Here is a 115,343-nt window from a genome sequence, read left to right as displayed (position 1 = left end):
CCTTGGTGGCCAGCGGTCGGTGGGACCGGGCCCGGATCTCCTCGACGAGCCGGGTGCCGACCCGCCGGCCCCGGGAGTCGGGGGCGACGACGACGTCGATGAAGCGGCGGCTGCGGTGCACCACCGCCAGCCAGGATGTGACGTAGCCGACGATCCGCCCCTGCCAGGTGGCCACCCGGATGATGGTGCCGGGATCGCCCACCCGGTTGAGCAGTTCCCCGGGCTCACCGAAGGTGATCGCCTTGGCGTCCGACGGCTGGAAGTCCCGGAACTTGATGTGCTCGGCCATGTCTCCTCCTCAGTCGGATCCTCGGTCCGTCAGGACGGTTGCGCGGGCGCGGTCCGGCGACCGTCCCGTCTCGTCACCCCTGTACGTGCACCGCTTCCTGCCGGCTCTCCTCGGCGTGGCGCTCATCCTCGGGCCGCTCCGGGGAGTTGTCCCCATCCTCTCGCGGATCTGCGTCCGGGGAGCCGTCGGTGCCATTTTCGGCCTCATCGGAGGGAGACTCATCGGAGGCCGCGGCCTTCTCGACGCCCCCGGTGGTCCCGTCCGGCTCGGGCACCTCCTCGTCCTCGGCCTCGTCGGCGGGGACCAGGGTGGTGTGCAGTGCGTCCCAGGCCGTCTGGCTGGAGTCGCGCAGGAACTGCTCGCAACGCTGCGCCTCGTCCTGCTCCCCGATCCGGCCCGCGGCCACCGACAGGGCCCACAGGCTGCGCAGGAATCCCTGGTTGGCCAGGTGCTCCCATGGAATCGGCCCCTGCCCCTTCCAACCCTCCCGGCGCAGCGCGTCGAGGCCGCGGTGGTAGCCGGTGCGCGCGTAGGCGTAGGCCGCGACGTCGGCGGCCTCGGTACCCGCCATCAGAGACCCCTCGGCCAGCAGCGCCCAGCAAAGGCTCGAAGCGGGGTACTCGCGCACCACCGCAAGGAAGTCCTGACGGCCGCGGTCGGCCAGCTCGGCTATCGCCGGGTCATGGGGCAGCCGCGTCGCCGGCTCGGTCTCGGCCAGCAGATTCGGATGCGTCTGGTCTTCTGCCATGCCCCAACCCTAGGGCCCCGCCCCGCCCGACGACGTGATGGCCCGCGGCGATCCGTACTCCCGGCCGAATCGCATGGAACACCCCCAGGGGTATCATCGGCCGGGTTCCGGGCGCCGTCGTCCGACGGCCGACCCGTCCGACAATCCCATCGGGCCCAGCCACCGCGAGGAGAGAACCGTGAAACTCGATCCCGAGGATCTCAAGCCCGTCATCACCCGGCTGCGCCGAGCCCAGGGGCAGATCGGCGGGGTCATCGCGATGATCGAGGACGGCCGTGAGTGCCGCGACATCGTCACCCAGCTCGCCGCGATCGGCAAGGCGGTCGACCGGGCCGGTTTCACCCTGGTGTCCACCGGGGTACGCAGTTGCATCACCAGCGGCGGCGAGGACTGCGAGGAAGACCTTGCCGGGCTGGAGAAGCTCTTCCTGTCCCTGGCGTGAGCGCCTCCGGGGGGCCGTGCGGAAACGGATCTCCCGTTCAACGGGGGTTCTCGGCGCTGTGGCGACCCGAACCCCCGTTGACCGGGATTCTCGTCTGGAGAGTTCGGGTGCCACTCCGTCCGCCGCGGCCGACGGCTACTGCGCCGTCGCTCTCCCGTCTGCCCAGGTGGCGAATCCGCCGTCGAGGCTCCGTACCCGCCGGCCGTGCTGAGTCAGAATGCGCGCGGCGACGCAGCTGCGCAGCCCGGCGGCGCAGTGGACGATCAGATCGCCGTCGGGCAGATCGTCGAGGCGCTCGCGCAGTTCGTCCAGAGGGATCAACACCGAGCCGGGGATCGCCGCGACCTCGTGCTCGGCGGGGGTTCTCACGTCGACCAGGCGGGCTCCGGCGGCCAGCGCGGCGTCGAGTTCATGCCGCTGGAGGGTCTCAACCAGGCCGTCGGCGATGTTGCGATCGGCCCGGCCGAGAAAGTTCACCGGATCCTTGGCCGAGCCGAACTGCGGCGCGTAGCACAGTTCCAGATCGGCCAGCCACGCCTGCTGCCCGACTGATTCACCCGGGCCTGCACCCCGCCCCGGCAGGAGGCGAGGGTGGCCCGGCGGCCATGGTGGCTGCGACACGACCGGCGACGCCGGCCGGTGGGAGTTGTCGGCCTGGCTGGGATCGATGATTCCCGGCGACAGGCAGTGGTTCTGGTGGGAGTCGGCTCAGGGTGCCTGACCTGGCCACCGGCGACACCGTCTGGGCCGGGTCGATCCGGACGCACTGGCCGAGATCCGACGGTGGATCATCGATTTCATCGACGAGTAGCTGCCCGTCGCATGCTGTTGCCACCCCGGAGCGAGGACGCACGCGCGCGACCCAGCCCGCACAACGTCTACAATTGCCCGGGATGCCCGTCGGCGTCCGCCCCATCTCCCGACTGACCGGAGTCCTGCATGCCCGTTCGCAAAGACCTGCGCAATATCGCCATCGTGGCCCACGTCGACCACGGCAAGACCACCCTCGTGGACGCGATGCTGTGGCAGTCGGGAGCCTTCCGGGAGGGCGCCGACGTCGAGAAGCGCGTGATGGACTCGATGGACCTGGAGCGGGAGAAGGGCATCACCATCCTCGCCAAGAACACCGCCGTCAAGCACACCATGAGCGACGGCGAGGAGATCACCCTCAACATCATCGACACTCCCGGCCACGCCGACTTCGGCGGCGAGGTGGAGCGCGGCCTGGAGATGGTCGACGGCGTCCTGCTGCTCGTCGACGCCTCCGAGGGCCCCCTGCCCCAGACCCGGTTCGTGCTGCGCAAGGCCCTGGCCAAGAAGCTGCCCCTGGTGCTGGTGATCAACAAGGTCGACCGGCCCGACGCCCGCATCGACGAGGTGGTCGAGGAGACCTACGACCTCTTCATGGACCTCTCCGATGACGACGACGCCTCCCTGCTCGACGTCCCCGTCGTCTACGCCTCCGCCAAGGCCGGGCGCGCCTCCCTGAACAAGCCCGCCGACGGCCAGCTGCCCGACTCCCCCGATCTCCAGCCCCTCTTCGACTCCATCCTCAAGAACATCCCGGCACCGACCTACACCGAGGGCGCCACCCTCCAGGCCCACGTCACCAACCTCGACGCCTCCCCCTACCTCGGCCGTCTGGCTCTGTGCCGCATCGTAGAGGGCGAGCTCCACAAGGGCGAGCCGGTGGCCCTGTGCCGCCGCGACGGCTCCGTCGAGAACGTCAAGCTCTCCGAGGTGCTCATCACCGAGGCCCTCGACCGGGTGCCCACCGAGACCGCCGGCCCCGGGGACATCGTCGCTGTCGCCGGCATCCCCGACATCACCATCGGCGAGACCATCACCGACCCCGAGGATCCCAAGCCGCTGCCGCTGATCCACGTCGACGAGCCGTCGATGTCGATGACCATCGGCATCAACACCTCCCCGCTGTCCGGGCGCTCCGGCGACAAGCTCACCGCCAGGCTGCTCAAGGCCCGCCTGGACCAGGAGCTCATCGGCAACGTCTCCATCAAGGTCTCCGACACCGACCGCCCCGATATGTGGGAGGTGCAGGGACGCGGCGAGCTGCAGCTGGCGGTGCTGGTCGAGATGATGCGCCGCGAGGGCTTCGAGCTCACCGTCGGCAAGCCCCAGGTGGTCACCCGGGAGGTCAACGGCAAGCTCCACGAGCCCTTCGAGCGGGTCACCGTGGACTGCCCCGAGGAGTTCATGGGCGCCGTCACCCAGATGATGGGGCTGCGCAAGGGCCAGATGATGCACATGGTCAACCACGGATCCGGCTGGGTCCGCATGGAATTCGTGGTGCCGGCCCGCGGCCTCATCGGCTTCCGCACCGAGTTCCTCACCCAGACCCGCGGCCAGGGGATCATGAACCAGATCTTCGAGAACTACCAACCCTGGGTCGGGGAGCTGCGCACCCGCCAGACCGGCTCGATGGTCGCCGACCGGCAGGGCAGCGTCACCTCCTTCGCCCTGTTCAATCTCCAGGAGCGCGGCACCATGTTCGTGACCCCCGGAGACGAGGTCTACGAGGGAATGGTCTGCGGGGAGAATTCCCGACCCGACGACATGGACGTCAACCCCACCAAGGAGAAGCACCTCACCAACGTCCGCTCGTCGACCGGCGACGAGCTGGAGCGGCTCATCCCGGCCACCAAGATGTCGATGGAGCAGCAGCTCGAGTTCTGCCGCTCCGACGAGTGCCTCGAGGTGACCCCCGAGGTCGTGAGGATCCGCAAGACCGAGCTCAACGCCCACGACCGGGCCAAGGCGCGCACCCGCGCGAAGCACGCCTGATCCACTGCCGCCATCAAGGGGCCCCACCGTTCGGCGGGGCCCCTTTCCCGTGTTTTCTCAGGTGAATTTAAGGATTCGGTCAATAATTCTCAGGACCAGTATTCCGCCTTGTCATGAGCGACTTCTGGGAATGTGGACAATGGATTGTCAACAGCCTCAGTCCCATTGACGTTCCCGGTACGAAATGCGCCGCACCCGGATGTTAGGGTGCCTCTGCCAGAGCCGCAGACGCCACCATCGTGGTGACGCGCGGGGCAGGTCAGCTCCCCCGCGGCCGGCTTCGGTGCTGCAGAACATCTCCGCAGCCAGCCAGGAGTCCGTGAGAAGGGACATGCGGATGCGCACGAATCGAGCCGCGAAGGTGGCCTCCATACTCCTCGCAGGCGCTCTCGCCATGACGCTGGCCTCCTGCGCATCGGCGGGCACCGCGGGCAGCGGCACCACGGCCACCCCCGCACCGGTCAGCAGCGCACCGAGCCTGGCGTCCACCCCTTCGGCCTCCACACCGGGCACCCCGAGCCCCAGCGCCTCGACCTCGACGCCCACCCCCAGTGCCGCCGCCTTCAAGGCCCATGCCGCCTACGTCACGGCCAACAGCCTCAACCTGCGGGCCACGGCGTCCGATGACTCCGAAGTACTCGGCCAGCTCACGGCAGGCACCAAGGTCATCGTCTCCGCAGCGCCGACCGGAGGATACTCACCAGTCCAGTACCAGGGGATCTCCGCCTACGTCACCGCCAAGTGGCTGTCGGCCAGCAAGCCCGCCACCGACGTGTCGGTCACCACGATGTACGCGACCACCGCCGTCAACCTGCGCGAGGAGGCCGGCACCGGATCCACCGTCCTGAAGACCCTGGCGGCCGGGGACAAGGTGAGCGCCACCGGCACCACCGTCCAGGGCTGGACCGCCGTCGAGTACAACGGTCAGGAGGCCTGGGTCAAGACCCAGTACATCTCCACGAAGAAGCCGGCCACCCCGACCCCCGGCACCAGCGGCGCCGACGCCGTATCCCTGGACAGCCGCTGCAAGACCGGTCTTGTGGTGTGCATCTCCAAGACCGACCGGCAGCTCCGGCTGGTCCAGGACGGCAAGGTCCTCATCTCCCTGGACGCCAGGTTCGGCAGCGAGGAGGGCCCCACCCGTGAGGGCACCTTCAGCATCGAGTGGCGCAACAAGGACTGGGTCTCCACCATCTACGGCTCCAAGATGCCTTACGCCATGTTCTTCAGTGGCGGCGAGGCCATCCACTACTCCTCGGACTTCGCCGCCCGCGGCTACGACGGCAACTCCCACGGATGCGTCAACATCCGCTCCTGGAGCGGGATCCAGTACGTCTGGAACCACGCCCCGGTCGGGACGAAAGTCGTGGTGTACAGCTGAGCCGAGCCGCCAACCGGACGAGTTCCCTTCTATCGGGGAGCATCGGCTCCCAACTCGCCGTCCTGGCGCCCGCCAGAGCTGTGGGACGGCGTGTTGGGAGTGATTGCTCCTGGAGGGAGGCACTCGCCCCAGAGATTCCCTTGATTCTTCAGGACCTCCGGATGTCTCTACCCCTGAGACCGTCGGCGGAGTGATCTTGAGGTGACCGTATCTCCGCTAGCTCGGGTCGTGAACGGTGATGCCGGGTCGGTTGATTTCGATGAAGTTGTACTCGGCCACCGCCACCTCCAGTGCCGCGTAGTGCTCGTCAACGAGGGCGAGCAGATCCCTGGTAGAGATGTTCCCGCATGTGACGTGGAGCAGCCTGGCCGGGCGACGGCTCAGAATATGCGAAGCTCGGAAATCGTCGTCCTTGGTGACCACGATGCGCTCTTCTGCATCGGCGATGCGGGCGATTTCATTATCGGGAAGGGTCGAACCTCCCGGATAATCCTTGACGTGCTTCGCATCGTGACCCAAGGTCCTGAGATGATGCGCCAGCGCGCCAGGCAACTGTTGGTCGACGAGAAAACGAGCCATGGCTCAGCTCACGAGGCCACGCGAAGCGCGCGCGCCGACGAGTCCAGCGCCGCGTACTCGATCGCGGCCAGGATATCGTCGCGCTCCAGCTCGTCGTAGTCGTTGAGAATCTCTTCGTAGCTCATACCCGAGGCAAGCAGTTCAAGCACGTCCTGCACTCGCAACCGCATTCCGCGAATGGTGGGCGCACCATGGCACACGGACGGGCTCACGGTGATCCTGTCGAGGCGGCTGACTAGGGCGCTCATAGCCCGATTCTATCTCGACTGTCTGGAACAGGTTGACATCCCTTGATCGGGGAGCATCGGTTCTCAACACGCCGTCCTGGCGCCCGCCAGAGCTGTGGCACGGCGTGTTGGGAGTGATTGCTCCTTGGGGGGTGGGGGCCTCGCAGGCCAATCACCGATCCCCGACGGGCCCTCAGCTGAGCTGCTGCACCCCTGAGGGCAGACTCACCGAGGTGTCGCGCTCCTCCTCCTCGTCGACTCCCCGGGAAGAGACCTTGTCGAAGAGGATCTTGATGGTCTGGATCATGATCTTCACGTCGAGGACCAGCGAGTACTGCTTGATGTAGATGAGGTCGAAGTTGAGTTTGCTGGCGAAGTCCGAGGCGTACTTCCCGTAGACCTGCGCGTATCCCGTCAGACCGGCGCGCACATTGTGCCGCAGCTTGTAGTGGGCGTTCTGGGACTGGAACTGCTCGACGAAGAAGGGCCGCTCAGGGCGTGGGCCCACCATCGACATGTCCCCCACCAGCACATTGATGAGCTGTGGCAGCTCATCGATCCGCAGGCTGCGGATGTACTTGCCGACCGTCGTCACCCGCGGATCGTTGGTGGTGGCCAGCATCGGCCCCGACTCCTTCTCCGCGGTGGCGCTCATCGAGCGGAACTTGAGGATCTTGAACTCCTTGCCGCCCTTGGTGATCCGGGTCTGCCGATAGAACACCGGCCCGGGGGACGTCACCTTCACCAGGACCGCGGTCACCAGCATCACCGGCGAGGCGATGATGAGACCGATGAGCGCCACCAGCGCGTCGAAGAACCTCTTGATGACGTCGAACTCCGCAGGGATCTTGAACGGACTCGCCGCGATGATCGACTCGTCCTCAATACTCATGATCGTCGGATTCACCAGCAGAAGATGTTCAAAACTGGTCGTAAGAAATATCTCCTTGTCCTCGCTGAGAAGGAGATCGTAGATGGCATTCCGATCCGCAGCTGGAATCGCATCGGAAACATGTGCGGTGTCGAACTCGTCGAGATGGCCGCGGATCTGCTCGAGGTAGTGCCCCTCCACCACATGGGTCAGACGGTGACGCCGGCTCTTGTTGGACATGTAGTTCAGCACCGGCCCGCTGAGCTGCCCGGGAAGACCGAGCACCATGACCCGTTTGGCCCCGCGGAAGCGGCTGTAGGCCCAGAACACGACGCTTCTCCAGGCCAGCAGTGCGATGATGCTGACGACCAGATTGATGATCAGCACCGACCGCGGGAAGGCGAACCAGCGGCCGGCGAAGGTGAGCGCCATGATGAGGACGGTGATGAGCACCTGATCCACCACGGTGACGATCCAGACATCCAGCAGCGTCTTGTTGTACAGCACATAGATGCCGGACAACACATTGATCACCAGAAACCCGATGGCCGACGTCAGCATGGCGGCCTTGGCGTCATTCAGATTCCTGGCCGGAATGAATCCGAGCGAGGTGAAAAATCGCAGATAGAAAGATAGGAAGAGGCAGCCGACGAACACCGCCACGTCAATCAGGGCGGTGATCAGCTTCTGCGTCTTGTTGAAGTCGACCCTCTTCGGCACTCGTGTTCTCCTCGTCATCTCCTCCCTGCCGGGGAGGTGCAGTCAGAGTATCGGGCGGACGTGCAGGCCCACCTGCGGGTCCACCAGAATCTCCTGGCCGGCTGTCACCCCGGCCACGTCCAGGGTGGCCTCGGGATCCGTCGAGCGGCGCAGCAGGCACAGCGCGATCGGACCGTCCTCATGATGCACGGCCACCGAGCCCAGAACGCCGACCCGGCGTCCCTCGAGGGTGATCTCGGCACCCGGCTCGGGCAGCTCCGTCCCGGAGCCGTCCAGCGTCAGGCGGGTGAGCCGGCGCGGCGGGCGGCCCATGGTGTGGACCCTCGCGACCGTCTCCTGACCGCGGTAGCAGCCCTTGTCCAGGTGGGTTCCGTAGAGGCCGATCTCGTTGGGGATGGTCCGCTCATCGGTGTCCAGGCCGATCCGCGGCACCCCGGCCTCGATCCTCGACGCCTCCCAGGCACGCACCCCGGCCTGCGGGGCCCGGGGATCCCCGGCGTCGTCGGGGAGCAGCAGCTCGTGTCCTCCGGCCACCTCCGAGTCCATCGACACGACGCCGTCGGGCGGGGGCACGTCGCGGCCGGTCCACACGAGCCTCAGCTCCGGATGGGCGAGCACCTCGACCCGCATCATGAAGCGCATCGAATCGAGCCAGCCCACCAGCGCCGGGCCGCGTCCGGCATCGGTCCAGGCCCAGAACGTCTTCCCGTCGTCGACCCCGCGAAGCAGGTGCTCGACGTGGCCGGTCGGGGACAGCACCAGGGCGGTGATGGCGCGCCCGGGTTCCAGGCCCTCCAGGAACTGGGTGGTCAGCGAATGGAGCCAAACGAGCCGGTCGGGGCCGCTGACGGACAGGATGTCGCGGTTGCCCAGGCCCACCCAGGAGGAGTCGATGCGGCGCTGCTCCAGGTTGGGGTTGTCCAGGTGCGAGACCAGACCGGCGTCGGGCCCCTCGGTGAGAAGAACTGGGGCGCCCATCGTCAGGCCCTCGCCAGCCGGGCCCACATGTGGGGGGCGAGCGGGGCCTCGGTGGTCGCCCGGTCGTAGGCCCACATGAGGTCGCCCTCGACCTGCCCGTAGAGCCGCCGGCCTCCGGTGTAGGAGACGGTGGCGTCCTTGCTGCGGGCCACGGCGTCGGTCACCAGTTCGATCTTCGCGCCGTCGATCGTTCCGGTCCACAGCTCCGCCCAGCCCTCGGGGGCCGCCATCACGACGTCGATCGTCCCGTCGAGCCGGGGACGCCAGAATCCGGTCTCCATCCACAGCGCGGCCTCAGGGGTGCCGTCGCTCTTCTTGGTGAAGGTCTGGCAGATGTAGTGCAGGTAGTCCCCACCGTTGTCGGTGAAGTCGATTTGGCATCCGAAGCTCAGCTCGCCCCCGCCGGGAGCGACGCCGTGGCCGTCTCCCTCCCAGTGGCCGATCATCCAGGCCACGGGCATGAGGGTGTTGTCAAGGTTGTCAGGGATCTGGAAGGGCATATGTCCTCTTGAACTCGGATCGGCGGCCGGGCAGGGACCCGGCCGGTCACTCGTCCCCGGGCCCCCGGGTCAGCAGCAGGACCGTCCAGCCGAGCAGGGCCAGTGCGGTCAGCACGCAGACAGCCACGAGGGCGACGAGATCGAAGGTGGCCATCCGCAGATTCTACGTCAGCGGGCGGAACGTCCGCCGAACGCGGGGAACGGACCACGCCAGAGCCTTCGTCATGTCATGCGCCCGGATCGTGTCGTAGCATCGTTTGCGGCCGTCTGGACGGCGGCCCCGACATCGCACCCTGTCCTGCGCCGCTGCACAGGACCGCTCGAGAGGATCTGCCCATGTGCCACCGCGTCACCTGCCCGACCTGCGGACGACCGACCTGGGAGGGATGCGGCGAGCACATCGACCAGGCCCTTTCCGGGGTCCCCGTCGATGAGCGCTGCCACTGCCGCGCGGCCAGCCAGGAGGAGCAGGACGGCGCGTCCCGATGAGAGTCGTCGTCCAGCGGGCCGTTGAGGGATCGGTCCGGGTCGACGGGCGGCTGGTCGGCGAGCTTCCCTCCCCGGGCCTGGTGATCCTGGCGGGAATCACCCACGACGACACCCCCGCGGTGGTGGAGAAGGTGGCATCCAAGGTGTGGGGGCTGCGCATCCTTGCCGACGAGAAGTCGGCCTCGGACGTCGGGGCGCCCCTGCTGGTGATCAGCCAGTTCACCCTCTACGCGGGAACCCGCAAGGGACGCCGCCCCACCTGGAGCGCCGCCGCTCCCGGGCCGGTCTCCGAACCCCTCATCGATCACTTCGCCGAGCATCTGCGCACCCTGGGCGCCCACGTCGAGACCGGCATCTTCGGCGCCGACATGAAGGTCTGCCTGACCAACGACGGCCCGGTGACGATCATCATCGACTCTGACACCTGGCGCTGAGGCCGGACGCGGGAAGCCCAAACCGGGCACGCAGACCCGACCCGCTCGAGGAGGCAGGAGCGGAGCGACGCGGAGTCGTCTCCTCCGTCGACAGAACTGTCGGACCCGGCGTGCATAGTGTGACCGGTCAGTGAGATCCGGCTTTCGCCGCAGCTACCGAGGAGGGCCCCGTGAAGAACTTCCATCACGTCCTGGTCAACACCCTGCTCGCGAACGTGACCACGAGCTTCCTCTGGTTCGCGCTCACCTTCTGGATCTACATCGAGACCCGATCGGTGCTGGCCACCGGAATCGTCGGCGGTGGCTATATGGCCCTGGTGGCCGTGTGCTCCTTGGCGTTCGGGGTCATCGTCGACCACAACCGCAAGAAGAAGGTCATGGTGATCGCGCAGATCATCACCTTCAGCATGTACCTCCTGGCCGCGGGCATGTGGATCGCCCTGCCCGACAGCGCCTTCCTCAGCGTCGCCTCCCCCGCCTTCTGGGCGTTCATCGTCGTGATCCTCGCGGGCAGCGTGGTGGAGAACATGCGCAATATCGCGCTGTCCACCACGGTCACCCTGCTGGTCCCCGACGGCCGGCGGGACAAGGCCAACGGTCTGGTGGGCATGGTGCAGGGCATCGCATTCATGGTGACGTCGGTGTTCTCAGGCCTGGCCATCGGGTACCTGGGCATGGGCCCCACGCTGCTGATCGCCCTGTCGGCGACAGGCGTCGCATTCGCCCATCTGGTGACCATCTCGATCCCCGAGGACCGTATCGCGACAGCGCCTCGAGCAGCCTCTGAGGCCGATGCCGCTTCTGACTGGGAGGGCGCGGCCGCCCCGGTGCCGGACGGTCTCCCGACCCTGCGGGACCGGGTGGATCTCGCCGGCTCGATCGCTGCCATCCGCTCAGTGCCCGGACTCTTCGCGCTGATCATCTTCACCTGCTTCAACAACCTGGTGGGCGGGGTCTACATGGCCCTCATGGACCCGTACGGCCTGGAGCTGATGAGCGCTCAGGCCTGGGGAGTCGTCATGGGGGTCACCAGTATCGGGTTCATCGTGGGCGGGGCGATCATCGCCAGGACGGGCCTTGGCTCGAATCCGGTCCGGACCCTGCTCGCGGTGAATATCGGCGTGGCGGCGGTGGGCGGCGTCTTCGCGATCCGGGAGTCCTGGCTGCTGTTCGCCGTGGGCATCTTCGTCTACATGTGCATGATCCCGGCCGCCGAGGCGTCCGAGCAGACGATCCTGCAGCGCGTGGTGCCCTTCGAGCGGCAGGGCCGGGTCTTCGGCTTCGCGCAGAGTCTGGAGAGCGCCGCCACCCCCGTCTCCGCCTTTCTGGTGGCGCCGGTCGCGGAGTTCGCAATCATCCCCTGGATGCGGGAAGGTTCGGGGCGGCACATGCTGGGGTGGTTGCTCGGCAGCGGCGACACCCGCGGGATCGCCCTCATGTTCCTCATCGCGGGGCTGGTCATGCTGGCCGCCGTGGCGCTGGCCTTCGTCTCGCCGCAGTACCGCAGGCTGTCGAGTCACTATGCGGGGATGCGACAGCCGGTCCCGGCGGCCAGGGGCGGGAGATGACGCGGGTCGTGCGGGGCTGAAGGCGCCTCGGGAATAATTGACACGTCAACGACCTTGATGACGGTATGAAGAGTTTCGGATTCCTCTCATTCGGCCACTACGGCCGGGGTACCGGGCCCTACGACCCGGACGCCCGCCGGGCCCTGCACGAGGCCATCGAGATCGCTCGGGGCGCCGACGAGATCGGCGTCAACGGCGCCTACTTCCGGGTGCATCACTTCGCCCGCCAGGCGGCATCCCCGATGCCGCTGCTGTCGGCGATCGCCGCCACCACCGAGCGCATCGAGGTGGGCACCGGCGTCATCGACATGCGTTACGAGAACCCGCTGTATCTGGCGGAGGAGGCCGGAGCCCTCGATCTCATCGCCGACGGACGCGTGGCACTGGGGGTCTCCCGCGGCGCCCCCGAGGCGGCCGACCGCGGGTGGGAGTCCTTCGGCTACACCGGCTCGACCGACCCGCGCGGCGCAGACATTGCGCAGGAGAAGTTCGAGACCTTCCTGCAGGCCATCCAGGGCACGCCGATGACCCGTGCGGCGGCGCAGCCCTACATGTCCGACGCCGCTCCCCATGCCCCTCTGCGCATCGAGCCGCAGTCCGAGGATCTCTTCTCCCACATCTGGTGGGGCGCAGGATCCAGGGACACGGCCGAGCGAACGGGGCGCATGGGCCTGAACCTCATGAGCTCGACCCTGCTCACCGAGGCGACCGGCGCTGCGTTCGGCGACCTCCAGGCCGAACAGATCGAGCGCTTCCGCACCGCCTACAAGGAGGCGGGCCACACCGGCAGTCCCCGCGTGTCGGTCTCGCGCAGCGTGTTCCCCATCGTCACCGAGCAGGACCGTCACCTGTTCGGCATGCGCCCCGGCGAGGACTCCGACCAGATCGGGATCATCGACAATGGGCGGGCGACATTTGGCCGCACCTACACGGATGAGCCCGACAAGCTGATCGAACAGCTGAAGGCCGACGCCGCCGTGCAGGCCGCGGACACCCTCATGCTGACCATCCCGTCCCAGGCCGGCGTGGATCTGAACCTCCACATCCTGGAGAGCTTCGCCAGGCATGTGGCACCGGAACTCGGCTGGAAGCCCAACACGGAAGGTCCCGTGCAGGGGGACCGGATCGGCTGAGCGCGACAGCACCACGCACTACGGTCCGAGCGCCAGCGCTGCCGGCACCGAGCGCTGATGGTCCTCGCGCTGATCGTGCCGGTGAGTCAGGTGATCGGCGTCGGCCCTCTCTTCGGCTGGGCATGGTCGGTCGTCTGGGACGGTTCGTTGTTCTGGCTCTGGCGTGTGCTCATGGCACTTGCGACGACGGGTGCTCCGGCTGGGTTCGGATGGTACGTCGTCCGGTGTCGCCGGACCGTTCTCCGCGTAGCTGGACGCGGGCGTTCGAGACTGGGGGAAGGGGGTCACAGCGTAGAATCGTGGACAGGAATACGACCACCATGTCGGGTTCCAGCACGAAGGGACGTCTGGCATCAAGTAGCACCGAGGTCGCGCGTCGGACGGCGCTGGCGGACCCGACGCGAAAGGACTGACGTTACGTGACCCTGACCTTCCGACGAGCAGGTGCGAGCGACACCGCCGACACACAGCAGGCGTACCGGCGGATCATCGACCACCTGGCCGAGACGGTCGATTTCCCGCATTGGCACACCGAGAACCACCCCACCCCGGAGGAGGTCGCCGGCTGGATCGAGGCCGGCGAGCTCTGCCTCGCGCTCGACGGGGACGGGAGCATCGCCGGTGTCACGGTGCTCAACCACGACGCCGTGGAGGCCTATCAGAACGCTGCATGGGCGATCGAGGCCGCGCCGCACGAGATCCTCGTCGTCCATGCCCTCGGCGTTGTCCCCGAACACCTCGGCAAGGGCGTGTCGCACTTCCTGGTGGACGCGACGCTCGACGTCGCCCGCGAGCAGGGCTGCAAGGCCGTACGGCTGGACACGTACGTGGAGAACACCCCAGCGCGCAAGCTCTACGAGCGCTACGGCTTCACCGATCTGGGCTGCCACACGGTGGCCTACGAGGGCACGGACCTGAGCCAGTTCCACCTGTTCGAGTACGTTCTCTGACCCCCTGAACCCCGCCCCGCTTCCCGAGGGCAAGCGCGCGCCGCGCGTGCGGCAGCCAGGAATGAACCCCCGTGATCGTTGGCCACGGGGTTCTCGGAATGGTTGCGCCAGAACCGTTCATGAATCTCGCGCCAGGTCGAAGGGCTGCGATCCCCCTCACCCTCGGCACGGGCATGCGCGCCTGACACCTCGCCGAACGCGACGACGTCGACCGACGTCGTTTCGATCAGGGCGCGGGGAGCGGTCCGGCCGTCGAGAATGATGCTGTACCCGCCGACGGCCGGCAGCGCATCGCCGCTGTGCTCGTAGTCCCACAGGGCTGAGGCGGTTCCGGTCTTGGTGCCGTCGAGCACCAGTTCGAGCAGCTCATCGGCCTGGTCGCGGGTTGCGCCGAACGCCCATGCATCGGGCAGTTCCTCCGGGAGCCCGGGGAGGGCCTCCCGGCAGCGGCTCCAGAACTCCTGGACCCCCGGGTTCCCAGCCATTCGGCTCAGCCTATCCGCCGTTCCCCTATCCGCGGTTCCTGATGTGAGAATCTGCTGTGCGTCCACCTTTCGCCCGCAACTCCGCGTTGGCCCTCCTGCAGAGGGGCCAACGTGGGATGACGGGACGCAAAGCACACTCACAGGAGCCCAGTGGCCGGCGACACCGACCCGCCCCTGGCGCAGGCTGCCGCCCGAGGGGGTCGGCGAGCGCCTGCGCGAGCGAAGGGGGAGTCGCTCCCCTTCTCAAGAACTCGTATACAGCTGAATCTCCGAGACGAGGATGGCGTCCCGGGTGCCTTCACCCGGCATACCCGGGGAGCTGGACGCCAGGATGGTCATGACGACCGGCCCTCGGACCACATGCGGGCTGATCTTCAGCCCCTGGACGCCCTCGTTGCCGTCGGTGAGATCCTGGGTGAACCAACTCCCGCCGGGCAGGGTCCAGCGCACCTTCAGCACCCGGCGGTACTCGTGGTACAGGTCAGTTCCGCCGGAGTTCTTCGCGTAGCCGTTGATGATGCCGACACCCACCAGTCGGGTACCCGAGGGCACCTCGAGGGTCACTCTCTGGCCGATCGCCTCGCCGTCGCACCGCCAGGCGGTGGACCGGTTCCCGTCGACAGCGTTGGCCGCCGGATAGCGAACCTGGCGACCCATCTCATCGAGTGCCGGCGCCGTGACACAGGAGGCCTCGGCACTCACTCCTGAGACGATCCTCGTCGATCCGCGCCACGGCTGGGCCTCGGTGGTCTGCGGCGCCATGATGCTGTTGCCCACCGGACTGATGTGCGATTCGGAGCTGCGAGCCTTACGCGCCAGCGATCCCAGGATGAGGCCTAGCACCAGGGCCAGGGTGAGGCCCAGGATCAGCAGCGGCCAGCGCGGGCCGCGGCGGCCGTGCCCCCGGCTGTGGGATCCCCGCCTGGGAGCGTGGCCGACGACCACGCTGGGGCCCTCGTCGTCGAGACCGCCCAGGCTGAGCCTCCCGGTGCTCTCCGGATCCAGCGTGCGGGCACCGGGATCCGTCGCCTCCTGCGAGCCGTCAGCGGTGCTGGACGATGAGGGCGAGAAGGGCCTGTGATCCGGCCCTTCCTCGGAGTCTGAACGGGCCTGATCCGCGAGTCGGTCCAGCTCCCCGGCCCCGTCCCCCTCGGGTCGCGAGGGCCGGAACCACTCGTCTGGAAGATCAGTGGGCACCCGGAGAGTCTACCGAGGTCGATGTCGCAGATCACCCCCGCCGACAATTGCTAGGCCCCGCCCACACGCCGCGATGCGGCCCCCGGACGCGTTGCGGACGATTGTCGCCATAATTGGGGGCAGATGCGACGGGCCCGGCCACTTGCACGCAGACGGCCGGCGGGTCATCCCGGCCCCGTCCGGACGAGGAGGCACACCGTGTCGAGACTGGCTCTTGTCGGGCCCGCGGGCCAACCGCTGCCCGAGGCCCTCGAACTGCTGCCGCACACCACCGACCGCTACTCCGAGGTCGCGGACTGCATCGATCACCTTGATGTGATCGACGTCGTGCTGGTGGACTGCAGGACCGAGCCGGCCAGAGCGAAGGAGGTCTGCCTCCAGGTCTCCTCCCAGACCTCCAACGCCCCGGTGGTGCTGCTGGCCTCGGCGTCGACCCTGTCCGTGGTGACCAGGGACTGGGGGGCCGACGACTTCCTCTCCGACACCGCGACCCCGCTGGAGGCCGATGCCAGGCTGCGATTCGTGGCCTCTGGCCAGGAGTCCCGGGAACTGGTCGCGGGTCCTTTCACCGTCGATGAGGAGGCCTACACGGCGACGGTGGCCGGCCAGCCGCTGGATCTCACCTACACCGAGTTCGAACTGCTGAAGTTCCTGGTGGCCCACCCCGGGCGGGTCCTCACCCGCGATGTCCTCCTGTCGGAGGTGTGGGGCTACGACTACTACGGCGGCACCCGCACGGTCGACGTCCACATCCGGCGGCTGCGCGCCAAAATAGGCCCCGAGTACGACGGTCACATCCAGACGGTCCGCTCTGTCGGATACCGATTCCAGGCCCAGCGCTGACCCTCGCTCCCGCAGCGACCGGTTCCGGTAGATTGTGCTCCGTAGCCGAGAGTGGCCGGTGCCGCATCCGGTGGATTGTCGGCCCGCCTCTCCCGATCGCCATGTTGAGGAGCAGCCAGATGGAGAAGAAGTCGACGTCAGTCCCAGGTCTCTCGCCCGTCGGGGAGAGTGAGGTGGCCGACCTTCCGGCGGACCGCTTCTCCGACCGCGAGTTGTCCTGGCTGGCGTTCAACGACCGGGTCCTGGACCTGGCCCGGGACTCCGAGCGGATCCCGCTGCTGGAGCGGGCCAACTTCCTGGCCATATTCTCGAGCAATCTCGACGAGTTCTTCATGGTGCGGGTGGCCGGTCTCAAGCGCCGGATCGCGGCCGGGGTGGCCGTGCCCACCGTCACCGGCCAGATGCCCCGGGACCTCCATGAGGCGATCCTCGACCGCACCCACCAGCTGGTGGCCGATCAGTCGAAGGTCTTCGCCGACGTCGTCCGCCCCCAGCTCGCAGAGGAGGGCATCCACATCCTCGCCTGGTCCGAGCTCGACGACGAGGAGAAGGACCGGATGCGCACCCTCTTCTCCGAGCGGGTCTTCCCGGTGCTCACCCCGCTGGCCGTCGACCCCTCGCACCCCTTCCCCTACATCCGCGGCCTCTCGATCAACCTGGCGGTGATGCTGCGCAACCCGGTGACCGGCGCCGACCAGTTCGCCCGCGTCAAGGTGCCCTCGGTGCTGCCCCGCTTCTTCCACCTGGGTCACGGCCGCTTCGTGCCCCTCGAGGAGATCATCAGCCGTCATCTCGATCAGCTGTTCACCGGCATGCATGTGCTGCAGCACACCACCTTCCGCGTCACCCGCAACGAGGACGTCGAGGTGGAGGAGGACGACGCCGAGAACCTGCTGTTCTCCCTGGAGAAGGAACTGCTGCGCCGAGAGGTGGGCCGTCCACCGGTCCGCCTGGAGGTGCAGAGCGACATCCAGGACGACATGCTCGAGCTGCTCACCCGAGAACTGGGGGTCAGCGAGTCCGAGGTCTTCCGGCTGCCCGCGCCGCTGGATCTCACCGGCCTGTTCTCCCTGGCCAAGGTGGATCGCGACGACCTGAAGTACCCGAACTTCCTGCCGATCACCCACCCCCACCTGGCAGAGGTCGAGACGGCCCGGCCGGCCAACATCTTCAAGGCGATCCGTCGCCGCGACGTGCTGGTGCATCACCCCTACGACTCCTTCGCCACCAGCGTCCAGCGGTTCATCGAGCAGGCGGCCGCCGACCCGAAGGTGCTGGCGATCAAGCAGACCCTCTACCGCACCTCCGGTGACTCCCCCATCGTCGACGCCCTGGTCGACGCCGCCCAGGCCGGCAAGCAGGTGCTCGCCGTCGTCGAGATCAAGGCCCGTTTCGACGAGCAGGCCAATATCGCCTGGGCGCGGGTGCTGGAGCAGGCCGGCGTCCACGTCGTCTACGGGATGGTGGGCCTGAAGACCCACTGCAAACTGTCCCTGGCGATCCGCGACGAGGGCGAGGGGTTGCGCCGCTACGCCCACATCGGCACCGGAAACTACAACCCGAAGACGGCCCGCCAGTACGAGGATCTGGGTCTGCTGACCTGCAACCCGATCATCACCGACGACGTCGCCCGGCTGTTCAACCACCTGTCGGGGATGACCGCCGAGAAGCGGTACCGGCGGCTGCTGGTGGCCCCCGAGGGGATCCGCACCGGGATCATCGACGCCATCGAGAATGAGATCGCGCACCAGGAGGCCGGTCGCCCTGCCGGGGTCAAGATCAAGGTGAACTCGATCGTCGACGAGCGAGTCATCGACGCCCTCTACCGAGCCTCGCGAGCCGGGGTGCCGGTGGACCTGTGGGTGCGCGGCATCTGCTCGATCCGCCCCGGGGTGCCCGGGCTGAGCGAGAACATCCGGGTGCGCTCGATCCTGGGCCGCTTCCTGGAGCACTCGCGGGTCTTCTGGTTCGCCAACGGCGGCAGTCCCACGGTGGCGATCGGCTCGGCCGACCTCATGCACCGCAACCTGGACCGCCGCGTCGAGGTGCTGGTGAGCCTCACCAACAAGGATCACATCGCCGAGATCGAGGGGCTCTTCGCGCTGGCCTTCGACCCGGGCACCATCTCGTGGCAGTTGCACGACCGCGCGTGGGAGCAGGTCTCCCGCGACGCCGACGGCGACGTCCTGGCCGACCTGCAGGAGGTCCTCATCGGCCGCACCAGGGAACGACGCAAGTGAGGCGCCCGAGATGAGCGACACTCGCAGCACGGGCACGCCGGTCGTGCGCCCCCGCACCCCTGGCCCCGGACCGGTGCACTGATGAGCAGGCGCAGGGGGCCGATCATGGCGGCCGGAGCGGTCGTGCTGAGGGACGGACCGAACGGCCCGCAGGTACTGACCGTCCACCGCCCCCGCTACGACGACATCAGCCTCCCGAAGGGCCACCTGGAATCCGGCGAGGACGCGCCGGTCGCGGCCGTGCGGGAGGTTCTGGAGGAGACCGGGGTCAAGGTGAGGCTGACTGCCGGACTCCAGCCGATCGAGTACGACGTACCGCACAAGGGCGGCAAGATGGTCCAGTGGTGGCGGGCGAGGGTGTGCGCCGCCGAGGCGGGCGAGATCGACCGCTCGGAGGTCGACGAGGTGCTGTGGCTCGACGTCGGGCAGGCCCGGGAACGGCTGAGCTACCACACCGACGTCCAGGTGCTCGAGGAGGCTCTGGAGATCCCGCCGACGATGACGATCCTCATGGTGCGCCACGCCAAGGCGGTCAGCCGCAAGGAGTGGGGATCCAAGAAGGGCAACGCCGACGACACGAAGCGGCCCCTCGACCGGCGGGGGCATCGGCAGGCCAAGGCGCTGCGCACGCTGCTGGACGCCTACGGCGTCACGCGCCTGGTGAGTTCCCCGTCGAAGAGGTGCATGCAGACCCTGCAGCCCTTCGCGAAAGACTCCGACATCGAGATCACCGAGTGCCCGGAATTCACCGAGGAGACCTTCGAGGCCCATCACAAGGCGCCGAAGCGGGCCATGAAGAAGCTGGTGGCCGAGGCCCTCGACGATCCCGACTCCCCGCTGGCGATCTGCGGCCACCGCCCGGTGCTGCCCAGCATGGGCGACGTGGTGCACTCGGGCAACCATCCGATGTCGACCGCCGAGTGCCTCATCGTCCACCTCGACCACAAGGGGCGCGCGGTGCGCCAGGAGTGGCATCGGCCCTCGGTCTGAGAGACCCGGACACTCGCCGCTGACAGTTCACCCGCCGTTCATCCGGAGTGGGGCGGGGCGACATGTGATCCTCCTAGCGTGAGCCGCGTACGAGGTTCCGGGGGGGCCGCGGCGCCGGACGGCGTCGCGGGGACTGCCCGGGCCTCCTCGCCACAGTCCCTACCTCGAGGATTCCCTGTGAAGACCACGCGTCTCGCCACGCTCACCACCGTCGCCCTGCTGGGCGCCCTCGGCCTGTCGGCCTGCGGCTCATCGGAGACCGGCTCGTCCGCATCGACCGCCGCCTCCACCGCGAAGGCCACCAGCACCGTGGCCGCGGCCGCACCGAGCCCCACCGACTACACGCCCACCTGCCCGGGCGGCACCATCAACGGCGGCGGGTCCTCGGCCCAGGCCAATGCGATCACCCAGGTGATCAACGACTACAAGAAGGCCTGCGGATCCAGCAAGGTCAACTACTCGATCACCGGTTCGGGAGCCGGGGTCTCGGCCTTCCTCGGCAAGCAGATCGACTGGGCCGGATCCGACTCGGCGCTGTCCGCCGACAAGGGCGAGATCTCCAAGGCGGCCCAGCGCTGCTCGGCCAGCGAGGCCTGGCACCTGCCGATGGCCGCCGGTCCGATCGCCGTCGTGGTGAACCTGGACGGCGTCAAGGAGCTCAACCTCAGCTCCCAGACTCTGGCCGGCATCTTCTCCGGCGAGATCCTGAAGTGGAACGACGCCGCCATCAAGAAGGAGAACCCGTCGGCGAAGCTGCCCTCCACCGATATCTCGGTCTTCTACCGCTCCGACGAGTCGGGGACCACCGACAACTTCACCAACTACCTCAACAAGGCCGCCGGCGACGTGTGGACCGAGAAGCACTCCAAGCAGTGGAAGGGCACCGGAAAGGGCGCCGACAAGTCCGCCGGCGTCGCCCAGGCGGTCAAGTCCACCAAGAACTCCATCTCCTACGTCGAGTGGAGCTACGCCGAGAAGAACGACCTCACGACCGTCGCCATCGACAACGGCAACGGACCGGTCAAGCTGTCGGGAGAGTCCGCGGGCAAGGCCGTCTCGGCCGCAAAGAGCGCCGGCGCCGGGAACAATCTGCAACTCGAGATGCAGTACAAGGACACCCCCGCAGGCGTGTACCCCGCGGTTCTGGTGACCTACGAGATCGTCTGCTCCAAGGGTCTGGACGCGCAGAAGACGGCCCTGCTGAAGGATTTCATGAGCTTCTACGCCTCCGACGCGGAGCAGAAGGCCATCACCGCCGCCGGCTACGCCCCGCTGCCCGGTGAGGTCGCCGGCAAGGTGATCGCCGCCGCCCAGGCCATCGCCTGATATCCATGGCCGACATCCGTTCGACCACCCGACCGGCGCAGCCTGAGGGCTCGCCGGCACCGGCGTCCCGTCTCAAGCCGCCGTCGCGGGTCGGCGACCGGATCTTCTCCGGTCTGTCGGCCGGCATCGCGATCGCCCTGGCCGTCCTGGTGCTGGTGATCCTGATCTTCCTGATCAAGGCCGCCCTGCCCGCGCTGAGCGACGACGACGCGAACTTCTTCACCACCCGCACCTGGTCCACCGACTCCTCGCCCCTGGAGTTCGGTATCGCCGCGATGGCCTGGACCACGGTGATCTCCTCGATCATCGCACTCGTCATCGCCGTCCCCCTGGCCATCGGCATCGCCCTGTTCATCACCCAGATGGCACCGAGGCGACTGGCGGGGCCGGTGGCCTTCGTCATCGACCTGCTGGCCGCCGTCCCCTCGATCATCTTCGGTCTGTGGGGCGGCATCGTCCTCGGCTCGTCCGGGGTGATCGTGTGGATCCGCGAGGTCCTCATCGATCTGCTGGGGTGGATCCCGATCTTCAAGGCGACCCCGTCGTGGACCGATCCCACCGGCACGGTCTTCCTGGCATCGGTGGTGCTGGCGATCATGATCCTGCCGATCATCACCGCGACCAGTCGCGATGTGATGGCCCAGACCCCGCGCGACCAGATCGAGGCGGCGCAGGCCCTGGGAGCGACGCGCTGGGAGGTGATCCGCACCGCCGTGCTGCCGCACTCGCGCTCCGGCATCATCTCCGGGTCGATGCTCGGCCTGGGGCGCGCTCTCGGCGAGACCCTGGCGGTCACCCTGATCCTGCAGCAGGTGAGCCAGATGCAGCTGCGCAAGGCCTTCAACCCGTCGATCTTCACCGGCGGCGACACCTTCGCCTCGAAGATCGCCCGGGACTTCTCCGAGGCGATCAATGATCCCGGGGCCCTCGGCGCCCTGGTGGCCTCGGCGCTGAGCCTGTTCATCATCACCTTCATCGTCAATGCGGCGGCCCGGGCCATCGCCGGGAGAGGGGTCCGCAGATGACCGCCACGGATCTGATCTCCGGACAAACCACCGACGAGCCGGCGTCCGACCTAGACCTCACCCGGCCCTCCGGTTCGAGGACCGCCCGCAACGGACTCGCCTCCGTCTTCATGGTGACCGCCACCCTGCTGGCCGTCATCCCGCTGGTGTGGGTGCTGTGGTCGGCCATCAGCAGGGGCATCGGGTCGCTGCTGCGCACCGCGTGGTGGACCGACGCCATGGATGCCGCCGACCAGGCGAAGTGGGGGGCCCTGCACGCCATCATCGGCACCGTGGAGATCGGCCTCATCACAGCTGTCATCTCGGTGCCGATCGCACTGCTCACCGCCATCTACCTGGTGGAGTACGCCCGGGGGCGGAAGATCGCCAGGGTGATCAGCTTCGCCGTGGACGTGCTCTCCGGGGTGCCCTCCATCGTCGCGGCGCTGTTCGTCTTCGCCCTGGTCATCACCACCCTGGGAGGGCGCCAGTCGGCCTGGGCGGCGTCCGCGTCCCTGGTGATCCTCATGGTGCCGACCGTGCTGCGCTCCACCGAGGAGATGCTCAAGCTGGTGCCGGACTCGCTGCGGGAGGCGTCCTTCGCACTGGGCGTCCCGAAGTGGCGGACGATCATCTCGGTGGTGCTGCCGACGTCGGTCTCGGGCATCATCACCGGCATCGTGCTGGGCCTGGCCCGGGTGATGGGAGAGACGGCTCCGCTGATCGTGCTGCTGCAGTTCAACCAGTACATCACCCTGAATCCGGGTTCCCCGACCTTCGCGACGCTGCCCACGATCATCTCGAACGCCTACACCCAGGGATCGGCCGACACCCCCACCGTGTGGGGAGCGGCCCTGACCCTGATCATCCTGGTGATGGGGCTGAACCTGATCGCCAAGGCCGTGTCCCGCCGATTCATCCGCCGGATGGGCCGATGATCACGGCGTCCGGCCTCGGCGTTCCCGCAATGACAAGAATGACGGAAGTGAACTGAGCAATGGCCAAGCGCATCGAGGTCGAGGACCTCAACATCTACTACGGCGACTTCCACGCCGTGGAGTCGGTGAGCCTCACCGTCCAGCCCCGCACCGTCACCGCCTTCATCGGCCCCTCGGGCTGCGGCAAGTCGACTGTGCTGCGCACCCTCAACCGGATGCACGAGGTGATCCCCGGCGCCCACTGCAACGGATCGGTGCAGCTGGACGGGGTGGACCTCTACGGCAAGGGGGTGGATCCGGTGGCGGTGCGCCGCAACGTCGGCATGGTCTTCCAGCGCGCCAACCCCTTCCCGGCGATGTCCATCCGCGACAACGTGGTGGCCGGGCTGAGGCTCAACGGCGTCAAGAACAGGAAGACCCTGGACCAGGTGTGCGAGCGCTCGCTGCGGGCCGCCAACCTGTGGGAGGAGGTCAAGGACCGGCTGGAGCGCTCCGGAGCCTCCCTGTCGGGCGGCCAGCAGCAGCGACTGTGCATCGCCCGGGCCATCGCGGTGCAGCCGGAGGTGCTGCTGATGGACGAGCCCTGCTCGGCCCTGGACCCGATCTCCACGCTGGCCATCGAGGATCTCATCAACGACCTCAAGGAGCAGTTCACCGTCGTCATCGTCACCCACAACATGCAGCAGGCGGCCCGGGTCTCCGACCAGACGGCCTTCTTCAACCTCAAGGCCCAGGGGGAGCCGGGCCATCTGGTGGAGATCGACTCCACCGAGCAGATCTTCTCGAATCCTTCCGAGAAGGCCACCGAGGACTACATCTCCGGCCGCTTCGGGTGATCTCCCGCTTCAGGGATCCTCCTCGACGGCAGGAAGAACTGTCGACGCGCGGGCTCGAGCCAGCATCTGGAATAAGCCCTAGCCAGAAATTGATTTCTGAAGTTAGGACAGGCTAACCTCTCTTGGGTGCCGTGTGAGCCGTCGAACCCTCGCCGTGCCCAGAGCACCCGACGAGAGGAGTCACGTCCGTGACCGATACACCCCGTTTCCTCACCCGTGCAGTGAGCCGACGCGGCATCTTCTCCGCAGCGGCGGGCACAGCCGCGGTCCTCGGCCTGTCGGCATGCGGTGCCGGCTCATCGTCCTCGGGCGCCTCGTCCTCCGGTTCGTCGGTCGCAGGATCGTCGGCGCCCAAGGCCACCGACTCCTTCCCGGTCAGCATCAAGCACGCCTGGGGCACCACGACGATCGACTCGGCACCGAGCCGGGTCGCGACCTCGGGGTGGAGCGGGGAGGACGCCGTGCTGGCCCTGGGCGTCATGCCGGTCGGGATGCCCAAGGCCAACTACGGCGTCGTCGACAAGAACGGGATGCTCGCCTGGACCGCCAAGGCGGCCGCCGCACTCGGCGGCACCCTGCCCAAGACCTACGACGAGACCGACTCGCTGGACACGGAGGCCATCGCCGACACCGAGCCCGACCTCATCCTCGGCATCTCCTCGGGCATCACCAAGCAGCAGTACACGACTCTCTCGGAGATCGCCCCGACGGTTCCCTACACCTCGAAGATCGCCTGGGGCGCCACCTGGCGCGACGTGATGCGCGATACCGCCAAGGCGATGGGTCGCAGCGCCGACGGCACGAAGGTCATCGCCGACTGCGAGAAGAAGATGGCCGCCGCCGTCGCGGCCCACAAGGGCCTGAAGGGCCGCACAGCCGCCGTGATGTACTTCGACCCCAAGAAGCTGTCGACCATCGGCATCTACACCGCCGGCGACGCCCGGCCCCAGTACCTGGCCGATCTCGGCCTGCCGATCGCCGACTCGGTGACCCGGCAGTCGAAGGGCACCACCTCCTTCTACAGGGACATCTCCGCCGAGAACGCCGACGTCTTCTCCGACGTCGACATCATCGTCTGCTACGGGGACCCGAAGACCCTGCTGCCGACCCTCCAGAAGGATCCGCTGCTGTCGAAGATCACCGCCGTCAAGCGGGGCTCGGTGGCCGTCATCCAGGACAACTCGGAGCTCGCCTCGGCGGTCTCCCCCTCGGTGCTGTCCATCCCGGATCAGGTCGGCGCCTACACCAAGGCTCTGGCCGAGGCCGCGGCGAAGATCGGCTGACGCCGTGACCCCGACGGCGCAGCCAGGCTCGGTCGCCCTGTCGGGCCGGCCGGACCTGACAGGCTCGTCGGTCGGCTCCACCGGCACGCCCGGCCGGGTGCGCCGGTGGGGGCTGGTGCTCGCCGTCCTCGCCCTGCTCGCCGCGTGCGCGGCGTCAGTGGGGATCGGCTCGCGCACCGTGGCCCCGGCTCAGATCTGGCAGGCCCTCACGGACCCGTCGGTGAGCACCATCGCGGCCGAGGCGGTCCGCTCCCGCATCCCCCGGACCGTCCTGGGGCTGCTGGTGGGCTCCTCCCTGGCCGTCTCGGGAGCACTGATGCAGGGCATCACCCGCAACCCGCTGGCCGATCCCGGGATACTCGGCGTCAACGCCGGCGCCGCGGCGTTCATCGTGATCGGGATGGCCTACATCGGACTGGACTCCGCCTCCCAGTACATCTGGCTGGCGGTCGCCGGAGCAGCACTGGCCGCGGCGGCCGTGTGGGCCGTCGGATCGGGAGGACGCGGACGGCCCACCCCGCTGCGCCTGGCCCTGGCCGGGGCGGTGCTGGCCGCCGTCCTCACCAGCATCACCCAGGCGGTGCTGCTGCCCCGCGCCCAGCTGCTGCAGTCCTTCCGCACCTGGCAGGCCGGCGGCATCGAGGGGGCCCGCTTCGACCAGATGACCGGGGTGCTGCCCTTCTTCCTGGTCGGCGCGGTGCTGGTGATCCTGTCGGGCCGGGCCCTGAACTCCCTGGCCCTGGGCGACGAGCTGGCCCGGGGGCTGGGCGTCAACGTCGGACGCACCCGGCTGCTGGTGGCCTCGGCGGCCGTGCTCCTGGCGGCCGCCTCCACGGCCCTGGCGGGACCGATCGGGTTCGTGGGACTCATCGTGCCGCACGCGGTGCGCGCACTCGTCGGTGCCGACAACAGATGGGTGCTGGCCTGGTCGGTGATCGTCGGCCCCCTCCTGCTGCTGCTGGCCGACGTCGTGGGCCGGATCGTCACCCGCCCCACAGACATCCAGGTCGGCATCGTGATGGCGGTCGTCGGTGCGCCGGTGTTCATCGCCCTGGTGCGCAACCGCAGATTCGCGGAGCTGTGAGATGGGAGGACCGATGACCATTGATTCCGCCCGGGTCGCCTCACCCGCCGGCCCGGGAACGGCCGATCTGGTGCGCCGGCGCCGGCTGGCCGGCCGGCGCCGCAAGCTGATCGTCGTCGCCGTCCTGGCGATCCTCGTCGCGGCGCTGTTCCTCACCGCCCTGTGCTTCGGCGAACGGATCTACTCCCCCGCCCAGGTGCTTCACGTGATCCAGGGGGAGCACGTGCCGGGCGCCTGGTTCACGGTGGGCCGGCTGCGCCTGCCCCGGGCCACCACCGCGATTCTCGCCGGAGCCGCGTTCGGCCTGGCCGGGGCCAGCTTCCAGATCCTGCTGCGCAACACCCTGGCCTCCCCCGACATCATCGGCATCACCGCCGGCGCCAACACGGCCGCGGTGGCCGGCATCATCGTGCTGGGCCTGTCGGGGGCGGCGCTGGCCGCGACGGCGGTGACCGGCGGGCTGCTGACCGCCCTGGCGATCGCCCTGCTGGCCTGGCAGGGCCGCGGGGCCACAGGCCGTCTCATCCTCATCGGCATCGCGGTGAGCTCGATGCTCGACGCCGTGACCATGTGGATCATGGTGCGCGCCGACCAGTGGGACATCCAGGCCGCCAGCCGCTGGCTCACCGGAAGCCTCAACGGATCCACCTGGATCGGCCTGGTCCCGCTGCTCATCGGCCTGGCCGTCGGGGTCCCCGCGATCGCCGTGCTGTCGCGCCACCTGGACACCCTGCGGCTGGGGGACGACACCGCCACCGGCCTGGGCGTCCACGTCCAGGCGACCCGGGTGGCGATCATGCTGGTCGCCGTCGTGGCGCTGGCCACCGCCACCGCGACCACCGGGCCGATCGCCTTCGTCAGCCTGCTGTGCGGGCCGATCGCCGCCAATCTCATCGGCGCGGGCCGCTCGCCGCTGCTGCCCGCCGCCCTGGTCGGATCGGTGATGGTGCTCGCCTCCGACCTCATCGCCCAGCACCTGCTGGCGCACAGCTACCCCGTCGGCGTCGTCACCGGCATCGTCGGCGGGATCTACCTCATCATCCTCATCGTGCGAATGACCCGGAAGGAGCCGGCATGACCGATCACACATTCTCTGCACAGGGGGTGGCCGTCGGATACGGCGATCGCAGCGTCATCGAGGCCCTCGACCTCACCGTCCCCGATCACGGTATCGGGGCCATCATCGGCCCGAACGGCTGCGGCAAGTCGACCCTGCTGCGCACCTTGTCGAGACTGCTGAGGCCCAGCGCGGGATCGGTGCTGCTCGACGGGCAGGCCATCAGCTCCCTGCCCACCCGCAAGGTGGCCCGACTCCTCGGGCTGCTGCCGCAATCGCCCACCTGCCCCGAGGGCATCGCGGTGGCCGATCTCGTCTCCCGGGGACGCGCCCCCCACCGCGGCGCCTTCGCACGCTGGAGCGCCGCCGACGACCGGGCCGTCGCCGACGCGCTGGATCAGACCGGCACCGCCGAGCTGGCTCACCGCCCGGTCGACGAGCTGTCGGGCGGGCAGCGGCAGCGGGTGTGGATCGCCATGGCGCTGGCCCAGCAGACCGACCTGCTGCTCCTCGACGAGCCGACCACCTACCTGGACCTCACCTTCCAGATCGACGTCCTCGAACTGCTCGGCCGCCTCAACCGGGACCGCGGCACCACCGTGGTGATGGTGCTTCACGACATCAACATGGCGGCACGCTACTGCGACTGGCTGGTGGCCATGCGCGACGGATCGGTGCGCTCCCAGGGAGCGCCCTGCGAGGTGGTCACCGAGCCTGTGCTGCGAGAGGTCTTCGACCTGGAGACGCGGATCCTCACCGATCCGGTCAACGGCTCCCCCGTCGTCGTGCCCCTGGGACGCGCCGAGAACACCGTGCGCACTGCGGGCACTGCGGACGCCGACCACGACGTCCGCTCCGAGGACCCGTCCCGCGCCGAGGAGGCCGCATGACCACCGATCCGCGCCCGGTCGCCGCCAAGGGGGCCCGGCCCTTCCGGGTGCAGGTGGCGGACAAGCAGACCCTCAGCCCCCATTTCCGGCGCCTGGTCTTCACCGGGGAGGATCTCGACATCTTCGGCACCGACGGGCTGGACCAGCGGATCAAGCTGCTCTTCGCCAACCGGGACGGCGGCTGGATCGACCTGGGTCTCGACGACCCGGTCGAGCTGGCCTCCGGCGACTGGTATCCGCGCTGGCTGGAGGCCGATGACGACCGGCGCAACCCGATCCGCACCTACACCGTGCGCGCCATCGATCCGGTGGCCCGTGAACTCACTGTCGACTTCGCCGTGCATGACGGCGCCGGGCCCGGGGGCTCATTCCCGGACCGGGCCCTGATCGGCGAGGAACTGGTGATCGTCGGACCCGACTCCCGTTCCCCGCTGCACGGGCTGGGCATCGACTTCCACCCCGGCCGGGCACGGAACCTGCTGCTGGCCGGTGACGAGACGGCCGTCCCGGCGATCTGCTCGATCCTGGAGTCGCTGTCCTCGGACCCCGGGCCCGACGGCGGCTGGAACGTCCACGCGTTCATGGAGGTGCCCTCCGAGGCTGACCGGCTGTCCCTGGACTCCTGCGAGGGCATCCACACCCACTGGATGGCCCGCCAGGGGCAGGTGGGCGCCCGGCTCGTCGAGGAGATCGGCTCCTTCGCCTCCGGCAACCCCGAATTCATGCCCCTGGGGCACGAGACCGGCCCCCTGGCCGACGTCGACGTCGACCACGAGCTGTTGTGGGAGGCCCCGCAGGCCGATCCGGGAGCCGACTTCTACGCGTGGATCGCCGGGGAGGCCGCCGCTGTGAGAACGCTGCGGCGGCTGCTGGTGGCCGAACACGGCGTGGACCGGTCGCGGATCGCCTTCATGGGCTACTGGCGGTCCGGCCGGGCCGAGAACTGATCACCGGCATCCCGGGAGCCGCCCGGACCGGGGTTCAGACGCGGTCCATCTCCCGCGCCAGGCCCAGCAGGGCGTTCTCCACGACCTCGGGCAGCGCGGGATGGATCCAGTACTGGCCCCTGGCCACGTCATCGACCCGCTGCCCGAAGCTCATGGCCTGGATGGGCACCTGAATGAGGGTGGCGGCCTGGGGGCCGATGATGTGGGCGCCGAGCAGGGTGCGGGAGGCAGGATCCCCGAGCAGCTTGACGAAATGGCCGGAATCCTCCATCGCCCACCCGTAGGCGACGTCGGAGTACTGCTGGGTGAAGGCGACATAGGGGGTCTCGGACTGGCGCAGCCTCTGCTCGGTGGCTCCCACCGAGGCCACCTGAGGGTTGGAGAAGACAGCGTGGGGCACGAACCGATGGTCGGAGCTGATGAGTCCATCCGGATTGAGCAGGTTGTGACGCACCACCCGGGCCTCGGCATTGGCGACGTGCTTGAGAAGCCCCGGGAAGCAGATGTCGCCGAGCGCCCAGATATGAGGGACGCTGGTGCGCTGGTGCTCGTCGACGACCACGAAATCGTTGTCATCGGTCTCCACCCCGGCGGCCGGCAGGTTGAGCCGGTCGGAGTTGGGGATGCGGCCGGTGGCGTTGAGGACGACGTCGGCCGGGTACATGTAGTCGACGCCGTAGGGATCGACGGTGACCACGACGAGGTGGCCCCCGGCGTCCTCCTCGATCGCCACGAGATCCTCCGACATCCGCAGCGACGCCCGCCAGGCCAGCTCCTCGGTGAAGCTCTTGGAGATGTCGATGTCCTCGCGCCGCAGCATCCGCCCGGACCGGTTGACGACGGTGACCTTGGATCCCAGGGCGGAGAAGATGTGGGCGAACTCGGCGGCGATGAAGCCGCCTCCGAGGATGACGATCCGCTCGGGCAGCTCGTCGATCCGCATGATCGTGTCCGAGGTGTGGATGCGGTGCGACCAGCGCGGATCGTCGATACCGAGCAGCTCGGGCACCCTGGGCCGCGAGCCGGCGGCCAGCACGATCTGGTCGGCGGTGATCCGGCGCCGCCCCACCAGAAGGGTATGCGGATCGACGAAACTCGCCTCCTCGGTGAACACCGTGGTGTTGGCCAGGCCCTGACGGAATGCCAGCTCCTCTGCGCTGATCGGATCGATCCGGGAGAAGATCCGGTCGCGGATCGCCGTGAAGGAGGCTCCCTCGAAGTCCAGATCGACGCCGACCCTCCCGGCGTCGCCGACGGAGGCGGCCAGATCGGCCGGGAGGACGAACATCTTGGAGGGGATGCAGCCGCGGTTCAGACAGGTGCCCGCGAAGGTCCCGGAGTCGACGATGGCGACCTTGAGATCGGCGAACTCCTTGCCGAGGACGGTGTTGCCCGAGCCCGACCCGATGACGACGACGTCGAAGTGCTCGGCTGACGGGCTGCTGCGATCCTCACTGGCCATGGTGCGATTCTTCCATGCCGAGCCCACCGATGGGGCAGGCGAGCCCTGGCGAGCGCAGGGGGGTCGTCCCCCCTGTTGATAACACGTGAGCTATGTCACTAACGTCAGCGGAGCACGGCCCCGCCGGGGCCGCCTCCAAGGAGCGACGTGTTCACTCTCACCGGCAGTCCGGTCACCTTCTCCGGCCTTCTCATCCTGTTCGGCTGGTGCCTCATCTGGACCGTCCGCGACCTGCTGGCCAGCATGGGGCTGATCGGCGCCTCCCGGCCCGCCCAGCACGCCTGGGCGATCACCGTGTCGCAGTGCTGCCATGTGGTGATGTCGCTGGTGATGCTGGCGATGGTCCCCCGATCCTGGTGGATGCCCTTCTCCAGCGCCATCACCGAACCCGTCCTGATCGGCGTCTTCGCCGCTGGAACCCTGTGGATGGCGGCGATGGCGGTATGGCGGATGTCCTGGCTGGCGGTGGGACACACCCTCATGTTCGGCGCGATGGCCTGGCATCTGTCGGCCATGGCGGGAATGTCGGCCTCGATGGGATCGGAGCACTCCTCGATGGGAGGCATGGGGAGTACGGGCGGCCATGACATGTCCGGGCAGATGGGCGGCCAGATGTCCGGCCTCACCCTCGTCACCGGGATCGGCCTGCCGCTGATGGTCGCCCTGGTCATCCTGGGGATCTCCGGCCTGGTGCGCACCGCCACCGCGAAGGCGCCCCATCCGGGGGTCGCCTCCTGCTGCCACGTCGCCCCCACCTCCCGGGCGACTGCCCGGCTGTCGGGCCTGACCGATGCGGCGATGGGCTTCGGGATGGCCTGGATGAGTGCCGGGCTGATGTCGCCGCTGCTGCCCTTCATGGCGCACCTGCACCCGTGAGCGTCGTATCAGCGGGCGGACCCCAGACGTCCGGAATACGGACAGCCGGTCCCAGGGATTGGACCGGACTGGTAGCGTGCGTGGTCATGAACACCGGTCGAGTCCTTATTAGTCGGCGCGCGGTCTGAGCCTCGCCCGACACGTCGACCGCGCGCCCTCCATCCTCACGGACGGGGGGTGTTTCTCGTTCTACAGCCCTCAGGAGATCAGATGCCAACCCTGCGATCAGCCACCAGCACATCCGGCCGCGCGATGGCCGGCGCACGCGCCCTGTGGCGCGCCACCGGCATGGGCGCGGGCGACTTCGGCAAGCCGATCATCGCCGTCGCCAATTCCTTCACCCAGTTCGTGCCCGGCCATGTCGGCCTGCGCGACGTCGGGAAGATCGTCGCCGAGCAGATCGAGGCGGCCGGCGGAGTCGCCAAGGAGTTCAACACCATCGCCGTCGACGACGGCATCGCGATGGGCCACGACGGCATGCTCTACTCCCTGCCCAGCCGCGAGATCATCGCCGACTCGGTGGAGTACATGTGCAACGCCCACTGCGCCGACGCCCTGGTGTGCATCTCGAACTGCGACAAGATCACCCCGGGCATGCTGATGGCCAGCCTGCGGCTCAACATCCCCACCATCTTCGTCTCGGGCGGCCCGATGGAGGCCGGCAAGGCGGACCTGTCGGACGGCGTCCGCAAGCTCGACCTCATCGACGCCATGGTCGCCGCCGGGGACGAGAGCGCCTCCGACGCCGACGTCGAGCTCATGGAGGCCAACGCCTGCCCCACCTGCGGGTCGTGTTCGGGTATGTTCACCGCCAACTCGATGAACTGCCTCACCGAGGCGCTGGGCCTGGCCCTGCCCGGCAACGGCTCCCTGTTGGCCACCCACGCCGACCGGCGCGCCCTGTTCGAGCAGGCCGGCCGCCAGATCGTCGCGATCGCCAAGCGCTGGTACGACGCCGACGACGAGTCGGTGCTGCCCCGCTCGGTCGCCTCCAAGGCCGCCTTCGCCAACGCGATGAGCCTGGACATCGCGATGGGCGGATCCACCAACACGGTGCTGCATCTGCTGGCCGCCGCCCAGGAGGGCCGGGTCGACTTCACCATGTCAGACATCGACGCCCTGTCGCGCCGGGTGCCCCATCTGTGCAAGGTCGCCCCCTCCACCAACGTCTTCCACGTGGAGGACGTGCACCGGGCCGGCGGCGTGCTGGGCATCCTGGCCGAGCTGGATCGCGGCGGCCTGCTGGACACCTCGACCTTCACCGTCTGGTCCCCCGACGGGTCGGCCACCACGATGGGCGACGAGCTGGCCCACTTCGATCTCACCGGCGACCCCTCCCCTGAGGTCCGCCAGATGTATTCGGCGGCCCCCGGCGGGGTGCGCACCACCCAGATGTTCTCCCAGGCCAGCCGCTGGAAGAGCCTGGACACCGACCGCGAGAACGGCTGCATCCGCGACGTCGCGCACGCCTACTCCGCCGACGGCGGGCTGGCGGTGCTCTACGGCAACATCGCCGAGAACGGCTGCATCGTCAAGACGGCCGGCGTCGACGAGTCGATCCTCACCTTCTCGGGGCCCGCGGTGGTCTACGAGTCCCAGGACGATGCGGTGACCGGCATCCTCGGCAAGAAGATCAAGGCCGGCGACGTCGTGGTGATCCGCCACGAGGGGCCCAAGGGCGGCCCGGGCATGCAGGAGATGCTGTACCCCACCAGCTATCTGAAGTCGATGCACCTGGGCAAGGAGTGCGCCCTGCTCACCGACGGCCGGTTCTCCGGAGGCACGTCGGGCCTGTCGATCGGCCACGTCTCCCCCGAGGCCGCATCCGGCGGCCTGATCGGGCTGGTGCGCTCCGGCGACACGGTGTCCATCGACATCCCGAACCGGACCATCCGGCTGGACGTCGACGAGGTCGAGCTGGACCGGCGTCGCGACGAGGAGGAGGCCCGCGGGGCCGAGGCCTGGACCCCCCACGCCCCGCGCTCCCGTCACGTCTCCACCGCCCTGAAGGCCTACGGGCTGCTGGCCGCCTCCGCAGATCGCGGCGGGGTCCGCGACCTGTCCCAGGTGACCCCGGTCCCCCGCGCCGCCGATGCGAACCGTCCCGCGAAGGTCTGATCAGATGGCCCCTCACGATCACGGCACCACGGCGGCCACAGCGGCCGAACCGCTGGCCCCCAGACCCGCCCCGACGTCCCTGCCGACGACGGACCGGGAGCCCCGGATGACCGCCCAGGACTACCTGCGCGCCGTGCTGCGGGCGCCGGTCTACGAGGCGGCCGTCAAGACCCCCCTGGAGCCGATGGAGCGTCTGTCCCAGCGCCTGGGCAATGTGGTGCTGGCCAAGCGGGAGGACCGTCAACCGGTTCATTCCTTCAAGCTGCGCGGGGCCTACAACAGGATGCGCCAGCTGTCGGAGGCAGAGTCCGAGGCCGGGGTGGTGACGGCCTCGGCCGGCAACCACGCCCAGGGCGTCGCCCTGTCGGGAGCCCGCCTGGGCATCCGCGCCGTGATCGTGATGCCCGTCACCACCCCGTCGATCAAGGTGGAGGCTGTCAAGGGCTTCGGCGGTCACGTCGTACTCCGGGGCGGTACCTTCGACGAGGCCAAGACCCACGCCCAGTGGCTGGCCGCCGAACAGGACATGACCTACGTACCGCCCTTCGACGACCCGCTCGTGATCGCCGGTCAGGGCACCGTCGGACTGGAGCTCGTCCAGGACGACGCCCGGTTGGACCGCGTCTTCGTGCCGGTGGGGGGCGGCGGGCTGGCCGCCGGGATCTCGGTGCTCATCAAGCAGCTGATACCGGAGATCCAGGTGATCGGCGTCGAACCGGAGGAGTCGGCCTGCCTGGCCGCCGCTCAGGAGGCCGGCCGGCCCGTCGACCTCGATCATGTCTCGCTGTTCGCCGAGGGGGTCGCGGTGGCCCGCATCGGCGATGAGCCGTTCCGGGTGCTCCAGACCTGCCTCGACGACGTCGTGACAGTCAACTCGGACGAGATCAGCGCTGCCGTCAAGGACATCTTCGACGACACCCGCGCGGTCGCCGAACCCGCCGGAGGCCTGGGACTGGCCGGGCTCAAGAAGTATGTCCGCACCCACCACCTGCGCGGGGAGCGGCTGGCCCATATCCTGTCGGGGGCCAACCTCAACTTCGGCTCGCTGCGCTACATCGCCGAGCGGGCCGAGCTGGGCGAGCAGCGGGAGGGCCTGTTCGCCGTCGAGATCCCCGAGCGCCCCGGATCCTTCCTCGAGTTCTGCCGGGTGCTCGGCGGGCGGATGGTCACCGAGTTCAACTACCGCTACGCCGAACCGGACCGGGCCAGCGTCTTCGTCGGCGTGGAGCTGCACACCGCCTCCGAACGCGGCGAGATCGTCTCGGCCCTGGAGAGGGCCGGATACCGGGTGATGGACCTCTCGGAGGACGAGTCGGCCAAGACCCACCTGCGCTACATGATCGGCGGGCGGCCCCCGGCCGATCTCGACGAGCGGGTGGCCAGCTTCGAGTTCCCCGAGGCTCCCGGCGCGCTGGTGCATTTCCTCTCGACCCTGGGCAGCCGGTGGAACATCTCCCTGTTCCACTACCGCAGCTTCGGGATGGACACCGGCAGAGTGCTGGCCGGATTCGCCGGGGCGGGGGCGGACCCGGGATTCACCGATCATCTTGACGCCGTCGGGTATCCGTGGGCGGACGCTTCCGACTCACCGGCCTACCAGTTCTTCATGGGGGCGTGAAACCGCAGGTTCCGGTGCGGCCTGCCGTGGGAAAATGACCGGGTGACCGTCGTCCTCATCATCGTCATCGCGGCCCTGGTCGTCGTGGCGGCCGCCGAACTGCTGGCCGACCGCACCGGGACCGCCGCACCGATCCTGCTGCTCCTGCTGGGCGCCGGAGTGGCCCTGGTCCCAGGGATGCCGGAGGTCGAGGTCGAGCCCGAGCTGGTGCTCATGATCATCCTTCCGCCGCTGCTGTACTCCTCGGCGGTCAACATGCCGGTCTCCGACTTCCGGCGGAATCTCGCCCCGATCAGTGTGCTCGCAGTGGCCCTGGTGGCCGTCTCGGCGGCCGCCATCGGCTTCATCGTCAATCAGATGGTGCCGGGGATCGGGATCGCGGCCTGCGTGGCGCTGGGCGCCATCGTCAGCCCCACCGACGCGGTGGCCACCTCGATCGTGAAGAAGGCCGGGGTGTCGCGCCGCGTCGTGACGGTGCTGGACGGCGAGGGGCTCATCAACGACGCCTCCGCCCTGGTGATCCTCAGTTCGGCGGTCGGCGCGATGGCCAGCCAGATCAGCGCCGGGGAAGTGATCCTCGATTTCGTCCTGGCCGTGGTGGTGGCCGTGGTCGTGGGCTGGCTCGTCGGCCGCGCCATGATCTGGATCCGGTCGAGGATCCACGAGACCACCCCCGACACCGTGCTCTCCCTGGCCACCCCGTTCCTGGCCTTCCTGCCTGCCGAGCACCTGCACGGATCGGGGCTGGTAGCCGCGGTGGCCGCCGGCCTGGTCGCCAGTCATCAGGGTCCTCGGGCGCTCACACCCACCCAGCGGATGTCCAGCAGGACGACGTGGAACTCGCTGATGCTCGTCCTGGAGTCGGCGGTCTTCCTGCTGATGGGCCTGGAACTCACCGCGATCGTCGAGGACATGGAGGCCGACTCCTTCGGCTGGAAGCTGGCCGTCGGAGTCGCCGCCATCGCTCTGGTGATGACGATGGCGCTGCGCACAGCCGTCGTCACCCCGCTGCTGTTGTGGGTGTCCCGCCGGTCGAAGCGCCGGTCGAAACACCGCTCCTACCTGGAGAAGGCGTCGCAGAAGGTGACCGACGCGTTGGAGTCCGATGACGAGATCACGATCCGCGGCACCACCATCGATCCCGACCACGCGATGAGGTTCCGTCACCGGATCACCCGGGCGATCTCCGACCTCGACTACTACATCGAGCACCCGCTGGGTCCCCGCGAGGGCACCGTGATGATCTGGGCGGGAATGCGCGGGGCCATCACCCTGGCCGCCGCCCAGACCCTGCCCCTGGACACCCCGCACCGCTCCTTCCTGGTCTTCGTCGCCTTCCTGGTCGCCTCGGCCTCGTTGCTCATCCAGGGCAGCACCCTGGGACTCGTCGTGCGGCTCGCGAAGCCGGCGACATCGGAGGGGGTCGATCCCGACGAGCAGGCCGAGATCCGCAAACTCATGCACCATGCGGCCCGCACCGTGCCTGTACCCCCGGCGATGCGCAAGATGTTGTCCAGAACCGGACACCAGGAGGGCGAGGACGCCGAGGAGAACCGGGCCCAGGCGGCCGCCGTGGCGCTGGCCTGGCGCCAGTTCGCCGCCCTGCGGGACCGCTCGGTGGAGTCGGGGGCACCGGCGCAGGAAGGGCCCGAACATCTCGGTGAGACCGCTCCGATACCCCGGATCGTGGGCAGGCAGCTTCCCGGCGAGGAAGCCCGGGCGAAGGTCCTGGCATCCCCCGAACACAGGCGCCGGGCCGCTGAGATCTCCCGCCAGTACGCCCTCAAGCTCATCGTCGCCCAGCGCAAGGTGCTGCTGGACGCCAACGACGCCGGGAGGTTCAGCCCCGAGGCGGTCAGCTCCGCCCTGGAGACCCTGGACGCCGACCAGCTCTCCCTGGAGGCCAGGGGAGCCTCGCTGGACTAGCCGCGACGCCGGGAACCAGGAACATTGTGATGTTGTGGGGCGAACTCACCCCACAGGATCACAATGTCGCGGCCACCGGGGCACGGAGGGGACCCCTCAGGCCCGGATGTCGGGGGCTACGTCGATGAACGGCGTCACCTCCCCCACCTCTCCGCGGACCTTCTGGGCCTCGGCCTCCGAGGTGAGTCCCTCGGCCTGCTGCTCTGCCTCGCAGCGCTCCCGGTAGGCCTCGATCTCGGCCCTGCGGGTGTCGTCGTCCCAGCCCAGCAGCCCACCGGCGATCCCGGCGGCCTCCTCGGCCGCTCCCATCCCGCGATCCCGGTGCTCGTAGCTGAGCCGGGTGCGCCTGGCCAGCAGGTCCTCCAGATGCAGGGCCCCCTCATGGGTCACCCCGAAGGCCATCTCGGCCCGCAGGTACTCCGGCGCGCCTTCGAGCTCGCGGCCCAGATCCGGGTCGTCGGCGATCGAGTCCAGAATCAGCGAGATGTCGGAGCCGTAGCGGTCCAGAAGGTCCTCGACGTGATCGACGCTGAGCCCCGAACGCGCCGCGATCGCCTCGCGCCGGCTCCACAGGGCGTGATATCCGTCGGCCCCCTGCAACGGGGTGTTCGGCGTCACCGACGGATGGTCCTCGGCGCCCTCCTCGCCCAGGATGAAGTCTACGGCGTCCTCGGCCATCTTCCGGTAGGAGGTGAGCTTGCCTCCGGCGATCACCGTCAGTCCCGGAGCCGCCTCGGTGACGGTGTGCTCCCGCGACACCTTGGTGGACTTCGAGTCGTCGCCGTCCATGGTCCCCGGCTGCAGCAGCGGCCTCAGCCCGGCATAGGTGCCGATGATGTCGTCACGAGTCAGCGGCCTGGCCAGCACGGAGTTGGCGTGCTCCAGCACGTAGTCGATATCTGCGGCGTCGGCCACCGGCTCTCGCAGGTCCTCGTGGTACGCGGTGTCGGTGGTGCCGATCACCCAGTAGCGCTTCCACGGAATGATGAACAGCACCGACTTCTCGGTGCGCAGGAAGATGCCGACCTGCGAATCGATCCTGTCCTTCGGGACGACGATGTGGATGCCCTTGGATGCCAGCACCTTCAGCCCGCCGGAGGTCCCGGCCAGCGACTGGGACTTCTCGGTCCACACGCCGGTCGCATTGATGACGTTCCTGGCCGAGACGTGCAACTCGTCCCCGGTCTCCAGATCCTTCAGGTCGGCGCCGTCGACGCGTCCCGAGCCGTCCTTGGTCAACCTGATCACCTGGGTGCGGTTGGCCGCCAGCGCCCCGTAACGGGTCGCGGTGCGCACCAGGGTGGTCACCAGACGGGCATCGTCGACGCGGGCGTCGTAGTAGACGATCGAGCCGGTCAGCGCCTTCGGATCGATCGCCGGGGCGAGCCTGAGCGAGCCGCGACGGGTGTGGTGCCGCTGGGTGGGCACCGATCCGCGGTGCGCCCACTGGGCCAGCACGTCGTACATGCCGACCCCGACCGCCGAGTAGGCGCGCTCGATCACCGGGGTCTTCAGCGGCCACAGGAAGGGCTGGGCCTTCACCAGGTGGGGAGCGGTGGTGGTGAGCAGCAGTCCTCGCTCGCGCAGCGATTCCGCGACCAGCGGGAAGTCCAGCTGATACAGGTAGCGCAGCCCGCCGTGAACGAGCTTGGAGGAGCGCGACGACGTGCCCGACGCCCAGTCCTGAGCCTCGACGATCCCCACGCTCAACCCGCGGGTGGCGGCGTCCAGGGCGATGCCGGCCCCGGTGACTCCCCCGCCGATGACCAGGACGTCGAGAGGTTCATCATTCGCCCCCATTCCGGCCAGGTGCCGGGAGCGGGTCTGGGGCGAGAGTGTGGAATGCGGTGCGCTCATGGTGCTTCTCCCTCGAAGGCGATTCCCGCGGCCCTTCCAGGCCACGGCTTTTTCGTTACTCCACCCTTGCGTAAATAGTTGTCCGACACCAGGGCCCGAACACATGTGCGACCCGGGGCGCTCCTGTTGGCAGGACGTGAACCACCCCTGCTCCGGCAGGCGCGGACTCCGCAGGCTCCCGGCGTCGCCCGAGCGGACCGGCGATTCCCGCCCTGCCTGGTTGGTCGCCGCCATACCCTGGCCCCATGGCGACCACTGACCGGACCGCGACCCGCGACGAACGCCCCTGGGCCCTGGTGACCGGGGCGACCGGCGGACTCGGGCAGGCCTTCGCCGACCATCTGGCGGCCCGGGGCCACAACCTCGTGCTGGTGGGGCGCCGCGCCCCGATCCTCGAGGAGATCTCAGACCGCTTCGCCACCCGCCGTGGGGTGCAGGTCGTCACCATGCGGATCGATCTCGCCTCGGGCCGCGAGCGCCGCACCCTCCTCGAACGGCTCGGGGAGCAGGAGATCGTCGTCGACACCCTCATCAACAACGCCGGCTTCGGCACTCTCGGAGACGTCGCCGGGATCGGGCCGCGGCGTCTGGCCGACGAGGTGGGCGTCAACTGCCAGGCCCTCACCGAGCTCACCGCCGCACTGCTGCCCGCCATGTTCGCCGCACGGCGCGGCACCGTGATCAACGTCTCCTCGGCCGCCGCCTTCCAGCCCGTCCCCGGTCTGGCCACCTATGCCGCCTCCAAGCGCTACGTCCTGGATTTCACCCGGGCCCTCTGGCATGAGACCAGGGGAACCGGGGTGCGGGTGACCGCCATCTGCCCCGGCCCCACCGACACCGGCTTCTTCAGGGCGGCCGGGGACCACGACGGCACGATCCCGGGCCGGCGACGTCGCCCCGATCAGGTGGTTCGCACCGCCTTCAGGGCCTTGGAGCATCACCGCCCGGTGGCCGTCGACGGGCCGGTCAACAGGGCGCAGACCGCACTGGTCTCAGTGCTCCCCGACGCACTCACCTCGGCGGTCGCCGACAGGATCTTCCGCTCAGGCAACTGAGATTCCCGGGGGCACTGGGCGCCGGGAGAATCCTCACCCGGCCACGGTCACCGTCCGCGAGACCGACGTCGACCCCGCCGTGACGACGATCCGCCACTGACCGGCCCCCCGGGGGATCCGGATCAGTGCGTTCCACGGCTCCCGGCCGTCGACCCGCTGGCCCAGCGTCACTCTGCCGGTGGAGGCGGCGGCCTTCGCCTCCCCCTTGTGGAGGGACCAGGTCATCGACGTCAGGGAGTCGCTCGCCGTGCCGTAGACCGCCAGGGGACCGGGCGCAACCGTCTGCCCGAACTGCGGCGAGTCGATCCACAGCGGCCCCAGATCGGCCGACCCCGACCTCACGAAATCGGTGTCCGGCTTTCCGATCAGAGGCAGGTTGGGCGAGCCGTCCACCAGGATCTGGACCGTCCTCGCCTGGGAGCCGCCGACGGCCGCGGTGGCGGCGTGGACCAGCTGCTGGATCGCCTTCTCCTCCTGGGACCGGCTGGTGAACTGGGCGAATGCCGACTGCGACAGGTCCAGGGTGATGCGGTTCCCCTTGACCGTGGCGCTGTTGACCTGCCCGCCCGACCAGCTGGAGGTGTATTCCGGATCCTGCGGGGCCACATTGAGCACGGCGGCCACGGCGGTACCGAGCCGATCCCCCAGGGTGGGCAGATCGCGCATCTCCCGGTAGAGCAGCCCGTCGGCCCTGCCCAGATAGAAGACCTGGATCCCGGTCTGCACAGTGGGCACCGAGGACTGTCCCGACGCCGTTCCCCCCAACGGGGTGGACGCCGTGGTCGGCGCGTCCTGGGAATCGGTGGAGGGGGTGGAGGGCCACAGGAAGGACAGCAGGAATCCGACCATCAGTGCCCCGACCACAAGAAGCAACCCACCGAGGCGGGTGCGCCGCGGCCCGGGCTCGGGTACCCGGGTCAGCCCGAGGATCTCGCCGGACCGGTCGGAGGGGTGGACGGCGTCGGCCCGGGCCTCCAGCGCGGAGCGCAGCATCGCCTCCAGCCGCGGATCCCGGTGGCTCTCGATGGGCTGGCGGCCGCTCACTGCCGCTCCCCGGACTCGTCCAGCGCCGCCGCGAGACCGGCCAGGCCGCGCTCGGTGCGGGAGCGCACCGCGCCGTAGGTGATTCCCAGCGCCTCGGCGATGTCGGGGGTCGAGGCCTGCGCGTAGAAGCGCAGGATGAGCACCTCCTGCTGACGTCGCGGCAGCGTTCTCAGTGCGGTGAGCACCTGGATCCCCCTGGCGACTCCGCCCGCCTCCTGGCCGTCGGCCCCGGAACCGTCACCGTCGGCCCCGGCGGTCAGGGCGTCCTCATCGGCCTGTGCCATCAGGACGGGCTGGCCCGGTTCCGCGTCGTCGCGACGCCGCACCGCGGCACGCACCCCGTTGACCACCGAGGCGCGCAGGTAGCCCACCGCATGGGGCCAGGAGTGCAGAGTGGGATCGCGCCGGTACATGGTGACCATGGCGTCGCGCACGATCTCCTCGGCGGCGGTGGTGGCGCCGGGACCGCCGAGCAGCAGCACGGCGAGTCGCACCATGGGCTCCCACTGCTCCTGATAGAGCGAGGGCAACCAGATGGTGCGGTCGGTGTAGCTCTCGTCGGCCATGACGCTCAGATTCCGGCGTACGAGTGCAGACCGTTGATGAACAGGTTGACGCCCACGAAGTTGAACCAGAAGCATGCGATGCCGATGATGGCGATCACCGCGGCGCGGGTCCCCCGCCAGCCGGCGGTGGCGCGGGCGTGCAGGTATCCGGCGTAGACGACCCAGGTGACCAGGGACCAGGTCTCCTTGGGGTCCCAGCCCCAGAACCGACCCCAGGCGTACTCGGCCCAGATGGAGCCGGCGGCGATGGTGAAGGTCCAGATCGGGAACCCGAAGGCGTGGGCCCGGTAGGCCACGGTGTCGATGGCGCGGGAGGAGGGCACCCTCGCCATGAACCCGCTGACGGGCTCCCCGGTGCGCTGCGACTTCTTCTCGGCGCGCGATCTGAACAGGAAGAGCACGGAGGCGATCGCACCGACGTTGAGGGCCGCCGCGGCCAGACAGGCCGCGACGATGTGGATGACGAACCACACCGAGTGCAGGGCGGGAACCAGTGGGGCGATGCCGACGTAGAGCACGGTGGCGGCCAGGCCGTTGCCCACCGCCAGCAGGAGGGTGACGCCGATCCCCAGCCAGCGGAGATTCCAGCGGGCGACCAGCACGAGATAGACGACCACGACGAAGAGCAGCGCCGCGGTGACGAACTCGTACATATTGCCCCAGGGGGCGCGGTGGGCCGCGATCCCCCGGCACACCACCCCGACGGCATGGCTGGCGGCACCGATGATCGTGAGATTCAGACCGAGCCGGCCCCAGACCTCCGAACGGGTCTCGGCGGCCTCGCGCCTCCCGGCGCTCTGACCGACCCCGCCGGCCTCCGCCACTCCGCGCAGCCCGGCCCACTCGGCGACGTGGGCGATGAAGGCCAGCAGGTACACGACGGCAGCGGTGACGATGCCCAGCGCTGACAGGCTCGACAGGCTCATGAATCCTCCTCGCTGGTGGTCGGGGACACTGTAGCTCCGGTGCCGGGTTGACCGGCGGACACCAGTTCGCCGCGGGCGGCCTCCACCAGCTCGGCGACGTCGTCGTCGAGCCCGGCCCGGGAATCCGCCCGGTCCAGGCCGCCGACCTCGATGGACAGCCGTCCCGCCTCGCCGCAGGTCACCCTCAGCCAGAGCCGGCGCGGCCGGGTGAACAGGCTGACGCACAGCCCGGCCACCGCGATCATCAGCGAGCCGAAGGCCAGCGGAAGACCGGGAGCGCTGGAGACCTGGAGCTTGGCCCAGCGCTGCCAGCCGGTGAACTCGATGGACCCCCGGCCGCCGGGCAGCTTGTACCCCTGGCCGGGAGACAGGGCGAAGCTCACCGGCTTCGAACCGTCCTTGATCCGGGTCAGGCCGGTGGTGTCGAGGACGTACACGTTCTGCGGTGTGCCCGTCTCCTCGGCGGGCGCCCCGGCCCACGCGTTGAGATACAGCTGCGGGTTGTACGCGTCGGGGAAGATGGAGACCGGGCCGGCCCTGCCGACCGTGGCGGTGGGCAGGAAGTAGCCCTGGAAGGCGAGCCTCTGCGGCCGGGAGTCGGGCACCTTGATGACTCCCGAGGAGGTGAAGTTGCCGTCCTGGGGGACGAAGATCACCGGCCCGGAGTAGGCCACCCGGCCGTTGCCGTCGGTCACCTTGACGGTCGCGGCGTAGCCATGACCCAGCAGGTTGACCTTCGTCGATCCGATGGTGATGGGCCTGTTGACCGTCAGGCTGCTGTTACGGGTCCCCTTGTCGGTGGTGACGGCGACCTTGCCCGTGAACTCGCGCGCCGCCCCGTGCTGGACCGGACCGGTCTCGAATCGGGCGACGAAGCTCTTCAGGATGATCGAGAAGGGTTGCAGCCGGTCGGTGTTCACCGCGGCTCCGGCGTGGAACTCGTCGAACTGGGTGATGTTGTTCGAGAAGCCCTGGCCCTCCACGACCACAGCGCTGCCCTTGTAGCCCCACAGGGTGTTCCAGGCGATGGCGATCAGGAGCACCACCAGGAATACGTGGAAGACGAGGTTGCCGGTCTCGCGGTGCCGTCCTCGTTCGGCCCGCAGCGAGCCGTCGGGATCGGAGACGACGCGGTAGCGGTTCGCCTTGAGCCAGGCCCTGGCACGATCGTCGATCTCCCCGACGACGTCACCGCTCCCCTCCCCGGCCCGATGGCCCTCGGCCTCCTCGGTCTTCACGTCCTCGGTCCCGGTGCCCGCCTCGACCTCCACCGCCAGGTGGCCGGGCAGCCGGTCGAGCCGGGACGGCACCCGCGGAGGCTCGCGGCGCAACGCCTTCACCTGGGTGACCAGTCGGGGGACGATGCACCCCACCAGCGAGATGAACAGCAACAGGTAGATCGCCGAGAACCACACCGAGGTGTACACGTGGTACATCCCCAGCGGCCGGTAGACCTTGTCGAGGACCGGGTGGGCCTTGACGAAATCGGACACCTTGATGGAGCTCTGGGAGGACTGCGGCACCAGTGACCCGGGGATCGCGGCCGCCGCCAGCAGGAAGAGCAGCACCAGAGCGGTGCGCATGCTGGTGAGCTGGCCCCACAGCCATCGTGCCATCTGTCTGACGCCGAGCGTCGAGGACTTGTCCGCCATCAGATCACCGCCCCGAAACGGGCCGCCCAGGAACGCAGGGCGGCCATCGCGACATCCCACCATCCCGTCACCAGGGCCACTCCGACGGCCATCATGAGAACTCCTCCGGATCTCTGCACCAGACGCTGGTGGGCCTTCACCCACGTCACGGTCCGGGCCAGCCGCGCCAGGGCGGCCCCCGCGGCCACGAAGGGCAGGCCCAGCCCCGCCGCGTAGCAGGCCGCCAGCACCGCGCCCTTGGCCGCCGATCCCTGCGAGAAGGACAGCCCGTAGACGACCGTGAGGGCCGGGCCGATGCACGGCGTCCAGCCCAGGCCGAAGACGACGCCCAGCACCGGGGCGGCCGCCAGCCCGGCACGCGGCAGCCGGTGCAGGCGGAACTCCCGGCGTCCCAGAGGCACCAGCCCGGCGAACATGGCGCCGAGCAGCACGGCCAGGGCCCCGACGAGGATCTCGATGGTGCGCTGATGGCTCACCAGGGCCCTGCCGAGCCCGCCGACCAGGGTGCCGGTGGCCACGAACACCACCCCGAACCCCAGGATGAACAGCACCGAGCCGAGCACCGCGCGACGTCGTCCCCCCGCCAGTTCAGCAGCGCTCTGGCCGGTCGCATACGACAGGTAGCCGGGTACCAGGGGCAGCACGCAGGGCGAGAAGAAGGACACCAGCCCGGCGAACACCGCCACCGGGACCGCGCCGATCATCGAACCCTGCAGCATCCCGGCCGCCCACGAGCCCAGATCGAGCGGTATCACCGGGGCTCCTCGGCGATCTGGGCGACCACCTGGGCCAGGGTGGTGGTGCTCACCTCTCCGAGGAAGCGCGCCGCCGTCCGTCCCCGCCGGTCGATGATGAGAGTCGAGGGGATGGCCTTGGGAGGAAGGTCGGAGAAGCGCAGCAGCAGGTCCCCGTCCGGGTCGTAGAAGCTGGGCCAGGTGAGGCCGAAGGCGCGCACGAATGCGGTGGCCGGGGCGCGATCGAGATCGCGCGTGTTGATCCCGAAGAACTGGGCGACGCCCGAGGTGCGCTTCGCGGCGGCCACCAGCGCCGGAGCCTCATGCCGGCAGGGGGCGCACCAGGAGCCCCACACGTTGACGACGATGACCTTCCCGGCCGCGCCGGCGGTCGACAGCCTCCGGCCGTCCAGACCGGCGCCCGACAGCGTCGGAGCCTTCTCCCGCTTGCCGATCTCCAGCTGGGAGAAGGAGCCGTCGCCCACGGCGAACCCCTTGTCCGCGTCCGCGCTCGGGTTCGAGGTCGAACAACCGGCCGCCGGGACGAGCAGTGCCAGCCCGGCGGCCGCCAGCAGGGAGCGGCGCCCGATCAATGTGCCGCGCCCGCCCCGGCACCTGATCCGAGGGTTCCACCCGATCCGGCCGAGATATTCGACCGGCGGTCCCTGGAGGGGACCAGATCGATGGCCGGCTCGGCGTAGTCGACCCGCACGATCCTCCCGTCCAGGACGCCGATGCCGGTGATCGAGGCCAGGCTGCACTGGCGCGACCTCGGATCGTGCGGGAGTCGGCGCCCCTCGGCGGCGCAGCGGGCGATCCAGATCGGCAGCTGATGGGAGACGATGAGGGCCTGGCCGCCGGGACCTGCCTCCTTGGCGGCACGCAGCACGGCGCGGGTCATGCGGGCCGCGATGGCCTTGTAGGGCTCTCCCCAGGAGGGCCGCATCGGATTGAGCACCAACCGCCAGTTGTGAGGGTCCTTGAGCGCCTTGTTGTCGCGCCCGAAGACCTGCCCCTCGAAGGCATTGGTGGCCTCGATGACGTCCTCGTCCAGCCGGACCTGGAGATCCGGATGCAGGGCCGCGACCGGGGCGATGGTCTCCTGGGCCCGTTCGAGCGGGGAGCACACCAGCACCGACAGGGGCGCCTGGGCGAAATACTCGGCGGCCCTGGCAGCCATCTGCCTCCCCAGCGGCGTGAGATGGAATCCGGGCATCCGGCCGTAGAGGACGCCGGTGGGATTGTCCACCTCGCCGTGACGCAGCAGATGGACCGTCGTCGTCCGGCTCATGGTCCCGCTCCTTGAGGTTGTCGAATGTCGCGACCGCGTCGCGGTGGTCGCCGGGTCACCAATCTACGCACCCCTCCTGTGAGGAGGGGGCCGCCGCGCCCTCGGGCTTCACCGTGAGGGCTGGCGCCCTCGGCGCTTGCGCTGGGACGGACGGACCACCGGCCGGCCACTGGCCAACAGCTCGTCGCGACGCCGGGCGGCGAAATCAGCCAGGGCGTCCGCCAGGCTGATCGCCTCGGGCTCGGGTGCGATGACGTCGACCTGGAGTCCGTGCTCCTCGCAGGTCTCGGCGGTGCGCGGCCCGATCGCGGCCACCACGGTGTGCCTGTGCGGCTTCCCGGCGATCCCGACCAGGTTGCGTACCGTCGTCGAGGAGGTGAACACGACCGCGTCGAATGCCCCGGTCTTGATGGCCTCCCTGGTGTCGGCCGGCGGCGGGGCGGCACGGACGGTGCGGTAGCCGATGACGTCCTCGACCTCCCATCCCAGCCCGGACAGATCGGCGGACAGCGACTCGGTGGCGATGTCTGCGCGGGGCACGAAGACCCGATTGATCGGGTCCAGGGCGTCATCGAAGGCCGGGAAGACCGCGGCCAGGGCGGCGGTCGACTGCTCCCCCTCGGGCACCAGATCGGGTTTGACCCCCCACTGGGCCAGGGTCTTGACGGTCGAGTCGAAGATGGCCGCGATCCGCAGCCCGGAGTAGGCGCGAGAATCCAGCCCCAGCCCCTCGAGCTTCTCCCGGACCGCACGCACGGCGTTCGCGGAGGTGAAGACCACCCACTCGTAGCGGCCCTCGACCAGGCCCCGGATCGCCTTGTCCATCTGCTGGGGGGTGCGCGGCGGCTCCATCGAGATGGTGGGCACGTCCAGACTGTGCGCACCGTAGTCCTGCAGCCGCGACGGCAGCGTGGCGGAGTGGTCGCGGGTGCGCGGGATGAGCACGCTCCAGCCGAACAGCGGCTTGGACTCGAACCAGTCCAGCCGGTCGTCCTGGGGGTCGTCCAGCACATGACCGATGACGACATGCACCGGCTCGTCATCGCCCGCCCTGGTGACCGCGCCGGGCAGCGCCTCGAGGGTGGTGGTCGTGGAGACCTGCTGAGTGGTGCCCCCGTTGCGGGTGATGACGGCGGGCTCGGTCTGCTCGCGCCCCGAGTCGATGGCGTGACGCACCACATCGCCGACCCTCGCCGCGGTGGTGGCCACCACGATGAGCCCGGTGGAGGACCATCGCCCGCCCCTTCCGTCCAGATCCCGCAGGCAGGCGTCGGGACCGATGAGCTGGGCATCGTGGCCGTTGAGGGTGACCCCGGCGTACTCGGGGATGGCGGTCATGGGAGAGACCCCGGGGATGACGTCGACGTCGTAGTCGGCAACGGCCAGGGCGGCGGCCTCCGAGGCCACATCCCCGTCGAGGAAGGGGTCCCCGCCCACCAGGCGGACGACCTCGAGCCCTCGGCCGGCAGCGGTGATGAGGGCCTCGGTCACCTCCAACGGGGAGAGGGCCTCGATGATCTCGGCACCGGGAGCCAGAGCGACCTCGCCGGCCTCGAGCAGCGCCTTCTGGTCCGGGTCGTCGATGACGATGCGCTGAGCACGCCCGATAGCCTTCACGGCGGACAGGGTGAGCAGCCCCGGGTCACCGGGGCCGATGCCGATGAACTGCACACGGGCCTGTGCGCTGGCATTCGGCTGGCTGCCAGGTCCCGGCCCGCTCGCGGAGCCTGGAGGCGTCTGAGTCATCCTGTGTTTCCCTTCGTGGGGGTACAGCTCCCATGGCACAGCTTGGACGGCACCACATGACCGCCGGCGCCCTGGCTGACGGTCGGCACTGGGTCCCGGACCCCCCTCATGAGGGCATGGACCAGCACGCTACACTCCCGCTCACTTGCCTGACTTTTCTCTCAAGCATCTTCGTCCTAGTCAAGTCGGCCGCGCAAAATCACGAACCCCGAGGTTCAGCCTTCGTGGATCTCGTGATAGACGAGGACCTGCATCTCACCGGTGAGATCCACGCCCCGGACGGTCACCGTCGCCGGCACCTCGAGGGGCTGGGCCGCGAAATTGAGGATCCGCCTGATCCCGGCGTCCACCAGCGCGTCGGCCACCCCCTGCGCCTGACCCGCCGGAGTCGTGATGACCCCGATGACCGCCCGGCCCCGGGCCACCACGGCGGCCAGCTCGTCGGGTGGACGGATCGGAACCCCGGCGACCGTCGAGCCGATCAGCTCAGGGGAGGAGTCGACCAGGCCAGCCAGCTCGAAACCGCGCTCGCGCAGCACCTCGTGGTGAGCGAGCGCCTGGCCCAGATGCCCCACCCCCACGATGACCACCGGCCAGGTGAGACGATCCCCCACCACGCGGCCGATCTCGCGGATGAGGGTGTCGACGTCGTACCCGACCCCCCGGGTGCCGTAGCTGCCGAGCTGGGAGAGATCACGGCGCAACAGGGCCGGGTGCACCCCGGCCCGGGTCGCCAGAGCGACTGAACTGATGACCTCGACTCCGGAGTCCTCGGCCTCGTGAAGGACTCTGAGGTATCCGGGCAGCCTGCTCACCGTGGCGGCCGGCAGAACGGTGGCATTCGGCTGGGACATGGCGACACGCTACCAAGATGTGAGAAATCTCACAATCCATTCAACAGGGAGACAACTCCCCTGCGCTCGCCAGGGCTCGCCGACCCCTCGAACAGGTCCAGTCGGCTGTGTGTTTGCTTTGCGTATCGAACACCGACGTTGGCCCTCCTGCTAGAGGGCCAACGCGGAGTAGCCGGCGAAAGGCTGACCCACAGGAGGCACTATAGAAGACCGGACGTCGACAGAGGCCGGGTTCAGGGGATGACGGACACCTGGGTGGGGCCGTTCTCCAGCGCCGAGAGGAGGGTCTCCCGGTCGAGGAACCAGTAGCCGATGAGGACCCCGTCTACGAAGGTCACCGGGACGTGATCGCCCCACCTGGCCCTCACCTGCGGATCCTGGTCGACGTCGACGACCGCCACCGGCTCGGGGATCAGATCGGGCCGCTCCCGGGAAAGGCCCTCGCACAGGGTCAGGACGCCATCGCACAGATGACAGCCGGACCGGCTGAGAACGACAACGTGCCCCTCGACCGGAGGGTCGGGGGGACGTGGTGTGTTACCGACGAGTGGCGACCGTTCGTCCTCGTCAGCGCGCTTCCCGGGGGTCGTGCGCCGACGGATCCGACGGATCACGGCCGCCCGAGCGTCACTTGCCGGCGCGACGACGCTGGATGCGCGTCTTCTTGAGCAGCTTGCGGTGCTTCTTCTTCGCCATGCGCTTGCGACGCTTCTTGATGACGGAACCCACTGTGGACCTCTTCTCGTTTCAACCCGGGTCGTTGCTCCCCGGATCACTCTGCATGGGCCCCGAAGGACCCGACACGTGATCGTTGCCTGCCCATCGCTCCCCGTAGAGGACCTGGGCCGCCAGGCCCCGCTCGACGCGACTCGCACGCAGACAATCGCCCATCCTACTCGGGGCCACTCCCCCGAGCCAAACCTCGACCCGCAGACACCCGGACGGCCCGGACGCTCAGCCCACGCCCGCCGCCTTGTCGCGGCAGGCCTCCAGAGCCCGGGCGAAGGCCGTCCGCACGCCGTGACTCTCCAACTGGTCCACCGCGGCTGCCGTGGTGCCCCCGGGGAGGTCACCGCGGCGCGCAGCACCGCCGGATGCTCACCGCTGGCAGCCATCAGTTCGGCCGAGCCCGCGATGGTCGCGACCGTGAGCTCGGTGGCCTGGGGACGGGGGATGCCCATCGCCACGCCGGCGTCGATCATCGCCTCGGCCACCAGGAAGATGTAGGCCGGGCCCGAGCCGGAGACGGCGGTGGCGGCGTCGTGAAGTTTCTCGGGGACCTCGACGACCGTCCCCAGCGGCTCCAGCAGGACCCTCACCGTTCCGGCTGCGGCGACGGCGCCCGGGCCGGGAGAGAGGATGAAGGTGCCCCTGCCCACCTTGACCGGAGTGTTCGGCATGACCCGGATCACCGGAAGGTCCCTGCCTCCCAGCGCCTCCCGGAGTGTGCTGATCGTCACGCCGGCAGCGATCGACACCACGATGGCTCCGGGCCTCAGCACGTCGGCGACCTCGGCAAGCACCTCGGCGGCCGCGTAGGGCTTGACTCCGATGATCACGACGTCGGCGCTCGCGGCGGCGGCGCGGTTGTCCTCGACGGTGGCCACGCCATAATCCGATGCGACCTGCTCGCGGTGAGCGGCGGAGCGGGCCGTGGCCACGACGTCATCGGCCGGGAAGCCGGAGCCCAGCAGCCCGGAGACGATCGCTCCGGCCATCGTGCCGCAGCCCAGAACGGCGATCCTGCTCATCGCAGTGCCTCCTCGTCGAGCGATTCCGGTCGGAAGCCCCGCCGGGCGGTGCCGCCCTCCGCGGCGACCAGCTCGGCGATCTGGATGGCATTGAGCGCGGCCCCCTTCCGCAGGTTGTCGGCGGTGCAGAAGAAGACCAGGCCGTGCCCGGCCGGGGCCGACTGGTCGACTCGGATCCGCCCCACCAGGGAGGGGTCGGTACCCGCGGCATGACGGGGGGTCGGCAGGTCGGTGACGACGACCCCCGGGGCCTCCGACAGCAGCTCGGTGGCGACCTGCGGTGTGATCTCCGAAGCGAACTCGGCGTGCACCACCAGACCATGCCCCGAGAACACCGGGATCCGGACGCAGGTGCCGGCCACCAGGAGATCGGGGACGTGGAGGATCTTGCGCGACTCGTGGCGCAGCTTCTGCTCCTCGTCGGTCTCCCCGGAGCCGTCGTCGACGAAATTGCCGGCCACCGGCACGGCGTTGAAAGCGATCGGAGCGACGTAGGGTCCCAGGTCGGTGCCCGGGTCGATGGCTCCGGCCAGGGCCAGGGCCGCCGGATCGGCGATGGTCCGCGACTGGTCGGCCAGGGTCCGCACCCCCGCCAGCCCCGATCCCGAGACCGCCTGGTAGGTGGCCACCACCAGGCGGGTGAGGCCGGCCGCGTCATGGAGGGGTTTCAGCACGGGCATCGCGGCCATGGTGGTGCAGTTGGGGTTGGCGATGATCCCTTTCGGGCGGACGGCGACATCGCCGGGATTCACCTCGGAGACCACCAGCGGGACGTCGGGATCCTTGCGCCAGGCCGAGGAGTTGTCGACGACCACCGCGCCGGCCGCGGCCACCTTCGGGGCGTACTCGCGCGAGGTGCCGCCGCCGGCCGAGAACAGCGCGATGTCGAGGCCGGAGAAGTCCGCGGTGGCGGTGTCCTCCACCGTGACCTCGGTGCCCCTCCACGGCAGCTTCCTGCCGGCCGACCGGGATGAGGAGAAGAACCTCACCTCGTCAGCAGGGAATTGACGTTCCTCCAGCAGGGTCCGCATGACCCCACCGACCTGTCCGGTTGCACCGAAGACTCCGACTCGCATGAAGCCGATTCTATTCGGTGAGCGCCTCGGGGCCCGTCGTACCCCCGGTCAGGAGAGCCAGGAAATGCGGCCCACCAGGAAGGTGTAGCCGATGAAGGCGACGACGTCGATCACGGCGTGGGCCACGATCAGCGGCAGCAGACGTCCCCTTCTGACGTAGATCAGCCCCAGGACCGCCCCCATCACGATGTTGCCGAGGAACCCTCCCCAGCCCTGATAGAGGTGATAGGTGCCGCGGATGAGGGCGCTGAGAATCACGACGACGGCCGTGTTCCAGCCGATCTGGCGCCATCTGGTCACCAGATAGCCCACCATGACCGTCTCCTCCAGAAAGGCGTTCATCACCGCGGAGAGGATGAGCACGGGCACCACCCACCAGGCGCCGTGCAGTCCGGCCGCCTGGACTGTCGTGTTGTACCCCAGCTCCTTGCTCACCACGTAGAGTCCGAGGCCCGGAACGCCGATGAAGGTCGCGATCACCAGGCCGGCGCCGACGTCGTGCCCCCAGCCGGGCGAGACCAGGCCGAGACGCCTGCGCACCCCTCCGCGGGGCGGGGAGACGCGCGACATCAGAAGCAGCGCCAACAGGGCAGGCACCACGCCGAATGCGATGTCGGAGAGCTGGTAGGTGAGATCCAGCCAGGGCCGGTCGGGAGTCACCGAGGTGTTGAGGCTCGACGTCTGACCCGACAGCGGGGTACCGCGGGTGAGCCTCTCGACCATCCTCAGTACCGAGTACCAGGCCGACTGCCCCAGGCTCAGCGCGAGCACCAGGATCGTCTCGACCAGCAGCACTCTGCGGGCGCGCGCCATCGCCCGGCCCGGATTCTTCTGCGACTCGCGCGATGGCCTCTCCGCTGCGGGCACCGCCGTCGCCGTCATCGCAGCCGCCAACACCGACGAGGGCACCGCAGCCGTCAGCACCGATGCTCCGGGCCCGGCCCCGTCGCGCCGGTCATCACCGACGGAACGGTCGCCGTCCGGCCGGAATGCGCCGTGCGGGTCCTCCTCCGCGGAATCCTCGAATGCCGCGAGCGGGGTCGCCGCGTCCTGGCGCGGATCGGCGGAGTGCCAGCGGGAGGGCCCGGACTCCCACCGGTCCGGGTCGTAGCGTCCGGGAGAGACGTAGCGCTGCTCCTGCGAATCGGTGACCCGCGACGCCTCGGCCCAGCTCTCATGGTCATCGACGGGATCCTCGGTGGGCTCGTCGGCGCTGCGTCGCGCCCCGCCTGAGCCTCGCCAGTCCGTCCAGTAGCCGCCCTCGGACATGGGCCTGCGCGGATCATCGGTCATCGGTGCACCACCAGTGATCGGGAGAACAACCAGAGGTTCGCGGGCCGGTTGACCAGCTGCCGGGTGCAGTAGCGGTACCACTCATGGCCCCACGGAAGATATACCCGGGTTCTCAGGCCGATATCGGCGAGCCTGCGCTGCTCCAACGGCCGGATGCCCTGGAGCATCTGAAACTCCGTGTCGGCACGACTACGGCCCAGATCGGCTATCAGCCGCTCGCCGATCGCCACGAAAACCGGGTCATGGGTGGCGATCATCGCGGTGGACGGGCTGCGCAGCAGGGCCCGCAGGCAGGACGCCATGCGAAGGTCGACGTCGTGGGGCCGCACCACCATCTCCCGATGGGACCCCGAGTAGGCACCCTTGCAGAGCCGGATCCGCCGACCGGGAGCGGCCAGCTCCCGGATCTGGTCGAGCGAGTCGTGACGGGCCGCCTGCACCACCACCCCCGTGTCGGGGAAATCGGCGAGCAGCGAGGTCACGATCCCGTAGACCTCCGCGTGGACCTCGGGCCCCTCATCGTCGACGGTCACCAGGACGCCGTTGTTACGGGCGGCGCGACACACCGCCTCGGCATTCTCCAGGGCCGTCCGGGCCCCGCCGCCGGGCAGCTGAAGGCCGAGTGAGGTGAGACTGATCGACACCTCGGCATGGCCCTCGAGTTCGGGCCACGAGCCCAGCTCCTCGACGGTTCCGATGAGACGCTCGGTCGCCGCCGCGGCGGTCCGCGGATCCGCCACCTCGACGTCAAGGGTGTGCAGCGACACCTCAAGACCCTTGTCGACGCGGTCCAGGGCGGTGGAGACGGCGTCGGTCAGGGTCTCCCCCGCGACGTAGTCATCCGCGATGAGGCGGATCGGCTCGGCCCGGGTCATCGTTTCGGCGACCCTGCCGTTGGTGGTGAGAGCCATCACCGCCTCGCGGATCCGCGACCGTCTCATCGATACTCCCGTGCGAGCATTCACTTGCTCCCCGACATCGCCCGTGCGCCGGTCCGCGAGGCCATCCCCTCGGCCACCGCATCGCGAGTCTGCTCCAGGCAGCGGCCCAGGGCGTCCTGGCGATCGGATCTGCTGCCGAACCGCCGGGAGTTGACCTCCAGGACGACGTCCCCGTTGAAGCCGTGCGCCACGGCCTCCCGCACGACCTCGAAGGATCGCTGGTCGCCCTCCCCGGGCAGCAGGTGCTCGTCCTTGAAGGTTCCCGAGCCGTCGGTGAGGTGGATGTGGGCCAGTCTCCTGCCCCAGACCCGGACGTAGTCGATCGAGTCCATCCGCCCGGTCGAGGCGTGGGACAGGTCCAGGGTGAGATGGTCGTAGGAGCGCAGGGTGGGATCCCAGTCGGGGGCGTAGGCGAGGAATCTCCCGGCCGGGGTGCGCCACGGATACATGTTCTCCACGGTGTAGAGGACGTCGGCCGCCCGGTTCCGCTCGTCGGCGTTGAGCCGGGCGATTCCCGCCTCGAAGCCCGAGGAATAATCACGCTGCCAGCGGAACGGCGGATGGACGACGATCACCCGGGCTCCGAACCGGCGGGCCGCCTGGCCGCTCCGGTCGAGCTTCCCCCACGGGTCGGTGCCCCACACGTTCGGGGTGACGAGGAGGCATGGCGCATGCACGGAGGTCACGGCGATCTCGTGGTACTGGGAGAGCGCATCCACCTGGTCGAGGTCCGCGGACACCTGGTCGATACCGACCATGAGCTCGACGCCGTCGTAGCCGAGTTCCGAGGCGCACTCGAAGGTGCTCGCCGTCGACTCGGGGTACATCGAGCTTGTGGACAGCGTCACGCGCGGGTGTGCGCCGACCTGCTTCTGTGGTCCTGGGTCCTGAAATGACACAGTACAAACCTACCCGCAGCACCCCCGGTTTTCCTTGAGGAGGCCCGTCAGTGGAGAATGGCCCCATGCATGTCGACCATCTCACCTTTGTTGCCGGCCCGGACGGACTCAAGGTCGAGGCCGCCCGTCTGGGCGAGAGGCTCGGAGTCTCCCTCAAGGACGGAGGATTCCACCCCCGGTTCGGAACCCGTAACCGGATTCTTCCCCTGGTCGGCCCCCGTTACATCGAGGTGGTCGAGGTACTCGACCACCCGGCTGCCGACAAGGCTGTCTACGGCCAGGCGGTCAGAGCCCGTTCCGAGATGGGCGGCGGCTGGATGGGCTGGTCGGTGGCCGTGCCCGATCTGGCCCCCTATGAGACGAGGCTCGAGCGCAAGTCCGTGCCCGGTTCCAGGCACTTCCCCGACGGCCGTCTGCTGGAGTGGCACCAGATCGGCATCAGGGGCCTGATCGCCGATCCGCAGCTGCCGTACTTCATCCACTGGGAGTCGCCGGCAGACGTCCAGCCCAGCGCCCTGGACGGCCAGATCCGTCTCGACACCATTGAGATCTCCGGATCCCGGGACCGGGTCGAGGACTGGCTCGGTGAGACGCTGCCCGACCAGTTGGAGGGCATCAACTTCGAGTTCACCAGCCCGAACGGACACCCCGGGATCAACGCCACGATCCTGGAGACCCCCGCCAAGGGGCTGGTCAGAATCTGAGGAGGGGCGGACGACCGCCCCCACGCCCGCCGTGGCTTCGACGAGCGGCTCCTCGCCTCATCCCCGCGCGAGCATCTGCGGGTGGCCCTTCCGCCGACAGAACTGTCGGATGCGACTGGCAGAGTTGGGGCCATGGCGAAGAAAGCGACCACGACCTGGGTGTGCACCGAGTGCGGTTGGACGACCGCGAAATGGGTGGGGCGCTGCGGAGAGTGCCAGACCTGGGGCTCGGTGGTGGAGAAGGGCGCCCCGAAGCTCACCGATGTCGCCACCAGCGTCCCCGTCTCGCGCGCGGTGCCCATCGGTTCGGTCTCCGAGCAGGCCGCCGACCGCCATCTGACCGGGATCGGCGAGCTCGACAGGGTGCTCGGCGGCGGGCTGGTGCCCGGCGTCGTGGTGCTGCTGGCCGGCGAGCCGGGGGTCGGCAAGTCCACCCTGCTGCTCGACGTCGCGGCGAAGTGGGCGCAGGCCGGGCGCCGGACCCTGTACGTCACCGGTGAGGAGTCCGCGGCCCAGGTGAGGCTTCGCGCAGGGCGGACCAATGCCCTGGCCGACGAGCTGTATCTGGCCGCCGAGACAGATCTGGGGACGGTGCTGGGCCACATCGAGCAGACCGATCCCAGCCTCATGGTGCTGGACTCCGTGCAGACCATCGGCACCACCCAGACCGACGGCTCGCCGGGCGGTGTGTCCCAGGTGAGGGAGGTCACCGCCGCCCTGGTGCGGGTCGCCAAGCAGCGCGGGATGGCGGTGGTCATCGTCGGCCATGTCACCAAGGAGGGTTCGATCGCGGGCCCCCGCACCATGGAGCATCTGGTCGACGTCGTGCTCGCCTTCGAGGGCGACCGGCACTCCGGATTCCGGATGGTGCGTGCCACCAAGAATCGCTACGGCCCGGCCGACGAGGTGGGATGTTTCGAGATGACCGACGCCGGCATCATCGAGGTGCCCGACCCTTCGGGGCTGTTCACCTCCGACAACGCCGATCCGCAGCCGGGCACCTGCGTCACCGTCACCATGGAGGGCCGACGCCCGCTGCTGTCGGAGGTCCAGGCGCTGGTGGCCCCCTCGGCCACCGAGAAGTATCCGCGCCGCACCAATCATGGCGTCGAGGGCGGCCGGGTGGCGATGATCCTGGCGGTTCTGGAGCGCAAAGCCGGTCTGCCGCTCAGCGCCCGCGACGTCTACGTCTCCACGGTCGGCGGGTCGAGGATCATCGACCCCTCGGCGGATCTGGCCATCGCGGTGGCGATCGCCTCGGCCTCGGCCGACCGCAACTTCCCCACCCGGGTGATCGCCCTGGGCGAGGTGGGGCTGGCCGGGGATCTGCGCCGGGTACCCGGCCTGGAGCGCCGGGTCGGCGAGGCGGCCCGGCTGGGCTTCGACCTGGCGGTGGTGCCCCGCAACTCCCGGGAGGCCCACACGAGGGTCCCTTCGATGCACGGCCTCCACGTGGTGGAGGTGTCCACCCTCGCCGAGGCCCTCGGCGTGCTCAATCTGGGCAGACGCCGCCGCGACGGCGCCGCCAGGGCCGGTGCCGATGGGGCCGGGTCGCAGCGGGCCACTACAGTCGGGGTATGACCGACGACGCCCCCGAGTACGGGTCCGAGCCTGAGCAGGTACGCCATCTGATGGCTCTGCTCGCCCCCGGCACCCCCATTCGAGACGGTCTGGAGCGCATTCTGCACGGTCGCACCGGCGCGCTCATCGTGCTCGGCGACTCCCCCGAGGTACGCAGGGTCTCCACGGGCGGTTTCGCGATCGACGTGCGGCTGACCCCGCAGGCGCTGCGCGAACTGTCGAAGATGGACGGCGGGCTGATCCTCTCCAGCGACCACGAGCGGATCATGGCTGCCGGGGTTCATTTCGTCCCGGATCGCCAACTGCGCAGCGAGGAGACCGGTACCCGTCACCGCAGCGCCGACAGGGTCTCCCAGCAGACCGGCATCCCGGCTGTGGTGGCCTCGGCGTCGATGAACACCCTGTCGGTCTTCCTGAGGGGACGCCGCTACCGCATCGAGGAGCCGGAGAAGCTCCTCACCCGCGCCAATCAGGCCCTGGACACGCTGGGCAGTTACCGCTCGCGGCTGGTGGATCAGACCTCTGCCCTCACCATGGTGGAGGTCCACGACGTGACCACGGTGGCAGATGTGGCGGCGGTCGCCCAGCGCATCGAGATGGCCCGGCGCCTCGACTCGGAGGTCCGCGCCTACGTCTCGGCCCTGGGGGTCGAGGGGCGCCTCATCCAGCTTCAGCGCGATGAACTGATCGACGGCGTCGAGGAGCTGTCGCGTCTGCTCGTCGAGGACTACCGGCCGGACGACGTCTCCCCCGGCGAGTTCACCCTGGCGCCCCTGTCGGCGCTGGGCTGGGACGATCTGGGGAGGCCGACCCGGGTGGCGGCCGCGATCGGCCTGGACCCGGCACGCCACCCGTTGTCGATGGTGCTGCACGCCCGCGGATACCGTCAGCTGTCGACCATCGCAGACCTTCCGCCACGCACCGTGCAGGCCATCGTCGACCGGTTCGGCACCCTGCAGTCCCTCTACGCGACCGGAATCAGCGATCTGGGAGACGTCCAGGGGGTCGGGGCGCAGCGGGCCAAGAGCATCCGTGCGGCCCTGGAGCGGATATTCGAGGGCGAGGAGCAGGCCGGAAACCTGCGCTGAAAAGAACTACTGATGAAGTTGCATCACGAACTTCTTGGTCGCGCCGCCCTGGATCTCGGCGTTGGCGACGTAGTAGCCGGCGCCCAGCTGCTCGGTCGATGCCTTGCACGAGTTCTCGGTGGAGCGCTGGCCCGGCCAGGTCATCTTGTAGGAGTAGCTCTTCCCGGCGGGCACCGTGGTCTTCCCACGGGGCTTCCATGCGGCGCAGTCGTCGCTGGACCAGATCCGGTCTGAGCCCGAGGTGACGGTGACTCCCACCGGGAGCTTCGCGAAGTCCCAGGTGCAGTCGGTCTTCGTGCTGTTCGTCAACGACACGGTGAATGCGACCGCCGAGCCGATCTTCACCGAGGAGGATCCCGCGCTGAGCCCGACGGCGGCACCGCCGGCGGAGCAGGCGGCCGTGGCCGGGGTAGTGCTCGCCGAGGGGCTCGCAGTGGTGCTGCTCGAGGGCGACCCGGATGCCGAGGAGGACGACGGATCGGGCGAGGACGCCGAGGGGGTGGGCGTGGGTTTCGGCGTGCCCCACGCGGTGTCGGTCCAGGACGGATTGACCGACACCGAGGAGGCCTCGTCGCTGGGTGTGGCGGGCGCCCCGGAGGTCTCACTGGTGTTGTTGCCGAGCAGGGTCGACAGCAGCCACACCAGCAGCACGATGATCAGCACCAGCACGCCCAGCAGCGCCCCTCGCCGGATCCAGTAGGTCTGGGGGGATTCAGGGCCGACCGGATGCTGAAGACCTCGCATGGGTGCCATCCTGCCGCACAATCAGCCGCGAAGCTGCCTGCGCGCCCACGTGTCGGGATCCACCCGCTCACCGGTGAAGAACGGCGTGTCGACGTCCACATGCCGGCGGGCCTCGACGTACCGCAGATCCTTCATGACGTCGACCAGGCGGGCCGGGTCGTCGGCCTCCAGGGCCAGGATCCACTCGTAGTCGCCCAGCGCGAAGGCGGCCAGAGTGGAGGCCTTGATGTCGGGGCTGGCGGCACCGGACATGCCGTGCTCGCGCAGCATCCGGGACCGGTCGCCGGCGTCCAGCAGGTACCAGTCCTTGGTGCGCACGAAGGGGTAGAAGCAGGCCCAGTGCCGCGGCGCGACGCCGGCGAAGCAGGACGGCAGGTGGGACTTGTTGAACTCCGCGGGGCGGTGTACCGCGAGATTCGACCAGACCGGGGCGAGGTGACGTCCCAGCCCGGAGCTCACGAAGCGGTGGTAGGTCTCCTGCAGGGTCGAGGCGTCCTCAGCCGTCCACCAGATGAGCAGGTCGGCGTCGGCGCGCAGCCCGGACAGGTCGTACCAGCCGCGGGTCTGTGCTCCCGCGCCGGCCGGTCGGTCGATCGCGCCGGACACCAGTTCGGCCAGCTCGGCATCACCGGCGGGCAAATGGTCTCTCACCTTGAACACCGAGTACATCGCCCACAGGCTGGCCCGGTTCACCTCGTCGGGTGCGACGGCGTGATCCCGGGCATCGGTGGGGACGCTGTAGGAGCCGCTATCGGCCGAGGTACGGGTGATGGTGGAACCGGCGTCGGCAGCGGACAGGGGACTGTCGGTGGGCGCTGTGTTGCCGGTCGTCACGGGGCTGTCGGTGGGCACGGGGCTGTCGGTGGGCATGGCGGATTCTCCTGTGGTCGAGGACTGGGCGGACCCTGCCGCGCCGGCGTCGGGCGAGGACGCCGGCGCGGGGTCGTCATGCTCGGCCCGGTAGACCGGTGGCAGGCCACCCTGGTCTGCGAGGCTGCGCCCGCCGCGCACCATTCCGCCGCGCTCACAGCCGCACGCCCAGGCCTCGGGCAGCCGTCCGCCGGCCTGGCGCACTGCGGCGGCCTGGCCGGCGAGCAGCTCGCCGAGGCTGTCGACGAAGGCCGGACGGGTGCCGGCGGTGGCGGCCCTGGCCATCGACAGCCCCAGCTCGGAGGCGGTCTCGGCGGCCTCGTGGTCGAGGTCGTTGACCACCTCCATGTGGTCGCTGATGAACCCCACCGGGGCCAGCACCACCGACTTCACCCCCTGGGAGGACAGCGCCCGCAGGTGGTCGTTGACGTCGGGTTCCAGCCAGGGGTCGGTGGGCCGGCCCGAGCGGGAGCAGTACACGAGGTCCCAGCGCGGCATGCCGCCGAAGCGGGCGCGCACGGTCTCGGCGGTCCGGGAGCACAGCTGCTGATGCTGGGCGACGTAGTCGGTGCCGGGCTCCCCGGATCCGGAGGCCTCCAGCATCGGCAGCGGGATCGAGTGGGTGACGAAGACCACCCGGGTGGCCTCCAGCGGGGTGGGCGGGATGCGCCCGAAGGCCTCCATGACGGCCTCGGCGTTGGCGGCGGTGTATCCGCCGATCGCCCAGAACGGCGCCACCTTGTCGATGACCATGTCGGTGTGGCCCAGTTCGGCGAGCACGGCGTCGGCGTCGCGGCGGTACTGCCGGCAGCCGGAGAATGAGTCGAAAGCCGAGGTGGGCAGCATCAGCACCCGTCGGGCCCCGTCCCCGTAGAGGGATTCGACGACGTCGGCCAGGTAGGGCGAGCCGTTGCGGTTGCCGAGCACCACCGGGACGTCGGAGCCGTGGGCGCGCAGGTTGATCCGCAGCGCCTCCAGGAGGGCGTCATTGGCGTCGTTGATGGGGCTGACTCCCCCGAAGGCGTTGTAATGCTCGGCGACCGCGTCGAGCCTGGACTCGGGGATCCGCCCGCCGGAGACGCGACGCAGGAAGGGGCGCACCTCCTCGGGGCCGCGGGGCCCCCCGAATGAGGCGATGAGGACCGCGTCGTAGGGATCGAGCGGCTCGTTGAGTCCTCGGGCCGGGGTGTGCTCGCTCATCGGCTCTCCTTCATGACCGTGGTCAGATCCTTGGGTTTCAGGTGTTTCGGGGATTCCTCGACGCCCTGCCCGACGAGGTTCGTGGAGGAGTCGGGGGCCAGATCGTCGATCCTCAGTCCGGTGACCGGGCAGGCGGCCTCCGCGGTGGCCTCCACCGCGGCCAGATCGAGGAAGGGGGCGTCGACCTCGACGTCGATGCCCAGCACGTCGGTCAGCGAGTTGAGCCAGCGGTCCCCCAGGCCCTGCTCCGAGGCGATCCGGGCGCGGGCGGCGGGGATGTGAGCCATCGAGGCGGCCAGCCGTCGCAGCGCCTGGGCGGCCTTGCCCACGGGGATCTCGCCCTCGGCGGGCAGACGATCCAGTTCGGTCGCGACGAGATCGGAGAGGACGTCGCGCAGGGCCACCACGGCGGGCGAGAGGCGACGCCGCTCCAGATCGACGGCCAGCTCGCGGACCCCGTCGGCGACGATCTGCTCGGCGCGGCCCTGTTCGGCGGCGGCGCTGTCGGGCACGGCGTCACGGATGTTCTCCAGGCCGATGACGCACAGGCCGGCCGGGGACGGTTCCTCGACGTCGCCGGAGACCGCCAGGTCCAGGGCCACGAGGGGTCCGACCTGAAGATTCCGGGCGCGCTCGCGCAGGGCGGTCCGGGCCAGCTCGCTGGTGAGTGCGGGGGTGCCGTTGCCGCGGCAGGTGACGACCAGGTCGACACCGGCGAGGACGCCGGGGAGGTCCTCCTGGGCCACCGCGGACACCTCATGGCGGCGGGCGAAGCCGTCGGCACGTCCGGAGGCCGAATGCACCAGGATCTCGGCGACGCCGCGGGAGCGCAGCTGGGCGCAGCTCGCCCCGGCATAGGAGCCGGTGCCCATCACCAGCACCCTGGCCCCGGCCAGCTCGACCCGCCGGGCGACCAGATCCAGGCCGATCGCCACGACGGTGCGCCCCTGGGCGGACAGCCCGGTCCCGACCTCGACCTTCCTGGAGGTGCGCAGCGCCTCCTCGACGAGGTGTGCCACCAGGTAGCTGGCGGTGTTGTCGCGGCGCGCATCGGCCAGCGCCCGCTTCAGCTGGCCGGCGATCTCGCGCTCCCCGGTGACCATCGACTCCAGTCCGCTGGCGATCCGGAAGACCCGCCAGACGGCGTCGTCATCGGAGAGGACGCTGGTCGATTCGGCCAGGGCGATCGCGCCATGGCGGCGCAGCAGCCCGCGCAGCAGGGACTCGGGATCCTCGAGGCCGCCGGCCAGTTCGGCCAGCACGAGCACCCGGTTGCACGTCGACAGCACCATGGCGCCGCGCACCTCGGGGGCATCGGTCAGCGACAGACCGAGGCCCTTCACCTGCTCGGCGGCGGCAGCGACGGCGCCGAGGCCGTGCTCGGCGTGATCAACGGAGACTATGAACAGACCCACGGCTGACCATTGAACCACGGACGCCCCCTCCCGGCTCGGTGTTGAACGCCTGTGCGCGCCCGGCGCCGGCCATCTGACGCGACGGCCGGGGGGACTCCCGGGCCCCGATTGCCGCCCGGGGCACAATCGAGAGCGATGACTGAGACCGACACAACCCAGATCCGCGACGCCGCCGCCCCCTCCCTGCCGGCCGTCCTGCAGGCCATGACCGGCCACCGCACCGAGCATCCGCCGGTGTGGTTCATGCGCCAGGCGGGGCGTTCGCTACCGGAGTACAGGGCCGCACGCGAGGGCACCGCGATGCTCGAGTCCTGCCTGAATCCGGAGCTGGCCGCCGAGATCACCTGCCAGCCCGTGCGCCGCCACGGCGTGGACGCCGCGGTGCTCTACTCCGACATCATGGTTCCGCTGGCGCTGGCCGGGGTCGGGGTGCGCATCGAGCCCGGGGTCGGGCCGGTCCTCGACGAGCCGATCCGTACTGCCGCCGACGTCGACGCCCTGGTCTCGCGGGGTCCCGGGGACGCCTCGGTGATCGCCAAGGCCGCCCGGCTGGCGGTCTCCGAACTGAGCCACTCGGAACCGGGCAGGGACACCCCGCTGATCGGCTTCGCCGGCGCCCCCTTCACGATCGCCGCCTACCTGGTGCAGGGCGGTCCTTCCCGCGACCACCTGGCGGCCCGCGCGATGATGCACGCCGAACCGCTGGCCTGGGCGAAGTTGATGGACTGGGTGGCCGATCTGGACGCCGACTTCCTCACCGCCCAGCTGGCCGGGGGCGCCCGCGCAGTCCAACTCTTCGACTCCTGGGCGGGCTCTCTGTCGGCCGCCGACTACCGGGCTCATGTGGCGCCGCACTCGATCCGGGCCCTGGCGGGGGTCGACCGGCAGATCCCGGTGGTGCACTTCGCGGTGAACTCCTCCCACCTGCTGGAGGATCTGGCACGGGTGGCGGCAGAGGCCTCCTCCCACCCGGTGCTGGGGGTCGATCACCGGGTGTCTCTGGACCACGCCCTGGCCTCGCTTCTGGTCGGACACCTGGAGATGCCGCTGCAGGGCAATATCAACCCGGCCCTGCTGTTCGCAGGATGGGACGCGCTGGCCGCCGAGGCCGTCTCGGTGGTGGAGGCCGGACGCCGGGCACCGGGCCATGTGGTGAACCTGGGGCACGGGGTGCCCGCCGACGCCGACCCGGATACCCTGACGAGGTTGGTCGAGTACATCCACTCCCTGTGAGCACGGCTCCCCTGTCGGGAATCCGTGAACGGGACGTCTGAGCAGGGTGCGCCCGGCCTCGGGTCGTTGGCCGGACAAGAGGGGTCGGATGAGAAGAGTTGACGCGGTCGTCATCGGCGGCGGGATGGCGGGCCTGGTGGCCGCCTGGCAGTTCACCCGTGAGGGGTTGACGCCGGTGCTCCTGGAGTCCCGCGGCTACACCGGAGGTCTGGTGGCCGCCTCGAAGATCGCCGGGGTGGCCTATGACATCGGTGCCGAGGGGTGGGCGGTGCGTCGCCCCGAGACCGCCGAGCTGGCCGCCGAGCTCGGGCTGGATGTCGAGTTCCCGCGTCCCGCGCCCAGCTGGGTGTGGTTCGACGACGGCCCGTTCGCGATGCCCTCGAGGGCGATCCTCGGTATCCCGGCCGACCTGTCCGACAGCGACGTCGTCGCCGCCCTGGGCGCCGGGGAGGCCGAGAAGGCCGCCCGGCTGGACGGTGCCCCGCTGCCCGACGAGCTCCCACCGGATCTGGGCTCCCTGGTCGAGCAGCGGATGGGGACGACCGTGCTGGAGCGTCTGGTGGCCCCGATCGCCGGTGGCATCCACGCCGCCGATCCGCATCTGCTGGCCACCGAGGTGGTCTCCCCCGGCCTGCTGGACGCCGTGCGCCGGGCCGGCAGCCTGGCCGGCGGGGTCGCCCTGGTGAAGGGCGACGGGGCCCCGAAGCCGCCGGTGGCCTCGGTGGCCGGCGGCATGTTCCGGATGCCGCAGGTGCTCCACGAACAGATCAGCGCCGCGGACGGTCAGGTGCTGACCCGCACCGGGGCCCGGGCCCTGGAGCGTGACGGCGAGGGCTGGGTGGTTCGGGCGGCCGCCACTGTGCGCAACGAGAACCCCTCCCTGCCCCCGGTGCCCTGCGGCGAACCGGTCGATCTGGCGGCCGCGCGCGTGGTGATCGCCTGCTCGGCCGGGCCGGCGCGCAGGCTGCTGGGCGGCGTCGTGGACGTCTCCGGCCCCGAACTGGTGCCCGGCGCCCCGATCGCCCACGTCAACCTGGCCGTGCGCGCACCGGAGCTGGACGCCGGACCTCGCGGCAACGGAATGCTGGTGGCGCGCGGATCGCAACAGGTGAGTGCCAAGGCGCTGACCCACCTGTCGGCCAAGTGGCCGTCGTTGACCGCCGACTGCCGGGCCCGTTCTGAGGGTCTGCACCTGCTGCGGGTCTCCTACGGCCGCTCCGGCGAGGCGGAGGTGGAGCTGTCGGTGGGGCAGGCGATGGCCGATGCCTCCACGCTGCTCGGGGTCGAGCTGGCCGCCGATCGTCTGGTGGACCACCAGATCATCCACTGGTCCGGCGCCCTGGCCCCCACCACTCCCGCGGCCCGGGCCTGGGTGCAGGGTCTCCACGAGCAGCTCTCCGCCGTTCCCGGTATCGGGCTGACCGGCGCCTGGGCGTCGGGTTCGGGGATCGCCGCACTGGTGCCGCACGCCCGGGACACCGCCCGTCGCCTCGCCTGATCCGACGATCACTCACCCGGGACGCGTGGAAGGATGGGCCATATGAGTCGTCGTCCCGGGAAGAAGTCCGCCGCCACGCAGAAGGGCGCACCCGTCACACTCGGGAGCGGATCATCGGCCCTCGTCAGGCTCGGGACCAGGGCGTCCGCCCTGGCCACCACCCAGTCGGGGATGGTGGCCGACGCCCTGTCCCAGCACGGCCTGGACGTCGAACTGGTGCACGTCACCACCCACGGCGATGTCAACACCACCCCGCTGTCCCAGATGGGCGGCACCGGGGTGTTCGCCTCGGCGATCCGCGCCGACCTGCTGGCGGGGTCCTGCGATCTGGCCGTCCACTCCTTCAAGGACCTGCCCACCGCCCAGCCCCTCGGGCTGAAGGTGGCCGCCGTCCCGGCCCGCGAGAACCCGCGCGACGCCCTGGTGGCCCGCGACGGCCTCGCGCTCGCCGAACTGCCGGAGGGGTCCCGGGTGGGCACCGGTTCTCCCCGCAGGGCCGCGCAACTGCTCGCCGCCCGGCCCGACCTCCGGATCGTCGACATCCGGGGCAATGTCGACACCCGGGTGGGGCGGGTCAAGGGTCTGGGCGGCAAGGAGGATCTCGACGCCGTCATCGTCGCCGCCTCCGGGCTGCGTCGCCTGGGCCGGGGAGCGGTGATCACCGAGGAGCTCGGCTTCGACGTGATGCTGCCCGCCCCCGCCCAGGGCGCCCTGGCCGTGGAGTGCCGCACCCAGGACTCGCGCTTCGGAGCCCTGGCCAAGGGACTGGCCGCCATCGACGACCTGCCGACCCGGCTTTCGGCCACCGCCGAGCGAGCCGTGCTGGCCCGCCTGGAGGCCGGCTGCGCCGCCCCGGTCGGGGCCTTCTGCGAGGCGGCCGACGGGAAGCTGTCGCTGCAGGCCGTGGTCGCCGCGGTCGACGGGGCACGCACCGTACGCTCCGCGGCCGCCCTCGAACTGCCCGCGCCCCTCCCCACGAAGACCGACGAGATGGCCGATCTGTCCGGAGCCGCCCACCAGCTCGGCGTCGCGGTGGCCGAGGACCTGCTGGCCCAAGGCGCCGCCGAGGTCGCCGACCTGCACGCCTCCAAGGGGGCGCCGTCGGTCACCCGAGATGCTGACCAGGCGTCCGCCGCCCCGTCCGAGGAGAAACAGTGAGTTCGTCCGTCACCCCCGACGCCGCCGGCATCATCCGCCCGCCCGTCCTGGTGCCCCGGGCCGGGGCCCACGACAGGATCGGCACGACCCTCAAGCACGCCGGATTCGGCGTCATCCACCAGGCGGTCACCCGCACCGTCGAGACCGCCGGCGCCCTGGATGACGTCCGCGCCCGTCTTGACGCCGAGGACTTCGACTGGCTCGTGATCACCAGCCACACCGCCGTTCGGATACTCCAGGAGGCCGGGCTGCTGACCGGGCTGATGCTGAAGGTCGCCGCCGTGGGCCGCGCCACCGCACGCGCCCTGGCCGACGCCGGGGTCGACGTCGCCCTGGTACCACCCGACCAGTCAGGGGCCGGGCTGGTGGACGCCTGGACCGACGCCGGCGCCCGCGTCCTGCTGCCGGTCTCCGCGCTCGCCGCACCCACCGTGCCCGACGGGCTGCGGGCGGCAGGCTGCGAGGTGACCCGCATCCGCCTGTACACCACCGAACCGCTGGACGCCCTTCCCGAGGTGATCGCCCAGGCCTGGCCGGCCTTCGGCGCCGTGGTCGTCACCTCCTCGTCGGTGGCCCGCGCCCTCGACCAGCTGGTGGCCGCCGCAGGGCTGTCGTGGACCGCCCGCCAGCATCCAGTGGCGATGGGCCAGCCCACCGCCCAGACCCTGTCCGAGCTCGGGCATCCGGCCGCGGCCGTCGCCGCCGCGCCCACACCCGAGGCCATCCTCACCGCTGTAGAAAGTGTCATCTCATGACGTCGTTCCCCGCCCGCACGCTCAACCCAGCCCTGACCCCGATCGACCGGCCGCGCCGTCTGCGCACCACCCCGGCGATGCGCCGGATGGTCGCCGAGACCCGGGTGGCCCCCGCCCAGCTGATGCTGCCCGCCTTCGTCGCCGAGGGGATCGACGAGGCCCGCGAGATCTCCACCCTGCCGGGCCAGTTCCAGCACACCACCGAGTCCATCAAGAGGCTCGCCGAGCAGTGTGTCGAGGCCGGTATCGGCGGCATCGACCTGTTCGGCGTCCCCACCCGCAAGGACGAGATCGGGTCACAGGCCTGGAATCCCGATGGCATCCTCAACCGGGGCATCGCGGCGGTGCGCGAGGCCGTCGGCGACGACCTGGTGATCTGCGCCGACACCTGCCTCGACGAGTTCACCGACCACGGCCACTGCGGGGCGCTGAGGCCCGACGGCACGGTCGACAACGACGCCACCCTGCCGCTGTACGCCGAGATGGCGGTCTCCCAGGCCCGCGCCGGGGCGCACATGGTGTCCCCGTCGGGGATGATGGACGGCCAGATCGCGGTGATCCGCGACGCCCTGGACTCCGAGGGGTTCGCCGACGTGTCGATCCTGGCCTACTCGGCCAAGTACGCCTCGGCCTTCTTCGGGCCTTTCCGCGGCGCGGTGAACTCGTCGTTGAAGGGCGACCGCAAGGCCTACCAGCAGGATCCGGCGAACCGCCGCGAGGGGCTGCGCGAGACCCTGCTGGACCTGGCGGAAGGGGCTGACCTGGTGATGGTCAAACCCGCCTCCCACTACCTGGACGTCCTCTCCGACGTCGCCGAGATCTCCCAGGTGCCGGTGGCCGCCTACCAGGTCTCCGGCGAGTACGCCATGCTGGAGGCCGCCGCCGCCAACGGCTGGATCGACCGCCGGCGCTGCATCACCGAGTCGCTGACCTCGATCGCCCGCGCCGGCGCCGACGTCATCCTCAGCTACTGGGCCGTGGAGGCCGCGGGCTGGCTGCGCTGAGTCGCCTCCCGTCACCCCGCCAGTATCAGACCATCCGGCTGAAAGGAATCGTTGTGAGCACCAACTCCGAACTGTTCGACGAGGCGAGGTCCGTCATCCCCGGCGGGGTGGATTCCCCCGTGCGCGCCTACGGCAATGTGGGCGGGGTGCCCCGCTTCATCGAGAGGGCCTCCGGGCCGTGGCTGTGGGACGCCGAGGGCACCCGATACCTGGACCTGGTGTGCACCTGGGGTCCGGCGCTGCTGGGCCATTCCCGCCCCGAGGTGGTCTCGGCAGTGCAGAGCGCGGCTGCCCGGGGCCTGTCCTTCGGGGCGCCGACGGCCACCGAGACCGAGCTCGCCGAGGAGGTGCGACGCCGGGTGCCGCCGGCCGAGCGGGTGCGCTTCGTCTCCACCGGCACCGAGGCCACCATGACGGCGATCCGGCTGGCCCGCGGGGCCACCGGACGCGATCTCATCATCAAGTTCGCCGGCAACTACCACGGCCACTCCGACGGTCTGCTGGCCGCCGCCGGGTCGGGGGTGGCCACGGCCGGGCTGCCCGGATCGGCCGGCGTGCCGGCAGGGGTCACGGCGTCGACCCTGGTGCTGCCCTACAACGACGAGGCCGCCCTGCGGGCCGCCTTCCAGGCCCGCGGCGACGAGATCGCCGGGGTGATCGTGGAGGCCTCTGCCGCCAACATGGGCGTCGTCCCCCCGCGTCCCGGGTTCAATGCGGCGATCCGGAGGATCACCGCCGAGCACGGCGCCCTGATGATCGTCGACGAGGTGCTCACCGGGTTCCGCTGCGGGCCGTCGGGCTTCTGGGGGTTCCAGCAGGACCGTCAGGAGAGCTACCGGCCCGACCTGTTCACCTTCGGCAAGGTGGTGGGCGGCGGGATGCCGCTGGCGGCGCTGGGCGGGCGCGCCGAGGTGATGGATCTGCTGTCGCCGACCGGGCCCGTCTACCAGGCGGGCACCCTTTCCGGTAATCCGCTGGCGACCATCGCCGGTCTGACCACCCTGCAGCTGGCCGACGACGACGTCTACGAGCGCCTCGACGAGCGCTCCGAGGCGTGGCGCGGAGCGCTGGCCGAGGCTCTGGAGGCCGCCGGGGTGCCGTTCGTCATCAACAATGCCTCCAACCTGTTCAGCGTCTTCATGGGCGAGGCGCCCGCACGCGACGGGGTCGCCGACTACGAGCAGGCCCAGGCGCAGAGCGCCGAGGCCTACACGGCGTTCTTCCACGCGATGCTGGACGCCGGGGTGAACCTGCCGCCGAGCTGCTTCGAGGCCTGGTTCCTCTCCGACGCCCATGACGAGGAGGCCTTCGAGGTGTTCTCCGACGCCCTTCCGGGGGCGTGCGAGGCCGCCGCCAGGGCGCTGGGCTGAGCGGGCGCCGAGTGAGCGACGCGACCACCGAATCGGCCTCACCCGGCCCATTCACGGCGCAGGAACGGCGAGACGTGATCGCGGCCTGCTCGGCCTGGTACGGCGAGCACGGCCGCGACCTGCCCTGGCGGCGGGCCGGGACGACGCCGTGGGGGGTGCTGGTCAGCGAGGTGATGAGCCAGCAGACCCCCATGTCACGCGTCGTGGGGCCGTGGACGGCGTGGATGGAGCGCTGGCCCACCCCTGATGACCTGGCCGAGGAGGAGCCCGGCGCAGCGGTGGCGGCCTGGGGGCGTCTAGGTTATCCGCGTCGGGCGCTGCGGCTGCATGCCTGCGCGGTGGCGATCGCCGAGCGGTTCGACGGCGTCGTGCCCTCGACCTACGCCGAACTCATCGAGCTGCCCGGGATCGGCGACTACACCGCCGCGGCGGTGGTGTCCTTCGCTTTCGGGCACCGTGCCGCGGTGCTGGACACCAACGTCCGACGGGTACTGGCGCGGGTGGAGACCGGGGTGGCGAACTGCGGTTCGGCGACCACACGTGCCGACCGGGAGCTGGCGGCGCGGTGGCTGCCGGCCTCGGACGCCGATGCGGCCCGCTGGGCGGTGTCCTCGATGGAGCTGGGCGCGCTGGTGTGCGTGGCCCGCAGCCCCTTGTGCGAGCAGTGCCCGATCTCCGGCCACTGCCGATGGCTGGCGGCCGAGAAACCGACCGAGGGGGCTCCGGTGCGCCGCGGCCAGGCGTGGAAGGGCACCGACCGGCAGTGCCGCGGGGTGATCCTGGACCTGGTGCGCAATTCGATGGCCGGCGTCGAGGTGGAGGTGGCACTGGACGCCTGGCCGAAGCGCCATCAGGCGGAGAAGTGCCTGGGCTCCCTGCTGGACGACGGGCTGATCCACCGCGACGGGGAGTTGCTGAGGCTGTGAGGGGCTACCCGGCCTTCTTGCCTTTCATGAGACCCTCGCTCTTCATCAATCGATCAAGGTCATTTGAGGTGTGAGCCCGCGTCCTGTCATTGACATGCCACAGCAGCCACTGCTCGAACTTGAGGTTCGTGACGACGACATGAATACCACGCTTTCGTGAATCTCGGAGCATTTCGTCCAGATCTGGGTGCTGGTCCACGTCCACAACGCAGCAGATCCAGTCGTAGGGTTCCGTGGCCACACGGGATTTTCTCAGCCTCGTGCAGGACGCGTCCCGAATCTGTACCGACACCGACGACGGTGCCACTTCGGGCGTCGCACCCCACTCCTGCCCCGTGACGCCACCTCAGTGCTCCGTCCTACCGGAAACCGATTCCTCGAACACTCGATGGAGCAGGCTCGGGGCTGTCCGCGGCACTGCGCCATACCGGCCCGCAAGGTAGCGACGGGCGATGTTCGCATCACGATGACGTGGGAAGTCATCGAGACTGAACAGTTCGGTGGCGCCCTCCACATTCTTCTCCGTGAACCACACCTGATCCGGCTCCAGAGGATGCTCGGTGAGGTTGGAGAGAAGGTAAGTGTCGTGGCTCGTGAAGAGCATCTGAGCACCCTTGGTGTTCAGTTCCCGATCCTCAAACATACCGACCAGGATGTCGACGAGCTGGGAGTGCAGGCTCGCGTCGATCTCGTCGACACACAGCACGGTTCCCGTGCGAAGCGCCTCGATAGCGGGGACCGCAAGGGCGAGCCACGAGATCGTGCCGGCGCTCTCCTCGTAGAGTCTCAGTGGGCGGCCGGCACCGTCACAGTGGGAGAACTCGAGGCTCCTCATGATCGTGGCGGCTGTGTCCTCATCAACTTTCTCCGCCTCGCCAACTGATCTGCCCTTACGTCTCGATGAATCGCCTCGCAGGAGCTCATTGATCCTCTTCATAAGTTCCTGCTCCCTTTGCGGAAGCTCCGTCTCCTTGATGCTGACCGAGTTGATCCCGATATCAGCGACCTTGAGCAGGGTTGTGACGGAGTCATATGTCATGGCTCCTTTGGCGAGCATGTCCATGATGACGGAAACGCGACTGCCCCGATGAACATCACCGAGCGGCGCAAAGCCGACATCCTCCGCAATGGCACGGCCTACACCGGAGAGCCGGGCATGTCCGGTGAGGACGGCACGGCTCAGGACGAGCTCGCGACCTGTGACCTCGCCAAGAGCCTTGACTTCGCTCCCCCAGAAGAACCCCGGCCTGCCGTGATTCCGCGTGAACAGGTTCGTCCATCGAGCACGCGGGACGTAGCGCAGCCACTCCTCCTCGATACCGGCGGCACCGACCCGGAACCCGTACTCGTAGCGAACGTCCTCGAGGATGAATTCCAGCTCGTAGCTGCTGGGAGCTGCTCGATGCTTCTCGTCAAGCGCGAAAGGACTTCGCACCATCCGACGTTCCGCCTGCCATGCGGTGGCCGAGTTCCTGACCGCTGACACCATGTACTGCAGCGCGTCCAGCACTGTGGACTTGCCAGAGGCATTGGCTCCGAAGATGCCGATCACGCGATGCAGCGAGTCGTCCCAAGTCTTCCCGTCTTTGGGACGAAGCGTAGTGAGGCCCGGCTCGGTGAGATCCAGCTCGGCTCGGTCACGGAGGCCCTTGTGATTCTCGGCAGCGAACCGAATCAGTCTCATGCTCCGATAATGTCATCAGAACATCCATACGAACAAAAAACGTTCAGATCGACCCTCTCGTGGCGTAGTCGGCAGTCTACTGCCCGTCTGGAGCATGTCAGACCTCCCCAGCTCCAAGGACATGCTGACGCCGGGCAACAACACCCGTATCTGCCCAGACACGAGCAACTGCGCCGATCTATCGGGAGATCCGCCCGACGAAGGACTGTCAGAGGCAACGCCTACGCTTCCCGTCATCAATGAGGAGGCGGTCATGGTGGAATCGGCGGGGCTGCTGCTGTGGCGCCGGGCCGGCGACGGCGTCGAGGTGTTGGTGGCCCACATGGGTGGGCCGTACTGGCAGCGCAAGCAGAACGGTGCGTGGGGCATCACCAAGGGGCTGTTCGACCCTGAGAACGAGCACGCCCACGACGCCGCGATGCGCGAGACCGAGGAGGAACTCGGGATCCTGCCCTCGTCCGCGACCGACGCCGAGGGTCGGGTGCGCCGCGACGTGCCGCTCGGGACGGTCCGCAGCCGCAGCGGCAAGCTGATCACGGTCTGGGCGCGTCAGGTGCTTGACGGTTGGGATCTTCCCGAGCCCGGCCGGCCTAGGTCGAACACGTTTCACATGCAGTGGCCACCGCGCAGCGGAAAGTATCAGGCCTTCCCCGAGATCGATCGCACAGCCTGGCTCTCTCCCGCACGGGCGCGGCCCCTCATGGTTCCCTCGCAGCGCGAGTTCCTGGACCGGCTCGCCGAGTTGCTGGAACGCGGCCAGATCTGAGCGAAGGGCAACGACCGATTCCCCCGACAGCCGGGCACTTCGTCGCTACCGGGCCGAAAAGGCCGACTGTCGGGAGATCGGGCAGCCGACCCGGATAGCTCAGAGGACGTCGTGCAGGAAGTCGGTGAGGCTCAGCCAGGTGCGACGGTCGGCCTCCGCGCGGAAAGAGTCCTGCCCGGCGCTGGTGTAGGCGTGCGGGGCCCCACCGTACATGTTCAGCTCCCAGTCCGCCCCGGCCTCGCGCAGCTCGTTGACGACGGCCAGAACGTCCTGGTCGGGGCACACCGCGTCGTCGCCGCCGGCGAGGATCAGCACCCTGGCCCGGATCCGGTCGGCGTCCGACGGCTCATGGGGCAGCAGTCGCCCATGGATCGGGGCCACCCCGCGCAGCTCGGCGCCGGTGCGGGCCAGCTCCATGACACCGGTCCCGCCGAAGCAGTAGCCGACGGCGGCGATCCTGCTGGCGTCGACCTCGGGCTGGGCGGCGAGCCACTCCAGACCGGCCTGGAGGCGGCCGCGGAACAGGCCGAGATCCTCGTAGAAGGGCTGCGCGGCGTCCGCGGCCTCATCGGCGGTGGCGGGGCGTCTTCCCGCCCCGTACACGTCGGGGGCGAAGGCCACGTATCCGAGTCGGGCGGCCATCACCGCCCGCGCCTGGATGTTCGTCCCGGCCCCGAACCAGTCGTGGACGAGCATCACGGCCGGGCGCGGATGATCGGCCGAGACGTAGGCGGGCTTCCAGGCCAGGTACCCCTCGCACGTGGTGCCGTCGTGGTCGTAGCGCACCGGTGCGCCGAGGACCGGAGAGCCCGACACGTCGGGGGCCGTCTCGATGACCTCGCGCCACGCCACGGGGAAGTCGTCCACCGCCACCTGCACCGCGGGCCCGCTGGTGGGGAAGCCGGGCTCCAGTGCCGTCCTGTCCGTCGCATCGCTCATGGTCCGACGGTACGACGCCGGCGCCGCGGCCGCTGGACATGGGGCACAAGAGCTCCGCAGCCGCCGATCAGCGACAGCTACTGCCCGTGACGGGCCGCCGACCCTCCGACGTGGATCAGGGCGCCCGGGCTCACGGTGACGCGGATCCGCTCCCCCGGCCGGTACTCGTCCTCGGAGCCGGCCTCGGCGGTCCGCCCGTCGGGCAGCCTCACCTCCAGCTCCCTGCTCCCCCGGGCGAAGCGCGAGGCCACCACCTCGACCTCCAGACCCTCCGACCCGTTCGCCGGCCCCTCGGCCATCAATGCCCCGGCCAGCGCCACCCCGGCCGGCGCGTCGATGCCCGACACGGCGTCGCCGAACCAGGCCTCCAGCTGCGGTGCCCCCACCACCGGCCCCTGGCCCAGCAGCTCCACGACGCCGGTGTCGGCCGGGTGATGCCACAGCTGATCGGGGCTGTCGAGCTGCACCAGCCGCCCGCTCTCCATGACGCCGACCTGGTCGGCGACCGCGAAGGCCTCGTCCTGGTCGTGGGTGACGTGCACCGTCGTCGTCCCGGTGGCGGTGACCATGGCGCGGATGTCGGAGGCCAGCCGGGAGCGCAGCGCCTTGTCCAGGCTCGACAGCGGCTCGTCGAGCAGCAGCAGCCGGGGTTCGGCCGCCAGGGATCGGGCCAGCGCCACCCGCTGCGCCTGGCCCCCGGAGATCTCGGAGACGGCCCGGTCCCCGTACCCCTCCAGGCCGACCAGTTCCAGCAGCTCGGCCACCCGGGCGCGGCGGCGGGCCCGCGGCAGACGGTTGAGCGCGTAGCCGATGTTGCCGGCGACGCTGCGATGCGGGAACAGCTGCCCGTCCTGGAACATGAGGCCGAAGCCGCGGCGGTGCACGGGCACCGCGCCGACGTCCTCGCCGTTCCATCTCACGACCCCGGCCGATGGCCTCACCAGCCCTGCGACCGCCCTCAGCAGCGAGGACTTCCCGGAACCCGACGCCCCCAGCAGGGCCACGATCCGCCCGGGGGCGATGTCGAGGGACACGTGGTCGACGGCCGGCGTCGCAGCGCCCTCGTAGGTCACCGTCAGGTCCTGCACAGACAGGCCCTGCGACGGCACGGCCGGGGATTCTTCCGGGGACTGGTTCACCACGGGGTCACCTCTGCGGGTCTCATCGTCTCGGCGATACTCATGATCACCACTGTCATCACGGCCAGCAGCACCGAGGCCGCCATGGCCATGCCGTAGTTCTGCGCGCCGGGCTGGGATATCAGCCGGCCGATGGCCACCGGCAGGGTCATGTGGTCGGGCCGTGACAGGAACGACGTCGCCCCGAACTCCCCCAGCGAGGTGGACAGGGCGAAACCGACCGCCAGCCCCAGGCCGCGGCCCAGCACCGGCAGGTCGATGGTGCCCAGCACCCGCCACGGCGAGGCCCCCAGGGCGGCGGCGGCCTCCTGCTGGCGTGGGTCGATGCCGCGCACCGACGGCAGCAGCACCCGCACCACCAGGGGGATCGCCACCATCGCCTGGGCGATCGGCACCAGGATCGGGGAGCTGCGCAGGTCCAGGGGCGGACGGTCCAGGGTGATGAGGAATCCGAAGCCCACGGTCACCGCCGAGACCCCCAGCGGGAGCATGAACAGCCCGTCGGTGGTCGAGAGACCGGCACGGCCCCAGCGCGACGCCGGGCGCCGCGACAGCAGCAGCGCCACGATCGCCCCCAGGCCCACCGCGAGCACGGTGGCCTGGAGGGCGGTCGTCAGGGAGTTGCCGAGCGCCTGCCAGACGCTGACGATCAGGCCCGAGTCGCCCACGCCGCCCAGCGCCCGGTAGTTGCCCAGCGACCAGTCCTCGCCGACGTGCAGGGACCGTTCCAGGAGAGTGAGGATCGGCGTCAGCAGGAGCAGCAGCGCCACCAGGACGGTGAGGACGGCGGGCCCCAGGTCGCGGCGGGGGCGGAATCGCAGCAGTCTCGGCGTCGCGCCGCCGAGGCTGCGCTGCATCCGATGCTGGGCGCGCCCCGACAGGTACAGGCACAGGGCCACCACCAGCAGCTGGACGATCGCCAGGGAGGAGGCGGCCGGAAGGTCGAGGAACTCGACGGTCTGCAGGTAGATCTCGGTCTCCAGGGTGGAGTACTTCGTCCCTCCCATCACCAGCACCACGCCGAAGGCCGAGGCGCAGAACAGGAACACCACCGAGGCCGCCGAGGCGATGGCCGGGCCCAGCGCCGGCAGGGTCACGGTGCGGAACACCCGGGCCGGCGAGGCACCCAGGGCGGAGGCCGCCTCGCCGCGTCGCGGGTCCAGCTGCGACCACGTGGATCCGACGGTGCGCACCACCACCGAGTAGTTGAAGAACACCAGGGCCGCGGTGATCGCCTGCCAGGAGCCGTCCAGGCCGAGGAATCCCAGCCGGCCGGTGTCGGCCAGCAGGGTGCGGAAGGCGACGCCGACCACCACCGTCGGCAGCACGAAGGGCACCGACACCAGTCCGCGGGCGAGGGTGCGCCCGGGCCAGCGCACCCGGTAGAGCAGGTGGGCTCCGGGGACGCCGAGCAGCAGGCACAGGGCGGTGCCCAGGGCGGCCTGGCCGAGGGTGAAGCGGATGATGCGCCAGGTGCGCGGGGCGGCGAAGGTCGACGCCATCACCGACCAGGTGGGATCGCCGGCCTCGTCGACGAACCCCTTGGCGATGAGGTTGGTGGCGGGGGCGGCGAAGAAGACCGCCAGGAATCCCAGGGTCACTGCCCCGGCGAGCACCCAGCAGGCGCGCCACAGCCGCGTCCCGGCGCGACCCGAGCGGGGCCGGGCACCGGGATGCGGCCGTGAAGGAGCTGCTGTCGCCGCCATCCGATTCAGCCCTGGACGGTGGCCGTCCACTCCTTGACCCAGGTGTTGCGGTTCTTGGCCAGGGTCTTCGGGTCGACGGTGTAGGGCTTCGGGGACAGCGGGGCGAACTTGGTCCACTCGGTCGGCAGCTTCACCGAGGAGTCGATGGGGTACATGTACATCTGGCCGGGGATGTCGGCCTGGGCCTCCTTGGAGAGCAGGAAGTCGATGAAGGCCCTGGCCCCGGCGGTGTTCTTCGCCCCCTTGATGACGCCGGCGTACTCGGTCTGGCGGAAGCAGGTGCCCAGCAGCGCCGAGGTGGACGACGTCTTGCCGTCCTTGGAGACGGTGAAGGCCGGGGAGGTGGAGTAGGACAGCACCAGCGGGTACTTGCCCTTGCCCTCGCCGCCGGAGAAGTCGACGTTGTAGGCGTCCTCCCAGCCCTTGTCCACCTTGAGGCCGTTGCTCTTGAGCCTGGACCAGTAGCCCTTCCAGCCGGACTCGCCCTTGGCGCCGACGGTGGCGGCCAGGAAGGACATGCCCGGGGAGGAGGTGGCGGGGCTGGGGACGACAAGGAGGTTCTTGTAGGCGGGCTTGGCGAGGTCGTCGAGGGTGGTGGGCCTGGCGAGCTTCTTCTGCGCGAACCAGGCGTCGTCGGCGTTGATGCACACGTCGCCCTGGTCGACGGGGGTGAGGTTGTTGCTGGTGGACTTCGCGGCGGAGGTGGCCGAGGAGGGCAGGGCCTTGGAGGTGTAGGGGTCCACGACGCCGGCGTCGACGGCGCGGCTGGAGAAGGTGTTGTCGATGCCGAAGACGACGTCGCCCAGCGGGGAGTTCTTGGTGAGGACGAGCTGGTTGACGACGGCGCCGGCGTCGCCCTGGGCGACGAACTTCGGCGTGTAGCCGGTCTTCTTGGTGAACTCGGCGACGACGTTCTTGCTCATGGCCCACGAGTCGTGGGTGATGATCGTGACCTCTTTGGAGGGGGTTTGCGACGACTGGCCGGACTGGGAGCCCGTCTGACCGCACCCAGCCAGGGCGAGAGTGGTGAGCAGCGCCAGGGCGATACGGCCCCTGCGGTGGTGGAACATGGATCCTCCTGTTTCAAGGAGGGGCTGGGCTCGGCGGCCCGGAGAGGTGCTCGACTCCCTACGCCGGTTCTGTCCTCGCATTCCGAGGCCCGGATCAGGTTCGAGGGTCTGCCCGTTGGGCACTCTCAGCGATTTCTCGCTCCCCTGTCGACCCGCCCGACCATACCAGTGATCCTGTCGAGGATCTCGTACAGTGAATGGCCGTGCCCCTCACGCTCGCGGCCGGCAGCCCGGACCTCCTCGACGCCCTGACCGCCCGCATCCTCGCCGATGCGCACGGCTCGCGGCCGGTGGTGATCCTCGACGGCGGCTCCGGATCGGGCAAGACGACCCTGGCGAACCGGCTGGTCGCAGCGCTGGAGGCGGCATCCGGGAGCGCCTGGCAGCTGGTCCACGACGACTTCTACCCCGGCTGGGCAGGGTTGTCGGCAGCCTGGACGGTGATTCCGGGCGAGATCCTCGCGGCACACGATCCCGGATACCGAATGTGGGACTGGAAGGCCGGCGCTCCCGGCGAGCGGCGTTCCCTCGACCCGCACCGGCCGATCCTGGTGGAGGCCTGCGGCGCGCTGACCCCGGCGTCAGCAGCACTGGCCACCACCACGATCTGGATTCAGGCCGACGCGGCCGTCCGGAAACAGCGGGCCCTGGCCCGTGACGGGGACATGTTCGAGCCGTGGTGGGCGCTGTGGGCGGTGCAGGAGGAGCTGCACCGGCTCCGTCACCGGCCCGGGCACCTCGCCGACGTGCGGATCGTCTGCGAGGAACTGTCGAGTTGATGCTGAATGACGGACATCAACTCGACAGTTCCTCGCAGCCCTGAGCCGGGAACGGGCTTGAGCAGACCAGATTCTCAGCCCGCGACTGTCGTGAACGCGTACTTCAGCACGATCGCCAGGACCATGACCACGGCCAGGGTCCCGAGCGCCCACCAGGTGAGGGACCGCTTCCCCCGCTGCACCCGCTTGGCGTCCTCGAAGAAGACGACCCCGCAGACCGCACCGATCGCGAACCCTCCGACGTGGGCCTGCCAGGCGATGTCGGGGATGAAGAAGACCAGCGCCACGTTGAGCGCCAGCACCATCCACAGCGATCTGGTCGATCCGCCGAGACGCCGCTGCACCACCAGCAGGGTGCCGAACAGGCCGAAGATGGCCCCCGATGCCCCGACCACCCCGTCGTACCAGCCGGGGACCAGTGCGCCGCCGGTCTGCGACCCGGTCGCCATGACCACGAACAGGGCTCCCCCGGCCAGCGCCGAGAGCAGGTAGCTGGCGAGGTACCGTCCTCGTCCGAGGAACCGCTCCAGAGCCCGGCCGAGTGACCACAGCGCGAACATGTTGAACCCGATGTGGGTGATGTTCGTCGAATGGGCGAATGCGGAGGTGAGGAACCGCCACGGCTCGGCCTTCCCGGCGGCGGCGCTCAGTGCGATGTCGTTGACGAAGTCCGGGATGGCCAGCTCACCGAGCCAGACCACCACGCAGATGCCGATGAGGGTCCAGGTGACGACCGGGATGTATCCGTCCCGCCTGGCCATTCAGCGCCTGCCCTTCAGGGCGGTGGCGATGGCGGCGTCAATGGTGGGGTCGGCGAACTCGAAGCCGATCTTCGCCAGCAGGTCGCCGCGCACCCGCTGGCCGGTGAGCAGGGCCTCCTCCACCAGCTGGGTCCCGAAGACGAGTTTGGCCGCCGGCGTCGGCAGCGGCATGAAGTGCGGCCGCCGCAGGGCGCTGGCGTAGGCGTCGATGAAGTCCGAATTGGGCACCGGTTCGGGGGCGACGAGGTTGATCGGGCCCTGGACCCGGTCGTCGGTGAGGGCGGCGATCATCGCGGACACGTGGTCGCGCAGGCTGATCCAGGACAGGTACTGCCGGCCCGATCCCATCCGCCCGCCGAGTCCGAGCCTCACCAGGGGCCGCTGCTTGGCCAGGAACCCTCCCATGGGGGCGATCACCTGGCCGGTGCGCAGGGTCACGGTGCGCACGTCCTCGGGCGCCTCATGGGCGACCGTCTCCCAGCGCAGGCAGACCTCGGCGAGGAATCCCTCCCCGGCGTCGTCGTCCTCGCTCACCCACTCGTCGCCGCGGGGGCCGTAGTAGCCGACCGCGGAGCCGTTGAGGAAGACCTTGCAGCGCTCGGAGCTCTCCAGGGCGCGGGTGACGATCCGTGTCGTGTCGACCCGGGAGGTGACGATGCGGTACTTGCGCTCCTCGGTCCACCGGCCCCCGGCGATGGGTTCGCCGGCGAGGTTGATCACGGCGTCGACGTCGTCGAGGAAGGGCGGGGCGATGGAGAGAGTGTCGAGATCCCAGCGGCGGTCGGAGGGCTGGATGGGCTCGTGGCGGGTGAGGGTGACGACGTCGTGGCCCTGCCTGCGCAGCTCCTGGACAAGAGCGGTCCCGAGCAGTCCGGCGAAACCTCCGATGGCGATGCGCATGGGGTCAGTCTATGGAGGCGTCCATGGGCCGCGCCGAGCCCCGGCCTCAGACGCGGGATCCTCGGGAGTATGCGCGGAACAGAAGGGCGCAGACGGTGGCGCAGGCCGCGCATGCGGCGGGCAGCAGCAGCGAGTCCCCCAGGCCGCGGGCCAGGTCGTGGCGGGCGGCGACGCGGGCGTCCATCATCATCGCGATGAGCGCGGAGCCGAGTACCGAACCGACCTGACGGACGGCGTTGTACACCCCGGACCCGGCCCCGGCGTCGTCGGGACGCAGGTCGTGGGTGCAGGTCAGGGAGATGGGCGACCACATGTGGGCGGCCCCGATGCCCATCACTCCCGCCAGGATGCAGAACACCCAGAAGGCGGTGGTGCTGTTCATGGTGAGGGCCCAGCCGAGGTTGGCCAGCGCCGTGAGTCCGGTGCCGACCATGGCGATCCGTCCGGAGCGGAACCGGTTGAGATGTTTTCCGACCAGCGGCGAGAGCACCCCGGAGAACAGGGCGGTGGGCACCAGGACCAGGGCCGCCATCGTCGGCGAGAGGCCGCGGGCCTGCTGGAGGTAGACGGCGGTGGGCAGGCTCATCGCGGTGACCGTCATGCCGACGAAGAAGATCGCGAGGTTCGCCAGGGTGAAGTTCCAATTGCGGAACAGGCCGAGTGGAAGGAGCGGGTCGGAGGTCTCGGCCCCCTTGGTACGGCCGCCCCGGGTTCTGGACCATCGGGTCTGGGAGATCACGAAGGCGCCCATGATCAGGACGCCGAGCCCGATGAGCAGGGGCACCGAGAGGATGCCGGAGATCGTGCCCCAGTCGAACCGCTCGCCCTCCTGGATACCGAAGACCAGCAGCGCCATGGCGATGCCCGAGAGCGCAACGCCCACCCAGTCGAGGCTGCGGGAGCGGCGCTCCAGCTCGGGAACGGCCACCCATGCGCGCCACATGCCGAAGATGCCGACCGGGACGTTGACGAAGAACACCCATTCCCAGCCGATGGCGTCGACGAGCAGGCCGCCGAGAATGGGGCCGACGAAGCCGGCGACCCCGGCTGTGGCTCCCCAGATGCCCATCGCGGCGCCGCGGCTGCGGGCCGGGAAGAGCCGGGTGATGACGGTCATCGACTGGGGGCTCATGAGTGCGGCACCGATGCCCTGGAGGGCGCGGGAGGCGATGAGCATCTCGATGTTGACCGACAGCCCGCAGGCCAGCGAGGCGACCGTGAAGATCGCCATTCCGGCGAGGTAGACGTTGCGCGGGCCGAAGCGGTCGCCGAGGCGTCCGCTGATGAGCAGGGGGACGGCGTAGGTGAGCAGGTAGGAGCTGGTGACCCAGACGCCGCCGGTCAGATCCGTGCCGAGGGCCCGGATGGTGGCGGGCAGGGCGGTGGTGACGATCGTCTGATCGACCATCAGCATGAAGAATCCGATGATCACGGCCCACAGGGCCGACCATGCGCGCTTGACGGTGACCTCGTGGCCGAATCGGTCGCGGGCAAGGTCGGACGCCGGCTGGTTGGAGGCCTGCTGGTTCATCGACGACGTCTCGGGCCGGTCGCTCGGCTGGGAGTTCTGTTCGTCTCGCTGCTGGTTGCTCGGCGTGGGGGACGCGCTGGGTGTGTCTGGCATGGCGCGGGCAAGCCTATGCCCCGCGACCGGCGGCCGACCCCGCGTTCGGGTGTCAGGCGATGAGCGTGCCCTGGGCCCCGGTTTCAGTTTCGGGCTGGTGGGCGGAGTCCTCCCCGGCATCCGGGCCGGGTGGGAGGTCGTGGCGGAGGCGTCGGGGCGGGTGGACCTGGGGCCGGCCGGTGTCGGGGTCGAAGGTGATGCGCCATTGGTCGGCGGCGGGAGCGAATCGGTGGGGTTCGATGACCCCGTGGTGATGCCTGCAGATCAGGACGAGGTTATTCAGGGAGGTGGGTCCGCCGGCCCACCAGGGGATGACGTGGTGGGCCTGACAGGCCGGTGCGGGAACGGTGCAGCCCGGGAAGACGCACCCGGAGTCCCGCAGGGTCAGGGCCTTGCGGATCTGGGGCGTCACCAGCCGGTGCTCCCGTCCCACATCCAGGATCTCGGAGGCCTGGCCGAGAACGGTCGGCAGGATCCCGGCGTCGCAGCAGGCCAGACGCACCTGGGAGGCCGCAACATCGGCGCCGGTCTCGGTGGTGCCGGTCACCGCGGTCCGCAACCGGGCGACCGACACCTCATCCAACATGGTGCCGTCGGGGCGGAGGCCGGTGGCCGCCGCCTCCACAGCGAGCTGCAGGAGCCTCGTGTAGTCGAGGGTGACCACGACCCGCGGCGCCTCACCGCCGGCGACCGGGACCTGTCCGGCGCTCTGGAGGGCGGTGACCATGTCAGTGATCGCGTCGGCCTGCCGTTGGGCGGTGGTGCGGGACTCCCGCTCCCCCAGGACGGTCCGCGCCGCGAAGTACTGGCCGGCACTCAACTCCCCCGTGGCCCTCTGCGCCTTGAGGGTCTCGAGTTCGCGGCGTTCGTCACCGCGCCCCCGTTCCACGCAGGCCCCGACGACTGTGCGCAGCAGGTCGCCCTCCATCTGCGGCAGTCGTCCCCAGAAGCGGACCGAGCCCCGACCGTCCTCGACGAAGGTCAGTTCGCGCTCGCGGACGGCCCGGCGGCGGCGCCGTTCGGCCTCGGCGGCTCGCCCGTCGGGGGTGGGGGCCAGGTCGGGGGCCACCTGCTCCAGCACTCGATCGGCGGAGCGGGCGATCTGGCCGGTGGTGGCCCCACCGGCGGCCTGATCGATCAGCCTCTCGGCGGCGGCTCGTCGTTGCGCCTCACTCATGTCGTGGCGCGGAAGGTCGCGCAGCACGGCCCCGGCCGCGGCGGCCTTGTTCGGTGAGACGGTCCCGGCCAGGGCGGCGTCACGCACCCGGGGGTCGGCGGTGATCCGGCCCGCCTGATGCACCAGCCCGTTGGCCTCCGAGGAGCTGCGGCCCTCGGTGACCGCCAGATAGTCCGACAGCGGGGTGCCGGCCGCCTTCTCGGCCGCGCAGGTCTTGGCGGCCCGGTCCGTCCACACGGCAGCCTCGGCACACATCCGATCGGCCAGGCGGCGCATGGCCCTCATCGCGGCCAGAGTCTGGGCGGGGTTCATAGTGGCGGCGCAGCTGCGGTCGAGGAGATCCAGAGCCTCCTCGATGACCTTCACGGTCTGCCACACGTTGCGTTTCCCACTCATGTAGACACTGTATTCGACGAAGGTGAAAGAATCCATAGTCTCTTCCTAAGAATCGATGCCATTGATTCTTAGAACAGGACCTTGACAGGTCCGCCCGGCGTGTGCTTCCGGCGTGTGACGTAGTGTCGAGTTGATGCGTATCGGTGGTGGGGGTTGTGTCGGATTTATGTGAATTGACTTCCCGGTTGGCGACGTTGGCGCCGAATATGGACGTCGGCGCCAATTCTCCGAGGTGACGTCATCTTTTGGGGCCCACGTGAAATCCCGCAGCATGAGGATGGAGGGGGACCTGCCCCGGCGACTAGACTTGACCACCCGTCGCTCAAGGCCACAGGCGCGTGAGGAGCTGACCCCACAGGCCGGAGAGGAACTGCAGAATGACCGCACCCAACGTCAACCACATCCTGATCGCCGGGGTCGGTGGGCTTGGCACCAGCATGGTTCACGAGGCCCTCGAGCGCGAGCTCACCGTGTCCGTCCTGGTGCGCGACCGTGGCAGGCTCCGCACCCGCCTGGACGCCGGCACCATCGCCAGGCTCTCCAGGATCACTATCGGCGATGCAACCAATCCAGCCGCCCTCGACCGCGCCATGCAGGACGTCGACGTAGCGATCTCCGGGAATGGCGCTCACCGGAGGATGGCGCTGGCCATGGCCGAAGCGGTCAAGCGCAACGGCGTCCAGAAGTTGGTCTGGCCCGCCGGCGGCTCCAACGCAATGGATGAGGACGGAGTCACTCCCGCGTACAAGAGGCTCCTGGACTCGTGGCCGGGGGCCGAGCAGGCCTACCTCGCCCACCAGGCCTGTATCGATGCCATCCGAGGGGCCGGCATCAACTACGTTATCTTCGGCCCCGGGCGCATGACCCCTGCCGGTCACCGCAGCCCCGACGTCGCAGCGACCGTGCGCATCAATCGCGTCGCCGGAATGTCCATCTCATACGAGGACGCCGCCTGGGTCATGCTCGAAGCGGCCACCACCAACGGCTGGGATCGGGAGCTCGTGAGCGCCGCGACATGACGCGCTGGCGAACAGGTTCCAAGGCCCTGTACAGCGACGCGCCTGTTGGAGCCGAAGCCAGGCACGCATTCCGGGAATCTTGAGACTGGACGGTCTCAGGTCAGGAGGGTCTGACGTTGACCGACAGGAGTTCGCGCACCGGGAGGGTCCGTGACGCCGTGCGGGTCATCGGGATCGTGCCCGACTGTCCCAACGCGCTCCACGACACCGTCCACGACGCCGTGGCCCGCACCTGGCGATCGCCGCGCTTCTGATACCGGTACCCGCAGTCAGGAGACTCCGCCCGCGGCTCAGCCGACACCGGACGCCGGGTCATCGACGTGCACCGGACCACCGCCTCCCCCATATCGAAACTGACACCGGTGCGCACCGCCGTGATCGAGACCGTGACCCCCTGATTCGACGCGGTCGACGCCACCCGGGCCGACGACCCGTCATAGAGCCACAACGGCTGACCCACCGCCACGATGTGCCACCGGTTCACCGACGGGTCGGGATCGATACCGACACTCGGCGCCGGGAGCCTCACCGAGGCCGCCGCCGAGATCGCCCAGGCCCTCACCTGCGCCGCGGACGGGCCCGAGGCCGCTGCCGCCGGCGCTGCTGCCGGGTCCGGCTCGTACAGGACGCCTTCCCGCCCACCATTGCCATTGGTCACCGCAGCCCCACCCCCACCCGAGGACCCCGACCCACCACCAGCACCGCTCGAGGAACTGCCACCACCACCGCCACTCGGAGCAGGACCAGAACCCGACGACCCCGACCCACCTGAACCCGAGGAACCACCACCAGAAGAGCCAGACTCGGTCCCCGTAACCGAAACCGCATCTCCGCCCGCCACAGCATCAATGGACGACTCCGCCCAAGCTGCTGACGCACTTACGACCAGCATCGCCAGGGCTGAAAATAAGGCAGCAATCATGCGTCGCACGTCGCCACCTTCTTCGAGTTGCCCTCGCTGATCACAAGAGACCCGTTACGCCGATCCAATTGAAAATTGTCACGGCGAAGCGTCCCCTTGTCAACAACCTTGCCGCTAGTGTCGACAAATGTCATCGACGTCAGGTCCATACACGCATCGATTGAAATAGCGTGAGACGCACCCGGATCAACCCGAGTGATAGTTGTGACTCGCCCGGATGATGTTGGAGTTGCATGATATCCTTGTTTTCGCGTATGAGTGTAGAGGTTCAGCATAGCTTGCTCATACTCACCAGACACGATGGATTTCATGGCTGCGGGAAGTTTGGTCCCCCCACCCTGCTTATTCATTTCAATGATTTGATCCAAGTACTTCGCGTACACCGCCTTGGCCTCCGTGAACAGCGGATCCTCTGATGGTGTCGGAGTCGGCGTCCCTGGCGATCCACTCGGCGTCACCGTCGACGCACCAGAACCTGACCCCGCCGGCGACGCCCCGGCCCCGGCGTCACCCCCACCGCACCCCGCCGCCCCGGCCGCCATCACCACAGCCAGCCCGACAGCCACCCAGCGCCGCACGCCGACAACACGCACCCGTCCTGTCGACCGCACGCTTCCCGACCGCGCACGTCCCGACCACACCGCCCACCCCTCAGCCCGCACCATGACCGAAGAATGGCAGACGCACCGCAAGAAACTCCAGAGTCTGTCCAGAAATCTGTGGACAACTCCCGAAATTGCCGCCGGTCGGCTCCCGCCGGTCGACCCCCTCCGGCCGGCTCCCGCTGTCCGGCATCACCACGCCCGCACATGACACCGCCCCGGACTCCACATTGGGAATCTGGGGCAGCTCAGATCAGAGCACAGAGCTCAAACAATGCACGAAGGCCAGAGCCCGATCACACTCCGCGACGGGCCCTCCGCCGCACGATGCTCGAGGCCTCCTCCTCCACGAAGTCGTGGATCTCGTCGTCGGTGAGAATGTCCAGCAGCATCGAGCCGGTCCGGGCCGATAGCAGGTTCATGAACTTCCGCGCGAACTCAGAGCGCCCCCCGGGCTGGTCGGCGCCGTACTTCACCACCACGGCGGCGGCCTCCCGCACCAGGCGGCGGTCACGCGCCACGGACGCGCGATCCTCCAGCAGGCGTCCGAACTCCGCCTCGCCCATCAGCGGGTCGGCGCTCTCCATGACGTCTCCCAGTACCGTCCAGCGTCGCCAGGCGAGCTTGAGGTAGTTGCGGTCGCGATTGCCGGCCTGGCTGCCGATCCAGCGGTCGGCGGGCAGCCGGAGCTCGCCGACGATCGTCTCTCCGGGCCACCTGGCGTAGACCAGATCCGGGAAGACCCGCAGTGACAGGAAGGACCACACGCCGTCGTGGGCGGCGTCCGAGGGGATCGGGTTGATCACCTCGGCCAGGGCCTTGCCCAGCGTCATGCCGTAGCCGTCGCGTCCGGCCTTGGTGGTGAGGTCGAACCCGGACACGCGGGCCACCACGCCGTCGCGCCAGGCATCGATCTGGGCGGCCGGGGCCAGCGGTCCTGCGGCGGGATCACTGGTGGTGATGTGAGTGGTGTCGACGAGGTACTCGGGGGTCGCTCCCTCGCCGAGGCGCCGGGCGTGGTCGGCCAACAGCTGGATCGCCTCACCGGCCCTCAGCCGGGGAATCAGGACGCTGCTCACTTCTTCTCCTTGAGGAAATCGGTTCCGGCCTGGAGCAGCGCGAAGACCCGCCCGGGATCGCTTCGCAGCAGGTCGACGGCGCCGCGGAGGGTGACGTCGAGGTAGGTGGCGCACAGCTCCTCGAGTGCCGCTCCGGTGCTGCCCTCGTCGAACTCGTCGACGGCGTCCTCGGAGGTGTTGAGCGCCACCGACATCAGCATCTGCAGCAGGATGTCGCGGATCATGATCGGCTGGGCGATGGTGTTCTCGGCCCCCAGCAGTGCTTCGGCGGCCGGATGGTCGCGGTTGACGAAGAGCCTCACCGATCCGAGGAAGGGGGCGTTGAGGTCCTCGGCCTGAAACTTCACCAGCCAGGCGCTCCCGACCGGGAACTCGCCGCCGCGGAACTTCACGGCCTCGACCGGGAAGAGGGCCGAGTCGCCCTCCAGCCGGAACCGGTACAGGTCGTCGCTGACGAACAGTCGGCTGCCCTTGAGGTAGGCGGCCCGGTTGTTCCCTGCGGCCCCGTCGGGCCCGTCCAGCACCACCTCGTAGCGGACCTCGAGGTCATTGGCGGTCTGGCCGGCGGGCACCTCGACGGCGATGTCGACGGCCCTCTGGTCGACGCCGACGGGCTTGGCCCACAGGTATCGGCGTCCGGTGGAGGGGCAGTCGACCCGGAGCACGGCGAGCAGCCGGCGCATCCCGTCGTCGGCGCTCAGGCCGCTCTGCGAGATGACCTTCTCGGGGTCGATCGTGACCCTGCCGTGGACGGTGGAGTCGGTGACGTAGTTCCATCCGACGACGTGGTCGCCGGGCCCGAACCGTCTGCCGTCAACCTCGAGGGTCGGTGCGTCGTAGCTGACGGCCGGCGGCAGCACTACCCGGAATGGCAGCAGTCTCATCAGGCATCTTCTCCCAGGAATGTGCAGTCGATGGCGACTCCGTCGGGGTAGCAGACGTCGACGGTGAACGTCTCCCCGGAGCGCACGCGGATCCCGTCGTTGTCGTACTTGACGCCCTCCGACGTCGTCCATGACCCGATGTAGACCTCGTCTGGATCGCCCAGGGAGTTGCGCCCGTCGATCCCGATGTCGAGCTTGGGCGTGACGCGCACGTAATCGCCGTCGGAGCGGGCGAGCAGGGTGATCCGGGTGGTGGCGGTCGTCGGGTCGCCGTCACCGGACGGCGGTACCAGTTCGTATCCGGTGACCTCGACCTTGGAGGTCCGGGCGCGGACGTCGCGGGACTGCCTGCCGGGCTTGGACCCGGCGTCGGGGGAGGTCTTCGCGACCGGCCGGGAGAGCACGCCCAGTGCGGTGGCGAGCTGGCTGGTGCTCTCCTGGGGAGAGTCGTCGATCGCGTCGGCGGGGGCCAGGAAGGCGCGGACCTCCTCGCTGACCCGTCGCAGACCGGTGTTGACCAGCCTCTTGTTGGCCGATTCCAGCGAGTTCGGGTTCCAGGAGTCATGGGTCGGGGGTTCGGACGCCGAGAAAGCGCCGTCGAGTTCGCGGACCGGCTTGAAGACGCCGACCCACTCCCCGATCATGTTCCGGTAGCTGGGGTATTCGCGATCCTCGACGACGAGTTCAGCCTGATTGCGCATCATCGTGACGCGGTTCTCATTGCTCTTGAACGGGTCGCCGGGAGGCACCGCACAGGGGGTCAGCGCCAAGTGCCCGACCAGTGTCTTGGGGTTGCGGCACCAGATCTCCTCGACGGCGACCGACGGGTCGACGTCAACGCCGGCCTCGACGCCGTCACCCGCCGCCTGGGCGCGGCGCACCGCCTGGAGGCAGGCCTCCTTGGCGGCGACGACGCGGGAGTCCTGGGCGTCGGGGATGCGGAAGTCGCGTCCGTCGACGGTGATGCTGATGTCCATCCGGCGCCACGGCGGCTGATCGGCCACGCGCTTGGCCCACAGGTTGACCGGGACGGCGGTGCGGGACTCGGCGATGAAGGCGTCACGGCCGTCCTCGTAGGCCGGGGAGAGCACGAGCAGCGAGGTGCCGGTCTCCTCGGGACCGAAGGTGCGCTCGAACACGGCCTCGCCGATGGCCCGGGCGTCCGCCCCGCGGACGGGCTGCACCACCGAGGAGTCGGTGGGCCCGGACCGTGCTCCCCACCACTGCTGGCCGGTGTAGCGCCGGTTGCCGATCTGGAAGTTGGGGTTGACGGCGGCGGCGATGAGCCGCTCCTCGTACTGCCCGGGGGCGTTCTGGATGCGGGTCCAGATGATGAGGGTGCCGCAGGTGGAGGCGCGGAATGCGGCTGCCTTGCCGAATCCGTAGGTGCCGCCGCCCAGTGCCCGGCTGCGCGGGGCGCCGACGGTGAGCACGAAGTCGCGGTAGTTGGTGGGGTCGTTCTCGCCGACCTGGGAGTCGTTGTTGGTGGGGCCGTCCAGGCCGCAGGTGCCACGATCGTGGATCTCGATGGCCTCGACGCCGTCGTCGGCGAGCGCCGCGGCCAGGCCGGAGCTGGGGCTGGTGCCGGTGAAGACGTGGTCGCGCAGGATGGCGGCCACTCTGCCGTCGATGCGGCGGAACCGCATCTGGTACTCGGGGACCTTTCCGTTCAGGCGCGCGTCCCAACTGTTCTGCGCGGTCTCGCGCAGCAGCAGGCTGGGCGTGGCGACACTGGTCCCCAGCAGTTTCTTGGTGCCGTCGCCGGCGATGTCGCCCGGCCCGAACGGCTTGGCGATCCAGTCAAGATCGATCATCTACTTCGTCCTCGTCCCATAGCGAAGCGCATCATGGCTGCCACCGGGGCAACACGGCTCAGGCGCAAGATCCATGCGCCCAAACTTAGCCCCAGCGCCCGGCCAGTTTCCAGACGGGCCCACCTGTCGGACCGGCTCCCCGCAAGCAAGTAGACTCTGTCAACTGGCCGTCGTGCACAGGGCCCTCCCCTTCAGCCGTCGCGACCCTCCGACCTGCCCGAGGCCGGTCACCCCACGGCGCGACGCGCCTTGGAGCGCACCACCCCGGCGGCCTCCTGTTGCACGAAGTCGCGGATCTCGTCCCCGGAGAGGATGTCGAGGTACAACGATCCTGTCTTCATACAGACCAGCTTCATGAATTTCCGTGCGAATTCCGACCTTCCACCCGGCTGGTCGGGACCGTACTCGAGGACGACCTTCGCTACCTCGCGAACCAGCGGCTTGTTCCTGGCCACAGCGCTGCGCTCGAGCAGTGCCCCGAACTCGTCCTCACCGAACAATGGCGAGGCGGTCTGCATGATGTCGCCGAGCAGAATCCAGCGCCTCCAGGCAAGCTTCAGATAGTTCCGGTCACGGTTCCCGGACCCTCCGATCCAGCGATCCACGGGGAGTTTCACGCTTCCCTGCGACCTCTCCCCCGGCCAGCGACCGTGGACGACATCTGGGAAGACCCGTAACGACAAGTAGGACCAGACACCGTCGTGAGCTGCATCCGCCCTACACGGATTGATCACTTCGGCAATGGCGCGTCCCAGAACCAGGCCATGGCGCTGACGCCCGTCGAGCGTGGAGAGATCAAGACCAGCCAGGCGCGAGACGATCTCCTCACGCCACTGCTTGACCTGCTGCCGTGTCGGTGCGGAACCACCAGTCGGGTTGGCGACACCGAGGTCGTCGGTGTCGACGAAATCCGATGGGTCGCCACCCTCGCTCAAGGCCCTCGCATGCGTTGAGAATTCCTTCATAGCCTCTGAAGACCTCAGCCGCGGAATGAGCATCCCCGTCATCGTTTCTCAGCCCCCTCGAGAAAACTGGTGGATTCTTGGAGCTGCGAGAACACCCTGTACGGCGTCTCCCGGATGTCGTTCACTGCCATCTGCAGAGGCTCGTCAAGATAATTGGCGCACAACTCGTCAAGAACCGCACCCGTGCTCCCCTGCGGGAAATCATCGAGAACCTCATCATCGTTCTGTCGCGAGGCAACCGTCACGAGCATCTGGAGGAGGACGTCGCGCATCAGCACCGACTTGGCCGGGCCGGTACCCGTGTCGATCAGCTGCTTCGACACGGGATGATCCCGATTTACGAAGAGACGCACCGAGCCCATGAACGGGGCAATGAGGTCCTCTCCTTGGAACTTGATGAGCCAGGCGCTCCGGGCCGGGAACTCCCCGCCACGGAAGCTCACCGCCTCGACGGGAAACAGTGAGCCGTCGCCTTCGAGCCTGAATCTGTACGGCCTGCCACCGGCATAGAGACGACTGCCCTTCAGGTGCGCGGCGCGATTCGATGTCGCCTCACTGTCCGGTCCGTTCAGCACGATCTCATATTGAACCTCAAGCTCCTCCGCGACCGTGCCAGCAGGAATCTCCAGAGCGAGACTGACGTCGTGTCGGGCGAGATCCATCCTGGAGAGCCCGCTGAACCGCTCTCCCGTGGCAGGACAGTCGGCACGAATGACTGCCGTCATGCGCCTCAGCTCGGAGCCAACTAGGCCACTCTGCACAATCAGCTCCTCCGGATCATACGCAAGCCGGCCCTCGACCTTCATCTCGGTGAGATAGTCCCAGCCCGAGATGTCCTCGCCGGCCTCAAAGCTCTTTCCCCTCAACCACATACGAGGGACCTGCTCCTCGAGCGTGTCGTCCTGTAGGGCCCGGAACGGCATGACCCTCATCAGATATCCACCCCTTGGAAGCTGCACTCAATCGCAGCATCGCGGGGATAGCAGATGTTCACAGTGAACGTCTCTCCAGATGCGACTCTAATCCCATCATTGGAATAGCTCACACCTTCCGAGGTCTCCCAGGAATCGACAAATACCTCGGCATCCTGAATATTCTGATTCCCTTCCACCGCTACAGAGAGCTTCGGCGTGACGTGAACAGCCTTGGCATCCGATCGTGCCAGGAGGGTAAACTGGGTCATTTCGGAGTTTGGATCCGATCCAAGTCTTTGGGGGAGCAGCCGATGAGATTTCACCTCCACCTTCGAGGACCGGGTGCGCGTACCCCCACGCTTACTTTTCACTCGTTTCCTCCCCTTCCCCCCTCTTCCCCCAACCACGTTCTCCGGTTCCATGGCAGGGGCAACCAGATCACTCAGGGCAGCAGCCAACTCACCAGCCGAAGACTGGTCCTTGACAACCTCAGGATCCGGCTCAGGAGCGAGGAAGCTCTGCACGGCCTCTTTGATCCTAATCAAGCCCATATTGACGAAAGTCTTCTTGTATCCCTGTAGGGCGCCAGGGTTCCACGTGTCGTGCGTGGGTGGCTCCGATGCGGAGAAAGCCTCATCCATCTCCAGCTCGGGTTTGAAGACGCCCACCCACTCACCTCGTCCGTTCTGAGTCTTGGGATAGTCCCGCTCCTCGACGACCAGTTCGGCGCTGCTCCTCATGAGCGTCACAACGTTCACAGCGCCGGGCTCATTGAACGGGTCTCCGGGTGGTACAGCAAGTGCAGTCATGGCCAGTCGTCCGATCAACCTCTTCGGCCTGCCGCACCGGATCTCCCGGTCCTCGACGAGCAGATCCGCGTTCGGCTCGCCCGCCTGTAGCTTCCGGATCGCTTCAAGACAGCGTTCCTTTGCTGCGACGATCTCTGACTCTGCAGCCCCCACGAGCTTCTGCAGTCGCCCGTCGACGACGATGCTGATGCCCATTCGACGATCTGCTGCCTGACCTTCTATCATTTTCGGCCACAAGTTCCGGGTGGCCGCTTTCGCGATCTCCTCGATGAAGGTGACACGTGCCATAGCATCGTCATTTCCGTCCTCGAACAGGGGATTCAGCACCATGATCGATGTACCCGTCTCGTCTCCGGTGAAGCGCCTCTCGAACAGCGACTCACCCAGTCCGTGAGCGTCGTCGTCCAGAACCGGTTCGACCCGGGGCATCCCGTTGAACTCCTCACGGCGGCCCCACCACTGCTGTCCCGTGTACCTGACGCCGCCTTCCTCGAAACTCTTGTTGACTGCGATAGCGATGAACCGTTCCTGGAACTGGCCAGGCTGCGGTTCGATCCGAGTCCAGACGAGAATGGTCTCATGCCGACTGGCACGAAAGGCTGACGTCTTCCCGAAACCGTATGTTCCGGCACCATACTGCTGGTCACGCGGTGCGCCGACGGTGAGGACGAAGTCTCTGTAGTTGGTGGTCTCCCCCCTCGGCGCACGCTTGTCATTGCGTGTCGGGCCGCCAAGGCCGGTTGTCCCACGATCGTGAATCTCGATCACCTGCATCGAAGGTGCATGCAGCCTCTTGTCCAGCTCAGATCCCAGAGCAGTCCTCGTGAAGACTTGCTGGCGAAGGATCCTCATCACCCGCTCATCCAAGGTTCTGAATCGCATCTGATACTCAGGGACGTGGCCCTTGCGACGTGCATCCCAGCTGTTCTGTGCGGTCTCCCGAAGAAGGAGGCTCGCTGGCGCAACGCTGGTTCCCAACAGCTTCTTCGTGCCGTCACCCGCGATGTCACCGGGCCCGAAGGGCTTGGCCACCCAGTCGAGTTGGATCATCAGTCGCTCATCACCTTGTCCAGAACCGTATCGAGTTGATCGTCCAGCCGGCCGGGCGCGGACACCAGGTCGAGTGTGTACCGCACCTTCGTGATGGCATCGCGCCACTCAGTGGGCAGATCGCCATACCTCAGTCCTGGGAACTCTGGCGTGACCCTCCACGCGGAGACGTCCGTGGATACCGCGTATCTCACAGAATCGTGACTGTCTCTGACATTGAGCCCCGCATCCCTCACCTTCCGGAACAGAGGCCACTGCGGGACGCCGAGCCCGACCAGCTCATTGACTTTCTCGCGTATGCTCTGACCGTCGGGACTGTCGACAACGTTGAGCCTGATCAGCGTCAGGTCATGACCGTCTGTCACATCCAGTTGACGAAGGCTCGAGATGTCGACGATGAGTCCCTCCTTCGACGAGGTCTTCACCTCGAGATCCCCGTTCACAGTCGTGAAATCGTGGCAGTCCCCTTTCGGACCGGTCCAGATGTCCACCGCGAACTGGGGGTTGCGACGCGCCAGCCATCCCAGCACGACAAGCTCCCCGAAAAGCCCACGGCTGGCCTCGGGGCTCATCTCCTTCGCCGGCCGGAGGAGACGCCGCCATTCCTCAAGAGCGTTCTGAATCTCGGCAGGCGCAGAGATCACGTCCGCCGACAGCCGTCTGATGATGTCGTCGGCAAGAGCCGCGAACACGTCGCGGTGACCATCGGAGACGCAGTGCAGGTCCAGGTATCTGACGCCGTCGTCCCTCCTCTCATCAAGGTTGAGGGACTCCCCGATGATCGGCTTGAAGGCGTAGTCCTCGTCGATCGGCAGGAGGAGATGCCGATGGCTTTCCCGGTCGACGGCGTACTGGAGCCCGTACGCCTGTCCTGGCACGGAGCGCTTGATCATCCCCGAACTGGTGTCTCCGTAAAGGTGCGACAGCAGCGACCTGTAGACCTGAAGTGACGCAGTCACTCCTCCACCCCCTCCAGAACGTCCTCCTCGTCCTCAGGCGAGGTGGGTTCAACCAATGGCCTCACAGACACGAAGGAGTCATCGAGACGACCTTCACCGTCGACGTCCGGGAACACGATCCCGAACGCCACAAGATCCTCGCCCGCGTCCATCGGCATATCGGCTCGGCGACTCGGTTTATCCGGAGTCCCGTCCGTGGCCACGGCCCGATTACTCAGCGGGTACAGCACGAGGAGACCCTTGCGGTTCCCGAATCTCCGTCTGATCGCGATCTTGTCGCCCTCATCGTCGGGGGCCTGATCCGGGTAGACCGAGGGGTCGATATCGACGATCCTGTCCATCGGGGACATCACAGCCTTGAAATCGAGCTTCGCCGGCTCCGCCCCCGCCTTGAGGGGTGTACGGGCCAGCTTGGCAACCGTGACCCCTCCCAAGCCGAACTCGCCGTACTGCTCGACTGCCCCGTCCGTCGGATTGCCCATCAGCACGACGTTCCAACTGGAGCCGGCCGCATACTTCGCCATCCAGTCATCCATCGCGGCAGCACGGTCCGCCCTCGTGAATGTCTTGAGATCTTCCTGATAGCGGAAGGACTTCAGGAACCCGCGGACAGCATCGTTGTCCACTCCTCGTGCGATCATCGCGGCCATCCCCTTGCGCAACGGCTCGAACTGAGCGTCCCTCACCATGACATCCGCGGCCAGCTTGTTGTGCGCTGTGACGTCGGGTCTACCATCCATCAGGAAGGTCTGGAGACGTACTCCGCTCATCCCCACCTGCACCAGCCAAGCGTTGTGCATCTTGCCCGCGCCGGTGATCTCGAGGCGACCGGGATGCGTCCTCACCTTGAGACCGACCTCGGCCGGCGTGTACTCCGACCCTCTGATGGATCTGATCTCGTCACGTAGGTCGTTCTCCACCCTGGCCAGGAATGCGTAATCCTGATCCAGCCCCTTGGTCAACCAGATCCTGGGTAGGTCGTCATATCCCGTCCGGTAGCCGAACCACCGACCCATCTGCATGAGCGTGTCGTAGGCGTTGCTCGTCCTGGTGAAGTAGGAGACGACAAGTCCTTCGAGTGTCAGGCCACGGGCCAGCGTGCCGCCACCCACAGCGATGACAGTACGAGGATGATCGTCGTCATAGTTGAGCCGGTCCGCGGAACGCCCGTTGTCGACGATGACCTCGACATCTCGGAGAATACCGGGAATCTGCTGGCGCACCGCCTCCCACTCCGGCACACCCTCCACCTCGGCGCTCACGACACGCCCTGACTCCTGTTCCCAGGACTCCTTGAACCTCGTCAGATCTCCTCGCCGGACCTGCTGCTCCATCTCTGCGCAGAGATCAACGAGCCGGGACTGCATCGCAAAATGCGGAGCCGTGTAATGGGTGGTGTGGACCAGCATGGATGAATGGTCCCGTTGACCCCTCACACGGCGAATCGCGGACGCGACGATGAACCACTCGACCGCGTCCACCAAGGTGCCGGGCAGGTCCGGGTCGAACTCCGCGCGAATGTCGGGCTTCGACGGCGGCTTGAGACCATCGGCGTCCGTCACGGCCCGCACCATGTCGAGCCCGTCCTCGTCAAGGCCAGGATGATCGGGGTCGGTGCTCGCCAGACCGAACACTCGCTCAGCACCGAAATAGCCGGTCCCTGGCTCAAGGCTGTAGACGAAGTCGGACGGGAAGAGATCCTCGCCGTCATCCGGGTCCATCAGCACATTGGCGAAAGGAGTGGCGGTGTAGGCCACATAGGACCCGACAGACACCAGATTCCAGATCTCGCGGAGCTTCTTGTTGATCTCGGAGATCTTCTCCTTGTCGGCCTGGGAGTTGGGCGTGGCCTGATCTGCCTCGTCATCGATGATGAGGATCGGACAGCGCCGACGGGCCTCAATCGGCATCTGGCTGAGGCTCCACCGGAGATTCTCAAGTCGGGTCTTGTTCTTCTTGACCACCGCACAGCCCCAGAGCAGGCTCTTCCTCCCGAAGGTCGCCTGGAGATTCGGGTCCTTGTTGAAGTCCTGGTCGCCGACGAAAGTCAGGGGCTTCCACGCCTCAGGGTCAATGAAGAGATCGTGATCCAACCTGCTCTGCGTCTGCTCCCGGAGGTTGTTATTGATGCCGGAGAGCACGATGACGAAGCGGTATCCGGCATCCATCGCCCGTGCGACCACCCCGGCGAAGTGGCGTGTCTTCCCGGACTGCACATTGCCCATCACCAAGCCCTTGCGCCGGGCACCGTACTCGTTCGGGTCGGCCAGCAGCCTCGCCACGTCGTAGGTTGTGCGCTCCAACTCGTCCAGCCCGGGCGCATCCTTGCGCGTCAGCTGATCGAAATACCGGTCCCAGCACTCGGTGGTCGGCGGATGCACCAGAGAGGAAAGGCTGGAGCTTCGGTACCGGCTCCCGTCGATCACCGCTCGAGGGATGACAAGGTCAGAGCGCTCCTCGGCAGCCAGTTCAGTCAACACCCATTCGACGTGGTCACGTCGAACAGTCCGGTGCATCTGCAGGAATCTCTCGGCGGCCTCTGGGTATGGCACTCGCTTGGCCTCGACGATCCTCCCGAGTTCGTCCCGGATCAGCTCTGCCATGCCCTCACCAGGAACAGCGTCTTCGCTATCACTCATGGCCACAGGCTATCGGTTCGCTATGACGCTTTTGACCCGAGCCGTCTCCTCGTCCAGATCCTCGTGCTCCCAGAACCGCAGGACCGTCCACCCCTGGCTCTTCAGAAGCGCCGTCGTCTCGATGTCACGCTGGCGGTTCTTCGCCAACTTCGTCGCCCACCACTGACTGTTGTGTTTGGGCGCAACGCCGTGCTCTGGGCAGCCGTGCCAGAAGCATCCGTCGATGAACACAGCGACCCTCCGGCCGGGAAAGGCGATGTCAATTGTCCTGTGCGGAGCGCCGGGCACCTTGTAATTGACCCGGTAGCGCAGACCTTCTGCGAACAGGATCTTCCTCAGCGCGACTTCCGGCGCAGTGTCCTTGCGTCGCTGCGTCTCCATCTGCCTCCGCACGACCTCGGACGGAGGCTCTGGTATTCCAACCATCCCGATCAGCCCGCAACCAGCCGCAACTGGCGTTCTCCAGCTCTGTTCTGGAGTTCCTGCTCAGCGAAACTGCGGAAGTCATCCAACAGGCAGCTCTCACTGTCCTGGGAACCTGATCTGCTGATGTCCTTCCCGATCAGTCGGAGGGCCGCGACCCTGATAGAGGCTGCAGAGCCGGACCCGACAAGGTTGGCAAGATCGACCAGCCCGTTCGTCCCACGATTCCTTTTGTCGGAGTCTGTTCCAAGAATGCGAGCCGCGGCACGGACAGGCGCCGGGCGACGCATCAGCACATCCTTTCCTTTAAGGAGGTCGAACACCTCCCTCTCAGCATCGCCCAACTCATCGACCATCTTGTCAAGCTGATCTCTGTTCTCTGGACCGCACAGTCTGAGAAGCTTCCCCAATTGTCTCTTCTGGCCGACAGTCGTCGCTGCATAGACGCACTCCTGCAACAGCTCAGGTGTGAGCGTCTTTCTGCCGAGCAGCGGCCTGGCTGCATGACACAAGTTCTCGTCACTCGTGTAGCACCGTGTCTGGAGCGCCATCGCCAGTGCCACCAGATCCGTCATCCTGGGCCCTGGGAACCAGGGCTCGAATATTCCTTGGGCCTGCCGCATGCCCCACTTCAGCAGCATCTCCTTGGCTATCGTGCTGCCACAAGTGGTGCGCTCAGGCAGGCACTTCGACAAGGCACTTGCAGCGGCTTTGCCCAGCAGCGGCGGGACCGCATTGCCAATCTGCTTGAAGGCGTCCGACCGGGTCCCCGCGAACCTGAAACGGTCAGGGAAGGTCTGAATCCGGGCAGCCTCGCGGACGGTCAGCGTCCGATCCTCCCACGGATGGATGTACCAGTACCCGTCCTTGGCGATGTGCGCTGTGATAGACCTGCTGAGCCCGTCCACGTCCAGACGGTGATACTTGTCAGTGAAACTGTTAACTTTGTAGCGACGCAGTTCCCTCGGGATCTCCGAATAGAGCATCCCTTTTTTCAATCTTTTGAAGACTTCTAGGTCGTCATTCCGGACAGCCCTGGTCATGTGATCATAGAGGACGCCGTCGGATCCCTCACGCATCAGATTCTCAAACGGAGTCTTCGGGGTTGTTGTGTACGACATCTTCCGCCGTCCAACCCCACCGTTGAGGTTTGGCAGATCTCCGAGCACATCCCTGAGCTTCAGAGGCTTCTGGGCATCGGGCCAGCGCATCACCTTGCCATCCCTGCGTGCGAGCAGGATCATCCGCTGCCGGTGCTGGGGCACGCCGAACTGCCACGCATTGGCCAAGTTGATGCTGGTCTCGTAACCATCTTCCTCGAGAGTTTCCGCAATACGTCGTATGACTTCAAAATCGTCACCAAGACCCATATCAGGCACGTTCTCCATGAGAATCGCGCGGGGTCTCAATCCTTGTGCTACCGATAGGAAACCTCTCCATAGTTCCTTGCGCGGGTCGATCTGCGCTCTCTCACCCGCATCCACCAAGCTACGGATCTTCGCCCGGCCGGCACGACTGAACGGCTGGCAGGGCGGGCCTCCTGCGACCAAATCAACTGTCACGTCGTTCTTCCTGAAAAGGTCCACAAACTCTTTCTGGACGTCCTCGTCACCGAGGTCCCAGTCGAGCGCGAGCCCACCGAAGTTGTGACGATGGGTCTCAAGAGCCGCCTGATAATGATCCACGGACGCGGCGACTGTCCACCCCGCCTCCTCCAGCCCAAGGCTCAGCCCGCCGGCTCCCGCGAAGAGATCGACTGCAAGGTCCTCGCCCCGGTCGGCATGTTCTCGGCACCATCTGCCGAAACCAGTGACGGAGGCCGCGTCTGGACGCCCGTCCTCATCAAAACTGAGGTAGGAACTCCTCACGGTCTTCACCCCAATGGTCGACACCGAGCCTCTTCCCTTCATTCTGCCGCGCAGTGTGAGCTGTCTGCCCCAGGATCACGCGTTCCGCACTCACTTGTCAACGGGAAGACCGTCAACAGTGTGAACACGCTAACCGAGGCCACCGACAAATCGACATGTGTAGCCCAGAGCATGAGCCGAGGTCCAACTCTACCGATCCGCACGCGACCACGCCCCCTCCCGGCCGGACCAGTCATGGCAGCGGCTCACGCGCCCGACAACGGCACCGTATCCAGCACCCTGCCGACGTCGTCCTCCCGGCGGCCGCCCAGACCAACAGCGCCGCCGGACGACTCACAGTCCTGCGCGGTCGCGGGAGAGTCTGATTCCTGCGATGACGAGAAGCGAGGCGACGACGGTCAGGGCGATCCCGGCGCCGGTGACGGCGGTGTCGAACTGGGCGTACTGGTGGGCGTCCCAGTTCCCGCCGGTCAGAGTGCCGGTGAACAGTGCGGTCAGGAGGGTGCCCGCGAGAGCCAGCCCGACGGAGGTACCGACCTGTCCTGCGGTGTCGGCGAGGGCAGCTCCGATGGTGGTGCGGTCGTCGGGCAGTCCGCGCATGACGTTCGTACCGGCGACGACCCCGACGACGCGCATCCCGGTGGCGACGAGCATGAGCGCGACGGCGATCCAGGCATAGCCGTGTGTGCCGAGCAGGCCGTAGACGGCGAGTCCCGCGACGATCACGGCCGATGAATACCACGCGGCCCTCGTCATCCCGGTGCGGGCGATCAACGGACGGATCAGAACCCCGCCCGCGATGAGCACGACGACCTGCGGCAGCATGCCCAGGGCGGCCCGCCCGGGGGTCCATCCGTCGGCGAGTTGCAGGTGCAGCGTCACGAGGTATCCGAGCGATCCGATCGCCAGGGAGCCTGCCGCCTTGAACAAGAGCCCGCCGGCGACCAGCGGGCGGGCGACCAGGCGCAGGTCGATCATGGGGTGCGGGGCGCGGCACTCGCGCAGGACGAACAGCGCCCCGGCGATCCCGGCGCTGGCGAGTGCCGCCCACGGCCAGACCGATGTGGTGCCGGTCTCGGTGAACAGCGTCGGGGCGAGCAGGACGACGATCACGGTCATGGTGCCCAGCACTGCCCCGGTGATGTCGATGGGAGCACGGTGGAGGTCCTCCGGGCGGTCGGCGGGGATGCCGGTGCGGATGCCGATCAGGGCGAAGATCGCGATCGGCGTATTGATCCCCAGGAGCATCTGCCATGGGGCGACAGCCAGCAGGAATCCCCCGGCGACCGGGCCGATGGCCATGCCGACGAGCCCGACCGTGGAGATGACGTTCATCGCCCGGACGCGCAGCTCGTCAGTCTCGAACAGGCGGGGAAGGCCAGCGCCATCGAGCCCGGGGCGGTCATGGTCGCGGCGATCCCGGTGATCGCGCGGATGGCGATCACCTGCCAGACCGCCGTCACCAGCAGCGTAGACAGACTGGCTGCAGCCAGCAGGCCCAGGCCGAGGAGCATCGTGCGACGCCGGCCGAAGCGGTCGGCCAGTGCACCGAGCGGGACCATGAGTCCGCCGAAGATCAGCGTGTACGACATCGTGATCCACTCCAGGGCGGTGCCCGAGGCGGTGCGAGCGGACGGGGCCAGAAGCCGCGGGCCGACGCTCAACGCACCGATGGCCCCGCCATTCCTGGCGGGGCCATCGGGCTATGAGGTTGTGGATGGATCAGACGAGCCTCAGGAGGCGTCGCTCTCCGAACCGCCGCTGGTCAACTCGGCCGGCACCTCGTCGGGGAGCTCCTCGCGGGCCGTCCCGGTGAAGGTGAAGGGCTGCTCCGAGCCCTCCGGGGCGACGTCCACCAGGACGATCTGTCCCGGCTTCACCTCCCCGAAGAGGATCTTCTCGGCGAGCACGTCCTCGACGTCGCGCTGGATCGTCCGGCGCAGCGGCCGGGCGCCCATCAGCGGGTCGAAGCCCCGATCGGCCAGCAGCTGCTTGGCGGCCGGCGTCACCTCGACGCTCATGTCCTTGTCCGCCAGGCGATCCTCCAGCTCGCCGACCATCAGGTCGACAATCCGCAGGACGTCGTCGTGGCTCAGCTGGTGGAAGACGATGATCTCGTCGAGACGGTTGAGGAACTCGGGACGGAAGTGCCCCTTCAGCTCCTCGGTCACCTTGGCCTTCATCCTCTCGTAGCTGGACTCCTCGTCCCCGGCCTTCGAGAAGCCGAGGTTGACGCTCTTGGAGATGTCGCGGGTGCCGAGGTTGGTGGTGAGCACGATGACCGTGTTCTTGAAGTCCACCACGCGGCCCTGGGCATCGGTCAGACGCCCCTCGTCGAGGATCTGCAGCAGCGAGTTGAAGATGTCGGGGTGAGCCTTCTCGATCTCGTCGAAGAGGATCACCGAGAACGGCTTGCGGCGCACCTTCTCGGTGAGCTGCCCGCCCTCCTCGTACCCGACGAAGCCTGGCGGGGATCCGAACATCCGCGACGCCGTGTGCTTCTCGGAGTACTCCGACATGTCCAGCGTGATGAGGGCGTCCTCGTCGCCGAACAGGAACTCGGTGAGCGCCTTGGTGAGCTCGGTCTTGCCGACGCCCGAAGGCCCGGCGAAGATGAACGAGCCCATCGGACGCTTCGGATCCTTCAGGCCAGCACGGGTACGGCGGATCGACCGCGACAGCGCCTTGACGGCGTCGGTCTGGCCGACGTACCGCTTGCCGATCTCATCCTCCATGTGGAGCAGCCGCTCGGACTCCTCCTCGGTGAGCTTGAAGACCGGAATGCCGGTGGAGCTGGAGAGCACCTCGGCGATCTCCTCCTCGCCGACCACTGCCGGCACCGAGGAATCACCTGCCTTCCACTCCTCCTCCTTGGCCTCGCGCTCGGAGATGAGCTTCTTCTCGTCATCGCGCAGACCGGCGGCGCGCTCGAAGTCCTGAGCGTCGATCGCCGACTCCTTGTCGATGCGCACCTGGGCGATCTTGTCGTCGATCTCGCGCAGGTCCGGCGGCGCCGTCATCCGACGGATCCGCATCCGGGCCCCGGCCTCGTCGATCAGATCGATGGCCTTGTCGGGCAGGAAGCGATCCTGCACGTAGCGGGCCGACAGGTTCGCCGCGGCCGCGATGGCCTCGTCGGTGATGGTGATCTTGTGGTGCGCCTCGTACTTGTCGCGCAGCCCCTTGAGGATCTCGATGGTCAGCGGCACCGAGGGCTCGGCCACCTGGATCGGCTGGAACCGGCGCTCCAGGGCGGCGTCCTTCTCGATGTGCTTGCGGTACTCGTCGAGAGTCGTGGCACCGACGGTCTGCAACTCGCCGCGGGCCAGCATCGGCTTGAGGATGCTGGCGGCGTCGATGGCCCCCTCGGCGGCACCCGCACCCACCAGGGTGTGGATCTCGTCGATGAACAGGACGATGTCGCCGCGGTTCTTGATCTCCTTGAGGACCTTCTTCATCCTCTCCTCGAAGTCGCCGCGGTAGCGGGAGCCCGCCACCATCGAACCGAGATCGAGACTGTAGATCTGCTTGCCGCGCAGCGTCTCGGGGACGTCGCCGCGCACGATCGCCTGGGCCAGCCCCTCGACGCACGCCGACTTGCCGACGCCGGGCTCGCCGATCAGGACGGGGTTGTTCTTGGTACGACGGCTCAGGACCGTCATCACCCGCTCGATCTCGGTCTCGCGGCCGATCACCGGATCGAGCTCGCCCTCCTTCGCGGCCTGGGTCAGGTTGCGACCGAACTGGTCGAGCACCGTCGCATTGGACTGGGAGGGCCCGACGTCGGGAGCGCCGGCGGTAGCGGCCTCCTTGTCGTTGCCCTGGAACCCCTGCAGCAGCTGCAGCACGGTGTTGCGCACCGTGTTGAGATCGGCGCCCAGCCGGATCAGCACCTGGGCCGCCACCCCCTCGCCCTCGCGGATCAGCCCGAGCAGGATGTGCTCGGTGCCGATGTACGAGTGGTTCATCTGCAGGGCCTCACGCAGACTCAGCTCCAGAACCTTCTTGGCTCGCGGGGTGAACGGGATATGGCCGGTCGGCGTGTTGTTGCCGTGACCGATGATCTCCTCCACCTGGGCTCGAACAGCCTCGAGGGAGATGTCGAGGGACTCGAGGGCCTTGGCGGCCACTCCCTCCCCCTCGCTGATGAGTCCCAGCAGGAGGTGCTCAGTACCGATGTAATTGTGGTTCAGGGCCTTGGCCTCGTCCTGGGCCAGGACGACGACCCGACGCGCCCGGTCTGTGAACCGTTCGAACATGAAGTCTCCTCTTAACGGGACCGGATCACCCCCGAGGGGGCGATCACTGTCCTTGACAGTCTAGAAGCAGAAGCCAATCGATCCCGACCGGCTCCGCCTCCGCATACGCACCGGACAACGCCCCGGGCGGCTCAGCCACTCCCGGCGTTCGCCCCCCGCGCAACTGAACTTGAGCGACGTCGGCTCAAGTCCTCGTCATCAGCCTCGAACGGGCCGCCCCCGGACAGCGCGGACGGGATGGATGAACCAGGAGTCATCCATCCCGTCCGCGCATCGGGAGGTCTCGGCCGAATGAATCAGGCGTGAGCCCTCTCATAGGCGGCGCGAATCTCATTCGAGACCCGGCCGCGGGACGAAACCTCAAGCCCCTCGGACTGAGCCCAGGAGCGAATCTCATTGGCGGTCGGGCCACCGACGGGACGACGCCCACGAGTGCGACGGCCACCAGTACGACGAGCGGCCCCAATCCACGGTCCGAGCTCATCGCGAAGCTTCTGGGCGTTATCTGCGGACAGATCGACGGAGTAGTTCACCCCATCGATCGAAAAGACGACCGATTCGTCGGCCGGGGAACCATCAAGATCGTCGACAAGGTCGACGCGAACCCTCTGTGCCATGGCGTTCCTTTCATGCAACGGGCACGATCCGGACCATCACGGTCCGTCTCACTTCCTGCACAATATTATGGAATAGGCTCACACACAATCAAGTCCTCGAAGGAAATCCTCAGGAATCTCTATTCGCTCACATGTGGAGTGCAACTGGGACGAGTGCAGCCCTACGGATCCCAAATCGCCCCATCCCCGCATTGGCCGTACCTTCGAGCGGTCCACGCCGACGTCACTGACACAGTATGCCGCACTCGGCGCCCCGGTCGATACTCACCAGGGCCTACCCACCCGCCGACCCCGGATTCTCCCCGCACCGCCACAGGGTGCAGTCTTGACGCGTGCCCGACGACTTCAACCGGCTGCTGACCGTGGGTTCTCTGCCTCCCCCGCCCTCCGACCTGACCGCAGCGCATATCGACCTGGGACCCGATCATCCCACCCGCCCCGGACTCGTCACAATTCCCGTCCATGTTGAGGACGGCCGCCTGACGCGTGCCAAAGTCGAGATCGGCTATCTGCACCGCGGCGCCGAAAAGCTCTTCGAGGTCCGGGACTACCGCCAACTGATCATGCTGGCCTCCCGCCATGACTGGCAGGCGCCATTTGTCGGGGAGCTCGGCGCAGCCGTCGTCGTCGAGCGAGCCCTGGGTTTGGTCTGCCCGCCACGAGTCACATGGATACGGACCCTTCTCATGGAGTTCTCCCGGATCTCCAGTCACCTCGCTTTCCTGTCCTGGCTGCCTTACGCCGACGATGACGTCGCGACGGCCCGCTCGCTGCACACCTGCCTGGCCTCCGCCCATGTTTTGTGGGAGGAGCTCAGCGGCAATCGAGTGCATCCGATGATCACCCGCATCGGCGGTATCTCGGTCGACGTCGAATCCGCCTGGTCCGACCACCTCGAGGAATGGCTCGAGGCCGCGACAGCCGTCGCTGAATCGCTCCGCACGCTTATCCGCAGCCCGCAAATGCGCCGACGCACCGCGGGGATTGCCGTCCTGCGCCCCGACGACGTCGACGCATTCGGTCTCTCAGGGCCCGTGGCCCGCGCCACGGGCCTCCAGATCGACGACCGGTGGCGGCCGGGCCATCTGGCCCACCACGGCCTCGTCCCGGCGCCCGTCGACGCCCCTACGGACGGGGACGCCCACTCGCGGTTCAGCTGGCTCATCGGCGAGATCGGGCAGTCTGCCGATCTGTGCCGCCAGGTGATGAGGGCCCTGCCCGGCGTCAACGGCCCGCTGGAGACCCACCTGCCCACCGTGGTCCGCACTCCGCGAGGGACGACGTGGTCGGCCCTGGAGGCCCCGTGGGGGCAGGCGGGCTACCTCCTCGTGTCCAACGGCGGCTCCACCCCCGGACGGCTGGCCCTGCGCACCCCCACCTTCGCCGACGTCGCCGCCCTGGAGCACATCCTTCCCGGTACCCGTCTGGACGACGTCCCGGCCGCCATCGCCTCCCTGGGATGGACGCTGGGCGATCTGGATAAATGAGGAACTCCCCGGCGTTCGCCGGGGAGTTCCTTGAAATCTATGAGTGGCTGCGAATGACTCAGGCGTGCCGCCGCTCGTCGTGAGAGATCTCGGGGAAGGCGACCCGCGACAGATCCACGATCGTCGAATCGTTGCCGTTCTCCCAGATGTCCTCCGCACTGGGGACACCGGCATCAGCCACCGTGCGAGCCGGAAGGTCCACCACCTGGCCCTGCTCGGCGTCGGCCAGCACACCGGCGAGCTCGGTCTCCAGCTCGGCGATCCGCGACTCGAGGGAATTGATCTTCTTGTTGCCGGCCGCCACCTTGTACTGGAGAGCGGCCTTGTCACCCCGAAGTGTCGACAGCTCGTTCTCGGCGCGATCCAGCTTGGTGCGGGCGTCCGACAGGGTCTTCGACAGCATCCCGACGCGGTTGGCGAAGGTGTCGATCATCTCCATCGACTCCTTGTGGTGGCGCTGCTCCTGCTCCACCGCCGACTGGCGCATCGCCTTCAGCTCGGCCAGGTGGCTGATCCGCAGATTCTCGACCTGGCGCCACGCCATCAGAACCGACACCCATGCCACGACCAGGGCGACGAGCACCCCCGCCCGGGCGGCCCAGACAGAGGGAATGACAGCGCAGGCGATCGCCAGCACTGTGCACACGATCAGCATCGCAAGAACGCTCTGCCGCTCGTTGGACTTCTTACTGACTCGTTTCCCCTGTACGCCGCTCACGGGGACATCTTAACAAGATCATTCACAACCCGATCGTCAACTGACGGTGTGTCCGATCAGCCTGAGGCCGAATCCCAGGCCCTGGGCACCCGGCGCACAATCGCCCCGCGACGTCCCCTCAGGTCGCCTCATCGCCGTCGTGCGGCACCCGGCAGGCCGACTCCAGACGCCACCCGGCCCAGGCCAGCAGCGCGCACACCACGGCAGTGACCCCGCCGCGAACCACTCTCTGGCGCGGATACGGAACGGAGAGCTGGCCGACGAAATGCGCCATGTAGACCAGGCAGGCCCCGACCAGGGCCGCACCGGTGAGGATCACCGCCTTCGACAGGGCGACACTCACGAGTCCCTCCGTCGGTGGGACCTCGCGATGAGGATCGGCCACCTTGGCCCGCAGCTGCCGCGCGTACATCCAGATCGCCACGGCCACCAGGCCCAGGATCGCCGGCAGGGACCACGGCAGCACCGGCATGAATGAGTCGGTGACGACGAAGACGCTCATCAACAACCATCCCAGCGCGGCCCCGCACAGGGCCGCGATCACCACAGTCCGACGGTCGGTGGGAGTCAGATTCCCGGGCTGCTGATCACGGCGGGGCTCGGGAGAGTCATCCGGCGGCAGGGACCGCGTCACGACAGCGTGACCTCCGGACCGACCGGACGCACCCCGGAGGTGTCGAGCCCCGCGATCAGGTCGGCGATCGGGCCGTGACCCTCCAGCACCGCCCCCGGCTCGACGTCATGCCACGGCACGAGGACGAACGCCCGCTCGTGGGCGCGCGGATGCGGGATCCTCAGATCCGGCTCGTCGATCGTCAGCGGACCGACCTGGATGAGGTCGACGTCGACGGTGCGCGGGCCGTTGACCTCCAGCCTCTCCCGGCCGAACGCCTCCTCGATGGCCAGTGCCCGCTCGAGCAGGGTCCGGGCCGTCAGAGTCGACTCCATCACCAGAACCAGGTTGTGGAAATCGGGCTGGTCGACCTTTCCGACCGGCTCGGTCAGATACACCGGGGAGATCCCCACGGGAATCATATTGGGGGTGTCGCGCAGCTGGTCGACCGCACCCTGAAGGGTCTCCAGGGTGTCGCCGAGATTGGCGCCGAGGCTGAACACGACCGTGCGCAGCGGCCTCATCGCGCCGAGGGTCTCCACATGGATTCCCGGCGCAGCAGTGTCTTTGGGAAGGCTCATTGACGACTCCTCGTAAGTGCTACGGCGACATCTGCCAGCGGGACGCCGACCGGGGCATGGGGTTTGTGGACAGTGATCGACACCGCACGGATCCGGGAGTCCAGAGCCAGGCACCGGTCGGCGATGCGGCCGGTCAGGGTCTCGATGAGATCGACGGGGTCCCCGGTGATCTCTGCGATGACCGCCCGGGCCAGCTCGGCGTAGTTGACGGTGTCGGAAAGCCGATCGGAACCCGTCTCCAGAAGCACGGTGGCGTCGACGTCGACGATGAAGGGCTGCCCCTGCGCCTTTTCAGACGCCAGAACACCATGGTGACCGATGGCGGTGATGCCCGTCAGCCGGATATGCCCCGGATCGTCGCGAATGTCCATGCATCGAGCCTACCTGCGCCCCGGCAGGGCGATCTGCCCCCGGATTCGCCGCTCAACGGCCCTTTTCGTCGCGATCGGGACGAAAACCCCGGTTGAGCGGGAAATCCGGGAACCGCCGCTCGCCGACCTCACCCCTCCCCGAGTCTGGCGAAGACCTCGCAGGCGTCCCGGTTCCCTCGCACCTCATGGGTGCGCACCGCCCAGGCCCCGTGCATCGCGCACCACGCCGTCAGCGCCTGGGTGGCGGCGTCGCGTCCCATCGGCGGGCGGGGGCCGGGCATCGGCGGGCCGGAGGCCAGCAGCGACCCGAGGAATCCCTTGCGGGAGACCCCCCACAGCACCCGCAGGTCACCGAATCCGGCCTGGAACCGGTCGATCCCGCGCAGCAGCTGCCAGTTCTGGGCCCCGTTCTTGGAGAATCCGATTCCCGGATCCACGATGATCCGTTCCCGGGCCACCCCGGCACGCTGCGCCGCCTCGACACGGCTCGCCACCTCGGCGATCACCTCGCCGACCACATCCTGGTAGCTGGTCAGCGAGGGATCCTGCATGGTCGCCGACTGGCCACGCCAGTGCATCACCACATAGTCGACGCCGTGCTCGGCGATGACCGGCAGGATCTGCGGATCGGCCAGCCCCCCCGAGACGTCGTTGATGATCCCCGCCCCCGCCGCGATGGCCGCGGCCGCCACCTGCGAGCGCATCGTGTCGACCGAGATCCGCGCCCCGGATCCGGCGAGCGACTCGACCACCGGCACCACCCTGGCCAGCTCCTCGTCCGCTGTGGTGCGGGCGACCCCGGGCCGGGTGGATTCGCCCCCGATGTCGATGATGTCGGCACCCTCGACGATGAGCTGACGGGCATGGGCGATGGCGTCGTCGCGCTCCAGCCACATCCCGCCGTCCGAGAAGGAGTCGGGGGTGACGTTGACCACGCCCATCACGAGGGTCCGCGACGGGTGTGGTGCAGAAGCTGCCGGGTCGACGTCAGTCACGGGTTCATCATGCCTACCCGCGCAGCGCAGAGGAAACCCGGCGCTCCCCGGCATGCCACGAGGGCGAGGTCAGCTCACCGGAACGGTCACCGTCCTGCCGCCGACGGCCCTCTCGATCCCCACCTGGAAGCTGGCCGTCGAGCCGGGCACCGTGTAACGGGCCTCCATCTGATCGGGATGATCGGTGTTGGTGCTCACGGCCTCGCTCACCACGGCCCACGGCTTCCCGTCGGCTCCGGTGTAGGTGTCGACCAGGTGCTTGGTCCTCGCCGACGGATCGACCAGGTAGGGCACCGTCGTGGGGTCCTGGGACAGCATCACCGTGCCGTCGTCGGGATTGGCGCCCTGAGCCCAGAAGGTGAGTATCAGGGTGTTGCCGCTGCGGTGCAGGCCGGTCACGTGAAGGGTGGTGGTCACCGCCCCCACCATGCCGGGCTTGAACTGCAGGGTGCCGACGTCGGCCGCCGCCGACGGCGCCTTGGCCAGTACCGAGGACGCGGCCTGCTGGGCCTTCGGATCCGCGGACCCCGACGTCGTGGCCACGGACGAGGTGGTCGCCGTGGGGGATGCGGTGACCGAGGAGGCCGATGGGGATGCGGCCGCGGAGCCCTTGGTCTGCGAGCCGTCGCAGGCGGACAGGCCGACCAGCAGACCGGCCGACAGGAGTGCCGCCGGGATGAGTGTGCGTCGCATCAGGACTCCTTCACGGTGATGGTGACCCGGCGGTTCAGCTGGCGTCCGCTCTCGGTGTCGTTGGTGGCGACGGGATCGGCCTCCCCCTTGCCCTGGGAGACGACCTTCGTGCCGGCCGGCAACTGCGGCTGCAGGATCTTCGTCACCGCCGCGGCGCGCCGCTTCGACAGGTCGAGACCGTGGGCGGCGCTGCCGAGATTGTCGGTGTAGCCGGTCACGAGCACCGGGCCGCTCGGCCTCATCGCGGTGATCTTCTTCGCCGCGGCCAGGATCTGGGTCTTCCCGGCCGGCTTGACGACGTCGGAATCCTTGGCGAAGAGCACCTCGGAGTCGAGATCGAGCCTCGACTCCCCTGCCGTCTTCCGCTCGCGCCCCGAGTCGCCCTGGGCCTCGGAGGTGGCCACGACGTCCTTGATGAACAGTGACTGGTTCACCTTCGCCACGGAGGCGGCGTCGATGGCGGGCCAGCCCTGACCCAGATACAACGGATCGAACTGCGGCACGGCCGCCGTCGGCGTCGGGGCACCGGAGGTGATCTTGACGCCGGTGAACAGGTGGTTGGCGACCGAGACGTCGACCGTCGTCACGCCTGAGGGGAGCTTCGGGACGGTGAACCAGCCGATCGTCGCCAGCCCCGGAGTGAGGTTGAACATGGACTTGTAGGCCTGGGCCGAGCAGGCGACGCAGTACTTGCCGGAGATCAGCGGCAGGTAGATCTTGGAGCCCTTCGGATCGATCACGGCCCCGTCATTGGCGCCCGCCACCAGGTTCGGCTCCGTGTAGTGGCCGTTCCCCAGCCGCGATGCGTAGTCGTGTCCGTTCGCATGACTGCCGTACTGGGCGGGGGAGTCCTTCGTGAGGGCGAGCGAGTAGAAGACCGTCGTCGCACCGTCCACCGCATTGACCGAGTGGAGGCTGAGGACGGCCTTCCCCTTGACCCCCTGCTTCTGCGGGCTGAGCCGCAGCTGCCCCTGCACCGGTATCGCCCCGTCATCGGCGCGAGCTGTCGCGGGAACCGCCGAGGCCGCCAGACCAAGGCCTATTGCGAGAGTGAATGCAGCCTTGATTCGGCGGCTGTGAAAATGGACCGTCATCATCTCCCCTGTCGTGACCGGAATGCTCGCATCCTAGCCAGCGCCCGGGTCAGATGCGCCTCAACGCGTAGTGATGTTTCTCACAATGAATTAGTGAGGGGTGATACTTCGAGCGCTATCATGCGCGACGTCACGCATGATTCCGGCCCCATTCCCGGATCATCCTACGAGTGGTTGAGGATGAGCCCCATGGCCTCGGCGCGGGTGGTGGGATCGCGCAGGATTCCCCGGACAGCCGAGGTCACGGTTCTGGATCCGGGCTTGCGGACGCCGCGCATCGTCATGCACATGTGCTCGCACTCGACGACCACGATGACGCCGCGAGCCCCGATGTGCTCCACCAGGGCGTCGGCCACCTGGGTGGTGAGACGCTCCTGGACCTGCGGCCGCTTGGCGTAGGCGTCGACCAGGCGGGCGAGCTTGCTGAGCCCGGTGACCCGCCCCGACGTCGCGGGGATGTAGCCGACGTGAGCCACCCCGGTGAAGGGCAGCAGGTGGTGCTCGCAGAAGGACTGCACCTCGATGTCGCGCACCAGCACCATCTCGTCGTGGTCCATGTCGAAGGTCTTGGCCAGCACCTCCGCCGGATCGGTGCGCATGCCGGCGAACAGCTCCTCCGCGGCCCGGGCGACCCGTCCGGGGGTGTCGCGGAGCCCCTCGCGGTCCGGGTCCTCGCCGATCGCCGCGAGGAACTCCCGGACGGCGGCGGCGGCACGCGCCTCGTCGACCGCGGGATATTCGGCGGCGGGCCCGTCAACCCGTCGATCGATCTGGTCTGGGATCTGCGTCTCTCCGGTGGTCACACGCCGATCCTAGGCACTCAGGGCGACGATCACTGTTTCGGTGCCCACGGGCTCTGCCCACCAGAGCCCTGGCCGCCGGAGTCCTGGGAACCCTGATCGTCGGGATTCTCGCCGCCGTCGTGCCCCGTCCGGCCGTCGCCGCCGGAGCCGGCGGACTTCGGATCCCAGCCCGGCGGCGCCCAGTCGGTGGGCGCATGCCATCCGGGAGCCGGATCCTGGGCGGCCGGATCCTGCCCGGCGGCGGAATCCGCCGAAGCCGATGGACCCGCCGGAGCGGGCGACGCGGACTGTTCAGCCGGCGCTGCCTCCCCGGAGCCGGAGCCCGCACCCGTGCCGATCGCACCCTGGGGATCGGCGGGCGAGGCCACCGCCGGAGGAGTGATCGGGGGGATCGTCGAGGGGATCCGCTTGTCCGAGCCGGTGAAGGAGCCGCGCGAGGGCCACTTCTGCAGAGCCTCGAAGACGTGGGCCACCTCGGCCTTGGAGAGGGTCTCCTTGGCGAAGAGCTGACGCACCAGCTCGTCGAGCACGGGCCTGTTGGCCACCAGGCAGTCGAAGGCCTCCTGGTGGGCGGTCTCCAGCAGCTGGCGCACCTCGGTGTCGACCACCGACGCCGTCTGCTCGGAGTAGTCGCGGTCCTGGCCTGCGGTCATCCCGAGGAAGGGCTCGGAATCCCCCGATCCCAGCTGGACGGTGCCGACCCTGGCCGACAGGCCGTACTGGGTCACCATCGCGCGGGCCACCTTGGTGGCCTTCTCGATGTCGTTGGAGGCTCCGGTCGAGGGATCGTGGAAGATGAGTTCCTCGGCGGCCCGCCCGCCCATCATGTACGCCATCTGATCGAGCAGCTCGCCGCGGGTCTGGGAGTACTTGTCGGCGTCGGGCATCACCATGGTGTAGCCCAGCGCCCGGCCGCGCGGCAGGATCGTGATCTTCTGCACCGGATCGGTGCCCGGCATCGCCGCGGCGACCAGCGCGTGCCCGCCCTCGTGGTAGGCGGTCACGAGTCTCTCGTGGTCGTCCATGATCCGGGTCTTCTTCTGGGGCCCGGCGATCACCCGGTCGATGGCCTCGTCGAGTTCTCCGTTGCCGATCACCGGCAGGTTGTTGCGGGCGGTGAGCAGGGCGGCCTCGTTGAGGACGTTGGCCAGGTCGGCGCCGGTCATCCCGGGAGTCCGCCGGGCGATGCTCGCCAGATCGACGTTGTCGGCCATCGGCTTGCCCTCGGCATGCACCTGGAGGATCTTGACGCGCCCCTCCATGTCGGGGGCCTCGACGCCGATCTGGCGGTCGAAGCGGCCGGGGCGCAGCAGTGCCGGGTCGAGCACGTCGGGCCGGTTGGTGGCGGCGATGAGGATGACGCCGCCGTGGACGTCGAAGCCGTCCATCTCGACGAGCAGCTGGTTGAGCGTCTGCTCGCGCTCGTCGTGCCCGCCGCCCATGCCGGCGCCGCGATGGCGGCCCACGGCGTCGATCTCATCGATGAAGATGATGGCCGGGGCGGCCTCCTTGGCCTGCTCGAACAGATCGCGGACGCGGGAGGCGCCCACGCCGACGAACATCTCGACGAAATCAGAGCCCGAGATCGAGAAGAAGGGGACGCCGGCCTCGCCGGCGACCGCCCTGGCCAGCAGTGTCTTGCCGGTACCGGGAGGCCCGTAGAGCAGGACTCCCTTGGGGATCTTCGCGCCGACCCGCTGGAACTTCGCCGGTTCGGAGAGGAACTCGCGGATCTCCTGGAGCTCGTCGATGGCCTCCTGGACGCCGGCGACATCCTGGAAGGTCGTCTTGGGGGTGTCCTTGGTGCCCACACTGGCCTTGGACTTCCCGAAATTCATGACGCCGCCGCGCCCGCCCATGCCCTGCGCCGCGTTGAAGAACCACAGGAACACCACAATCATGATGACGAACGGCAGCATGTTGACCAGAAGCGACTTCCACACGCTGGGCTGGGGGTTCTCGCCCTTCCAGGTGCCGATGGTCTTGTTCTCGACCCGCTCGTTCAGCTGGTTGATGATCTGGTCGCTCTGATCGCCGACCCAGTACGAACGGAACTGCTCGCCCTTGGAATTGGTGATCTGGATGGTCTGATCGCCGTCGGTCAGGACGACCTCTTTGAGCTTGTCCGTCCCGTTGATCATGGAGATGGCCTGCGATGTGGGAATATCCTTGGCGCCAGCCATGGAACTCGTGAGATTGAGTACCGTGATGATGGCGATGATCGCAAGCAGGATCCACAACAGCGGACCGCGGAATATACGCGACGCGTTTTTCATGTACTGCCTAGAGCCGGGACGGTGAGGGTCAGCCACTGACCTTACCAGCGCCGCCCCAGCTCCTCCGCCCGACCTGCGCCCGGGTTCGCGACCGGCATGTGCCGCCGCCTCCCCGAAGCCCCTGCCCCTTCTGACCTGCCCGCCTCCGTCACGGCTACGGAGGCGGGCGATGGCGTCAGGCCTCGTAGACCTCGTGCCTGAGGGTCGCGACGTCGGTGAGGTTGCGGTAGCGCCCGGCGTAGTCGAGGCCGTATCCGACGACGAACTCGTCGGGGATGTCGTAGCCGACGTACTTGACGTCGACCGCGGAGCCGGCCGCCTCCGGCTTGCGGAACATCGCCATGATCTCCAGGCTGGCGGGGTTGCGGGTGCGCAGGTTCTGCACCAGGTAGGAGAGCGTCAGCCCGGTGTCGATGATGTCCTCGACGATGAGGACGTCACGGCCATCGATGTCGGTGGTGAGGTCCTTGAGGATCCGCACCACGCCGCTGGACTTCGTGCCGGCCCCGTAGGAGGACACCGCCATCCAGTCCATCTGGCAGTGGCTGGTCATCGCGCGGCACAGGTCGGCCATCGTCATCACCGCGCCGTTGAGCACGCCGACCAGCAGTGGGTCGCGGCCCTTGTAGTCCCGGTCGATGGCGGCGGCCATCTCGTCGATCCGGCCCGCCACCTCCTCCTGGGTGTAGAGAACTCGTTCCAGGTCGTCTGACAGATCAGCAGCTCGCACGGCGGCAGCCTACCCGCCTCGGGCACCCCGGGTCGCGGGTGGTCGGAGGTGGCCTCAGCGCGTGGGAGCGGCCACCACCAGAACGAGCTGGCGACCCCGGCGCTCCACCCGGGCGCCGGGAAGATCGACCCCCCGGCCGCCCTCGGACCGGCACAGTCCGCGGACCGACTCCACATGGGCGAAGGAGGCATCCACGCCCGCCCCGGCCAGCCAGGCCTTCACCACCCGGCGCGACAGGCCGGTCGGCGCCGCGGCGAGCGGCTGCAGGGGAAGGTGGCCGGTATCGGCCCCCTGCGACTCGAGCCAGTCGCCGGTGATCGCGTCGAGGATCTCCTCGTCCCCCTGGAGGAGGGACGCCGTGCGGGCCAGCGCCTCGGCGATGCCCGGTCCCAGGCCGCGCTCCAGCATCGGCATCGTCTCCCGGCGCACCCGGGAGCGCAGGAAGGCGGGGTCGGCGTTCTGCGGATCCTGCCACGGCGTCACACCCCATTCCCGGCAGGCGGCCCGCGTGGTGGCCCGGCGCACCCCCAGCAGCGGGTGCCAGAACCTGCCGGCCCGAGGCCTGATCCCGGCGAGACTCGCCGTCCCCGATCCCCTGGCCAGCCCCAGCAGCACCGTCTCGGCCTGATCGTCGAGTGTGTGGCCCAGCAGCACCGGATCGGCGCCGGCGACCTGCGACAGGGCGGCGCGCCGGGCAGTACGGGCGGCGGCCTCCGGTCCACACTCGAAGGACTGTCCGTCGCGGCCGCCGGGGAT

Annotated in this window: 105 protein-coding genes, 2 pseudogenes and 1 riboswitch (2 of these 108 running past the window's edge); of the genes and pseudogenes, 39 read left to right on the top strand and 68 right to left on the bottom strand. The window is 68.6% G+C overall.

Annotation, left to right across the window (positions count from 1 at the left end):
- Together JS278_RS03800 and JS278_RS16330 are read right to left on the bottom strand one after the other, a co-directional pair.
- On the bottom strand, nt 1-289 hold the start of the coding sequence (locus tag JS278_RS03800) for a GNAT family N-acetyltransferase (protein WP_114044035.1). It extends 590 nt beyond the left edge of the window; only the first 289 of its 879 coding nucleotides appear in the window; it begins with the start codon at nt 287-289; the stop codon falls past the left edge of the window.
- A 196-nt stretch (nt 290-485) separates the two neighbouring features.
- A pseudogene (locus JS278_RS16330) lies at nt 486-1,037 on the bottom strand (DUF3151 domain-containing protein); the annotation flags it as partial.
- A gap of 178 nt (nt 1,038-1,215) precedes the next feature.
- Here JS278_RS16330 and JS278_RS03790 point away from each other — a divergent pair.
- On the top strand, nt 1,216-1,479 hold the full coding sequence (locus tag JS278_RS03790; RefSeq protein ID WP_114046100.1) for a metal-sensitive transcriptional regulator: 264 nt from the start codon (nt 1,216-1,218) through the stop codon (nt 1,477-1,479).
- A 135-nt stretch (nt 1,480-1,614) separates the two neighbouring features.
- Here JS278_RS03790 and JS278_RS03785 read toward each other — a convergent pair whose 3' ends face one another.
- Complete coding sequence (locus tag JS278_RS03785) at nt 1,615-2,100, bottom strand: rhodanese-like domain-containing protein (RefSeq protein WP_245935190.1); 486 nt, start codon at nt 2,098-2,100, stop codon at nt 1,615-1,617.
- 318 nt (nt 2,101-2,418) lie between these two features.
- Between JS278_RS03785 and typA the strand changes: the two genes are divergently transcribed.
- Nucleotides 2,419-4,281 (top strand): translational GTPase TypA, encoded by a 1,863-nt coding sequence (gene typA / locus JS278_RS03775; RefSeq protein WP_114044033.1) that lies wholly within the window; start codon nt 2,419-2,421, stop codon nt 4,279-4,281.
- Between the two features lie 337 nt (nt 4,282-4,618).
- Nucleotides 4,619-5,662 (top strand): L,D-transpeptidase family protein, encoded by a 1,044-nt coding sequence (locus tag JS278_RS03770; protein ID WP_181833818.1) that lies wholly within the window; start codon nt 4,619-4,621, stop codon nt 5,660-5,662.
- Nucleotides 5,663-5,878: 216 nt separating this feature from the next.
- Here the strand turns inward: JS278_RS03770 and JS278_RS03765 are convergent, their stop codons facing one another.
- The 5 genes from JS278_RS03765 to JS278_RS03745 form a co-directional block, all read right to left on the bottom strand.
- Nucleotides 5,879-6,241 carry a DUF5615 family PIN-like protein gene (locus JS278_RS03765; protein WP_114044031.1) on the bottom strand — a complete coding sequence of 121 codons (363 nt, stop codon included), beginning with the start codon at nt 6,239-6,241 and terminating at the stop codon, nt 5,879-5,881.
- Nucleotides 6,242-6,249: 8 nt separating this feature from the next.
- Nucleotides 6,250-6,489, bottom strand: a complete 240-nt coding sequence (locus tag JS278_RS03760) for a DUF433 domain-containing protein (protein WP_114044030.1) — start codon at nt 6,487-6,489, stop codon at nt 6,250-6,252.
- Nucleotides 6,490-6,661: 172 nt separating this feature from the next.
- A complete protein-coding gene (locus JS278_RS03755) occupies nt 6,662-8,077 on the bottom strand; it encodes a sugar transferase (protein WP_114044029.1) in 1,416 nt (471 codons plus the stop codon).
- A 24-nt stretch (nt 8,078-8,101) separates the two neighbouring features.
- Nucleotides 8,102-9,037, bottom strand: a complete 936-nt coding sequence (ygfZ, locus tag JS278_RS03750; RefSeq protein ID WP_114044028.1) for a CAF17-like 4Fe-4S cluster assembly/insertion protein YgfZ — start codon at nt 9,035-9,037, stop codon at nt 8,102-8,104.
- Nucleotides 9,038-9,039: 2 nt separating this feature from the next.
- Entirely contained in the window at nt 9,040-9,537 is a 498-nt protein-coding gene (locus JS278_RS03745; RefSeq protein ID WP_114044027.1) for a heme-binding beta-barrel domain-containing protein, read from the bottom strand.
- A 336-nt stretch (nt 9,538-9,873) separates the two neighbouring features.
- Here JS278_RS03745 and JS278_RS15965 point away from each other — a divergent pair, with 336 nt between their 5' ends.
- The 5 genes from JS278_RS15965 (at nt 9,874) to JS278_RS03725 (ending at nt 14,111) form a co-directional block, all read left to right on the top strand.
- A complete protein-coding gene (locus JS278_RS15965; RefSeq protein WP_181833817.1) occupies nt 9,874-10,026 on the top strand; it encodes a hypothetical protein in 153 nt (50 codons plus the stop codon).
- Nucleotides 10,023-10,460: a D-aminoacyl-tRNA deacylase gene (gene dtd, locus JS278_RS03740; RefSeq protein ID WP_114044026.1), complete on the top strand. Its 438-nt coding sequence runs from the start codon at nt 10,023-10,025 to the stop codon at nt 10,458-10,460. Before JS278_RS15965 ends, dtd begins: the two co-directional genes overlap by 4 nt.
- A gap of 170 nt (nt 10,461-10,630) precedes the next feature.
- Nucleotides 10,631-12,028 carry an MFS transporter gene (locus JS278_RS03735; RefSeq protein ID WP_114044025.1) on the top strand — a complete coding sequence of 466 codons (1,398 nt, stop codon included), beginning with the start codon at nt 10,631-10,633 and terminating at the stop codon, nt 12,026-12,028.
- A 65-nt stretch (nt 12,029-12,093) separates the two neighbouring features.
- Nucleotides 12,094-13,161, top strand: a complete 1,068-nt coding sequence (locus JS278_RS03730) for an LLM class flavin-dependent oxidoreductase (RefSeq protein WP_114044024.1) — start codon at nt 12,094-12,096, stop codon at nt 13,159-13,161.
- A gap of 419 nt (nt 13,162-13,580) precedes the next feature.
- A complete protein-coding gene (locus JS278_RS03725; RefSeq protein ID WP_114044023.1) occupies nt 13,581-14,111 on the top strand; it encodes a GNAT family N-acetyltransferase in 531 nt (176 codons plus the stop codon).
- Here JS278_RS03725 and JS278_RS03720 read toward each other — a convergent pair.
- Entirely contained in the window at nt 14,060-14,596 is a 537-nt protein-coding gene (locus tag JS278_RS03720; protein WP_114044022.1) for an ASCH domain-containing protein, read from the bottom strand. The genes JS278_RS03725 and JS278_RS03720 overlap by 52 nt on opposite strands.
- 243 nt (nt 14,597-14,839) lie before the next feature.
- Nucleotides 14,840-15,793 carry an NADase-type glycan-binding domain-containing protein gene (locus tag JS278_RS03715; protein WP_114044021.1) on the bottom strand — a complete coding sequence of 318 codons (954 nt, stop codon included), beginning with the start codon at nt 15,791-15,793 and terminating at the stop codon, nt 14,840-14,842.
- 198 nt (nt 15,794-15,991) lie between these two features.
- Between JS278_RS03715 and JS278_RS03710 the strand changes: the two genes are divergently transcribed.
- The 12 genes from JS278_RS03710 to JS278_RS03655 all read left to right on the top strand — a co-directional run bounded on the left by JS278_RS03710 (nt 15,992) and on the right by JS278_RS03655 (nt 29,231).
- Entirely contained in the window at nt 15,992-16,636 is a 645-nt protein-coding gene (locus JS278_RS03710; protein ID WP_114044020.1) for a winged helix-turn-helix transcriptional regulator, read from the top strand.
- 119 nt (nt 16,637-16,755) lie between these two features.
- Entirely contained in the window at nt 16,756-18,876 is a 2,121-nt protein-coding gene (locus tag JS278_RS03705; protein WP_114044019.1) for an RNA degradosome polyphosphate kinase, read from the top strand.
- Nucleotides 18,877-18,957: 81 nt separating this feature from the next.
- Nucleotides 18,958-19,866: an NUDIX hydrolase gene (locus tag JS278_RS03700; RefSeq protein WP_114044018.1), complete on the top strand. Its 909-nt coding sequence runs from the start codon at nt 18,958-18,960 to the stop codon at nt 19,864-19,866.
- A gap of 177 nt (nt 19,867-20,043) precedes the next feature.
- On the top strand, nt 20,044-21,192 hold the full coding sequence (pstS, locus tag JS278_RS03695; protein WP_181833816.1) for a phosphate ABC transporter substrate-binding protein PstS: 1,149 nt from the start codon (nt 20,044-20,046) through the stop codon (nt 21,190-21,192).
- Between the two features lie 14 nt (nt 21,193-21,206).
- The gene (pstC, locus tag JS278_RS03690; protein WP_425451492.1) at nt 21,207-22,217 is read left to right on the top strand and encodes a phosphate ABC transporter permease subunit PstC; all 1,011 of its coding nucleotides are present in this window, start codon (nt 21,207-21,209) and stop codon (nt 22,215-22,217) included.
- Nucleotides 22,214-23,134: a phosphate ABC transporter permease PstA gene (gene pstA / locus JS278_RS03685; RefSeq protein WP_114044016.1), complete on the top strand. Its 921-nt coding sequence runs from the start codon at nt 22,214-22,216 to the stop codon at nt 23,132-23,134. The genes pstC and pstA overlap by 4 nt, the downstream gene beginning before the upstream one ends.
- A 59-nt stretch (nt 23,135-23,193) precedes the next feature.
- Nucleotides 23,194-23,970: a phosphate ABC transporter ATP-binding protein PstB gene (pstB, locus tag JS278_RS03680; protein ID WP_114044015.1), complete on the top strand. Its 777-nt coding sequence runs from the start codon at nt 23,194-23,196 to the stop codon at nt 23,968-23,970.
- A gap of 188 nt (nt 23,971-24,158) precedes the next feature.
- Complete coding sequence (locus JS278_RS03675; RefSeq protein WP_114044014.1) at nt 24,159-25,253, top strand: ABC transporter substrate-binding protein; 1,095 nt, start codon at nt 24,159-24,161, stop codon at nt 25,251-25,253.
- A 4-nt stretch (nt 25,254-25,257) separates the two neighbouring features.
- Nucleotides 25,258-26,337: a FecCD family ABC transporter permease gene (locus JS278_RS03670; RefSeq protein WP_245935189.1), complete on the top strand. Its 1,080-nt coding sequence runs from the start codon at nt 25,258-25,260 to the stop codon at nt 26,335-26,337.
- Between the two features lie 13 nt (nt 26,338-26,350).
- Nucleotides 26,351-27,415: a FecCD family ABC transporter permease gene (locus JS278_RS03665; protein ID WP_245935188.1), complete on the top strand. Its 1,065-nt coding sequence runs from the start codon at nt 26,351-26,353 to the stop codon at nt 27,413-27,415.
- Complete coding sequence (locus JS278_RS03660; RefSeq protein ID WP_114044012.1) at nt 27,412-28,284, top strand: ABC transporter ATP-binding protein; 873 nt, start codon at nt 27,412-27,414, stop codon at nt 28,282-28,284. Before JS278_RS03665 ends, JS278_RS03660 begins: the two co-directional genes overlap by 4 nt.
- On the top strand, nt 28,281-29,231 hold the full coding sequence (locus tag JS278_RS03655; protein WP_114044011.1) for a siderophore-interacting protein: 951 nt from the start codon (nt 28,281-28,283) through the stop codon (nt 29,229-29,231). Before JS278_RS03660 ends, JS278_RS03655 begins: the two co-directional genes overlap by 4 nt.
- A 34-nt stretch (nt 29,232-29,265) precedes the next feature.
- Here the strand turns inward: JS278_RS03655 and JS278_RS03650 are convergent, their stop codons facing one another.
- A complete protein-coding gene (locus JS278_RS03650; protein WP_114044010.1) occupies nt 29,266-30,693 on the bottom strand; it encodes a mycothione reductase in 1,428 nt (475 codons plus the stop codon).
- Nucleotides 30,694-30,840: 147 nt separating this feature from the next.
- On the opposite strand from JS278_RS03650, the gene JS278_RS03645 reads away from it, so the two are divergent.
- From JS278_RS03645 to JS278_RS03630, 4 genes are all read left to right on the top strand, one after another.
- Nucleotides 30,841-31,569 carry a DUF5134 domain-containing protein gene (locus JS278_RS03645; RefSeq protein WP_114044009.1) on the top strand — a complete coding sequence of 243 codons (729 nt, stop codon included), beginning with the start codon at nt 30,841-30,843 and terminating at the stop codon, nt 31,567-31,569.
- Between the two features lie 210 nt (nt 31,570-31,779).
- Entirely contained in the window at nt 31,780-33,687 is a 1,908-nt protein-coding gene (ilvD, locus tag JS278_RS03640) for a dihydroxy-acid dehydratase (RefSeq protein ID WP_114044008.1), read from the top strand.
- A 4-nt stretch (nt 33,688-33,691) separates the two neighbouring features.
- Nucleotides 33,692-35,305 carry a threonine ammonia-lyase, biosynthetic gene (gene ilvA, locus JS278_RS03635; RefSeq protein ID WP_425451464.1) on the top strand — a complete coding sequence of 538 codons (1,614 nt, stop codon included), beginning with the start codon at nt 33,692-33,694 and terminating at the stop codon, nt 35,303-35,305.
- A gap of 42 nt (nt 35,306-35,347) precedes the next feature.
- Nucleotides 35,348-37,231: a cation:proton antiporter gene (locus tag JS278_RS03630; RefSeq protein WP_181833815.1), complete on the top strand. Its 1,884-nt coding sequence runs from the start codon at nt 35,348-35,350 to the stop codon at nt 37,229-37,231.
- Nucleotides 37,232-37,327: 96 nt separating this feature from the next.
- On the opposite strand, the gene JS278_RS03625 is transcribed toward JS278_RS03630, so the two are convergent.
- Entirely contained in the window at nt 37,328-39,088 is a 1,761-nt protein-coding gene (locus JS278_RS03625; RefSeq protein WP_220150033.1) for a glycerol-3-phosphate dehydrogenase/oxidase, read from the bottom strand.
- 245 nt (nt 39,089-39,333) lie between these two features.
- Between JS278_RS03625 and JS278_RS03620 the strand changes: the two genes are divergently transcribed.
- Nucleotides 39,334-40,143 carry an SDR family NAD(P)-dependent oxidoreductase gene (locus JS278_RS03620; RefSeq protein ID WP_114044006.1) on the top strand — a complete coding sequence of 270 codons (810 nt, stop codon included), beginning with the start codon at nt 39,334-39,336 and terminating at the stop codon, nt 40,141-40,143.
- 33 nt (nt 40,144-40,176) lie between these two features.
- On the opposite strand, the gene JS278_RS03615 is transcribed toward JS278_RS03620, so the two are convergent.
- From JS278_RS03615 to JS278_RS03540, 16 genes and pseudogenes are all read right to left on the bottom strand, one after another.
- Entirely contained in the window at nt 40,177-41,187 is a 1,011-nt protein-coding gene (locus JS278_RS03615; protein ID WP_114044005.1) for a GerMN domain-containing protein, read from the bottom strand.
- The gene (locus JS278_RS03610; RefSeq protein WP_114044004.1) at nt 41,184-41,753 is read right to left on the bottom strand and encodes a sigma factor-like helix-turn-helix DNA-binding protein; all 570 of its coding nucleotides are present in this window, start codon (nt 41,751-41,753) and stop codon (nt 41,184-41,186) included. Before JS278_RS03610 ends, JS278_RS03615 begins: the two co-directional genes overlap by 4 nt.
- 5 nt (nt 41,754-41,758) lie before the next feature.
- Nucleotides 41,759-42,679: a c-type cytochrome biogenesis protein CcsB gene (gene ccsB, locus JS278_RS03605; protein ID WP_114044003.1), complete on the bottom strand. Its 921-nt coding sequence runs from the start codon at nt 42,677-42,679 to the stop codon at nt 41,759-41,761.
- Nucleotides 42,676-44,331 carry a cytochrome c biogenesis protein ResB gene (gene resB, locus JS278_RS03600; RefSeq protein WP_114044002.1) on the bottom strand — a complete coding sequence of 552 codons (1,656 nt, stop codon included), beginning with the start codon at nt 44,329-44,331 and terminating at the stop codon, nt 42,676-42,678. The genes ccsB and resB overlap by 4 nt, the downstream gene beginning before the upstream one ends.
- A complete protein-coding gene (locus JS278_RS03595) occupies nt 44,331-45,035 on the bottom strand; it encodes a cytochrome c biogenesis CcdA family protein (protein ID WP_114046095.1) in 705 nt (234 codons plus the stop codon). The genes resB and JS278_RS03595 overlap by 1 nt, the downstream gene beginning before the upstream one ends.
- A 47-nt stretch (nt 45,036-45,082) precedes the next feature.
- Nucleotides 45,083-45,658: a TlpA family protein disulfide reductase gene (locus JS278_RS03590; protein ID WP_114044001.1), complete on the bottom strand. Its 576-nt coding sequence runs from the start codon at nt 45,656-45,658 to the stop codon at nt 45,083-45,085.
- Nucleotides 45,655-46,356: a histidine phosphatase family protein gene (locus JS278_RS03585; RefSeq protein ID WP_114044000.1), complete on the bottom strand. Its 702-nt coding sequence runs from the start codon at nt 46,354-46,356 to the stop codon at nt 45,655-45,657. The genes JS278_RS03590 and JS278_RS03585 overlap by 4 nt, the downstream gene beginning before the upstream one ends.
- A gap of 108 nt (nt 46,357-46,464) precedes the next feature.
- Complete coding sequence (locus JS278_RS03580) at nt 46,465-48,102, bottom strand: bifunctional uroporphyrinogen-III C-methyltransferase/uroporphyrinogen-III synthase (protein ID WP_114043999.1); 1,638 nt, start codon at nt 48,100-48,102, stop codon at nt 46,465-46,467.
- 215 nt (nt 48,103-48,317) lie between these two features.
- Entirely contained in the window at nt 48,318-48,956 is a 639-nt protein-coding gene (locus JS278_RS03575) for a redox-sensing transcriptional repressor Rex (protein ID WP_114043998.1), read from the bottom strand.
- A 233-nt stretch (nt 48,957-49,189) separates the two neighbouring features.
- Nucleotides 49,190-49,570 (bottom strand): glutaredoxin family protein, encoded by a 381-nt coding sequence (locus tag JS278_RS03570; protein ID WP_114043997.1) that lies wholly within the window; start codon nt 49,568-49,570, stop codon nt 49,190-49,192.
- Nucleotides 49,571-49,583: 13 nt separating this feature from the next.
- Nucleotides 49,584-49,685, bottom strand: coding sequence for a 30S ribosomal protein bS22 (locus JS278_RS03565; protein ID WP_002550589.1), 102 nt, complete (start codon nt 49,683-49,685; stop codon nt 49,584-49,586).
- A gap of 225 nt (nt 49,686-49,910) precedes the next feature.
- A pseudogene (gene proC, locus JS278_RS03560) lies at nt 49,911-50,707 on the bottom strand (pyrroline-5-carboxylate reductase).
- Nucleotides 50,704-51,792, bottom strand: coding sequence for an aspartate-semialdehyde dehydrogenase (locus JS278_RS03555; RefSeq protein ID WP_114043996.1), 1,089 nt, complete (start codon nt 51,790-51,792; stop codon nt 50,704-50,706). Before JS278_RS03555 ends, proC begins: the two are co-directional and overlap by 4 nt.
- A 39-nt stretch (nt 51,793-51,831) precedes the next feature.
- Nucleotides 51,832-52,596, bottom strand: coding sequence for a CPBP family intramembrane glutamic endopeptidase (locus JS278_RS03550; RefSeq protein ID WP_114046094.1), 765 nt, complete (start codon nt 52,594-52,596; stop codon nt 51,832-51,834).
- Between the two features lie 476 nt (nt 52,597-53,072).
- Nucleotides 53,073-53,987, bottom strand: coding sequence for a proline dehydrogenase family protein (locus JS278_RS03545; protein WP_114046093.1), 915 nt, complete (start codon nt 53,985-53,987; stop codon nt 53,073-53,075).
- 50 nt (nt 53,988-54,037) lie between these two features.
- Nucleotides 54,038-54,865 carry a sugar phosphate isomerase/epimerase family protein gene (locus tag JS278_RS03540; RefSeq protein WP_114043995.1) on the bottom strand — a complete coding sequence of 276 codons (828 nt, stop codon included), beginning with the start codon at nt 54,863-54,865 and terminating at the stop codon, nt 54,038-54,040.
- A gap of 116 nt (nt 54,866-54,981) precedes the next feature.
- On the opposite strand from JS278_RS03540, the gene JS278_RS03535 reads away from it, so the two are divergent.
- The 3 genes from JS278_RS03535 (at nt 54,982) to disA (ending at nt 58,289) form a co-directional block, all read left to right on the top strand.
- A complete protein-coding gene (locus tag JS278_RS03535; RefSeq protein ID WP_114043994.1) occupies nt 54,982-55,620 on the top strand; it encodes a VOC family protein in 639 nt (212 codons plus the stop codon).
- 132 nt (nt 55,621-55,752) lie between these two features.
- Nucleotides 55,753-57,201, top strand: a complete 1,449-nt coding sequence (radA, locus tag JS278_RS03530; protein WP_114043993.1) for a DNA repair protein RadA — start codon at nt 55,753-55,755, stop codon at nt 57,199-57,201.
- Complete coding sequence (disA, locus tag JS278_RS03525; RefSeq protein ID WP_114043992.1) at nt 57,198-58,289, top strand: DNA integrity scanning diadenylate cyclase DisA; 1,092 nt, start codon at nt 57,198-57,200, stop codon at nt 58,287-58,289. The genes radA and disA overlap by 4 nt, the downstream gene beginning before the upstream one ends.
- A 6-nt stretch (nt 58,290-58,295) precedes the next feature.
- Here disA and JS278_RS16325 read toward each other — a convergent pair whose 3' ends face one another.
- From JS278_RS16325 to JS278_RS03510, 3 genes are read right to left on the bottom strand one after another with little or no spacing between them, the layout of a single operon-like run.
- Entirely contained in the window at nt 58,296-59,033 is a 738-nt protein-coding gene (locus tag JS278_RS16325; protein WP_245935186.1) for a hypothetical protein, read from the bottom strand.
- Between the two features lie 21 nt (nt 59,034-59,054).
- Nucleotides 59,055-61,103 (bottom strand): hydrogen peroxide-dependent heme synthase, encoded by a 2,049-nt coding sequence (hemQ, locus tag JS278_RS03515; protein ID WP_114043991.1) that lies wholly within the window; start codon nt 61,101-61,103, stop codon nt 59,055-59,057.
- The gene (locus JS278_RS03510) at nt 61,100-62,518 is read right to left on the bottom strand and encodes an NAD(P)-dependent oxidoreductase (RefSeq protein ID WP_114043990.1); all 1,419 of its coding nucleotides are present in this window, start codon (nt 62,516-62,518) and stop codon (nt 61,100-61,102) included. The genes hemQ and JS278_RS03510 overlap by 4 nt, the downstream gene beginning before the upstream one ends.
- Before the next feature lie 135 nt (nt 62,519-62,653).
- Here JS278_RS03510 and hemE point away from each other — a divergent pair, with 135 nt between their 5' ends.
- The 7 genes from hemE (at nt 62,654) to JS278_RS03475 (ending at nt 70,462) form a co-directional block, all read left to right on the top strand.
- On the top strand, nt 62,654-63,751 hold the full coding sequence (gene hemE / locus JS278_RS03505) for a uroporphyrinogen decarboxylase (RefSeq protein ID WP_114043989.1): 1,098 nt from the start codon (nt 62,654-62,656) through the stop codon (nt 63,749-63,751).
- Nucleotides 63,752-63,839: 88 nt separating this feature from the next.
- Nucleotides 63,840-65,249, top strand: coding sequence for a protoporphyrinogen/coproporphyrinogen oxidase (locus JS278_RS03500; RefSeq protein WP_114043988.1), 1,410 nt, complete (start codon nt 63,840-63,842; stop codon nt 65,247-65,249).
- Nucleotides 65,250-65,420: 171 nt separating this feature from the next.
- On the top strand, nt 65,421-66,407 hold the full coding sequence (gene hemC, locus JS278_RS03495) for a hydroxymethylbilane synthase (RefSeq protein ID WP_245935263.1): 987 nt from the start codon (nt 65,421-65,423) through the stop codon (nt 66,405-66,407).
- Complete coding sequence (locus tag JS278_RS03490) at nt 66,404-67,162, top strand: uroporphyrinogen-III synthase (protein ID WP_114043986.1); 759 nt, start codon at nt 66,404-66,406, stop codon at nt 67,160-67,162. Before hemC ends, JS278_RS03490 begins: the two co-directional genes overlap by 4 nt.
- A gap of 77 nt (nt 67,163-67,239) precedes the next feature.
- Nucleotides 67,240-68,166 carry a porphobilinogen synthase gene (hemB, locus tag JS278_RS03485; protein ID WP_245935262.1) on the top strand — a complete coding sequence of 309 codons (927 nt, stop codon included), beginning with the start codon at nt 67,240-67,242 and terminating at the stop codon, nt 68,164-68,166.
- Between the two features lie 53 nt (nt 68,167-68,219).
- A complete protein-coding gene (gene hemL / locus JS278_RS03480) occupies nt 68,220-69,536 on the top strand; it encodes a glutamate-1-semialdehyde 2,1-aminomutase (RefSeq protein WP_114043984.1) in 1,317 nt (438 codons plus the stop codon).
- Nucleotides 69,537-69,691: 155 nt separating this feature from the next.
- Nucleotides 69,692-70,462, top strand: coding sequence for an HhH-GPD family protein (locus JS278_RS03475; RefSeq protein WP_425451491.1), 771 nt, complete (start codon nt 69,692-69,694; stop codon nt 70,460-70,462).
- A 4-nt stretch (nt 70,463-70,466) separates the two neighbouring features.
- Here the strand turns inward: JS278_RS03475 and JS278_RS16740 are convergent, their stop codons facing one another.
- Both JS278_RS16740 and JS278_RS03465 read right to left on the bottom strand, forming a co-directional pair.
- Entirely contained in the window at nt 70,467-70,661 is a 195-nt protein-coding gene (locus JS278_RS16740; protein WP_425451490.1) for an RloB domain-containing protein, read from the bottom strand.
- Nucleotides 70,662-70,808: 147 nt separating this feature from the next.
- A complete protein-coding gene (locus tag JS278_RS03465; RefSeq protein WP_114043981.1) occupies nt 70,809-72,146 on the bottom strand; it encodes an AAA family ATPase in 1,338 nt (445 codons plus the stop codon).
- A gap of 253 nt (nt 72,147-72,399) precedes the next feature.
- Between JS278_RS03465 and JS278_RS03460 the strand changes: the two genes are divergently transcribed.
- Nucleotides 72,400-72,912 (top strand): NUDIX hydrolase, encoded by a 513-nt coding sequence (locus JS278_RS03460; RefSeq protein ID WP_114043980.1) that lies wholly within the window; start codon nt 72,400-72,402, stop codon nt 72,910-72,912.
- Nucleotides 72,913-73,011: 99 nt separating this feature from the next.
- Here JS278_RS03460 and JS278_RS03455 read toward each other — a convergent pair whose 3' ends face one another.
- The 4 genes from JS278_RS03455 to JS278_RS03440 all read right to left on the bottom strand — a co-directional run bounded on the left by JS278_RS03455 (nt 73,012) and on the right by JS278_RS03440 (nt 77,766).
- Entirely contained in the window at nt 73,012-73,851 is an 840-nt protein-coding gene (locus tag JS278_RS03455) for a dienelactone hydrolase family protein (RefSeq protein WP_114043979.1), read from the bottom strand.
- A 77-nt stretch (nt 73,852-73,928) separates the two neighbouring features.
- Entirely contained in the window at nt 73,929-74,993 is a 1,065-nt protein-coding gene (locus JS278_RS03450) for an ABC transporter ATP-binding protein (protein ID WP_245935185.1), read from the bottom strand.
- Nucleotides 74,987-76,696: an ABC transporter permease gene (locus tag JS278_RS03445; protein ID WP_114043978.1), complete on the bottom strand. Its 1,710-nt coding sequence runs from the start codon at nt 76,694-76,696 to the stop codon at nt 74,987-74,989. The genes JS278_RS03450 and JS278_RS03445 overlap by 7 nt, the downstream gene beginning before the upstream one ends.
- 5 nt (nt 76,697-76,701) lie before the next feature.
- Nucleotides 76,702-77,766: a thiamine ABC transporter substrate-binding protein gene (locus tag JS278_RS03440; RefSeq protein ID WP_114043977.1), complete on the bottom strand. Its 1,065-nt coding sequence runs from the start codon at nt 77,764-77,766 to the stop codon at nt 76,702-76,704.
- 38 nt (nt 77,767-77,804) lie between these two features.
- Nucleotides 77,805-77,922, bottom strand: a riboswitch (TPP riboswitch).
- A 41-nt stretch (nt 77,923-77,963) separates the two neighbouring features.
- Between JS278_RS03440 and JS278_RS03435 the strand changes: the two genes are divergently transcribed.
- Nucleotides 77,964-78,545, top strand: a complete 582-nt coding sequence (locus JS278_RS03435; protein ID WP_114043976.1) for a nucleoside/nucleotide kinase family protein — start codon at nt 77,964-77,966, stop codon at nt 78,543-78,545.
- A 74-nt stretch (nt 78,546-78,619) separates the two neighbouring features.
- Here JS278_RS03435 and JS278_RS03430 read toward each other — a convergent pair whose 3' ends face one another.
- The 4 genes from JS278_RS03430 to JS278_RS03415 form a co-directional block, all read right to left on the bottom strand.
- Nucleotides 78,620-79,306, bottom strand: coding sequence for a rhomboid family intramembrane serine protease (locus JS278_RS03430; protein WP_114043975.1), 687 nt, complete (start codon nt 79,304-79,306; stop codon nt 78,620-78,622).
- Nucleotides 79,307-80,206, bottom strand: a complete 900-nt coding sequence (locus JS278_RS03425) for a TIGR01777 family oxidoreductase (RefSeq protein ID WP_114043974.1) — start codon at nt 80,204-80,206, stop codon at nt 79,307-79,309.
- A gap of 46 nt (nt 80,207-80,252) precedes the next feature.
- Nucleotides 80,253-81,737, bottom strand: coding sequence for a DHA2 family efflux MFS transporter permease subunit (locus tag JS278_RS03420; RefSeq protein ID WP_245935261.1), 1,485 nt, complete (start codon nt 81,735-81,737; stop codon nt 80,253-80,255).
- A gap of 145 nt (nt 81,738-81,882) precedes the next feature.
- Nucleotides 81,883-83,403: an HNH endonuclease signature motif containing protein gene (locus JS278_RS03415; protein WP_114046090.1), complete on the bottom strand. Its 1,521-nt coding sequence runs from the start codon at nt 83,401-83,403 to the stop codon at nt 81,883-81,885.
- A gap of 377 nt (nt 83,404-83,780) precedes the next feature.
- On the opposite strand from JS278_RS03415, the gene JS278_RS03410 reads away from it, so the two are divergent.
- The gene (locus tag JS278_RS03410; RefSeq protein WP_114043972.1) at nt 83,781-84,422 is read left to right on the top strand and encodes an NAD(P)-dependent oxidoreductase; all 642 of its coding nucleotides are present in this window, start codon (nt 83,781-83,783) and stop codon (nt 84,420-84,422) included.
- 100 nt (nt 84,423-84,522) lie between these two features.
- On the opposite strand, the gene JS278_RS03405 is transcribed toward JS278_RS03410, so the two are convergent.
- The 16 genes from JS278_RS03405 to JS278_RS03340 all read right to left on the bottom strand — a co-directional run bounded on the left by JS278_RS03405 (nt 84,523) and on the right by JS278_RS03340 (nt 104,226).
- Nucleotides 84,523-85,080, bottom strand: a complete 558-nt coding sequence (locus JS278_RS03405; RefSeq protein WP_147243144.1) for a hypothetical protein — start codon at nt 85,078-85,080, stop codon at nt 84,523-84,525.
- A gap of 260 nt (nt 85,081-85,340) precedes the next feature.
- Nucleotides 85,341-85,727: a hypothetical protein gene (locus JS278_RS15790; protein ID WP_147243143.1), complete on the bottom strand. Its 387-nt coding sequence runs from the start codon at nt 85,725-85,727 to the stop codon at nt 85,341-85,343.
- Between the two features lie 515 nt (nt 85,728-86,242).
- A complete protein-coding gene (locus tag JS278_RS03400; protein WP_114043970.1) occupies nt 86,243-87,025 on the bottom strand; it encodes a DUF6339 family protein in 783 nt (260 codons plus the stop codon).
- Nucleotides 87,022-87,909: a hypothetical protein gene (locus JS278_RS03395; protein ID WP_147243142.1), complete on the bottom strand. Its 888-nt coding sequence runs from the start codon at nt 87,907-87,909 to the stop codon at nt 87,022-87,024. Before JS278_RS03395 ends, JS278_RS03400 begins: the two co-directional genes overlap by 4 nt.
- On the bottom strand, nt 87,909-89,723 hold the full coding sequence (locus JS278_RS03390; RefSeq protein WP_114043968.1) for a hypothetical protein: 1,815 nt from the start codon (nt 89,721-89,723) through the stop codon (nt 87,909-87,911). Before JS278_RS03390 ends, JS278_RS03395 begins: the two co-directional genes overlap by 1 nt.
- Before the next feature lie 227 nt (nt 89,724-89,950).
- Nucleotides 89,951-90,721 carry a DUF6339 family protein gene (locus tag JS278_RS03385; protein WP_147243141.1) on the bottom strand — a complete coding sequence of 257 codons (771 nt, stop codon included), beginning with the start codon at nt 90,719-90,721 and terminating at the stop codon, nt 89,951-89,953.
- A 5-nt stretch (nt 90,722-90,726) separates the two neighbouring features.
- Nucleotides 90,727-91,620: a hypothetical protein gene (locus tag JS278_RS03380; RefSeq protein ID WP_114043966.1), complete on the bottom strand. Its 894-nt coding sequence runs from the start codon at nt 91,618-91,620 to the stop codon at nt 90,727-90,729.
- Complete coding sequence (locus tag JS278_RS03375; protein WP_114043965.1) at nt 91,620-93,461, bottom strand: hypothetical protein; 1,842 nt, start codon at nt 93,459-93,461, stop codon at nt 91,620-91,622. The genes JS278_RS03380 and JS278_RS03375 overlap by 1 nt, the downstream gene beginning before the upstream one ends.
- Nucleotides 93,461-94,354, bottom strand: coding sequence for a PD-(D/E)XK motif protein (locus tag JS278_RS03370; protein WP_181833813.1), 894 nt, complete (start codon nt 94,352-94,354; stop codon nt 93,461-93,463). The genes JS278_RS03375 and JS278_RS03370 overlap by 1 nt, the downstream gene beginning before the upstream one ends.
- A gap of 62 nt (nt 94,355-94,416) precedes the next feature.
- Nucleotides 94,417-97,059, bottom strand: a complete 2,643-nt coding sequence (locus JS278_RS03365; RefSeq protein ID WP_147243140.1) for a Z1 domain-containing protein — start codon at nt 97,057-97,059, stop codon at nt 94,417-94,419.
- Between the two features lie 9 nt (nt 97,060-97,068).
- Nucleotides 97,069-97,440, bottom strand: coding sequence for a very short patch repair endonuclease (locus JS278_RS03360; RefSeq protein WP_114043962.1), 372 nt, complete (start codon nt 97,438-97,440; stop codon nt 97,069-97,071).
- Nucleotides 97,441-97,490: 50 nt separating this feature from the next.
- Nucleotides 97,491-99,392 (bottom strand): DNA cytosine methyltransferase, encoded by a 1,902-nt coding sequence (locus tag JS278_RS03355; RefSeq protein WP_114043961.1) that lies wholly within the window; start codon nt 99,390-99,392, stop codon nt 97,491-97,493.
- A 291-nt stretch (nt 99,393-99,683) separates the two neighbouring features.
- Complete coding sequence (locus JS278_RS03350) at nt 99,684-100,685, bottom strand: efflux MFS transporter permease (protein ID WP_220150031.1); 1,002 nt, start codon at nt 100,683-100,685, stop codon at nt 99,684-99,686.
- Nucleotides 100,682-100,942 carry an MFS transporter gene (locus tag JS278_RS16555; RefSeq protein ID WP_220150030.1) on the bottom strand — a complete coding sequence of 87 codons (261 nt, stop codon included), beginning with the start codon at nt 100,940-100,942 and terminating at the stop codon, nt 100,682-100,684. Before JS278_RS16555 ends, JS278_RS03350 begins: the two co-directional genes overlap by 4 nt.
- A 141-nt stretch (nt 100,943-101,083) precedes the next feature.
- Nucleotides 101,084-103,609 carry an ATP-dependent Clp protease ATP-binding subunit gene (locus JS278_RS03345; RefSeq protein WP_114043960.1) on the bottom strand — a complete coding sequence of 842 codons (2,526 nt, stop codon included), beginning with the start codon at nt 103,607-103,609 and terminating at the stop codon, nt 101,084-101,086.
- A gap of 296 nt (nt 103,610-103,905) precedes the next feature.
- Entirely contained in the window at nt 103,906-104,226 is a 321-nt protein-coding gene (locus tag JS278_RS03340; RefSeq protein WP_114043959.1) for a histone-like nucleoid-structuring protein Lsr2, read from the bottom strand.
- A gap of 332 nt (nt 104,227-104,558) precedes the next feature.
- Here JS278_RS03340 and JS278_RS03335 point away from each other — a divergent pair, with 332 nt between their 5' ends.
- Entirely contained in the window at nt 104,559-105,713 is a 1,155-nt protein-coding gene (locus tag JS278_RS03335) for an NADH-quinone oxidoreductase subunit D-related protein (RefSeq protein WP_114043958.1), read from the top strand.
- A 58-nt stretch (nt 105,714-105,771) separates the two neighbouring features.
- On the opposite strand, the gene JS278_RS03330 is transcribed toward JS278_RS03335, so the two are convergent.
- The 11 genes from JS278_RS03330 to tilS all read right to left on the bottom strand — a co-directional run.
- Nucleotides 105,772-106,368 (bottom strand): cell division topological specificity factor MinE, encoded by a 597-nt coding sequence (locus JS278_RS03330; RefSeq protein ID WP_245935260.1) that lies wholly within the window; start codon nt 106,366-106,368, stop codon nt 105,772-105,774.
- Nucleotides 106,369-106,549: 181 nt separating this feature from the next.
- Nucleotides 106,550-107,065, bottom strand: coding sequence for a DUF3180 domain-containing protein (locus JS278_RS03325; RefSeq protein WP_114043956.1), 516 nt, complete (start codon nt 107,063-107,065; stop codon nt 106,550-106,552).
- Nucleotides 107,062-107,625 (bottom strand): 2-amino-4-hydroxy-6-hydroxymethyldihydropteridine diphosphokinase, encoded by a 564-nt coding sequence (gene folK / locus JS278_RS03320; protein WP_114043955.1) that lies wholly within the window; start codon nt 107,623-107,625, stop codon nt 107,062-107,064. The genes JS278_RS03325 and folK overlap by 4 nt, the downstream gene beginning before the upstream one ends.
- A complete protein-coding gene (folB, locus tag JS278_RS03315) occupies nt 107,622-107,996 on the bottom strand; it encodes a dihydroneopterin aldolase (RefSeq protein ID WP_114043954.1) in 375 nt (124 codons plus the stop codon). The genes folK and folB overlap by 4 nt, the downstream gene beginning before the upstream one ends.
- Nucleotides 107,997-108,124: 128 nt before the next feature.
- Nucleotides 108,125-108,937 carry a dihydropteroate synthase gene (folP, locus tag JS278_RS03310; protein WP_425451489.1) on the bottom strand — a complete coding sequence of 271 codons (813 nt, stop codon included), beginning with the start codon at nt 108,935-108,937 and terminating at the stop codon, nt 108,125-108,127.
- Nucleotides 108,938-109,060: 123 nt separating this feature from the next.
- A complete protein-coding gene (locus tag JS278_RS03305) occupies nt 109,061-109,684 on the bottom strand; it encodes a hypothetical protein (RefSeq protein WP_114043952.1) in 624 nt (207 codons plus the stop codon).
- Complete coding sequence (locus JS278_RS16320) at nt 109,684-110,781, bottom strand: OmpA family protein (protein WP_245935183.1); 1,098 nt, start codon at nt 110,779-110,781, stop codon at nt 109,684-109,686. Before JS278_RS16320 ends, JS278_RS03305 begins: the two co-directional genes overlap by 1 nt.
- A gap of 161 nt (nt 110,782-110,942) precedes the next feature.
- Nucleotides 110,943-111,548, bottom strand: coding sequence for a GTP cyclohydrolase I FolE (gene folE, locus JS278_RS03295; RefSeq protein ID WP_114046088.1), 606 nt, complete (start codon nt 111,546-111,548; stop codon nt 110,943-110,945).
- Nucleotides 111,549-111,610: 62 nt separating this feature from the next.
- A complete protein-coding gene (ftsH, locus tag JS278_RS03290; RefSeq protein ID WP_114043951.1) occupies nt 111,611-113,857 on the bottom strand; it encodes an ATP-dependent zinc metalloprotease FtsH in 2,247 nt (748 codons plus the stop codon).
- Nucleotides 113,858-114,032: 175 nt separating this feature from the next.
- Entirely contained in the window at nt 114,033-114,587 is a 555-nt protein-coding gene (hpt, locus tag JS278_RS03285) for a hypoxanthine phosphoribosyltransferase (protein WP_114043950.1), read from the bottom strand.
- A 54-nt stretch (nt 114,588-114,641) separates the two neighbouring features.
- Nucleotides 114,642-115,343, bottom strand: partial view of a tRNA lysidine(34) synthetase TilS gene (gene tilS, locus JS278_RS03280; RefSeq protein WP_114046087.1) — the 3' portion only. The gene runs 276 nt beyond the window's last position; 702 of the gene's 978 nt are visible here — the last part of the coding sequence; its start codon lies off the right edge, out of view; the stop codon is at nt 114,642-114,644.

This window comes from Acidipropionibacterium virtanenii, assembly GCF_003325455.1.
Lineage (GTDB): Bacteria > Actinomycetota > Actinomycetes > Propionibacteriales > Propionibacteriaceae > Acidipropionibacterium > Acidipropionibacterium virtanenii.
This window is presented reverse-complemented; position numbering and strand designations above follow the sequence as displayed.

Excerpts from the sequence above, each read along its gene's own strand:
- typA (WP_114044033.1), top strand. The coding sequence starts at position 2,419 with ATGCCCGTTCGCAAAGACCTGCGCAATATCGCCATCGTGGCCCACGTC.
- JS278_RS03770 (WP_181833818.1), top strand. The coding sequence starts at position 4,619 with ATGCGCACGAATCGAGCCGCGAAGGTGGCCTCCATACTCCTCGCAGGC.
- JS278_RS03765 (WP_114044031.1), bottom strand. The coding sequence starts at position 6,241 with ATGGCTCGTTTTCTCGTCGACCAACAGTTGCCTGGCGCGCTGGCGCAT.
- JS278_RS03760 (WP_114044030.1), bottom strand. The coding sequence starts at position 6,489 with ATGAGCGCCCTAGTCAGCCGCCTCGACAGGATCACCGTGAGCCCGTCC.
- JS278_RS03755 (WP_114044029.1), bottom strand. The coding sequence starts at position 8,077 with ATGACGAGGAGAACACGAGTGCCGAAGAGGGTCGACTTCAACAAGACG.
- ygfZ (WP_114044028.1), bottom strand. The coding sequence starts at position 9,037 with ATGGGCGCCCCAGTTCTTCTCACCGAGGGGCCCGACGCCGGTCTGGTC.
- JS278_RS03745 (WP_114044027.1), bottom strand. The coding sequence starts at position 9,537 with ATGCCCTTCCAGATCCCTGACAACCTTGACAACACCCTCATGCCCGTG.
- JS278_RS15965 (WP_181833817.1), top strand. The coding sequence starts at position 9,874 with ATGTGCCACCGCGTCACCTGCCCGACCTGCGGACGACCGACCTGGGAG.
- dtd (WP_114044026.1), top strand. The coding sequence starts at position 10,023 with ATGAGAGTCGTCGTCCAGCGGGCCGTTGAGGGATCGGTCCGGGTCGAC.
- JS278_RS03730 (WP_114044024.1), top strand. The coding sequence starts at position 12,094 with ATGAAGAGTTTCGGATTCCTCTCATTCGGCCACTACGGCCGGGGTACC.
- JS278_RS03720 (WP_114044022.1), bottom strand. The coding sequence starts at position 14,596 with ATGGCTGGGAACCCGGGGGTCCAGGAGTTCTGGAGCCGCTGCCGGGAG.
- JS278_RS03705 (WP_114044019.1), top strand. The coding sequence starts at position 16,756 with ATGGAGAAGAAGTCGACGTCAGTCCCAGGTCTCTCGCCCGTCGGGGAG.
- JS278_RS03700 (WP_114044018.1), top strand. The coding sequence starts at position 18,958 with ATGAGCAGGCGCAGGGGGCCGATCATGGCGGCCGGAGCGGTCGTGCTG.
- pstA (WP_114044016.1), top strand. The coding sequence starts at position 22,214 with ATGACCGCCACGGATCTGATCTCCGGACAAACCACCGACGAGCCGGCG.
- pstB (WP_114044015.1), top strand. The coding sequence starts at position 23,194 with ATGGCCAAGCGCATCGAGGTCGAGGACCTCAACATCTACTACGGCGAC.
- JS278_RS03665 (WP_245935188.1), top strand. The coding sequence starts at position 26,351 with ATGACCATTGATTCCGCCCGGGTCGCCTCACCCGCCGGCCCGGGAACG.
- JS278_RS03660 (WP_114044012.1), top strand. The coding sequence starts at position 27,412 with ATGACCGATCACACATTCTCTGCACAGGGGGTGGCCGTCGGATACGGC.
- JS278_RS03655 (WP_114044011.1), top strand. The coding sequence starts at position 28,281 with ATGACCACCGATCCGCGCCCGGTCGCCGCCAAGGGGGCCCGGCCCTTC.
- JS278_RS03650 (WP_114044010.1), bottom strand. The coding sequence starts at position 30,693 with ATGGCCAGTGAGGATCGCAGCAGCCCGTCAGCCGAGCACTTCGACGTC.
- ilvD (WP_114044008.1), top strand. The coding sequence starts at position 31,780 with ATGCCAACCCTGCGATCAGCCACCAGCACATCCGGCCGCGCGATGGCC.
- ilvA (WP_425451464.1), top strand. The coding sequence starts at position 33,692 with ATGGCCCCTCACGATCACGGCACCACGGCGGCCACAGCGGCCGAACCG.
- JS278_RS03625 (WP_220150033.1), bottom strand. The coding sequence starts at position 39,088 with ATGAGCGCACCGCATTCCACACTCTCGCCCCAGACCCGCTCCCGGCAC.
- JS278_RS03620 (WP_114044006.1), top strand. The coding sequence starts at position 39,334 with ATGGCGACCACTGACCGGACCGCGACCCGCGACGAACGCCCCTGGGCC.
- JS278_RS03610 (WP_114044004.1), bottom strand. The coding sequence starts at position 41,753 with ATGGCCGACGAGAGCTACACCGACCGCACCATCTGGTTGCCCTCGCTC.
- ccsB (WP_114044003.1), bottom strand. The coding sequence starts at position 42,679 with ATGAGCCTGTCGAGCCTGTCAGCGCTGGGCATCGTCACCGCTGCCGTC.
- resB (WP_114044002.1), bottom strand. The coding sequence starts at position 44,331 with ATGGCGGACAAGTCCTCGACGCTCGGCGTCAGACAGATGGCACGATGG.
- JS278_RS03595 (WP_114046095.1), bottom strand. The coding sequence starts at position 45,035 with ATGATCGGCGCGGTCCCGGTGGCGGTGTTCGCCGGGCTGGTGTCCTTC.
- JS278_RS03585 (WP_114044000.1), bottom strand. The coding sequence starts at position 46,356 with ATGAGCCGGACGACGACGGTCCATCTGCTGCGTCACGGCGAGGTGGAC.
- JS278_RS03580 (WP_114043999.1), bottom strand. The coding sequence starts at position 48,102 with ATGACTCAGACGCCTCCAGGCTCCGCGAGCGGGCCGGGACCTGGCAGC.
- JS278_RS03575 (WP_114043998.1), bottom strand. The coding sequence starts at position 48,956 with ATGTCCCAGCCGAATGCCACCGTTCTGCCGGCCGCCACGGTGAGCAGG.
- JS278_RS03550 (WP_114046094.1), bottom strand. The coding sequence starts at position 52,596 with ATGGCGCGCGCCCGCAGAGTGCTGCTGGTCGAGACGATCCTGGTGCTC.
- JS278_RS03545 (WP_114046093.1), bottom strand. The coding sequence starts at position 53,987 with ATGGCTCTCACCACCAACGGCAGGGTCGCCGAAACGATGACCCGGGCC.
- JS278_RS03535 (WP_114043994.1), top strand. The coding sequence starts at position 54,982 with ATGCATGTCGACCATCTCACCTTTGTTGCCGGCCCGGACGGACTCAAG.
- radA (WP_114043993.1), top strand. The coding sequence starts at position 55,753 with ATGGCGAAGAAAGCGACCACGACCTGGGTGTGCACCGAGTGCGGTTGG.
- disA (WP_114043992.1), top strand. The coding sequence starts at position 57,198 with ATGACCGACGACGCCCCCGAGTACGGGTCCGAGCCTGAGCAGGTACGC.
- JS278_RS16325 (WP_245935186.1), bottom strand. The coding sequence starts at position 59,033 with ATGCGAGGTCTTCAGCATCCGGTCGGCCCTGAATCCCCCCAGACCTAC.
- hemQ (WP_114043991.1), bottom strand. The coding sequence starts at position 61,103 with ATGAGCGAGCACACCCCGGCCCGAGGACTCAACGAGCCGCTCGATCCC.
- hemE (WP_114043989.1), top strand. The coding sequence starts at position 62,654 with ATGACTGAGACCGACACAACCCAGATCCGCGACGCCGCCGCCCCCTCC.
- JS278_RS03500 (WP_114043988.1), top strand. The coding sequence starts at position 63,840 with ATGAGAAGAGTTGACGCGGTCGTCATCGGCGGCGGGATGGCGGGCCTG.
- hemC (WP_245935263.1), top strand. The coding sequence starts at position 65,421 with ATGGTGGCCGACGCCCTGTCCCAGCACGGCCTGGACGTCGAACTGGTG.
- hemB (WP_245935262.1), top strand. The coding sequence starts at position 67,240 with ATGCGCCGGATGGTCGCCGAGACCCGGGTGGCCCCCGCCCAGCTGATG.
- JS278_RS03465 (WP_114043981.1), bottom strand. The coding sequence starts at position 72,146 with ATGAGACTGATTCGGTTCGCTGCCGAGAATCACAAGGGCCTCCGTGAC.
- JS278_RS03460 (WP_114043980.1), top strand. The coding sequence starts at position 72,400 with ATGGTGGAATCGGCGGGGCTGCTGCTGTGGCGCCGGGCCGGCGACGGC.
- JS278_RS03455 (WP_114043979.1), bottom strand. The coding sequence starts at position 73,851 with ATGAGCGATGCGACGGACAGGACGGCACTGGAGCCCGGCTTCCCCACC.
- JS278_RS03445 (WP_114043978.1), bottom strand. The coding sequence starts at position 76,696 with ATGGCGGCGACAGCAGCTCCTTCACGGCCGCATCCCGGTGCCCGGCCC.
- JS278_RS03440 (WP_114043977.1), bottom strand. The coding sequence starts at position 77,766 with ATGTTCCACCACCGCAGGGGCCGTATCGCCCTGGCGCTGCTCACCACT.
- JS278_RS03435 (WP_114043976.1), top strand. The coding sequence starts at position 77,964 with ATGGCCGTGCCCCTCACGCTCGCGGCCGGCAGCCCGGACCTCCTCGAC.
- JS278_RS03430 (WP_114043975.1), bottom strand. The coding sequence starts at position 79,306 with ATGGCCAGGCGGGACGGATACATCCCGGTCGTCACCTGGACCCTCATC.
- JS278_RS03425 (WP_114043974.1), bottom strand. The coding sequence starts at position 80,206 with ATGCGCATCGCCATCGGAGGTTTCGCCGGACTGCTCGGGACCGCTCTT.
- JS278_RS03420 (WP_245935261.1), bottom strand. The coding sequence starts at position 81,737 with ATGAACCAGCAGGCCTCCAACCAGCCGGCGTCCGACCTTGCCCGCGAC.
- JS278_RS03415 (WP_114046090.1), bottom strand. The coding sequence starts at position 83,403 with ATGAGTGGGAAACGCAACGTGTGGCAGACCGTGAAGGTCATCGAGGAG.
- JS278_RS03410 (WP_114043972.1), top strand. The coding sequence starts at position 83,781 with ATGACCGCACCCAACGTCAACCACATCCTGATCGCCGGGGTCGGTGGG.
- JS278_RS03395 (WP_147243142.1), bottom strand. The coding sequence starts at position 87,909 with ATGAGACTGCTGCCATTCCGGGTAGTGCTGCCGCCGGCCGTCAGCTAC.
- JS278_RS03390 (WP_114043968.1), bottom strand. The coding sequence starts at position 89,723 with ATGATCGATCTTGACTGGATCGCCAAGCCGTTCGGGCCGGGCGACATC.
- JS278_RS03385 (WP_147243141.1), bottom strand. The coding sequence starts at position 90,721 with ATGCTCATTCCGCGGCTGAGGTCTTCAGAGGCTATGAAGGAATTCTCA.
- JS278_RS03380 (WP_114043966.1), bottom strand. The coding sequence starts at position 91,620 with ATGAGGGTCATGCCGTTCCGGGCCCTACAGGACGACACGCTCGAGGAG.
- JS278_RS03375 (WP_114043965.1), bottom strand. The coding sequence starts at position 93,461 with ATGATCCAACTCGACTGGGTGGCCAAGCCCTTCGGGCCCGGTGACATC.
- JS278_RS03370 (WP_181833813.1), bottom strand. The coding sequence starts at position 94,354 with ATGATCAAGCGCTCCGTGCCAGGACAGGCGTACGGGCTCCAGTACGCC.
- JS278_RS03365 (WP_147243140.1), bottom strand. The coding sequence starts at position 97,059 with ATGAGTGATAGCGAAGACGCTGTTCCTGGTGAGGGCATGGCAGAGCTG.
- JS278_RS03360 (WP_114043962.1), bottom strand. The coding sequence starts at position 97,440 with ATGGAGACGCAGCGACGCAAGGACACTGCGCCGGAAGTCGCGCTGAGG.
- JS278_RS03355 (WP_114043961.1), bottom strand. The coding sequence starts at position 99,392 with ATGAAGGGAAGAGGCTCGGTGTCGACCATTGGGGTGAAGACCGTGAGG.
- JS278_RS03350 (WP_220150031.1), bottom strand. The coding sequence starts at position 100,685 with ATGAACGTCATCTCCACGGTCGGGCTCGTCGGCATGGCCATCGGCCCG.
- JS278_RS16555 (WP_220150030.1), bottom strand. The coding sequence starts at position 100,942 with ATGTCGTACACGCTGATCTTCGGCGGACTCATGGTCCCGCTCGGTGCA.
- JS278_RS03345 (WP_114043960.1), bottom strand. The coding sequence starts at position 103,609 with ATGTTCGAACGGTTCACAGACCGGGCGCGTCGGGTCGTCGTCCTGGCC.
- JS278_RS03340 (WP_114043959.1), bottom strand. The coding sequence starts at position 104,226 with ATGGCACAGAGGGTTCGCGTCGACCTTGTCGACGATCTTGATGGTTCC.
- JS278_RS03330 (WP_245935260.1), bottom strand. The coding sequence starts at position 106,368 with ATGCTGATCGTGTGCACAGTGCTGGCGATCGCCTGCGCTGTCATTCCC.
- folK (WP_114043955.1), bottom strand. The coding sequence starts at position 107,625 with ATGAGCCTTCCCAAAGACACTGCTGCGCCGGGAATCCATGTGGAGACC.
- folB (WP_114043954.1), bottom strand. The coding sequence starts at position 107,996 with ATGGACATTCGCGACGATCCGGGGCATATCCGGCTGACGGGCATCACC.
- folP (WP_425451489.1), bottom strand. The coding sequence starts at position 108,937 with ATGGGCGTGGTCAACGTCACCCCCGACTCCTTCTCGGACGGCGGGATG.
- JS278_RS03305 (WP_114043952.1), bottom strand. The coding sequence starts at position 109,684 with ATGCGACGCACACTCATCCCGGCGGCACTCCTGTCGGCCGGTCTGCTG.
- JS278_RS16320 (WP_245935183.1), bottom strand. The coding sequence starts at position 110,781 with ATGATGACGGTCCATTTTCACAGCCGCCGAATCAAGGCTGCATTCACT.
- ftsH (WP_114043951.1), bottom strand. The coding sequence starts at position 113,857 with ATGAAAAACGCGTCGCGTATATTCCGCGGTCCGCTGTTGTGGATCCTG.